The sequence below is a fragment of the Streptomyces sp. NPDC090032 genome, from assembly GCF_044748025.1.
In the GTDB taxonomy this organism is placed as follows: Bacteria; Actinomycetota; Actinomycetes; order Streptomycetales; family Streptomycetaceae; genus Streptomyces.
Map to the genome: position 1 here is coordinate 25,774 of NZ_JBIVFF010000020.1, position 91,226 is coordinate 116,999.

General features: G+C 70.7%; 89 protein-coding genes and 1 pseudogene. 51 read left to right on the plus strand and 39 right to left on the minus strand.

The features are described from left to right. Positions 1–225: hypothetical protein (locus ACIPWY_RS36345; RefSeq protein WP_401536676.1), on the plus strand; the 225-nt coding region annotated here is incomplete at its 5' end. A gap of 51 nt (positions 226–276) precedes the next feature. Here ACIPWY_RS36345 and ACIPWY_RS36350 read toward each other — a convergent pair. The 3 genes from ACIPWY_RS36350 to rpmB all read right to left on the minus strand — a co-directional run bounded on the left by ACIPWY_RS36350 (position 277) and on the right by rpmB (position 1,391). Beyond that, on the minus strand, positions 277–774 hold the full coding sequence (locus ACIPWY_RS36350) for a hypothetical protein (protein WP_362900984.1): 498 nt from the start codon (positions 772–774) through the stop codon (positions 277–279). Positions 775–849: 75 nt separating this feature from the next. Beyond that, entirely contained in the window at positions 850–1,155 is a 306-nt protein-coding gene (gene rpsN, locus ACIPWY_RS36355; protein WP_401536678.1) for a 30S ribosomal protein S14, read from the minus strand. Continuing rightward, positions 1,155–1,391, minus strand: coding sequence for a 50S ribosomal protein L28 (gene rpmB / locus ACIPWY_RS36360; RefSeq protein ID WP_362900980.1), 237 nt, complete (start codon positions 1,389–1,391; stop codon positions 1,155–1,157). The genes rpsN and rpmB overlap by 1 nt, the downstream gene beginning before the upstream one ends. Positions 1,392–1,464: 73 nt before the next feature. Here rpmB and rpmG point away from each other — a divergent pair, with 73 nt between their 5' ends. Genes rpmG through rpsR form a run of 4 tightly spaced genes read left to right on the plus strand, consistent with a single transcriptional unit; the run spans position 1,465 to position 3,358 of the window. After that, positions 1,465–1,629 (plus strand): 50S ribosomal protein L33, encoded by a 165-nt coding sequence (gene rpmG, locus ACIPWY_RS36365; protein ID WP_401536680.1) that lies wholly within the window; start codon positions 1,465–1,467, stop codon positions 1,627–1,629. Between the two features lie 5 nt (positions 1,630–1,634). Beyond that, complete coding sequence (locus ACIPWY_RS36370) at positions 1,635–1,889, plus strand: type B 50S ribosomal protein L31 (protein ID WP_362900976.1); 255 nt, start codon at positions 1,635–1,637, stop codon at positions 1,887–1,889. Beyond that, positions 1,886–3,079 (plus strand): GTP-binding protein, encoded by a 1,194-nt coding sequence (locus ACIPWY_RS36375; RefSeq protein ID WP_362900974.1) that lies wholly within the window; start codon positions 1,886–1,888, stop codon positions 3,077–3,079. Before ACIPWY_RS36370 ends, ACIPWY_RS36375 begins: the two co-directional genes overlap by 4 nt. After that, complete coding sequence (rpsR, locus tag ACIPWY_RS36380) at positions 3,080–3,358, plus strand: 30S ribosomal protein S18 (protein ID WP_401536683.1); 279 nt, start codon at positions 3,080–3,082, stop codon at positions 3,356–3,358. Positions 3,359–3,378: 20 nt separating this feature from the next. Here the strand turns inward: rpsR and ACIPWY_RS36385 are convergent, their stop codons facing one another. Next, the gene (locus tag ACIPWY_RS36385; RefSeq protein ID WP_362900970.1) at positions 3,379–4,836 is read right to left on the minus strand and encodes an aldehyde dehydrogenase family protein; all 1,458 of its coding nucleotides are present in this window, start codon (positions 4,834–4,836) and stop codon (positions 3,379–3,381) included. A 141-nt stretch (positions 4,837–4,977) separates the two neighbouring features. Beyond that, positions 4,978–5,844 carry a helix-turn-helix domain-containing protein gene (locus ACIPWY_RS36390; RefSeq protein WP_401536685.1) on the minus strand — a complete coding sequence of 289 codons (867 nt, stop codon included), beginning with the start codon at positions 5,842–5,844 and terminating at the stop codon, positions 4,978–4,980. Between the two features lie 266 nt (positions 5,845–6,110). Here ACIPWY_RS36390 and ACIPWY_RS36395 point away from each other — a divergent pair, with 266 nt between their 5' ends. Next, positions 6,111–6,593, plus strand: a complete 483-nt coding sequence (locus tag ACIPWY_RS36395) for an ATP-binding protein (protein WP_362900966.1) — start codon at positions 6,111–6,113, stop codon at positions 6,591–6,593. Positions 6,594–6,688: 95 nt separating this feature from the next. Here ACIPWY_RS36395 and ACIPWY_RS36400 read toward each other — a convergent pair whose 3' ends face one another. The 4 genes from ACIPWY_RS36400 to ACIPWY_RS36415 all read right to left on the minus strand — a co-directional run bounded on the left by ACIPWY_RS36400 (position 6,689) and on the right by ACIPWY_RS36415 (position 8,261). Next, positions 6,689–6,931 carry a DUF397 domain-containing protein gene (locus ACIPWY_RS36400; RefSeq protein WP_362900964.1) on the minus strand — a complete coding sequence of 81 codons (243 nt, stop codon included), beginning with the start codon at positions 6,929–6,931 and terminating at the stop codon, positions 6,689–6,691. A 141-nt stretch (positions 6,932–7,072) separates the two neighbouring features. Then, entirely contained in the window at positions 7,073–7,516 is a 444-nt protein-coding gene (locus ACIPWY_RS36405) for an SRPBCC domain-containing protein (protein WP_393699669.1), read from the minus strand. Continuing rightward, a complete protein-coding gene (locus tag ACIPWY_RS36410; RefSeq protein WP_362900960.1) occupies positions 7,513–7,869 on the minus strand; it encodes a metalloregulator ArsR/SmtB family transcription factor in 357 nt (118 codons plus the stop codon). The genes ACIPWY_RS36405 and ACIPWY_RS36410 overlap by 4 nt, the downstream gene beginning before the upstream one ends. Positions 7,870–7,874: 5 nt before the next feature. Further along, positions 7,875–8,261 (minus strand): glyoxalase superfamily protein, encoded by a 387-nt coding sequence (locus ACIPWY_RS36415; protein ID WP_362900959.1) that lies wholly within the window; start codon positions 8,259–8,261, stop codon positions 7,875–7,877. Between the two features lie 252 nt (positions 8,262–8,513). Here ACIPWY_RS36415 and ACIPWY_RS36420 point away from each other — a divergent pair, with 252 nt between their 5' ends. The 3 genes from ACIPWY_RS36420 (at position 8,514) to ACIPWY_RS36430 (ending at position 11,049) form a co-directional block, all read left to right on the plus strand. After that, a complete protein-coding gene (locus ACIPWY_RS36420; RefSeq protein ID WP_362901462.1) occupies positions 8,514–9,155 on the plus strand; it encodes a PadR family transcriptional regulator in 642 nt (213 codons plus the stop codon). A gap of 95 nt (positions 9,156–9,250) precedes the next feature. Then, positions 9,251–10,282, plus strand: coding sequence for an ATP-binding cassette domain-containing protein (locus ACIPWY_RS36425; protein ID WP_401536689.1), 1,032 nt, complete (start codon positions 9,251–9,253; stop codon positions 10,280–10,282). An 8-nt stretch (positions 10,283–10,290) separates the two neighbouring features. Then, on the plus strand, positions 10,291–11,049 hold the full coding sequence (locus tag ACIPWY_RS36430) for an ABC transporter permease (protein ID WP_362901460.1): 759 nt from the start codon (positions 10,291–10,293) through the stop codon (positions 11,047–11,049). A gap of 47 nt (positions 11,050–11,096) precedes the next feature. Here the strand turns inward: ACIPWY_RS36430 and ACIPWY_RS36435 are convergent, their stop codons facing one another. Next, positions 11,097–12,509, minus strand: a complete 1,413-nt coding sequence (locus ACIPWY_RS36435) for a glutamate decarboxylase (protein WP_362900955.1) — start codon at positions 12,507–12,509, stop codon at positions 11,097–11,099. An 86-nt stretch (positions 12,510–12,595) separates the two neighbouring features. Next, a complete protein-coding gene (locus ACIPWY_RS36440) occupies positions 12,596–13,873 on the minus strand; it encodes an ion channel protein (RefSeq protein WP_362900953.1) in 1,278 nt (425 codons plus the stop codon). Positions 13,874–14,015: 142 nt separating this feature from the next. Between ACIPWY_RS36440 and ACIPWY_RS36445 the strand changes: the two genes are divergently transcribed. After that, entirely contained in the window at positions 14,016–14,774 is a 759-nt protein-coding gene (locus tag ACIPWY_RS36445) for a MerR family transcriptional regulator (RefSeq protein WP_362900951.1), read from the plus strand. A gap of 40 nt (positions 14,775–14,814) precedes the next feature. On the opposite strand, the gene ACIPWY_RS36450 is transcribed toward ACIPWY_RS36445, so the two are convergent. Then, positions 14,815–15,180 (minus strand): YbjQ family protein, encoded by a 366-nt coding sequence (locus ACIPWY_RS36450; protein WP_362900949.1) that lies wholly within the window; start codon positions 15,178–15,180, stop codon positions 14,815–14,817. A 131-nt stretch (positions 15,181–15,311) separates the two neighbouring features. Between ACIPWY_RS36450 and ACIPWY_RS36455 the strand changes: the two are divergent. Next, a pseudogene (locus ACIPWY_RS36455) lies at positions 15,312–15,980 on the plus strand (DedA family protein); the annotation flags it as partial. Between the two features lie 98 nt (positions 15,981–16,078). On the opposite strand, the gene ACIPWY_RS36460 reads toward ACIPWY_RS36455, so the two are convergent. Both ACIPWY_RS36460 and ACIPWY_RS36465 read right to left on the minus strand, forming a co-directional pair. Further along, positions 16,079–17,776: a threonine/serine exporter family protein gene (locus tag ACIPWY_RS36460; protein ID WP_362900947.1), complete on the minus strand. Its 1,698-nt coding sequence runs from the start codon at positions 17,774–17,776 to the stop codon at positions 16,079–16,081. Between the two features lie 88 nt (positions 17,777–17,864). After that, positions 17,865–18,356: an inorganic diphosphatase gene (locus ACIPWY_RS36465; protein ID WP_100597700.1), complete on the minus strand. Its 492-nt coding sequence runs from the start codon at positions 18,354–18,356 to the stop codon at positions 17,865–17,867. An 86-nt stretch (positions 18,357–18,442) separates the two neighbouring features. Here ACIPWY_RS36465 and dacB point away from each other — a divergent pair, with 86 nt between their 5' ends. The 6 genes from dacB to folE all read left to right on the plus strand — a co-directional run bounded on the left by dacB (position 18,443) and on the right by folE (position 25,921). Then, entirely contained in the window at positions 18,443–19,927 is a 1,485-nt protein-coding gene (gene dacB / locus ACIPWY_RS36470; protein ID WP_393699784.1) for a D-alanyl-D-alanine carboxypeptidase/D-alanyl-D-alanine-endopeptidase, read from the plus strand. Between the two features lie 115 nt (positions 19,928–20,042). Further along, positions 20,043–21,185 carry a zinc-dependent metalloprotease gene (locus ACIPWY_RS36475; RefSeq protein ID WP_362900945.1) on the plus strand — a complete coding sequence of 381 codons (1,143 nt, stop codon included), beginning with the start codon at positions 20,043–20,045 and terminating at the stop codon, positions 21,183–21,185. A 216-nt stretch (positions 21,186–21,401) separates the two neighbouring features. Next, a complete protein-coding gene (gene tilS / locus ACIPWY_RS36480) occupies positions 21,402–22,424 on the plus strand; it encodes a tRNA lysidine(34) synthetase TilS (RefSeq protein ID WP_362900943.1) in 1,023 nt (340 codons plus the stop codon). A gap of 45 nt (positions 22,425–22,469) precedes the next feature. Then, a complete protein-coding gene (gene hpt, locus ACIPWY_RS36485; protein ID WP_362901456.1) occupies positions 22,470–23,030 on the plus strand; it encodes a hypoxanthine phosphoribosyltransferase in 561 nt (186 codons plus the stop codon). 197 nt (positions 23,031–23,227) lie between these two features. Then, the gene (gene ftsH / locus ACIPWY_RS36490; protein WP_362900941.1) at positions 23,228–25,237 is read left to right on the plus strand and encodes an ATP-dependent zinc metalloprotease FtsH; all 2,010 of its coding nucleotides are present in this window, start codon (positions 23,228–23,230) and stop codon (positions 25,235–25,237) included. Between the two features lie 78 nt (positions 25,238–25,315). Continuing rightward, on the plus strand, positions 25,316–25,921 hold the full coding sequence (gene folE, locus ACIPWY_RS36495; protein ID WP_362900939.1) for a GTP cyclohydrolase I FolE: 606 nt from the start codon (positions 25,316–25,318) through the stop codon (positions 25,919–25,921). A gap of 45 nt (positions 25,922–25,966) precedes the next feature. Here the strand turns inward: folE and ACIPWY_RS36500 are convergent, their stop codons facing one another. The 6 genes from ACIPWY_RS36500 to ACIPWY_RS36525 form a co-directional block, all read right to left on the minus strand. After that, a complete protein-coding gene (locus tag ACIPWY_RS36500) occupies positions 25,967–26,455 on the minus strand; it encodes a DUF3180 domain-containing protein (protein ID WP_362900937.1) in 489 nt (162 codons plus the stop codon). A gap of 58 nt (positions 26,456–26,513) precedes the next feature. Beyond that, positions 26,514–27,125, minus strand: a complete 612-nt coding sequence (gene folK, locus ACIPWY_RS36505; RefSeq protein WP_100597708.1) for a 2-amino-4-hydroxy-6-hydroxymethyldihydropteridine diphosphokinase — start codon at positions 27,123–27,125, stop codon at positions 26,514–26,516. Then, positions 27,122–27,481: a dihydroneopterin aldolase gene (folB, locus tag ACIPWY_RS36510; protein ID WP_362900934.1), complete on the minus strand. Its 360-nt coding sequence runs from the start codon at positions 27,479–27,481 to the stop codon at positions 27,122–27,124. Before folB ends, folK begins: the two co-directional genes overlap by 4 nt. Before the next feature lie 215 nt (positions 27,482–27,696). Next, a complete protein-coding gene (locus ACIPWY_RS36515; protein WP_362900932.1) occupies positions 27,697–28,248 on the minus strand; it encodes a nuclear transport factor 2 family protein in 552 nt (183 codons plus the stop codon). After that, a complete protein-coding gene (folP, locus tag ACIPWY_RS36520) occupies positions 28,245–29,111 on the minus strand; it encodes a dihydropteroate synthase (RefSeq protein ID WP_362900930.1) in 867 nt (288 codons plus the stop codon). The genes ACIPWY_RS36515 and folP overlap by 4 nt, the downstream gene beginning before the upstream one ends. 60 nt (positions 29,112–29,171) lie before the next feature. Further along, on the minus strand, positions 29,172–30,977 hold the full coding sequence (locus ACIPWY_RS36525; protein ID WP_393699683.1) for a phosphatidylglycerol lysyltransferase domain-containing protein: 1,806 nt from the start codon (positions 30,975–30,977) through the stop codon (positions 29,172–29,174). A gap of 185 nt (positions 30,978–31,162) precedes the next feature. Here ACIPWY_RS36525 and ACIPWY_RS36530 point away from each other — a divergent pair, with 185 nt between their 5' ends. Further along, complete coding sequence (locus tag ACIPWY_RS36530) at positions 31,163–32,278, plus strand: alpha/beta hydrolase (RefSeq protein ID WP_393699685.1); 1,116 nt, start codon at positions 31,163–31,165, stop codon at positions 32,276–32,278. 28 nt (positions 32,279–32,306) lie between these two features. On the opposite strand, the gene ACIPWY_RS36535 is transcribed toward ACIPWY_RS36530, so the two are convergent. Then, the gene (locus ACIPWY_RS36535) at positions 32,307–33,455 is read right to left on the minus strand and encodes a betaine/proline/choline family ABC transporter ATP-binding protein (protein WP_362900924.1); all 1,149 of its coding nucleotides are present in this window, start codon (positions 33,453–33,455) and stop codon (positions 32,307–32,309) included. Between the two features lie 184 nt (positions 33,456–33,639). On the opposite strand from ACIPWY_RS36535, the gene ACIPWY_RS36540 reads away from it, so the two are divergent. From ACIPWY_RS36540 to ACIPWY_RS36555, 4 genes are all read left to right on the plus strand, one after another. Continuing rightward, complete coding sequence (locus ACIPWY_RS36540; protein ID WP_393699687.1) at positions 33,640–34,419, plus strand: ABC transporter permease; 780 nt, start codon at positions 33,640–33,642, stop codon at positions 34,417–34,419. Further along, the gene (locus ACIPWY_RS36545; protein WP_362900920.1) at positions 34,416–35,096 is read left to right on the plus strand and encodes an ABC transporter permease; all 681 of its coding nucleotides are present in this window, start codon (positions 34,416–34,418) and stop codon (positions 35,094–35,096) included. Before ACIPWY_RS36540 ends, ACIPWY_RS36545 begins: the two co-directional genes overlap by 4 nt. Positions 35,097–35,215: 119 nt before the next feature. Beyond that, positions 35,216–36,193 (plus strand): ABC transporter substrate-binding protein, encoded by a 978-nt coding sequence (locus ACIPWY_RS36550; protein ID WP_362900918.1) that lies wholly within the window; start codon positions 35,216–35,218, stop codon positions 36,191–36,193. A 130-nt stretch (positions 36,194–36,323) separates the two neighbouring features. Then, the gene (locus ACIPWY_RS36555; protein ID WP_393699690.1) at positions 36,324–37,373 is read left to right on the plus strand and encodes a hypothetical protein; all 1,050 of its coding nucleotides are present in this window, start codon (positions 36,324–36,326) and stop codon (positions 37,371–37,373) included. A gap of 117 nt (positions 37,374–37,490) precedes the next feature. Here ACIPWY_RS36555 and ACIPWY_RS36560 read toward each other — a convergent pair whose 3' ends face one another. Together ACIPWY_RS36560 and ACIPWY_RS36565 are read right to left on the minus strand one after the other, a co-directional pair. Next, positions 37,491–38,837 carry a PH domain-containing protein gene (locus ACIPWY_RS36560; protein WP_393699692.1) on the minus strand — a complete coding sequence of 449 codons (1,347 nt, stop codon included), beginning with the start codon at positions 38,835–38,837 and terminating at the stop codon, positions 37,491–37,493. Next, positions 38,834–39,346 carry a PH domain-containing protein gene (locus tag ACIPWY_RS36565; RefSeq protein ID WP_362900912.1) on the minus strand — a complete coding sequence of 171 codons (513 nt, stop codon included), beginning with the start codon at positions 39,344–39,346 and terminating at the stop codon, positions 38,834–38,836. The genes ACIPWY_RS36560 and ACIPWY_RS36565 overlap by 4 nt, the downstream gene beginning before the upstream one ends. A gap of 31 nt (positions 39,347–39,377) precedes the next feature. On the opposite strand from ACIPWY_RS36565, the gene ACIPWY_RS36570 reads away from it, so the two are divergent. Further along, positions 39,378–40,529: an NADH-quinone oxidoreductase subunit D gene (locus ACIPWY_RS36570; protein ID WP_393699694.1), complete on the plus strand. Its 1,152-nt coding sequence runs from the start codon at positions 39,378–39,380 to the stop codon at positions 40,527–40,529. Here the strand turns inward: ACIPWY_RS36570 and ACIPWY_RS36575 are convergent. Beyond that, positions 40,494–41,540 carry an SAM-dependent methyltransferase gene (locus tag ACIPWY_RS36575; protein WP_393699696.1) on the minus strand — a complete coding sequence of 349 codons (1,047 nt, stop codon included), beginning with the start codon at positions 41,538–41,540 and terminating at the stop codon, positions 40,494–40,496. The two genes, ACIPWY_RS36570 and ACIPWY_RS36575, sit on opposite strands and share 36 nt — an antisense overlap. A gap of 118 nt (positions 41,541–41,658) precedes the next feature. Between ACIPWY_RS36575 and ACIPWY_RS36580 the strand changes: the two genes are divergently transcribed. Both ACIPWY_RS36580 and ACIPWY_RS36585 read left to right on the plus strand, forming a co-directional pair. Further along, positions 41,659–42,861 (plus strand): sensor histidine kinase, encoded by a 1,203-nt coding sequence (locus tag ACIPWY_RS36580; protein WP_362900906.1) that lies wholly within the window; start codon positions 41,659–41,661, stop codon positions 42,859–42,861. A 31-nt stretch (positions 42,862–42,892) separates the two neighbouring features. Continuing rightward, entirely contained in the window at positions 42,893–43,567 is a 675-nt protein-coding gene (locus ACIPWY_RS36585; protein WP_362900904.1) for a response regulator transcription factor, read from the plus strand. Positions 43,568–43,604: 37 nt separating this feature from the next. Here ACIPWY_RS36585 and ACIPWY_RS36590 read toward each other — a convergent pair whose 3' ends face one another. Beyond that, positions 43,605–44,711, minus strand: a complete 1,107-nt coding sequence (locus ACIPWY_RS36590) for a DUF5937 family protein (protein ID WP_362900902.1) — start codon at positions 44,709–44,711, stop codon at positions 43,605–43,607. Between the two features lie 166 nt (positions 44,712–44,877). On the opposite strand from ACIPWY_RS36590, the gene ACIPWY_RS36595 reads away from it, so the two are divergent. Further along, positions 44,878–45,147: a hypothetical protein gene (locus ACIPWY_RS36595; protein WP_393699786.1), complete on the plus strand. Its 270-nt coding sequence runs from the start codon at positions 44,878–44,880 to the stop codon at positions 45,145–45,147. Here ACIPWY_RS36595 and ACIPWY_RS36600 read toward each other — a convergent pair. Further along, positions 45,144–46,343: a threonine aldolase family protein gene (locus tag ACIPWY_RS36600; RefSeq protein WP_393699699.1), complete on the minus strand. Its 1,200-nt coding sequence runs from the start codon at positions 46,341–46,343 to the stop codon at positions 45,144–45,146. The two genes, ACIPWY_RS36595 and ACIPWY_RS36600, sit on opposite strands and share 4 nt — an antisense overlap. Before the next feature lie 159 nt (positions 46,344–46,502). Here ACIPWY_RS36600 and ACIPWY_RS36605 point away from each other — a divergent pair, with 159 nt between their 5' ends. From ACIPWY_RS36605 to ACIPWY_RS36655, 11 genes are all read left to right on the plus strand, one after another. Then, complete coding sequence (locus tag ACIPWY_RS36605) at positions 46,503–47,432, plus strand: Rossmann-like and DUF2520 domain-containing protein (protein ID WP_401536701.1); 930 nt, start codon at positions 46,503–46,505, stop codon at positions 47,430–47,432. Beyond that, the gene (gene panC / locus ACIPWY_RS36610; protein WP_393699701.1) at positions 47,429–48,418 is read left to right on the plus strand and encodes a pantoate--beta-alanine ligase; all 990 of its coding nucleotides are present in this window, start codon (positions 47,429–47,431) and stop codon (positions 48,416–48,418) included. Before ACIPWY_RS36605 ends, panC begins: the two co-directional genes overlap by 4 nt. Beyond that, a complete protein-coding gene (locus tag ACIPWY_RS36615; protein ID WP_393699703.1) occupies positions 48,415–50,169 on the plus strand; it encodes an L-aspartate oxidase in 1,755 nt (584 codons plus the stop codon). The genes panC and ACIPWY_RS36615 overlap by 4 nt, the downstream gene beginning before the upstream one ends. A 5-nt stretch (positions 50,170–50,174) precedes the next feature. After that, on the plus strand, positions 50,175–51,161 hold the full coding sequence (gene nadC / locus ACIPWY_RS36620) for a carboxylating nicotinate-nucleotide diphosphorylase (RefSeq protein ID WP_393699705.1): 987 nt from the start codon (positions 50,175–50,177) through the stop codon (positions 51,159–51,161). A 5-nt stretch (positions 51,162–51,166) separates the two neighbouring features. After that, positions 51,167–51,964, plus strand: coding sequence for a type III pantothenate kinase (locus tag ACIPWY_RS36625; RefSeq protein WP_362900890.1), 798 nt, complete (start codon positions 51,167–51,169; stop codon positions 51,962–51,964). Between the two features lie 211 nt (positions 51,965–52,175). Further along, positions 52,176–53,774: a hypothetical protein gene (locus ACIPWY_RS36630; protein ID WP_362900888.1), complete on the plus strand. Its 1,599-nt coding sequence runs from the start codon at positions 52,176–52,178 to the stop codon at positions 53,772–53,774. Positions 53,775–53,875: 101 nt separating this feature from the next. Continuing rightward, a complete protein-coding gene (locus ACIPWY_RS36635; protein WP_362900886.1) occupies positions 53,876–54,511 on the plus strand; it encodes a hypothetical protein in 636 nt (211 codons plus the stop codon). 13 nt (positions 54,512–54,524) lie between these two features. Continuing rightward, positions 54,525–54,707 carry a hypothetical protein gene (locus ACIPWY_RS36640; RefSeq protein ID WP_383888818.1) on the plus strand — a complete coding sequence of 61 codons (183 nt, stop codon included), beginning with the start codon at positions 54,525–54,527 and terminating at the stop codon, positions 54,705–54,707. 130 nt (positions 54,708–54,837) lie between these two features. After that, positions 54,838–55,365, plus strand: coding sequence for a BlaI/MecI/CopY family transcriptional regulator (locus ACIPWY_RS36645; protein ID WP_393699788.1), 528 nt, complete (start codon positions 54,838–54,840; stop codon positions 55,363–55,365). A gap of 9 nt (positions 55,366–55,374) precedes the next feature. Continuing rightward, complete coding sequence (locus tag ACIPWY_RS36650) at positions 55,375–55,917, plus strand: amino-acid N-acetyltransferase (RefSeq protein ID WP_362900882.1); 543 nt, start codon at positions 55,375–55,377, stop codon at positions 55,915–55,917. Positions 55,918–56,153: 236 nt separating this feature from the next. After that, positions 56,154–56,492 carry an Lsr2 family protein gene (locus ACIPWY_RS36655; protein WP_362900880.1) on the plus strand — a complete coding sequence of 113 codons (339 nt, stop codon included), beginning with the start codon at positions 56,154–56,156 and terminating at the stop codon, positions 56,490–56,492. On the opposite strand, the gene ACIPWY_RS36660 is transcribed toward ACIPWY_RS36655, so the two are convergent. After that, positions 56,471–57,046 carry an SCO3374 family protein gene (locus ACIPWY_RS36660; protein WP_393699711.1) on the minus strand — a complete coding sequence of 192 codons (576 nt, stop codon included), beginning with the start codon at positions 57,044–57,046 and terminating at the stop codon, positions 56,471–56,473. The two genes, ACIPWY_RS36655 and ACIPWY_RS36660, sit on opposite strands and share 22 nt — an antisense overlap. A 432-nt stretch (positions 57,047–57,478) precedes the next feature. On the opposite strand from ACIPWY_RS36660, the gene ACIPWY_RS36665 reads away from it, so the two are divergent. Beyond that, positions 57,479–60,004: an ATP-dependent Clp protease ATP-binding subunit gene (locus tag ACIPWY_RS36665; RefSeq protein ID WP_362900876.1), complete on the plus strand. Its 2,526-nt coding sequence runs from the start codon at positions 57,479–57,481 to the stop codon at positions 60,002–60,004. Between the two features lie 79 nt (positions 60,005–60,083). Here the strand turns inward: ACIPWY_RS36665 and ACIPWY_RS36670 are convergent, their stop codons facing one another. Further along, positions 60,084–63,122 (minus strand): NACHT domain-containing protein, encoded by a 3,039-nt coding sequence (locus ACIPWY_RS36670; protein WP_393699713.1) that lies wholly within the window; start codon positions 63,120–63,122, stop codon positions 60,084–60,086. 462 nt (positions 63,123–63,584) lie between these two features. Between ACIPWY_RS36670 and ACIPWY_RS36675 the strand changes: the two genes are divergently transcribed. Next, on the plus strand, positions 63,585–64,262 hold the full coding sequence (locus ACIPWY_RS36675; RefSeq protein ID WP_362900868.1) for a M23 family metallopeptidase: 678 nt from the start codon (positions 63,585–63,587) through the stop codon (positions 64,260–64,262). A gap of 53 nt (positions 64,263–64,315) precedes the next feature. Here the strand turns inward: ACIPWY_RS36675 and ACIPWY_RS36680 are convergent, their stop codons facing one another. Further along, entirely contained in the window at positions 64,316–64,888 is a 573-nt protein-coding gene (locus tag ACIPWY_RS36680; protein ID WP_362900866.1) for a TetR/AcrR family transcriptional regulator, read from the minus strand. A 147-nt stretch (positions 64,889–65,035) separates the two neighbouring features. Between ACIPWY_RS36680 and ACIPWY_RS36685 the strand changes: the two genes are divergently transcribed. The 3 genes from ACIPWY_RS36685 to ACIPWY_RS36695 all read left to right on the plus strand — a co-directional run bounded on the left by ACIPWY_RS36685 (position 65,036) and on the right by ACIPWY_RS36695 (position 67,898). Further along, positions 65,036–66,784, plus strand: a complete 1,749-nt coding sequence (locus tag ACIPWY_RS36685) for an MDR family MFS transporter (RefSeq protein WP_393699716.1) — start codon at positions 65,036–65,038, stop codon at positions 66,782–66,784. 138 nt (positions 66,785–66,922) lie between these two features. Continuing rightward, complete coding sequence (locus tag ACIPWY_RS36690; protein ID WP_393699718.1) at positions 66,923–67,399, plus strand: helix-turn-helix transcriptional regulator; 477 nt, start codon at positions 66,923–66,925, stop codon at positions 67,397–67,399. 52 nt (positions 67,400–67,451) lie between these two features. Further along, positions 67,452–67,898, plus strand: a complete 447-nt coding sequence (locus ACIPWY_RS36695) for a VOC family protein (RefSeq protein WP_362900864.1) — start codon at positions 67,452–67,454, stop codon at positions 67,896–67,898. 121 nt (positions 67,899–68,019) lie between these two features. Here ACIPWY_RS36695 and cseC read toward each other — a convergent pair whose 3' ends face one another. From cseC to ACIPWY_RS36720, 5 genes are all read right to left on the minus strand, one after another. Continuing rightward, the gene (gene cseC, locus ACIPWY_RS36700; protein ID WP_362900862.1) at positions 68,020–69,399 is read right to left on the minus strand and encodes a two-component system sensor histidine kinase CseC; all 1,380 of its coding nucleotides are present in this window, start codon (positions 69,397–69,399) and stop codon (positions 68,020–68,022) included. Positions 69,400–69,605: 206 nt separating this feature from the next. Next, on the minus strand, positions 69,606–70,322 hold the full coding sequence (gene cseB / locus ACIPWY_RS36705) for a two-component system response regulator CseB (RefSeq protein ID WP_393699721.1): 717 nt from the start codon (positions 70,320–70,322) through the stop codon (positions 69,606–69,608). Between the two features lie 106 nt (positions 70,323–70,428). After that, positions 70,429–71,082 (minus strand): hypothetical protein, encoded by a 654-nt coding sequence (locus ACIPWY_RS36710; protein ID WP_362900858.1) that lies wholly within the window; start codon positions 71,080–71,082, stop codon positions 70,429–70,431. Next, positions 71,070–71,618 carry a SigE family RNA polymerase sigma factor gene (locus ACIPWY_RS36715; protein WP_356286745.1) on the minus strand — a complete coding sequence of 183 codons (549 nt, stop codon included), beginning with the start codon at positions 71,616–71,618 and terminating at the stop codon, positions 71,070–71,072. The genes ACIPWY_RS36710 and ACIPWY_RS36715 overlap by 13 nt, the downstream gene beginning before the upstream one ends. 181 nt (positions 71,619–71,799) lie before the next feature. Further along, the gene (locus ACIPWY_RS36720) at positions 71,800–72,696 is read right to left on the minus strand and encodes an A/G-specific adenine glycosylase (RefSeq protein WP_393699724.1); all 897 of its coding nucleotides are present in this window, start codon (positions 72,694–72,696) and stop codon (positions 71,800–71,802) included. Between the two features lie 144 nt (positions 72,697–72,840). On the opposite strand from ACIPWY_RS36720, the gene ACIPWY_RS36725 reads away from it, so the two are divergent. Continuing rightward, positions 72,841–74,400: a histidine kinase gene (locus tag ACIPWY_RS36725; RefSeq protein ID WP_362900855.1), complete on the plus strand. Its 1,560-nt coding sequence runs from the start codon at positions 72,841–72,843 to the stop codon at positions 74,398–74,400. Positions 74,401–74,564: 164 nt separating this feature from the next. Then, positions 74,565–75,212 carry a response regulator transcription factor gene (locus ACIPWY_RS36730; protein WP_362900853.1) on the plus strand — a complete coding sequence of 216 codons (648 nt, stop codon included), beginning with the start codon at positions 74,565–74,567 and terminating at the stop codon, positions 75,210–75,212. Here the strand turns inward: ACIPWY_RS36730 and ACIPWY_RS36735 are convergent, their stop codons facing one another. After that, entirely contained in the window at positions 75,213–75,854 is a 642-nt protein-coding gene (locus ACIPWY_RS36735) for a phosphatase PAP2 family protein (protein ID WP_393699727.1), read from the minus strand. A gap of 186 nt (positions 75,855–76,040) precedes the next feature. On the opposite strand from ACIPWY_RS36735, the gene ACIPWY_RS36740 reads away from it, so the two are divergent. Then, positions 76,041–76,841 carry a hypothetical protein gene (locus ACIPWY_RS36740; RefSeq protein ID WP_362900850.1) on the plus strand — a complete coding sequence of 267 codons (801 nt, stop codon included), beginning with the start codon at positions 76,041–76,043 and terminating at the stop codon, positions 76,839–76,841. 397 nt (positions 76,842–77,238) lie between these two features. Here ACIPWY_RS36740 and disA read toward each other — a convergent pair whose 3' ends face one another. Continuing rightward, a complete protein-coding gene (disA, locus tag ACIPWY_RS36745) occupies positions 77,239–78,363 on the minus strand; it encodes a DNA integrity scanning diadenylate cyclase DisA (RefSeq protein WP_362900849.1) in 1,125 nt (374 codons plus the stop codon). Between the two features lie 121 nt (positions 78,364–78,484). Next, positions 78,485–79,894, minus strand: coding sequence for a DNA repair protein RadA (gene radA, locus ACIPWY_RS36750; protein ID WP_393699730.1), 1,410 nt, complete (start codon positions 79,892–79,894; stop codon positions 78,485–78,487). A 255-nt stretch (positions 79,895–80,149) separates the two neighbouring features. On the opposite strand from radA, the gene ACIPWY_RS36755 reads away from it, so the two are divergent. Next, positions 80,150–81,943 (plus strand): BACON domain-containing protein, encoded by a 1,794-nt coding sequence (locus tag ACIPWY_RS36755; RefSeq protein ID WP_362900848.1) that lies wholly within the window; start codon positions 80,150–80,152, stop codon positions 81,941–81,943. Positions 81,944–82,031: 88 nt separating this feature from the next. Here ACIPWY_RS36755 and ACIPWY_RS36760 read toward each other — a convergent pair whose 3' ends face one another. Beyond that, positions 82,032–82,772: a hypothetical protein gene (locus ACIPWY_RS36760; protein ID WP_362901446.1), complete on the minus strand. Its 741-nt coding sequence runs from the start codon at positions 82,770–82,772 to the stop codon at positions 82,032–82,034. A 302-nt stretch (positions 82,773–83,074) separates the two neighbouring features. On the opposite strand from ACIPWY_RS36760, the gene ACIPWY_RS36765 reads away from it, so the two are divergent. The 4 genes from ACIPWY_RS36765 to ilvD all read left to right on the plus strand — a co-directional run bounded on the left by ACIPWY_RS36765 (position 83,075) and on the right by ilvD (position 87,757). Then, positions 83,075–84,007 (plus strand): Ppx/GppA phosphatase family protein, encoded by a 933-nt coding sequence (locus ACIPWY_RS36765; RefSeq protein ID WP_362900847.1) that lies wholly within the window; start codon positions 83,075–83,077, stop codon positions 84,005–84,007. Positions 84,008–84,229: 222 nt separating this feature from the next. After that, positions 84,230–85,054: a sugar phosphate isomerase/epimerase family protein gene (locus ACIPWY_RS36770; protein ID WP_393699733.1), complete on the plus strand. Its 825-nt coding sequence runs from the start codon at positions 84,230–84,232 to the stop codon at positions 85,052–85,054. After that, positions 85,051–85,686, plus strand: coding sequence for a TetR family transcriptional regulator (locus ACIPWY_RS36775; protein ID WP_362900843.1), 636 nt, complete (start codon positions 85,051–85,053; stop codon positions 85,684–85,686). The genes ACIPWY_RS36770 and ACIPWY_RS36775 overlap by 4 nt, the downstream gene beginning before the upstream one ends. Before the next feature lie 217 nt (positions 85,687–85,903). Then, entirely contained in the window at positions 85,904–87,757 is a 1,854-nt protein-coding gene (gene ilvD, locus ACIPWY_RS36780; RefSeq protein WP_362900841.1) for a dihydroxy-acid dehydratase, read from the plus strand. Positions 87,758–88,054: 297 nt separating this feature from the next. Here ilvD and ACIPWY_RS36785 read toward each other — a convergent pair whose 3' ends face one another. Further along, the gene (locus ACIPWY_RS36785; protein WP_393699736.1) at positions 88,055–90,472 is read right to left on the minus strand and encodes a serine/threonine-protein kinase; all 2,418 of its coding nucleotides are present in this window, start codon (positions 90,470–90,472) and stop codon (positions 88,055–88,057) included. Between the two features lie 233 nt (positions 90,473–90,705). Here ACIPWY_RS36785 and ACIPWY_RS36790 point away from each other — a divergent pair, with 233 nt between their 5' ends. Beyond that, positions 90,706–91,017 (plus strand): hypothetical protein, encoded by a 312-nt coding sequence (locus tag ACIPWY_RS36790; RefSeq protein ID WP_393699738.1) that lies wholly within the window; start codon positions 90,706–90,708, stop codon positions 91,015–91,017. Positions 91,018–91,226: the final 209 nt, after the last annotated feature.

The window sequence follows — 91,226 nt, forward strand, 5'->3', positions numbered from 1 at the left end:
GGTCGGGATGTCGACGACCGGAAGTCCGACGACCCGCCGGCACCCGACGGTCGGGATGTCGACGACCGGAAGTCCGACGACCCGCCGGCACCCGACGGTCGGGATGTCGACGACCGGAAGTCCGACGACCCGCCGGCACCCGAGGACCGGGATCTCGACGACCGGAATCTCGGCGACCGGAAACCCGAAGGGCCGCCCGGTCCGGAGGATCGAGCGGCCCGATGACGGGAGAGCGGCATACGAGGCAGCCGCGAGGGAGAGAGGGAACCGCCCCCCTTAGGACGTAGGCAGCCCCATCGTCGGGAACCCCGACGGCAGCTTGCCGTTGTCCGTCTTGCGGAACGTGTCGTCCCCGAACCCTTCCCACGACACCTTCAGGGTCGTGGCGTCGACGGACTTGACCTGGCCCGTGGTCCGGTCGGTGTTCCCGTCGGCGCACTTCAGGGTGAGCGACCGCATGCCCGTCTCGTCGCCGGCGGTTCCACTGCACACGTGCTCGCCGACCAGTGCGACCTTCTTGCCGCTGATGAGCAGGGCGACACTCTTGCCCTGGGACGTGGTGACCCAACTTCCCTGAAGGCTGCCGGACTTCCCGCCGGAACCGGAACCGGAACCGCCGGTGTCGGCCCCCGCGGAGGCGCTGTCCGAGGCCTGCGGAGTCTCCTTGGACTTGCCGCCGTCGCCCCCGTCACCGCTGTCGCTGCTGCATCCGGTGATCACGAGCGCCGCGGCAACTCCCGCCGCGGCGGCACCGATCCGTACGCGCTTGAGCACAAGATCCCCCTACGTTGCGGATGTGGCTGCCGGTACGTGGCCCGGCCCGCAGCAAGCTACCAGCCGCCCCTCACGTCACCAGGAAGACTTCCGCACCCCGGGCAGGAAGCCCGCGTGCGCCTGCTCGCGCAGGTTCACCCGGGAGAGGCCGAAGGCGCGCAGATATCCGCGCGGCCGGCCGTCGACGCTGTCGCGGTTGCGTACGCGCGTGGTGCTCGCGTCCCTCGGCTGACGTGCCAACTCCCGCTGTGCTGCGGCCCGTTCCGTGTCGGTGGACGACATCCGGCGGACGATCTCGTTGAGCTCGGCCCGGCGCGCGGCGTAGCGGGCGACGACCTTCCGGCGCTTCTCGTTCTTAGCGATCTTGCTCTTCTTGGCCATCAGATCCTCACTCCTCGGGCACGAATCCTGGCGACGGCGGCCTCCACGCCGATCGCGTCGACGGTCCTGATCGCCCTGGCGCTCAGCCGCAGCCGTACGTGCCGGCCCTCGCTCGCCAGCCAGTAGCGCTTGCGCTGGACGTTGGGGTCGAAGCGGCGTGGCGTGCGCCGGTGGGAGTGGGAGATGCGGTTGCCGAAGCCGGGGGCGGCTCCGGTCAGCATGCAGTGCGCGGACAAGGCGACGTACCTCTCTCGTTGGCTGTGACCCGGATCATTTTGGAAACGGGATTCATTTTCATATACTAGCCACATGACACGCAACGAACTCCGCCCAGTGATCAAGCTCAGGTCCACCGCGGGTACGGGCTACACCTACGTCACCCGCAAGAACCGCCGTAACGACCCCGACCGCGTGACCCTGCGCAAGTACGACCCGCTCGCAGGCCGGCACGTCGACTTCCGAGAGGAGCGCTGAGCCCCGTGCGCAAGGACATCCATCCCTCCTACGGCCCGGTCGTCTTCCGTGACCGTGCCGCGAACCACGCCTTCCTGACCCGGTCGACCGCCACCAGCGACAAGACCGTCGAGTGGGAGGACGGCCGGACCTACCCCGTCATCGACGTCGAGATCTCGAACGTGAGCCACCCCTTCTACACAGGCACCGCACGCGTCCTCGACACCGCCGGGCGCGTGGAGCGCTTCGAGCGGCGCTTCGGGAAGCGGGGCGGCCGGTGACCCGGCTGCCCGTGGTGATCGTCGGCGGCCTGCACGCTCAAGCGCGCCGGGCCGCCGTCGAGGAACTGCTCGCCACGATCCCGGGCAGCGTCGCGCTCCACCACGACCTCTCAACTGCCGTACAGGGAACGGTCGTACGGACTTTGCGTGACGCCGCCGGGATCCTCGACACCGGCGAGGCACCCCTCGTCAACGACTGCGCGTGCTGCGCCCTGCGCGAGGACCTCGTCCCCGAACTGGAGCGGCTCGCGGAGGCCGGGCTCACCGTCCCCCAAGTTCCCGGCTCCGCTGCTCCCGGCTCCGCTCGAGCAGGGCGGACCCCCATCGCGGTCGTCGAACTGTGGGACTCCGTAGAGCCCAAGGCGATGGCCGAGGTCATCGCCGCGCACGGCGGACCCGCGCTCCCCGTCACCGGCGTCATCACCGGCGTGGATCCCGCGCTCCTGCTGCCCTGCCTCGGGAACGGCGACGACCTCATGGACGCCGGACTCGCGGCGGCGGCCACGGACCTGCGCACCGTCGCCGACACCTGGGCCAGGCAGCTCGAATACGCTCCGGTGCTCGCCCTCGTGGACTCCCCCGAGGCCGACGACGCTGACCGGGCCCTGCTCGCCCAGCTCCACCCGACAGCCCGGCAGGTCCGGATCGGACACGGCGACCTGGCGGGCGCCGCGCTCGCCGGATTCGACGTGGAGGCGGCAGCGGCGGCCCAGCACCCGGCGTGCGCCCTGCTGCCCGCGGAGGCGGACGAGGCCGGCGTCTCCACGTTCGTCTGGCACCGCGACCGGCCGTTCCACCCGGAGCGGCTCTACGCGGCGCTGGAGGACCTGACCTGCGCGGCGGCCCGCAGCCGCGGCCGGTTCTGGCTCGCGGACCGCCCGGACACGCTCCTGCACTGGGACGCGGCGGGCGGCGCGCTGTGCGTCGAGAGCGCGGGGCCGTGGCTGGTGTCCCTGCCGGACGCCGCCTGGGACCTGGTCCCGCCGGTCCGCCGCGCGGCCGCCGCCCTGGACTGGCACCCGCAGCACGGCGACTGCTGCCAGCACCTCGTCTTCACGTCACCCGGACTCGACCGCGACGGCCTCGCCGAGATCCTCGAGTCCTGCCTGCTCACCGACGCCGAGTACGGCGCGGGCCGCGAGTCCTGGAAGGGCCTGCCCCGCGCCTTCGACACCCTCCTGGAGGCCTGAATGCCCTCGCGCAACCCCGACCGCAACCCCGCCCGCAGGACCGACGGCAGAAGTGACCGCAAGCCGGCCAAGTCCCGCCCCAATCCCCTGGACCAGGCGGAGATCACGTACATCGACTACAAGGACACGGACCTGCTGCGGAAGTACATCTCCGACCGCGGCAAGATCCGCAGCCGTCGCGTCACCCGCGTCACGGCGCAGCAGCAGCGCCAACTCACCGCGGCGATCAAGAACGCCCGCGAGATGGCGCTGCTGCCCTACGGAACCGCAACACGCTGACCGCCGAAGGCGGGCCGGCGTCAGAACGGGAACTGGCTCCGGCCGTGCTGCACGGAGATCCACTTCTGTGTGGTGAACGCCTCGACGGTCGCCTCGCCGTTCAGCCGGCCGAGCCCGGACCGCTTCTCACCGCCGAACGCGACGAGCGGCTCGTCGTGCACCGTCCCGTCGTTGACGTGGATCATCCCGGTGTCGATGCGCCGCGCGAACGCGACGCCCCGCTCCACGTCCCGCGTGTGCACGGCCCCGCTCAGCCCGTACGGGGTGTCGTTCGCGATCGTCACAGCCGCCTCGTCCCCGTCGAAGGGGATGAGGAGCGCGACCGGTCCGAAGATCTCCTGCCGCAGCACGGGGGAGTCGGCCGGCAGACCCGTCAGGACGCTCGGCTCGACCAGATTGCCGACGGCCTTGCCGTGCAGCAGCGCGGTCGCGCCCTCGGCGAGCGCCTGGTCGACGGCGCCCGAAACGGCCTCCGCCTGCGTGGAGTTGATGACCGGACCGATGACGGTCGACGGGTCGCGCGGGTCGCCCACCTTGAGGGACCTGACCTTGGCGACGAACTTCTCGGTGAACTCCTTCTCCACCTTGCGGTCCACCAGGATCCGGTTGGCGGCCATGCAGACCTGGCCCTGGTGCACGTACCGGCTGAAGACCGCCGCGTCGACCGCGTAGTCGACGTCCGCGTCGTCGAGCACGGTCAGCGCGCTGTTGCCGCCCAGCTCCAGGACGGCGTGCTTGAACTGCGAGGCGCACACCGTGGCGACGTGCTGGCCCACCGCGTCGGAGCCGGTGAAGGAGATGACCTTCGGCACGGGGTGGGTGAGGAGCGCGTCGCCGATCTCGGCGATGTCGGTGATGACGACGTTGAGCAGACCGGCCGGCAGGCCCGCGTCCTCGAAGATCTTCGCGACCAGGGAGCCACCGCAGATCGGGGTGTTCTGGTGCGGCTTGAGCACCACGCCGTTGCCGAGGGCCAGCGCGGGCGCGACCGACTTCAGCGACAGCAGGAACGGGAAGTTGAAGGGGCTGATGACGCCCACGACGCCGACGGGAACGCGGTAGACCCGGTTCTCCTTGCCGTCCACGGGCGACGGGATGACCCGCCCCTGCGGCCGCAGCGCCAGCTGGATCGACTCGCGCAGGAACTCCTTGGCGAGATGCAGCTCGAACCCGGCCTTCAGCCGCGTACCGCCGAGCTCGTCGACGATCGCGTCGGATATCTCGTCCTCGCGCTCCTCGACCAGGCGCAGGGCCCGCTCGAAGACCAGGCGGCGCGTGTACGGGTTGGTGTCCGCCCAGCTCTTCTGCGCCCGCTCGGCCGCACGGTAGGCCTCGTCGACCTCGTCGGCCGACGCCACGGTGATGGAGGCCAGCTTCTCGCCGCTGTACGGGTTGAAGTCGATGATGTCCCACGCCCCTCGGCCGGGACGCCATGAACCGTCGATGTATTGCTGGGCCAGTTCGGTGAAGTAGGACATGGGATCCCTTGCTGCTGCCGGCAGACACCTAATGGCTCGTCATCTTACGTCTGTACCAGTCGAGTTGTGGCCTGGTTAAGACGTCCGGCCGATCGCATACCGGTCGCCGCCGATCAGGAAACGGGCAGGAAGGAGTGGTTCTCAGGCGGCCTTGGTCAGCAGGCCGCGGATGATGTCCACGCTCTCCTCGGGCGTCGGGCACTCCGCCTGGAGCTGCTCCATCGACCGCGCGTACTGCGTGACGTCCTCGCGCTTGTCGAGGTACAGGGCGCTGGTCAGCTGCTCCATGTAGACGATGTCCGAGAGGTCGGACTCCGGGAAGGTGAGCATCGCGAAGGCGCCGGTCTCACCCGAGTGGCCACCGAACCCGAACGGCATGACCTGGAGCGTGACGTTGGACCGCTCGGAGATGTCGATCAGATGCTGGAGCTGACCCTTCATCACCTTGGATCCACCGTATGGGCGTTGAAGCGCCGCCTCGTCAAGTACCACGTGGAACTCGGGGGCGTGCTCGGAGACGAGGAGCTTCTGCCGTTCGAGGCGCAGCGCCACACGCCGCTCGACGTCCGCCTTCGGTGCGCCCTTCATGCCCCGGGCGACGACCGCGTGGGCGTATCCCTCGGTCTGCAGGAGCCCGTGCACGAACTGCACCTCGTAGGCGCGGATGAGCGACGCCGCGCCCTCCAGGCCGACATAGGTGGGGAACCAGCCGGGCAGGACGTCCGAGTACGTATGCCACCAGCCCGCGACGTTGGCCTCCTTGACGAGGGAGAGGAGCGCCCCGCGCTCGGCCTCGTCGGCGACGCCGTACAGGGTCAGCAGGTCCTCGACGTCCCTGGCCTTGAAGCTCACCCGTCCCAACTCCATGCGGCTGATCTTCGATTCGGATGCGCGGATCGAGTAGCCGGCCGCTTCCCGGGTGATGCCGCGCGATTCGCGCAGGCGCCTCAGTTGCGAGCCCAGCAGGATGCGTCGTACCACTGAGCCGCTCGACTCTCCCGCACTCACGTCGCTGCACCCTCCCCATCGCTTCAGAAGCCGAAGTCTGCCATTAAAACGCTCCGGCCTGTACTCGTTCGGTTACAGAAACGGAAAGGTTGCGAAAGGTCTCCACAAGAAGTCGTGGGAAGAAATGAGCAAGAAGTGGTACGTGGGGGGACAGGCCGGGCGCGTGCACGTGCATCTGCCCTTGCATCTGCTGTACGCATTCGGAACGATGGCCCACGCACCACCGCTCCACTCGCTATGTACCGCGAATCCCGGGAGTGCCTCGGATGGGGACGAATGGACCGGCCATGCTCGAGCCGTTAAGGCAGGGGCTTCCGCCACTCGACCCTTCAGGCGTTTCCAGCTCCGCCTCCTGCGCCCTTCCCGCACAGTACGAAGCGGTGGGCAGCGCCCGTAAGTTCACGCGCGGGACGCTCGACGGCTGGGACGTGGCGGACAGATTCGACGACGTCTGCCTGGTGGTCTCCGAACTCGTCACCAACGCCCTGCGGCACGCGCTGCCCTCGGACACTCCGCGCTCGCAGGACCCACCGGTGCGGCTGCACCTGATGCGCTGGACCTCACGTCTGGTGTGCGCGGTGCGCGACCCCAGCGACGAGAGTCCCGTCGCCCGCGAGACGGAGGACGACTTCAACGCCGAGTCGGGCCGCGGTCTGTTCCTCGTCGACTCGTTCAGCGACAGCTGGGGCTGGCACCCGCTGGCCGGCACGCTGAACGGGAAAGTGGTGTGGGCGCTGTTCCGCCTGTGAGGCCCCCCGGGCCCGGCAGCTGGCCGTCGGCAACTGACCGTCGCTGTCGGGCAGATGGCGATGGCCGCCAGCCGTCACCTGATGGCTGTCAGCCGTCAGCTGTCGGCTATCAGGTGGTCGAACTCTCCGTCCTTGACGCCCAGCAGCATCGCCTCGATCTCGGCCGGCGTGTAGACGAGTGCCGGGCCCTCCGGGAAGTTCGAGTTGCGCATCGCCACCCGGCCCCCCGGCAATTTCGCGAACTCCACGCAGGAGCCCTGCGAGTTGCTGTGCCTGCTCTTCTGCCAGACCACACCGTGAAGCTCCGTGGCCGCCATGCCGTTGTATGCGTGGTGCACAGTCGCTCCCCCGGTCGTGCTGTGGCCCCTGAGGCTGATGTGGCCAGTGAGTCAGGTGTAGTGGTCAACTGTCCTGGATCATAGCTGCGTTCACATGCCGTTGCATGGGCAGATGCACGTGCACGGGGGGTGTTCCCACGGTTACAGCTCTTCGAGCGTGTGCCCCAGCGCCCGCATGACATGCGAACGCCAGCCCCCGTCCATGATCTTCCGCGCCATCATCTGTGCCGGATCGTCCGGATCGAATCCGTCGTGCACAAGGAAGAGACGCGTACCGCGGCCTTCTGGCTCCAGGTTCCACGTAATGGTCCAGTCCGCAGAATTGGCCGGATCCCGGTCCTGCCACCGGACGCTCAGCATCCGCTCCTCCTCGTACGCGAGGACCTCGACGTCGACGGTGCCGGAGAAGCGGGTGTTGGGGCGGGGTACGGCCGTCATCACGTACCGGTGGCCGACCTCGAGGCGGAAGTCCTCACTGCCCGGCATCAGCCACTGGGTGATCAGCTCGGGTTCGGTGAGGGCGCGCCAGACCTTCGCGGGCGGGTGGGGGAAGAACTGGTCGACCGTGATGCTCGTGAGGCTCATGACGCGTCATCGTCGGGCATGCGGTCGAGGAGTTCGCCGAGCCCCTTCAGCCGGCCGCGCCAGAACCGCTCGTACGGATGGAGCCAGTCCTGCACCTCGGTCAGGGGGGCGGCCTCGAGGCGGTAGATGCGCTGGCGTCCCGCGCGCTCTTCCGACACGAGGCCGGCGTCGCGCAGCACCTTGAGGTGCTCCGAGAGGCTGGGCCGGCGCATCGCGAAGTGGTCGGCGAGGGCCTGGACGGGCTGCGGGCCGTCGTCCCTGAGAAGGCGGAGCACCTCGCGTCGTGTCCCGTTGGCGAGCGCGGCGAACAGCCGGTCCTGGCCGGCGCTGTCGGTCGCGCTCGTGGTCGCCATCGGCGTCAGAAGCCTTCCTTCTCCGTGATGAGCATCAGCGAGTTGCCGTCCGGGTCGCTGACGGCGGCCATGCGCCCCCACGGCAGCTCGTCGGGGCCGGTGACCTCGGCTCCGGCGGCGGTGAGGCGCGCGCAGTCGGCGTCGACATCGGTCGTCACCAACATGATCCCCCGCGCCGAACCCGGGGTGAAATCTCCCATGCCCGGCCCGGCCAGCGTGAAGACGGTCTGCGCGCCCGCCGGTGCCACCTGGAGCCAGCGGCCCGGCGGCATCTCGCGGTCGGCGGTGACCTCGAAGCCGAGTACGTCGACGTAGAAGCGCAGAGCGCGGTCCTGATCGGCGACGGGGAGGGTGATGAAAGAGGCGTGCGTGATGTTCGAGTGGCTGCTCATGCCCGCAATATAGGTAGGAATTTCCCTACGTGTCAATCGTAGGGAAATTCCTACGCGATGCGTTTCCGGTGGCGCCGGATGCGTTCTCGAGTGGACGAAAAGGAGGCCTCCGCGCGGTGGATGCTGCTCCGTCTGACCCGGGAGACGGAGCAGCGCGCGGGGCGCGCGGACGTCCTTCGCGAGTTCCTGGACGGGAGGGCCGCGCCCGAGCTGGTGGCGGTGGTGCGGAAGCGACGTCCTACGCTGGGGCCCATGTCAGCGATCCGCCTCCTGGTCCTCGGGGCCGTACGCCAGCACGGCCGCGCGCACGGTTACCAGGTGCGCAACGACCTCGAGTACTGGGGCGCGCACGAGTGGTCGAACGCCAAGCCCGGGTCGATCTATCACGCCCTCAAGCAGATGGCGAAGCAGGGATTTCTCGTCGCGCACGAGATCGCGCCCTCCACGGCCGGCGGCCCGCCGCGCACCGAGTACGAGATCACGGACAAGGGGACCGAGGAGTTCCGCGCGCTGCTGCGTGAGGCGCTCGTGACGTACGACCAGAAGCCGGACATCCTCTCGGCGGCGCTCGGCTTCATCGTCGATCTGCCGCGGCGGGAAGCGGTGGAGCTGCTGCGGCGGCGCGTGGCCGGCATCGAGGCGTGGCGCCGCTCGGTGACCGAGCACTACACGCCCGAGGACGGGCCCGAACAGCTCGGTCACATCGGCGAGATCATGAATTTCTGGGTGCACTCGGCAGACGCGGGCGCGGAGTGGACGCGGGGGCTGATCGGCCGGATCGAGGGCGGCGCGTACACGTTCGCGGGGGAGGGTGAGCCCTTCGTCGGTGTGCTGGCCGAGGGGCAGGAGAATCCCTTCGCCACGGGTGAGCCGCACCCCGAGGATCCTCGTTAATCAAGTTTGACTAATGGTGGGAGTGGGCATACCTTTCCCGCTGTAGTCAAATTTGATTACAGGTGATTACCGGGGTTCTCGGTGGGAGGAGCCGGATGGCCGACGCGATCATCGTCGAAGGCGTACGGAAGAAGTACGGGGACAAATGGGCGCTGGACGGGCTCGACCTCAGGGTCGCCCGAGGCGCCGTGCACGGGTTGCTCGGGCCGAACGGCGCGGGCAAGACGACGGCCGTCCGCGCCATGACGACGCTGCTGCGGGCCGAAGGGGGCCGGGTCGGGGTGGCGGGGTACGACGTGCGCCGGCAGGCGGGTGAGGTGCGGCGCCGCATCGGGCTCCTCGGCCAGCACGCGGCGGTGGACGAGGAGCTCGGCGGGTGGCAGAACCTGGAGATGTTCGGGCGCCTGCACCACCTGGGTGCCCGCCGCGCGCGGGTGCGGGCCGGTGAACTCCTGGAGCGGTTCGGGCTCGCCGGGGCCGGGCGCAAGGCGGTCAGGCAGTACAGCGGCGGCATGCGGCGCCGGCTCGACCTGGCCGCCTCGCTCATCACGGACCCCGAGGTGCTCTTCCTGGACGAACCGACGACGGGCCTCGATCCGCGCGGGCGCGCCGAGGTGTGGGACGCGGTGCGCTCGCTCGTCGGGGGCGGTACGACGGTGCTGCTGACGACGCAGTATCTGGAGGAGGCCGACCAGCTCGCCGACCGCATCTCGGTCGTGGACCGGGGCCGGGTCGTCGCCGAGGGCACGTCCGACGAGCTGAAAGCCCTGCTCGGCGGTGACCGGATCGACGTCGTCGTGCGGGACTCGTCCCAACTGGGCGTAGTGGCAGGGCTGTTGCCTCACGGTCCGGGTGATCCGGGTGATCCGGGTGGTCCGGGTGGTCCGGGTGGAGCCGACGGTGCCGTGGTCGACGCGGACCGCCGGCTGGTCAGCGTGCCGGTCGCCGACCGGATGGCCGCGCTCACCGAAGTCGTGCGTGCGCTTCAGGACGCGGGTGTGGAGGCGGAGGACATCGTGATGCGCCGGCCGACTCTGGACGAGGTGTTCCTGCATCTCACGGGATCGGGACAGAAGGGTGCGGCGGAACGTGGACACGTATCGGACCGGCCGGAGGTGAAGGCGTGAGTACGTCGATGAGCTGGGCCGTCGCCGATTCGTGGACCATGACGCGGCGCGAGCTGGCGCACTGGGCGCGGCAGCCCACGCAGATCGTGGTCGGCCTGGTCTTCCCGGTGATGCTGCTGCTGATGTTCGGCTTCCTCATCGGTGGTGGCAAGGGGGTCGAGGGCGAGTACGTCGACTATCTGGTGCCGGGCATGCTCGCGCTGACCATGGCGTTCGGCCTGGAGGCGACGATGCTCGCCGTGACGCAGGATCTGAACAAGGGCGTGATCGACCGCTTCAGGTCGATGCCGATGGTCAACGGGGCGGTACTGGTGGGCCGTTCGGTGGCCGACATGCTTCAGTCGGCCGCCGCGCTCGTCGTGATGACGGGCGCCGGGGTAGCCATCGGGTGGCGTCCGCACGGCTCGGCCGGGGCGTTCCTGGGCGCGCTCGGGCTGCTGCTCCTCTTCCGGTTCGCGATGCTGTGGATCGGCATCCACCTGGCGATGGTGGCGGGGAAGCCGGAGCTGGTGCAGGCCGTGCAGATCCTGGTCTGGCCGGTCGGATTCCTGTCGAACGCGCTCGCCGAGCCCGGCTCGATGCCCGGGTGGCTGGGCACGGTGGTCGGGTGGAACCCGATGTCGCACACGGCGACGGCCGTACGGGACCTGTTCGGCGGGCCCGGCGGGGAGCCGGGACACCTGTGGGCCGCGGTGCTGTGGCCGCTCGCGCTGCTCGCGGTGTTCTTCCCGTCGGCGGTACGGAAGTTCGCGGCGCTCAGTAAGTAGCGCTCAGCAAGTAGCTCTCTGTAAGTACACCTCTCTGTAAGTACCTCTCAGTGATGGAACCCGGTCGCCGCGTCCTTGTCGCGGGTCAACGGGTGCGGCTGCTGGCGCAGTTCGGGCAGCAGCCGCCTGAGGTCGGCGAGGAAGAGCGCCGCCAGGTCGGCCGTGAAGCCGTTGCGGCACACCAGCCGCAGTACCGCGAGGTCCTGGCGGTGCGCGGGGAAGGTGTACGCGGGCACCAGCCAGCCGAATTCGCGCAGGCGGCGCGACACGTCGAAGACGTCGTACGCCTTCACCTCGGGCGCCGTCGTGAAGGCGATGACGGGTAGTTGGTCGCCGCGCGTGATGAGCTGGAAGTCGCCCAGGGCCTCGATGCGTTCGGCGAGGCCCCGGGCGACGTCGCGCGTCGACTGCTGCACCGCGCGGTAGCCCTCGCGGCCCAGGCGCAGGAACGTGTAGTACTGCGCGACGACCTGGGCGCCCGGCCGGGAGAAGTTCAGGGCGAAGGTCGGCATGTCGCCGCCCAGGTAGTTGACCCGGAAGACCAGTTCCTCCGGCAGGTCGTCCGCCGTACGCCACAGGGCCCAGCCGACGCCCGGGTAGACGAGGCCGTACTTGTGGCCCGACGTGTTGATGGACGACACCCGCGGCAGGCGGAAGTCCCAGACCAGTTCGGGGTCGATGAAGGGCGCGATCATGCCGCCGGATGCGCCGTCGACGTGGACGGGGATGTCGAGGCCGGTCTTCTCCTGGAGGCTGTCGAGGGCGGCGCACAGCTCCTCGATCGGCTCGTAGGAGCCGTCGAACGTCGAGCCGAGGATGCCGATGACACCGATGGTGTTCTCGTCGCACAGCTCGGCGGCGGCCTGCGGGTCGAGGTGGAAGCGGTCGCCCTCCATGGGGACCTGGCGCGCCTCGACCTCCCAGAAGTTGCAGAACTTCTCCCAGCAGACCTGGACGTTGATGCCCATGACGAGGTTCGGGCGGGCGTGCTTGGAGGGGTAGCGGTCGGCGTTCCGCTTCATCCAGCGCCGCTTGAGGGCCATTCCGGCGAGCATGCAGGCCTCGCTCGACCCGGTGGTCGAACAGCCGATCGCGCCGTCCGGGTCGGGCGCGTGCCACAGGTTGGCGAGCATCGCCACGCAGCGCCGCTCCAGCTCGGCGGTGCGCGGGTACTCGTCCTTGTCGATCATGTTCTTGTCGCGGCACTCGCCCATCAGGACGCCGGCCTGCGGTTCCATCCATGTGGTGACGAACGTGGCGAGGTTGAGCCGTGCGTTGCCGTCGAGCATCAGCTCGTCGTGGACCAGCTGGTACGCCGTGGAGGGCGGCATGGGGTTGTCGGGCAGCCGGTGCTTGGGCGGGGCGTCGGTCATGCCACTGACCGGATTGGCCTCCCCGTAGAAGGGATTGACGGCCGTCGGGCGCTCGTCGTGATGGGCGGGACCGTGGTGCAGCGGCATCGTCGCGGGCTCCCTCGATACGGGGTCGTGGCCTCATCGCGAGGATACGGACGAGTGGGGCGTGCCGCCCGGCGGCGCCGCGCCGCTCAGCGCAGGGCCGTGCCGTCGTCGTGGAGCTGCATCTGGGGGCGTCCGGTGACCAGGAGCCAGGCCGGCAGCGAGGCGATGCACAGCAGGGTGAGGATCGCGGGGGACGCGACGAGGATCGCCGCGGTGAACAGGCTGACCCAGCCCTGCCGTGTGATGGCGAGCAGCATGCCGAGGACGCCCGCCGAGACGCCGACGGCGGGGTGTACGCCCGGCACGAGCGCGTGGGCGAGGAGGCCGAAGGCTGACCCGATGAACACCGCGGGGAAGATCCGGCCGCCGCGGAAGCCGCAGGAGGCGGCGATCAGCAGGGCCGCCAGCTTCACCACCGTCATCAGGGCGAACTGGCCCGCCGACCAGCCGTCGGGGTCCGCGGCCAGCTCGGCCACCTCGTGGAGGCCCTTGAAGAGCGTGAGAGGTCCGCCGAGTGCGCCGAGCAGGCCGAGCACGAGCCCACCCACGGGCAGCATCAGCATGGGGTGCCTGAGGCGTCCGAACGCGGTGTGTGTGAAGGGGAAGGCGTAGACGGCCGCCATGCCGAGGACCGCCGCCGCGGAGGCGATCACCAGCGCGGCGAGGAGGTCGCCCCAGCCCGGCCGGGTGAAGGAGGGCAGGCCGAGGTCGAAGGTGGGGTGTGCGACGAGGGTCGTGGTCAGCGCGCCGGTGGCGGCCGCGATGAGCGGCGCGAACAGGGCGTCCCACAGCGAGCCCTTCATCGGCTTGCCCGCGAGGGCCTCGGAGATGACGAGGGCGGCGGCGACGGGCGTGCCGAACAGTGCGCCGAGCGTCGCCGCCTCGGCCAGCGTGCCCCACAGGACGGCGGGGGCGGTCGGCATGGCCTTCGAGCCGAGCCAGAACGCGAGGCCGACGTTGGCGGCGATGATCGGGTTCTCCGGGCCGAGGCTGGGGCCGCCGGCCAGCATCAGCGCGGTCGCGACGAGCAGGCCGGGCAGTACGAGCGGCGGCAGCGGGCCGCTCGCGAGCCCGACGGTGGCCGGGTCGGGCCCCGCGTGACCGGGCGCCTTCCACACGACGAGGCCCACGAGGACGCCGGTCGCGGTCAGCATGACGATCATCCAGAGCGAGGAGTACCCGCCGATGCCGAGCGCGTCGGGCAGGTCCTTCCACAGCACGTTCTGGAGCTGTTCGGCGAGCTCGCTCACGCCGAGGAACAGCAGACTGCACGCGACGCCTGTGACGAGCGCGGGGACGACCAGCGGCAGCAACGTCCGTGCCGGGGTGGTCTCCTGGGGCGCCGCCTGTGCGTCAGTGCTCACCGGCTCACCATAAGTGGATGAAAGCCGCACAACATCCGGAGGATTCCTGCTTGCACCTCACGTGGCGTGAGGCTGCACGCTGGGACCTGTACCGACGACGGACCGACGACGAACCGTCGACGACAGGGAGGGGGCGGGAGCCGTGAGCTACTCCGTGGGGCAGGTCGCCGGGTTCGCCGGCGTCACGGTGCGCACGCTGCACCACTACGACGAGATCGGCCTGCTCGCACCGGTCGGGCGCAGTCACGCCGGGCACCGGCGTTACAGCGACGCCGACCTGGACCGGCTCCAGCAGATCCTGTTCTACCGGGAGCTCGGCTTCCCCCTCGAAGAGGTCGCGGTCCTTCTCGACGACCCGGACGCGGATCCGCGCGCGCATCTGCGCCGCCAGCACGAACTGCTGACCGCCCGGATCGGCAAGCTCCAGAAGATGGCCGAGGCCGTCGAACACGCCATGGAGGCACGCAGGATGGGCATCAACCTCACGCCCGAGGAGAAGTTCGAGGTCTTCGGGGAAAAGGACCCGGAGCAGTACGCCGACGAGGCGCGGGAGCGCTGGGGCGGCACGGACTCGTACGCCGAGTCGCAGCGCCGCGCCGCCCGCTACACCAAGGAAGACTGGAAGAGGATGCAGGCCGAGGTCGCGGACTGGGGCGAGCGCTACGACGCCCTGATGGCGGCCGGTGAGCCCGCGAACGGCGAACGGGCCATGGACATGGCCGAGGAGCACCGGCAGCACATCACGAAGTGGTTCTACGCGTGCGACTTCGAGACCCACTGCGGCCTCGGCGAGATGTACGTGGCCGACGAACGCTTCAAGGAGTTCTACGAGTCCATGCGCCCCGGCCTCGCCGAGCACCTGCGCGACGCGATCCTCGCCAACGCCGTCCGCAACGTCTGAGGGGCCCTGGCCGTCCGAGGGGCCCTGGCCGTCCGAGGCCCTACAGGGGCGCGATCACCACGGCCGTGCCGTACGCGCACACCTCGGTGCCCACGTCCGCCGCTTCCGTGACGTCGAAACGGAACATCAGCACTCCGTTGGCGCCGCGGGAGCGGGCCTGCTCGACGAGCCGCTCCATCGCCTGGTTACGGGTCTGCACCAGCGTCTTGGTGAGGCCCTTCAGCTCGCCGCCGATCATCGATTTCAGGCCCGCGCCGATCTGGCTGCCCAGGTGCCTGGAGCGGACGGTGAGGCCGAAGACCTCGCCGATCACCTTCTCCACCCGGTAGCCCGGCACGTCGTTCGTGGTGACGACGAGCACATCCGTCTGCGGATTCTGGCCGCCGCCGTAGTCTTCGATACCCATAGACACAGGTTTGCCACAGTTGACGCACAGTGCATCCTGGGAGGGCCGCTGGAACCTGGTGGCGTCATCCGGCGTTGATAACTTTGCACCGCCATTGCCCTCGCTTCACCACCCCTCAGGAGTCCGGAACCGTGACGACGCTTGCTCTCGGACCAAGCTGGCTGGACCCGGACCACCTGCTCAACACGTTCGGCATCTGGGGCCTGCTCCTGATCGTGTTCGCGGAGTCCGGCCTGCTCATCGGCTTCTTCCTGCCGGGCGACTCCCTGCTGTTCACCTGCGGCCTGCTGATCACCGCCGGCACGCTGGACTTCCCCCTGTGGGGCGCCGTCGGCCTGATCTGCGTCGCCGCGATCCTCGGTGACCAGGCGGGTTACCTCTTCGGCAAGAAGGTCGGCCCCTCGCTGTTCAACCGCCCGGACTCCCGCCTCTTCAAGCAGGAGAACGTGGTCAAGGCCCACGAGTTCTTCGAGAAGTACGGCCCGAAGTCCCTGGTCCTGGCCCGCTTCGTGCCCATCGTGCGCACGTTCACGCCGATCATCGCGGGCGTCAGCGGCATGAAGTACCGCTCGTTCATCACGTTCAACATCATCGGCGGCGTGCTCTGGGGCGCGGGCGTCACGCTCCTCGGCTCCTGGCTGGGCAACATCGAGTTCGTCCACAAGAACATCGAGGCGATCCTGATTCTGATCGTCCTGATCTCGGTGGTCCCCATCGCGATCGAGTTCCTGCGGGCGCGCAGCAAGTCGAAGAAGGCCGCGGCGGCGACGCCCCAGCCGCAGCCGCAGTCGCCGCCGCAGGGCCAGCGCGGGCGTCACGCGAAGCGCTAGCCCGCCGGACCTGCGCAGGTCGAAGCGCTAGCCCGCCGGACCTGCGCAGGTCCTGGCGTCGTAGTGCCTCAGAACCCTCGGGTCCGCTTCGCCGCCCGGCGCGCTTCCGTGCCGGGCGAGCGCAGGAACAGCCGCGCGATCTCGGACCCGAGGTTCACGCCGATCGCGATGGCCATGGCGAGAGCCGCCGCCTTCGTGAGCGACACAAGCCCCGCGTCCACGTCGTTCTGCGCGATGGCAAGCAGCCCGAAGTACGTCGCGGAACCCGGCAGCAGCGGCCCGATCGCCGCCGTCACGTACGGCAGCGCGGACGCGAAGCGGTAGCGCGAGAAGAGCTGCCCGAACAGGCCGACGAGGCCGGCCGCCGCCGCGGTCGAGGCGACCGGTGAGATCCCGCCGACGACGTGCATGGCCCCGTACACGACCCACGCCACACCGCCGTTCAGCGTCACCGCGAGCACGGTGGAGCGTTCCTGCTGGAGCAGGACGGCGAAGGCGAGCGAGAGCGCCATCGAGGCCGCGATCTGCCAGTACGGCCGGTCGATGACCATGAGGGCCGCCTCCGGGTTCAGCTGCGCGTGCAGCTGGACGCCGAGATAGAGCACGACCAGGACGCCGACGACGATGCCGACGAAGAAGTACATGACTTCGAGCAGGCGCGCGGCCGCGGTGATGTAGTAGCCGGTCAGACCGTCCTGCACGCCCGCCACGAGGGCCCGCCCCGGCAGCAGCGCGAACAGCCCACCGGTGATCACCGCGGAGGCGCGTACGTCCACGAGATTGTGCGCGAGGGTCAGCAGGATCCCTATGGCGGCGGGCGGCATCGCGGCGACGGTGAACTGGTAGAACTCCGGCAGCCCGCGGCCCGCGCACAGCCAGGCCAGCCGGTCGCCGAGGATCGCGCCGAGCGCCGCCGCGACGAACACGATCAGGTCACCGCCGACGAGGATCGAGGCGCCGCCCGCCAGCAGCCCGGTGGCCGCGGAGAGCACCCAGCCCGGGTAGGGGTGACGGTTGCGGCGGATCTCGGCGAGGCGCCGGTAGGCCTCCTCCAGGGAGACGTCGACCTCCGCGTCGCTGATGTCGTACACCAGCTGGAACACGGCCGCGAGGCGCGTGTAGTCGGTGCCGCGCCGCCGAACGGTGCGCGACGAGGTCACCGGGTCGTCGACCAGGGACGGCTGGTACGAGATCGAGAGCAGCGTGAAGGTGACCGTCGGCTCGCAGCGGTCCAGGCCGTAGGAGCGGCACACGGCGAACATCGCCGCCTCCACGTCCTCGGCGCCCTCACCGCCCGCGAGGAGCAGCTCGCCGATACGCAGGGTCAGGTCGAGGACGCGCGGGACGGCCGGCCCCTCGTCGTCGTGCTTCTGCACGGGCTCGGCCGCCGGGCGCTCGGCGACCGGCATGCGCAGCATCGTGCGCATCCGGTCCTGCCAGGGCGCCTCCTTGGTCAGCTTGACCATGGGGACGCCGTAGGCGGGCGTGAACGCGGGCGGCGCGTGCCGGGAGCTGTAGGTCTGCGGGGGAGTGAAGGCCGAACCGCTGGTGTCGACGGGGGCGGCGGCCACCGTGCTGAGCCCGTCCGGGAGGGCGAACTCGGACGTCGTCTGCGACTCGTCCTGCTCGGGCGCCTGGGCCGTCGGCACCACCCCTTGCGGCGGGGTGAAGGCGCTGCGTGCCTCGTCCGACTGCGGTTTGCGGTCTTCGGCCGCCTCCGGCTCCCGCTCCGTCACCAACTCGCCCTTCGTATGACGCTTGCGCACCTCCGGTACGCCTCAGTATGAGCACAGATACGCCAACGGGCCGCCCGACCCCCACTGGGGTCGGACGGCCCGTGCGTGGCGGGGGAGGTCAGTGACCGCCCTCATCCTTGAAGCGCTTGTAGGACCGCTCGATCTCGGCCTCGGCCTCGGTGCGGCCGACCCAGTCGGCACCCTCGACGGACTTGCCGGGCTCCAGGTCCTTGTAGACCTCGAAGAAGTGCTGGATCTCCAGGCGGTCGAACTCGGACACGTGGTGAATGTCCCGCAGGTGCTCCACGCGGGGGTCCGAGGCGGGGACGCACAGCAGCTTGTCGTCGCCGCCGGCCTCGTCCGTCATACGGAACATGCCGATGGCGCGGCACTTGATGAGGCAGCCGGGGAAGGTCGGCTCCTCCAGGATGACCAGCGCGTCCAGCGGGTCCCCGTCCTCACCGAGCGTGTTCTCGACGAATCCGTAGTCGGCCGGGTAACTGGTCGAGGTGAAGAGTCGACGGTCCAGGCGGATCCGACCGGTCTCGTGGTCCACCTCGTACTTGTTCCGCGAACCCTTCGGAATCTCGATCGTGACGTCGAACTCCACCGGTGGCTCCTCCATGATCAACACATACGACTGGTGGTTAAGTGTCCCTCACGCACGTGTGTGATCGCGAAAGGGGCTGGTCCGTGGTGCCCGAGCTCAAGGCTTCGCAGGCAGTTTCACAGGCAGTGAAGGTGCTCACGAAGGTCAAGACCTGGCAGCTCACGGCGGGCGCTGCCACCCTGGGCCTCGTGCTCTCGGCCGTGGCGGTGGCCTCGGCCGGTCCGTGGGACTCCAGCGGTCAGCGTACGGCGGAGGCGCGCCGGGCTGCCTCCCAGGAGGCCGGGGGTGGCACAGATCACGGCCGTGACGGGCGCTCCGCGGAGCCGGACGCGGCCCCGAGCGCCCGCGCGGTCCTCGCGGCGCCGGCCGGCTCGGTCCCCGGCCCCGCGAAGGACGCGCTCGCCGACGTCCTCGACCCGCTCCTGAACGACCCGGCCCTCGGCAAGCGGCGCACCGCGGCCGTCGTCGACGCGGCCACCGGCGAGCGGCTGTACGGCAAGAGCTCCGGCACCGCCCTGACACCCGCGTCGACCACCAAGCTCGCCACGGCGGTCGCCGCCCTGTCGATGCCGGGGTCCGACCACCGCATCGACACGAAGACCGTGATCGAGCCCGGCTCGAAGGCGCACAAGGTCGTCCTCGTCGGCGGCGGCGACCCCACGCTCACCGCCCACAAGGACGCCGGACCGAACGCGAGCCTGCGCACCCTCGCCGACGCCACCGCCAAGGAACTCAAGGACCGGGACGCGGACGAGGTCACCCTCTCGTACGACACCTCGGTCTACTCGGGGCCGCTCCTGCACCCCATCGGGCCGAACGAGAACATCGCGCCGGTCAGCGCCCTCATGGCCGACGAGGGGCGCATGGACGACTCGTCGAGCGGTCCGGCGCCCCGGGAGTCGGACCCCGCGGCGGCCACCGCGCGCAAGTTCGCGGATCTGCTGCACGACCGGGGCATCAGGACGAAGGGCGAGCCGGGACCCGGCCGGGCGTCGGGCAAGGCCGAGGAGCTGGCCAAGGTGTCGTCGCCGCCCGTGTCCGCCCTGGTCGAGCGCATGCTGACGCACAGTGACAACGACATCGCGGAGGCCCTGGCCCGTCAGGTGGCCCTCGCCACGGACGAGGCCGCGAGCTTCGACGGCGGCGGCAAGGCGATCCGCAAGGAGCTGGCCAAGCTCCGACTCCCGCTCTCCGGAAGCCATTTCGCGGACGGCAGCGGACTCGACCGCGCCGACAAGGTCTCCGCGGACCTGCTCACCCAGGTCCTCGCGCACGCCGTCGAACGCGAGCGCCCGGGGCTGCGCCCGGTCCTCACCGGGCTGCCCGTCGCCGGCTTCACGGGCACGCTGACCAAGCGGTACACCGACGAGGCCGACGCGGCGGGCATCGGCCTCGTGCGGGCGAAGACCGGCACGCTGACCGGGGTGAACACGCTGGCCGGCACGGTCGTGGACGCGGACGGACGGCTCCTGGTCTTCGCGTTCATGACGGACGGAACGGTCAACCCGGGACAGGCCCAGGCGGCTTTGGACCGGCTCGCGTCGACGGTCGCGAACTGCGGCTGCCGCTGACCCGCCCCGCACCGCTGCCCCGCCCGTCCCGGCCGTATCCCCTAGGGGGCACAACCGGGGCGCCGTCCGGGGCCAAGCCCCTGTGCACCAGGACCCGAGCACGTACGGTTGACGCATGACGAGCATCGGTGGTGCTTCTGGGATGGTCGACTGGAATCTCGCGGTTTCGACCGCGACCCGACTCGTGCGGCCGGGTCCGGAGGTGAGCCGGGACGAGGCGCGGGCGATCGTCGCGGAGCTGCGCCGGCACGCCAAGGCCTCGGAGGAGCATGTCCGCGGGTTCACGCGCATGACCACCGACGAGGCGCACGACACGCCCGTCCTCGTCGTCGACCGCCCCGGCTGGGTCCGGGCGAACGTGGCGGGGTTCAGGGAACTCCTCAAGCCTCTCCTGGACAAGATGGAGGACCGGCGCGGCTCGGGCCCCGGCGGAGCGGTCCTCGGCGCCGTCGGCGGCAAGGTCACGGGCGTCGAGCTCGGCATGCTGCTGTCGTTCCTGTCCTCCCGCGTGCTCGGGCAGTACGAGACCTTCGCCCCCGCCACCCGAGACCTGCCGGCCGCGCCGGACGGCGGCGGAAGACTGCTCCTCGTCGCGCCGAACATCGTGCATGTGGAGCGCGAACTCGACGTGAATCCGCACGACTTCAGGCTTTGGGTGTGCCTGCACGAGGAGACGCACCGCACGCAGTTCACGGGCGTGCCCTGGCTGCGCGACCACCTCGAGGGCGAGATCCAGTCATTCCTCGCCGAGACCGATATCGACCCGACGACGTTCCTGGAGCGCATCCGGGAGGCCGCCCAGTCCCTGGTGGGCGCCCGTCCCGAGGGCGAGCAGGGCGAGGGCGACGACGGGGGCCGCTCCCTGGTCGAGCTCGTGCAGTCCCCGGCCCAGCGCGAGATCCTCGCCCGGCTCACGGCGGTGATGTCGCTGCTCGAAGGGCACGCGGACTTCGTGATGGACGGGGTCGGGCCCTCGGTGGTGCCGTCGGTGGGCGAGATCAGGGAGAAGTTCAAGGAGCGCCGCCAGAAGGGCGCGTCCCGCCTGGACCTGGCGCTGCGCAAGCTTCTGGGCCTCGACGCGAAGCTGCGCCAGTACCGCGACGGCGAGCGGTTCGTCAGGGCCGTGGTGAACGAGGTGGGTATGGACGGATTCAACCGCGTATGGACGTCCCCGAACACGCTCCCCACCAAGGCGGAGATCGCCAAACCGGCGGACTGGGTCGCGCGGGTGCACCGCAAGGCTGAGGGTGCACCGTAAGGCAGGGTCGTGAAACAAATACGGCCAACGGCAGGAGAACGCCCCTGTAATCACCCATCCGAGGGACCGTGAGCCGTGGGTAGGCGTGCAATGCTCGGGGAAATGGCTCGGCTCTGTCACCATCGACACACTCTGAGTGACTGATATCACCGAGTCGCTGTTGAGTGACTGGTCCGAGCCACACCCCCACCGAAAACTTCATGAAGGGAACCGGACATGGGTCCCCATCCTGCGGTCGCGGCGATACGCCTGGCGGTCCGCCGCGTACTCCACGACGTACTCACCGACCACGACGCCCCCCACGCGGCGTCAGACTCTCCGCGCACCCCGCCCCTGGTGCTTGTCGCCTGCTCCGGCGGTGCCGACTCCATGGCGCTCGCCTCCGCCCTCGCCTTCGAGGCCCCCAAGCTCGGCATCCGAGCCGGTGGCGTGACCGTCGACCACGGTCTGCAGCCCGGCTCCGATCTGCGCGCCGCCGAAGTCGTCGCGCGGCTCGGCGCCCTGCGCCTCGATCCCGTCGAGTCCGCGGCCGTGCACGTCGGCCGCGACGGCGGGCCCGAAGCCGCCGCGAGGGACGCCAGATACGCCGCGCTCGACGCCGCCGCGGACCACCACGGCGCCGCCGCGATCCTGCTCGGCCACACCCGCGACGACCAGGCGGAGACGGTCCTGCTCGGCCTCGCCCGCGGCTCCGGCATCCGCTCCCTGTCAGGAATGGCCGCGACCTCGGGGGTCGACGGCCGTTACCGCAGGCCCTTCCTCCGCCTCGACCGCCAGACCGCCCGCAAGGCGTGCATGGCCCAGTCGCTGCCGGTCTGGGACGACCCCCACAACACCGATCCGGCGTACACGCGCTCCCGGCTGCGCCACGAGGGGCTGCCCGCCCTGGAGAAGGCGCTCGGCAAGGGCGTCGTCGAGGCGCTCGCCCGTACGGCCCAGTTGTCCCGGGACGACGCCGATGCCCTGGACACGTGGGCCGCGCAGGCCGAGGCCATGGTGCGTGACCCCGCGGGCCTCCTGGAGTGCGCCAAGCTCTACGCGCTGCCGCCCGCCGTACGCCGCCGTGTACTGCGTCGCGCGGCCATCGAGGCCGGCGCCCCGGCGGGGTCTCTGTTCGCCCGGCACATCGAAGAGGTCGACCGTCTGATCACCGGCTGGCGGGGCCAGGGGGAGATCAACCTCCCCGGCAAGGTCGTGGCTCAGCGGCAGGGTGGCAGACTGGTCATCCGGCAAGGCTGACGCGGGACGCGAGTCCTTGAGCGGCCGGTGGGACGACCGAAAGTGATGCGGGTGGACGCGAAAGACATGGGCACCGACCTCAAGTCGGTGCTCATCACCAAGGAAGAGATCGACGCGAAGCTGGCCGAGCTGGCCGCGAAGATCGATGCGGAATACGCGGGCAAGGACCTGCTGATCGTCGGTGTCCTCAAGGGCGCCGTGATGGTCATGGCGGACTTGGCGCGTGCGCTGTCCACCCCCGTCACGATGGACTGGATGGCGGTGTCCTCGTACGGCGCGGGCACCCAGTCGTCCGGCGTCGTGCGGATCCTCAAGGACCTCGACACCGACATCAAGGGCAGGCACGTCCTGATCGTCGAGGACATCATCGACTCCGGCCTGACGCTGTCGTGGCTGCTCACCAACCTCGGCACCCGCGAGCCCGCGAGCCTCGAGGTCTGCACGCTGCTGCGCAAGCCGGAGGCGGCGAAGGTGGCCATCGACGTGAAGTGGACCGGGTTCGAGATCCCGAACGAGTTCGTCGTCGGGTACGGCCTGGACTACGCGGAGAAGTACCGGAACCTGCCGTTCGTCGGCACGCTGGCTCCGCACGTCTACGGCGGCTGAACCGTCGTAGAAGCCATGTGAGACGGTCGGGAACCCCAGCGGGTTTCCCGCCGTTGGAGCATGCGTAGGCGAGATTCCCAGTCGTCCCCTGCGGCTTCGGGTGACAATGCTGGGGTACCGTCCGAGGAACAGTCTTCAAAACAGCCTTTATCAAACTCACTATGGCAGGAGGGACGGGGCGGCATCGCTCCGTATGGATGGACGTGAAGCGATACTTCCGTGGGCCGGTCATGTGGATCGTGCTGGCCGTCCTTGCCGTGGTCGTGTTGATGCAGGTCGTCGGTTCGTCCGGTGGCTACAAGACGGTGGACACCGGCCAGGTCATTCAGGCCATCGACGACAACAAGGTGCAGTCGGCCAAGCTGACCACCGGCGACGAAAACAACATCAAGGTCGAGCTCAAGGACGGCCAGAAGGTCCAGGGCAGCAGCAAGATCCAGGCGAGCTACATCGGCGACCAGGGCGTCGAGGTGGCCAAGGATCTGCAGGCCAAGTTCGAGGACAAGCAGATCCCCGACGGGTACACCGTCGCCCCGACGAAGCAGAACGCCTTCGTGGGGATCCTGCTCTCCCTGCTCCCCTTCGTCCTGATCGTCGTCGTCTTCCTGTTCCTGATGAATCAGATGCAGGGCGGCGGCTCCCGAGTCATGCAGTTCGGGAAGTCCAAGGCGAAGCTCATCACCAAGGACACCCCGAAAACGACGTTCGCCGACGTGGCGGGCTCGGACGAGGCCGTCGAGGAGCTCCACGAGATCAAGGAGTTCCTCCAGGAGCCGGCGAAGTTCCAGGCCGTCGGCGCCAAGATCCCCAAGGGTGTGCTGCTCTACGGCCCGCCCGGAACCGGTAAGACGCTGCTCGCGCGCGCCGTCGCCGGTGAGGCGGGGGTCCCCTTCTACTCGATCTCGGGTTCCGACTTCGTCGAGATGTTCGTCGGTGTCGGTGCCTCCCGAGTCCGTGACCTGTTCGAGCAGGCCAAGGCGAACGCCCCGGCGATCGTCTTCGTCGACGAGATCGACGCCGTCGGCCGGCACCGCGGTGCGGGTCTCGGCGGCGGTCACGACGAGCGCGAGCAGACGCTCAACCAGCTGCTCGTCGAGATGGACGGCTTCGACGTGAAGGGCGGCGTCATCCTGATCGCCGCCACGAACCGGCCCGACATCCTCGACCCGGCGCTGCTGCGCCCGGGACGTTTCGACCGGCAGATCGCGGTCGACCGTCCGGACATGCAGGGCCGTCTGGAGATCCTCAAGGTTCACCAGAAGGGCAAGCCGGTCGCACCCGATGTCGACCTGTCGGCCGTCGCCCGGCGTACCCCGGGCTTCACCGGCGCCGACCTGTCGAACGTGCTGAACGAAGCTGCGCTCCTCACAGCGCGCAGCGACCTCAAGCTCATCGACAACTCGATGCTGGACGAGGCGATCGACCGCGTCGTGGCGGGCCCGCAGAAGCGGACCCGGATCATGTCCGACAAGGAGAAGAAGATCACCGCGTACCACGAGGGCGGACACGCCCTGGTCGCGGCGGCTTCGCCCAACTCCGACCCGGTGCACAAGATCACGATCCTGTCCCGTGGACGGGCCCTCGGTTACACGATGGTCCTGCCCGACGAGGACAAGTACTCGACCACGCGTAACGAGATGCTCGACCAGCTCGCGTACATGCTGGGCGGGCGCGCGGCCGAGGAGCTGGTCTTCCACGACCCGACCACGGGCGCGGCGAACGACATCGAGAAGGCGACCGCGACCGCGCGGGCCATGGTCACGCAGTACGGCATGACCGAGCGGCTCGGCGCGATCAAGTTCGGCGGCGACAACACCGAGCCCTTCCTGGGCCGGGAGATGTCGCACCCGCGCGACTACTCGGAAGAGGTCGCCGCGCTCGTCGACGAAGAGGTCAAGAAGCTCATCGAGAACGCGCACAACGAGGCCTGGGAGATCCTGGTCGAGAACCGCGACGTCCTCGATCAGCTGGTCCTCCAGCTGCTGGAGAAGGAGACGCTGAACAAGGAGCAGATCGCCGAGATCTTCGCTCCGATCGTGAAGCGCCCGGCCCGCCCCGCGTGGACCGGCTCCTCCCGGCGTACTCCGTCGACCCGCCCGCCGGTGCTCTCCCCCAAGGAGCTGTCACTGACGAACGGTTCGAACGGTGCGGTCCCGGCCGTCGAGTCCGGTCTGGACATCGCTCCTACGGACAGCCCCGAGGCCTGATCACCCCGGAATGGATGCCGCGTCCCCCACGCCTTACGGTGTGGGGGACGCGGTTTTTTGTTCAAGGAAGAGGCACAGATGACCGACCCGGTGACGCTGAACGGCGAGGGTCCGATCGGCGAGTTCGACGAGAAGCGGGCCGAGAACGCTGTGCGTGAGCTCCTCATCGCGGTCGGTGAGAACCCGGACCGCGAGGGCCTCAAGGAGACGCCGGCGCGGGTGGCGCGCGCGTACAAGGAGATATTCGCGGGGCTGCGGCAGAAGCCCGAGGACGTTCTGACGACGACGTTCGACCTCGGTCATGACGAGATGGTCCTGGTGAAGGACATCGAGGTGCAGAGCAGCTGTGAGCACCACCTGGTGCCGTTCATCGGCGTCGCCCACGTCGGCTACATCCCGTCGAGCGACGGCAAGATCACCGGTCTGTCCAAGCTGGCCCGCCTCGTGGACGTCTACGCCCGCCGTCCGCAGGTGCAGGAGCGTCTGACCACGCAGATCGCCGACTCCCTGATGGAGATCCTGGAGCCGCGCGGCGTGATCGTGGTCATCGAGTGCGAGCACATGTGCATGACGATGCGCGGGGTGCGCAAGCAGGGCGCGAAGACCATCACGTCCGCGGTGCGCGGTCAGCTGCGCGACCCGGCGACGCGCAACGAGGCGATGAGCCTGATCATCGCGCGCTGACCCAGCCCCGGTCCCCGGCCCGGGCCCAGGCGGGACCCCGGCGGGTCAGGCCGCCGGTGCGGCCCCGCCGTGGCCTTCGTCGTCGTCCTCCGGGAGCTTGCAGATGCGCTCCAGGAAGAGGGCGGCCGCTATCACGGCGATGCCGGTGAGGACCGAGAAGCCGGCGTAGATGGCCTGGTCGCGGCGGGCCGGGACATCGAGGTGTTCGAGCAGGAACGCGCCCGTGCCGCCGTACATCCCGGCGACCAGGGCGGCCACCAGGGCGCTGGCCTGGCCGAAGACGAGGGCACGGGCCGCCATCAGCGGGTCGACGCCCTTGGCACCGGGCTGCCGCTCGCGCTGGGCGCGTAGCCGGGAGCGGATGGAGAGCGCGGTCGCCAGCAGGATCACGGCGATCGCGGCCAGGACGATCGGCGCCGCCAGCGGGACCCGCGGCAGCGTGCCGATCGAGTCCCACAGGCGTGCGCCGGCCCAGCTCAGTACACCGGCGACCAGGAAGAGGCCGGCCAGCGTCCTGATGCGCAGTTGCTTCATTCCGGTGGTCGCCCCTCAGTCCCCGCGCTGTCTTCGTGTGCCCGCATGACCCTAACGACTATTCGGGCAGCTGGAGTTCCAGGTCGGCGCGCGGCGCGACGCCTTCGCGGGTGACCGCGGCGAGCAGCTCGGCGACCGGCCCGTGGCCCGGCAGCTGCGCCTCCGGCTCCACGTCGAACCAGGGGGCGAGGACGAAGGCCCGCTGGTGCGCCCGCGGGTGAGGGAGCGTGAGCACCGGGTCGTCGGAGACGACGTCGGCGTACGTGACGATGTCGACGTCGATCGTGCGGGCGCCCCAGCGCTCGTCACGGACGCGGTGGAAGGCCTCCTCGACGGCGTGCGCCCGCTCCAGGAGGGAGGACGGGGGAAGCGTCGTGCGGAGGACGATCACGGCGTTGAAGTACGCGGGCTGGCTGCCCGGCTCGACGCCCCACGGCTCGGTCTCGTAGACGGGCGAGACGGCCTTGACGCGGACGCCGGGGGTGTCCTCCAGGGCGTCGATGGCGCCCTGGATCGTCTCCAGGCGGTTCCCCAGGTTCGAGCCGAGGGCGATCACCGCGTTTTTGGGGTTGGAGAGCGTGGTGTCGGCCGCGTCCACCTGCTCCACCACGGAGGCGGGCACCGGCTGTACGGTCGGGTCGCTGGGGCCCTCGGTGAAAGATGCAGTCATACTCGGCTCCGGGTGATGGTGACGGTCACATCGTCGAAGGGGACGGTGATCGGGGCGTCCGGCTTGTGGACGCAGACCTCGACCTCCAGGACTCCTTCGTGCTTCAGGCACGCCCCGGCGATGCGCTCGGCGAGCGTCTCGATGAGATCGACCGGATCGCCTTCGACGACGGCCACGACCTCCTCCGCCACGATGCCGTAGTGCACGGTCTTCGCCAGGTCGTCGTCGGCCGCGGCCGCGCGTGTGTCCAGTCCGAGCACCAGGTCCACGATGAAGGTCTGGCCTTCCTCGCGCTCCTTGGGGAAGACGCCATGGTGCCCGCGGGCCTTGAGGCCGCGCAGCGCGACACGATCCACGCGAATCACTCCTGCAATCGTCGGTAGCGGCGGGTTCGTACCGAGTGCGGTCGGCACATCCGCCTCGTTCGAATCTACCTGCGAGCACCGACAGCTCTCGCCCGCGGGGGCTATGGACAGGACGGCTCACCGCTGGTAGCCGCCCCTACCCACCAGCGCGCTTCGGCAATCCCGTGGGGGCCTCGTTCGGACCCGCCTACCCCGTCAAGAGCCGCTCAGGAGGGTGTCTCGTCGCTTTCTTCGCCGTCCTCGCCCACGCCTTCGGACTCGGCGAGGACGGGAGACGCGTGGTGCGACCAGAGTTTCCAGCCGTCACGTGTGCGACGGAACACATTCGTGGCGACGACGCGCTGGCCGACGAGCGGGCCGAGTTCGTCGCCCTCCTTGGGGGCCGGGCCGCCGCTGAGGATGTTCTCGGTGCAGGTGATCAGAGCGGTGTCGGCGACGATGCTGATGTGCACATCCGTGAGGAAGAACTGGATGTACTCGGTGTTCGCCATGATCAGCGCGTACGAGCGCAGGACCCCGCCGCGGCCGGTGAGCACGGGCCAGCCGGGGTGCACGCAGCTGATGGACGTGTCCTCGGCCTCGTCGGAGTCCTCGCTGTACGAGACATCCTCGGGGGCGAGCCAGAGCGTCGTCAGCAGATCGAAGTCGGCCCGTTCCAGAGCCTCGTAGAAGGCGCGGTTGGCGCGGTCCACGGCCTCCGCGTCGGTGCGCCGGGCTGCCGCGCCGAGCGGCTCGTCGGGCTCCCTCGGTGGGGTCACTGGGCTCCCTCTACGGCGCGGGCGACACGGACCGCGTCCGCCGTCGCGCGGACCTCGTGGACGCGGACCGCCCAGGCGCCCTGGTGGGCCGCGATGGCGGAGACGGCGGCCGTGGCGGCGTCGCGCTCGCGGGCCGGGGGCGGCGGTGCACCCTGCTCGCCGGCCAGGACATGGCCGAGGAACCGCTTGCGGGACGCGGCGACCAGCAGGGGGTGGCCGAGCGCGCGCAGCTCCTCCAGGTGCGCCAGGAGCTTGAGGTCGTGGGCGGCCTCCTTGGAGAAGCCGAGGCCCGGGTCCACGACGATGCGCTCGGGGGCGATGCCGCCCTCGATCACGGCATCCACGCGTGCGTGGAGCTCGGCGACGACTTCGGAGACCACGTCCTCGTACGTGCCCTTGACGTTGCCTCCCTCCAGGAAGCCGCGCCAGTGCATGACGACGAAGGGGGCACCCGCCGCGGCGACCACGGGGATCATCGCCGGGTCGGCGAGGCCGCCGCTGACGTCGTTGACGAGGGAGGCGCCGGCTGCCAGGGAGCGTTCGGCCACACTCGCGCGCATCGTGTCGACGGACACGGCGACGCCCTCGGAGGACAGGCCCCGCACGACAGGGATGACGCGCTTGAGCTCTTCGTCCTCGTCGACGCGGGTGGCGCCGGGGCGGGTCGACTCACCGCCGACGTCGATCAGGTCGGCGCCCTGGGCGACCAGGTCGAGGCCGTGTTTCACGGCGGCCGTCGTGTCGAACCAGCGTCCGCCGTCGGAGAAGGAATCGGGCGTCACATTGACGACTCCCATGACCGCGCAGCGGTCCCATTCGGGAAGGCCTGTGACGTGGCCGCGACGGCCCTGCGACGTGCTCATGTCTTCAAGCCTAGGCCCGGCGGCCCGGTGGCCGTGCCACGGCCGGACTGCGGACGGGCCTCAGGCGGCCCGCACCCCGCGCCGGCCGCCGTCGTGCGCGCAGGGGCGGGGCGCGGCCGTCCGGCGGCGCAGGACGGGCGGCAGGCCGAGGTTCACGAAGCCCTCCGCCCGCAGGGCGGCGATGCCGATCCGGGGCAGGTCGCGCGGGGAGCGGTAGACCACGAAGCGGGGTTCCCAGCGCGGCCGGAATTTCGCGTTGAACCGGTACAGCGACTCGATCTGGAACCAGCGGGACAGGAAGACGAGCAGTCCGCGCCAGGCCCGCAGGACCGGGCCCGCGCCGATCTTCTCGCCGCGCGCGAGGGCCGCGCGGAACATCGCGAAGTTCAGCGAGATCCGCGTGATGCCGAGCTTCGGGGCGGCGTGGAGGGCGGCCACGATGAGGAGTTCGTTCATGCCGGGGTCGGCGGAGCGGTCGCGGCGCATCAGGTCGAGGGAGACGCCGTCGGTGCCCCAGGGGACGAAGTGGAGTACGGCCTTCAGGTCGTCGTGCGGGCCCGCCGGGTTGTCGGCCTTGTGGGCCGTGGCGACCAGGCAGTCGCCGTCCGACGCGTCGCCGATGCGGCCGAGCGCCATGGAGAAGCCGCGTTCGCTGTCGGTGCCGCGCCAGTCGTCGGCGGCGCGCCGGATCCGCTCCAGTTCCTGGTCGCCGAGGTCACGGATGCGCCGTACCCGGGTCTCGTAGCCATTGCGCTCGATCCTCTTGACCATCTGGCGTACGTTGCGCATCGCACGCCCGGCCAGGGAGAAATCCGCGGTCTCCACCACCGCCTCGTCGCCCAGTTCGAGCGCGTCGAGGCCGGTCTCGCGGGTCCACACCTCGCCGCCCGTCTCGGAGCAGCCCATGACGGCGGGGGTCCACGAGTGGGCCTTGGCCTCGTCCATGAACCGTTCGATGGCTCCGGGCCATGCCTCCACGTCCCCTACGGGGTCGCCGCTCGCGAGCATCACGCCCGACACGACGCGGTAGCAGACGGCCGCCTTGCCGCTGGGGGAGAAGACGACGCCCTTGTCGCGGCGGAGCGCGAAGTGGCCGAGGGAGTCGCGGGCGCCGTGCTTGTCCAGGAGGGTGCGCAGCCGCGCCTCGTCGTCCTCGGTGAGGCGGGCGGCCGGGTGTTCGGGGCGGAACGCCAGATAGACGGTCGTCAGCGCGGTGAGCAGGCCGAGGGCGCCGAGCGAGCAGGCGACGGTCGAGGAGGTGCGGCCCGCGTAGTCGACGGGTCCGTCCATGCCGAACAGGCCGTACAGGACGTGCTCCAGGCGGTCGGACAGGCTCGGGTCGCCCACCAGTTTCTTCGGGTGCGCGCTGACGACGGCGAGGCCGATGACGAGGGAACCGGCGCCCATGAGCACGAAGTTCGCGAGCGCCCGCCAGCGGCTGCGCGGGTCGGGCAGCGCGGCGAACTCACTCCGGTGGCGCAGCAGCAGCGTGAGAAGCACGAGCGGGATCAGCACACCGAACAGGGAGTGCCGGTACGCGAACTGCGCGAGCGCGCCGAGCGGCAGCAGCACCACGGCGGCGCGCCAGGCCCGCCGCTTGTGGCGGCGCAGCCCGTGCGCGAGGAGGAGCAGCAGGACGCCCGTACTGATGGCGAGTGCGGCCGCGAACGGGCCGAGGGCGCCGGGCAGGACCTCGGCCAGCGTGTGCATGCGGCTGTGCCGGAACCGGGGGAAGACGCCCGCCGCGACGTCGAGGAGTCCGACGAGGATGCAGGCCCGGGTGATCAGGACGGGGACGGTCTCGGGCCGGGGGCCGCGCAGTATCCGGTGCAGGTACCGCGTCCTGCCCGGAACCCCGCCTGACATATCGGCATCTATCCTGACAGACATCGCATCCCGTAGTTCCGCGAAAGGGTTCGAAGCCGGTGCCATTTCCGGCATCCGGCCACATTGCGCCCTCTAGGACGGGACTTGTGGGAGGCGGGTTCACTCGGCCAGGTAAACCGGTGGAAAAGGTTCAGAAGCCAGAAAGCGCAGGCGGGTTCAGCACGATGGGTCTCACGAGCAGCAAGGTCCTTGCGCTTGCGGTCGTTCTGGCCGTGCTCCTCTTCGCCGGAACGGTCTGGCTGTGGCCACGGCTGGCGGGCCGCACCTGGGGATCCGTCGCCGGGCGGGTGGGCGTGCTGCTCGCGACGCAGCTCGCGGTCTTCCTCTCGGTCGGACTCGCGGTCAACCAGGCGTTCGGGTTCTACGCGACGTGGAACGACCTCCTCGGGCGGGAGCAGGCCCAGGGCGTGGTGTCCGACCTCGGCTCGGTCGGCACCCGGGGGCCCCTGCAGGTGGTCGGTACGCGGTACGTGAACGTGCCGGGCGGCTCACGGCCCGAACTCGGCGGCCAGATCCAGAAGGTCGACATCGTCGGGCAGCACTCGCACATCGCCACCTCCGCGTACGTGTATCTGCCGCCCGAATACTTCAAGGGCGGCGACAAGACCCGTACTTTCCCTGCCTCGGTCGTCCTCACCGGATACCCCGGCACCGCCGAGGCGCTCATCAAGGGACTGCGCTACCCGACCACCGCCCACGAGCAGGCCAGAGCGGGGGCCATGCGGCCGATGATCCTGGTGATGATGCGCCCGACCGTGGCGCCGCCGCGGGACACGGAGTGCGTGGACGTGCCGGACGGCCCGCGGACGGAGACGTTCTTCGCCCAGGACCTGCCCCAGGTGATCTCGGCGCACTACAGGGTCGCCAAGAAGCCCGGCGGCTGGGGCATCGTGGGCGACTCCACGGGCGGCTACTGCGCCCTGAAGCTCGCCATCCACCACCCCCGTGTCTACGGCGCGGGGGCGGGCCTGTCCGCGTACTACAAGGCGCCCATCGACCCGACCACGGGCGACCTCTTCCACGGCGACGCGGCGCTGGAGCGGCGCGCCGACCTGATGCGGACCCTGGCCCACGGGACGCCGCCCGCCACGTCGTTGCTCGTCACCACCAGCAAGCACGGCGAGAGCAACTACGGGAACACGATGAGCTTCATCCGTAGGGTGAAGCCGCCCACCGAGATCTCGTCGATCGTCCTGGACAGCGGCGGCCACAACTTCAACACCTGGCGCCGCGAGATCCCGGCCACGCTGGCGTGGCTGAGCGCACGCATCACGGGGTAACGCAGGGGGCTTCGGGCCTCACGCGCCCTCAGGCCCCCGTCACGGTCTCCAGCTCGACCTCCGCGCGCGGGATGTCCCGGGCGTCCGCGGCCGTCGAGCGGCGCAGCGCCTCGTGCAGCCGCGCCGGGGTGAGGACGCCGAGGAAGCGGCCCTCGCTGTGCTCGTCGATGACGGCGATCCAGCCCGCGTCGTGCTGGAGCATCGTGGCGAACGCCTGCTTGAGGGAGGCGCCGACGGGCAGCCAGGCCTCCATGCGCCGGGCGTGCTCGCGGACCGTGCCGCTCTGCACGCGCGCGTGCTCCGCGGAGATCCAGCCGTGCAGGTTGTTGTCGCCGTCGAGGACCACCGCCCAGGGGGCGTCGAGCTTCGCCGGCAGCGGGTCGTCGAGATGCACGACCGGCGGCTGCTCCACGTCGCTCTCCTCGATGGGCGTGACGGAGAGCCGCTTCAGGCCGCGGTCCGCGCCGACGAAGTCGGCCACGTAGTCGGTCGCGGGCGCCCCGAGGACGGTCGACGGGGTGTCGAACTGCTCGATCCTGCCCTGCCCGTACACGGCGATCCGGTCGCCGAGGCGGACGGCCTCCTCGATGTCGTGCGTCACGAACAGGACCGTCTTGCGCACGGCCTGCTGAAGGCGGAGGAATTCGTTCTGCAGGTGTTCGCGCACGACCGGGTCGACCGCGCCGAAGGGCTCGTCCATCAGGAGCACGGGCGGATCCGCCGCCAACGCCCTTGCGACCCCGACGCGTTGGCGCTGACCACCGGAGAGCTGGTCGGGGTAGCGGTCGCCGAAGGTGCGCGGGTCGAGGCCGACGAGGTCGAGGAGTTCGGCGGCGCGCTCGCGGGCCTTGGCGCGCTTGACGCCGAGGAGATGCGGGACGGTCGCGGTGTTGTCGAGGACCGTCTTGTGCGGGAAGAGGCCGACCTGCTGGATCACATAGCCGATGCGGCGCCGGAGTTGGACCGGGTCGATGTCGGATATGTCGTCGCCGTCGAGGAATATCCGGCCCTCGCTCGGTTCGATGAGCCGGTTGACCATCTTCATCGTGGTGGTCTTGCCGCAGCCCGACGGGCCGACGAGCGTGACGAGTTCCCCCTCGTTCACCTCGAAGGACAGGTCGTCGACGGCCGTTGTCCCGTCGGCGTAGCGCTTGGTGACGTGCTCGAACCGGATCATGGGTCCCCATTGTGCCGGGCTGCCGCCGCCTGTGGGCGGTTGCTGTGTGAAGGCCATGTTGCGTCGTGACGAGGGGTCTCGGCGATTGTCAGTGGTGGGGGCTAGGGTCGTCCGCAGTCGGAATCAGGCGCTCGCGCGAGCGGTTTCAAGACATATGTACGGGGATTCGGGGGAGGTGGGGCGGGTGAGCAGTCCCAACTGCATGGTGACCAACGAGTGGGTGTGCGGGGAATACCTGCGAACCCGCAGGCAGGAGCTGGTCGACGCGGTCGTCCAGCACATCGGCATCACGGCCGCTTCCGTCGTGATCGGCGTGCTGATCGCCTTCCCGCTGGCCCTCCTCGCCCGGCACCGGCGCGCCTTCGCGGGCCCGGTGCTCGGCCTGACGACGGTGCTCTACACGATCCCGTCGCTGGCGATGTTCTCGCTGCTGCTCCCGCTGTTCGGGCTCTCCGCCTCGCTCGTCATCACCGGACTCGTCCTCTACACGCTGACGATCCTGGTGCGGAACTTCCTGGCGGGTCTCCAGGCCGTGCCGGACGAGGCCAGAGAAGCGGCCCGCGGCATGGGTTACGGGCCCGTCCGGCTGCTGTGGGAGGTCGAACTGCCGCTGGCGCTGCCCGCGATGCTCGCGGGCGTGCGGATCGCGACGGTCTCCACGGTCGCGCTGACGACGGTCGGCGCGATCGTCGACTACGGCGGCCTGGGCACGCTGATCATGGACGGACTCGACAGCGACTTCAAGGCCCAGGTGCTCACGGCATCCGTGCTGTGCGTGCTCCTCGCGGTGGTCGCCGATCTGCTGCTGCTCTGTCTCCAGCGGTGGCTGACCCCCTGGACCCGCGTCGCGTCCGGGACGTCCCGAATACGCAGACGCACGGACCGCTCCGGCGGTCCGGACCGCCCGGACGGCGGCCCGGACGATGCGGAGCGACGTACGGAGAAGGCGGCGCAGGCGGCATGAACGCGATATCGGGGGCCTACGACTGGCTGACGACGGGGGCCAACTGGCAGGGCGACAAGGGGGTGTGGCACCGCCTGGCCGAGCACCTGTACTTCAGCGGCGTCACCCTGGCCGTGTCCTGCCTGATCGCCCTGCCGCTGGCGCTGTGGCTCGGGCACATCGGCAAGGGCGGCGGCCTCGCGGTCAACATCTCGAACGCGGGCCGTGCGGTGCCCACGCTCGCGGTGCTCGTCCTGCTCACGCTGACGCCGCTGGGCCGGCAGGGGGACCTGCCGACGTTCATCGCGCTCGTGCTGTTCGCGGTGCCGCCGCTGCTGACCAACGCCTACATCGGGATGCGCGAGGTCGACCGGGCCGTCGTGGAGGCGGCGCGGGGGATGGGGATGAGCGGCGGGCAGGTGTTCCGCCGGGTCGAACTCCCGCTGGCGTACCCGATGGTCATGACCGGGATCCGGCTGGCGGCGGTGCAGGTGATCGCCACGGCGACGCTCGCCGCGATGGCCGGCAAGGGCGGGCTCGGGCGGATCATCACGGCCGGGTTCAACCTCCAGGACACCCCTCAGGTCGTCGCCGGCGCCGTCCTGGTCGCGTTGCTCGCGCTGCTTGTGGAGGGCGTCCTAGCGGGCGCGGGACGGGTCCTGAATCCGATGAGGGGCCGCTCCGGCGCGGCGCGCTGAATCCCGGCGGGTGCGGTGCGCCGGGCCGAACCCCGACGGGCGCCCCGGTGGGCGGGACGCCAACTTGACATCTCGTTACGGCTTTTCGATCATTCCGGCTTTCGATTGGGTGGACAACGATGAACAGCAGAACGCGACGGATCGCCGTGGCGGCGGTCGCCGTCGGCGCGCTCACCACCGGGCTCACCGCGTGCGGCGGGGACAGCCTGGAGGGCGGCAAGAGCGACAAGGCCGACTCGGGCTCGGCGGGCGGAGGCAAGAAGGGCACGGTCGTCGTCGGCGCCGCCGGGTTCACCGAGTCGAAGGTGATGGCGGAGCTCTACAAGCAGGTTCTCGCCGACGCCGGATACTCCGCCTCGGTCAAGACCGTCGAGAACCGCGAGATCTACGAGCCCCAGCTCGCCAAGGGCGCGATCGACGTCGTTCCCGAATACGCGGCGACGCTCGCGGAATTCCTCAATCTCAAGAAGAACGGCGCGGACGCCAAGCCCGTCGCCTCAAGTGATCTTGACGCGACGGTCACCGCGCTGCGCGGACTCGCCGGTCCCGAGGGACTGACCGTGCTCGACGCCGGAGAGGCCGTCGACCAGAACGCCTTCGCGGTGAGCGCGGATTACGCGAAGCAGCACCACCTGAAGACCCTTTCGGACCTCGGCAAGTCCGGCCAGAAGGTCAAGATCGCGGCCGGTGACGAATGCGAGAAGCGGCCCTTCTGCGCCCCGGGTCTCGAGAAGACGTACGGCATCAAGGTCAGCGGCATCGACCCCAAGGGCGTCGGCACCACGCAGGCCAAGCAGGCCGTCAAGAACGGTGAGGACCAGCTGGTCCTGACGACCACCACGGACGCCACGCTGAAGAACTTCGGCCTGGTGCTCCTGGAGGACGACAAGAAGCTCCAGAACGCGGACAACATCGTTCCGGTCGTGAACACCAAGGACGCGGGCGACAAGGAGATAGCCGGCGTACTCGGGAAGCTGACCAAGACCCTGACGACCGACGATCTTGTCGAGCTCAACCGGAAGGTCGATGCGGAACGCCAGAAGGAAGCCGATGTGGCCAAGGCTTATCTCCAGTCGAAGGGCCTCTTGAAGAACTGAACGGTCCGCGGGGGAACTGATCGGCAAACACGCCGAGTGCAGGGGTGAAATGGGAGCGGAGGGACAGAAGACCACGGGATTTTGGCTGCCGGGGCACCACGATTCGCCTACGCGCGGTAAGTTTCTGGCCATGCCACGTGGACGTCACCGCCATTCCCCACCCCTGCACAGGCTGCTTCCCCCCTCGGCGATCGCAGGCGTCCCGCTCGTCTGCGCGGCCGGCGCCTGGCTGACCGCGGAGCCGCTCGTGCTGCGCGGCCTGGCCGGTGCCGCCGCCTGCGCCGCCGTGGTGGGCGCGGTCGTCATGCGCCGCTGGGACCGGCTCGCGGGCAAGCGCGTCGCCGAGCTGAACCGGTCGCGGGCGAGCGACGAGTGGCGCCACGACGAGCGGGTCGCCGAACTGGAGACCGACCTCGAGGAGTCGCGTGAGCTGCGCCTCAAGCTGGAGGCGAAGCTGCGCGGCAAGCGCACGGAGCTGGCGGCCCTGCGCAACGAGCACGCGGCCCTGCTGCGGCGCTACGCGACGGCGGAGACGGAGCGGGCCAGTGCCCTTGAGGGCCGCAGACAGCTCGCCATAGAGGCCTCGGCCCCGGCGCGTGCGCTGCCCGCGGCCCCCTCCCCGGCACCCGGCGCCGAGGTCGTCCCGGCGCAGCGCGCCGCGTCGGCCGGCGCGCCGGTGACTTCCCCGGTCCTCTACCTGCGGGCGAACGCCGCGCTCGACCGTATGGCGCGCGCCGCGAACCCCCGGCGGGGCGACGGCCCGAAGGCCGAGGCTCCCGAGGGCGGTGAGCCGCAGGGGAAGCCCGAGGCGGCCCGCGCACAGGAGCACGAGCACGTGGCCGCCCTGCCGTCCGGCGTCCCCGGCCACTTCACCGTCCCGGCCGCGGCGGCGGTCGTGCCGCCCGCGGCGGTGCGGCGGCCCCTGGCCGAGGGCGGATTCGACTTCTTCGGTACGAAGGGCGTGGCGCCCGCGGCCCTGGAGGCCGTGCAGAACGCGGACCTGGCGGACGTCGTCGGCGAGGAAGCGTTCGCGCTCCACAAGGCGGACGCGGAGGCCGACTTCAAGCAGGCCGACGCCACGACCACGGGCGAGGGCGTCAGCCAGGTCATCGACCTGACCGCGCACGACGAGACGGAACAGATCGACGTGGCGGAGCTGCGATCGGCGATGCGGGCGTAGGTTGCGGCGCCGGGGACGTGGTTCCGGCGGCGGAGACGTCAGCACGTAGGACGTGAATGGGGCGGGGCCTCGGTGTGTGTCACACCGAGGCCCCGCCCCATCGTCATGCCGTCGTCCTCACGAAGCCATCCAGCGGTCCGGCCGTGCCACCTTCCGCCCCGTGCGTGAGCGGTCCGCCTGCGAGCGCAGGAGTTCCGCCGCCTCCCCGGCGTCCCGCAGCCGGGCCGTCACCGTCTTGTTGGCGCCCGTGTCCACATGGACGTCGGCCACACCCCGGAACCGCTCCCAGGGCCCCTGCGTGAGCCGCACACTCTGCACCTTCGCGTGCGGCACCAGCGCGAGCCGCCGCCGCACCAGGCCGTGCCGGGACGCGAACACGGCGTCGGTCGTCGCGAGCCCGTAGCCCCGCCACCAGAAGGGCATGCACCACGCCGAGCGCTTCGGCGGCCGGATGAACGCCTCCTCCCCAGGGACCGTCACTCCCGGAAGCACCCGCTCCACCAAGCCCTGTGCGATCTCGCGCGGCGCGACCGGCACCAGGACGGAGTTCGACGAGCCGGCCACGGCCAGTTCCACGCGCACCCAGCCGAGCCGCCGCCACAACAGCGGCTCCACGATCCGGACGGTCTGCACCCGCCCCGGCGGCACCGTCTCGTGGTCGCGGTCGAGGAGGCCGTGGTCTATGCGCAGGCCGTCCGGCGACTCGCCCACCGTCCAGTCGTACTCCTTGATGAAGCGGCCCACGCTGTTCGTGCCCGCGCCGCCCACGAGCGGGAGGGCCACCGCGAGCACCGTCCACAGGTTGTGGGTGGCGAACCACAGCAGCGTCGGCACGACGACCGCGGCGAGCAGCATGGCCCACGGCCCGCCGGTGAGCAGGAGCGCGACGGCGAGCATGCGGGGCGGCACGTGCAGGATCTGCTCGGCCGGTGCCTCGCCGACGCCGCGCACGGTGTCGGGCGCGAACCCGGCCGCGCGGGCGAGGAGTTCGGCGCGCAGTTCGCGGGCTTCTCGCTCGCCGAGATAGGCGAGTTCGTCCTTCTTGTCCGTGCCGACGACGTCCAGTTTGAGCTTGGCGACGCCCACGAAGCGGGCGAGCAGCGGCTGGGTGACGTCCACGGCCTGGATCCGGTCGAGCCGGATGTGGGCGGTGCGGCGGAACAACAGGCCGGTACGTATGCGCAGTTCGGTGTCGGTGACGGAGAAGTGCGTGAACCACCAGGTCAGGAACCCGTAGAGGGCGGCGGCCGGGATCAGTACGGCGAGGCCGACGAGGAGGGTGGTCGCGGTGAGCTGGGCGAGCCTGCGCTGGGCCTCGTTCAGGTCGTGGGCCGCCCAGCCGAGGACGATCGCGACGGGCGCCCAGGCGCGGCGCAGCGGCGTGACGGGGTGCAGGCGCCGCTCCGGCGCCTCGGCGGGCGCGCCCTGGTCCCGTACGTCCTCGTGGACGTCCGGGACCGTCACAGCCCCGCCGATCGGGCCTCGCCGAGTTCGGTGAGCCGGTCGCGCAGGCGCTCGGCCTCGGCGGGCGTCAGGCCCGGGATCGTGGCGTCGGTCGCCGCGGCCGCCGTGTGCAGCTGAAGGCTCGCGAGCCCGAACTTCCGCTCGAGGGGCCCGGACGTGACCTCGACGAGCTGCATGCGCCCGTACGGCACGATCGTTTCCTCGCGCCACAGGACGCCCCGGCTGATCAGCAGGTCGTCGGCGCGCTCCGCGTAGCGCCACGAGCGCCAGTTGCGCCCGAGCATCGGCCATCCCCACAGCAGCCCGGCCAGCGGCAGCAGCGCGAACACCGCCCACACGCCCCCGGCGAACACCCCGAGCAGCACCCCCACCGCCACCGTCAGCGGCACGAGCCACAGCACGAGCAGCAGCCTGCGCACCTTCAGCAGCCCCCTGGGAAGCCCGGTCCACACCGGCTCCGCCCCGGCTCCCGCCTTCGGAGCCGCCGTCCCCTCAGTCCCCGTTTCCATGCACCCACCCTACGTACGAGACACTGTTCTCATGACGCCCACGAGGGAGACGACGGTCGGCATCGGCGGCGCCGCCGAGACCACCGACATGGTGCTCAACATCGGCCCGCAGCACCCGTCCACGCACGGGGTTCTGCGCCTGCGCCTCGTCCTCGACGGCGAGCGCATCCAGCACGCCGAGCCGGTCATCGGCTATATGCACCGCGGCGCGGAGAAGCTCTTCGAGGCCCGCGACTACCGGCAGATCGTGATGCTGGCCAACCGCCACGACTGGCTCTCCGCCTTTTCGAGCGAGCTCGGGGTCGTGCTCGCCGTCGAGCGGATGCTCGGCATGGAGGTCCCTGAGCGCGCGGTGTGGCTGCGCACCCTGCTCGCGGAGCTGAACCGGGTCCTCAACCACCTGATGTTCCTTGGTTCGTACCCGCTCGAACTGGGCGGAATCACCCCGGTGTTCTATGCCTTCCGGGAGCGCGAGGAAATCCAGAACGTCATGGAGGAGATGTCCGGCGGCCGCATGCACTACATGTTCAACCGCGTCGGCGGCCTCAAGGAGGACATGCCGGCCGGCTGGACCACCCGCGCGCGTGAGGCGGTCGCCTCGGTGCGCTCGCGCATGGGCGTGTACGACGACCTGGTCCTCGGCAACGAGATCTTCCGCGGCCGCACGCGCGACGTGGGCGTGCTCTCTCCGGAGGCGGTGCACTCCTATGGGGTGAGCGGTCCGATCGCCCGCGCCGCCGGAGTCGACTTCGACCTGCGCCGCGACGAGCCGTACCTCGCGTACGGGGAGCTCCAGGACACCCTGAAGGTCGTCACGCGCAGCGAGGGTGACTGCCTGGCGCGCTTCGAGGTCCTCCTGGAGCAGACCCACAACGCGCTCGACCTCGCCGACGCCTGCCTGGACCGGCTCGCCGAGCTGCCGCCCGGCCCCGTCAATCAGCGCCTCCCGAAGGTACTCAAGGCGCCCGAGGGCCACACGTACGCGTGGACCGAGAACCCGCTCGGGATCAACGGCTACTACCTGGTCAGCAAGGGCGAGAAGACGCCGTACCGGCTCAAGCTGCGGTCCGCCTCGTACAACAACATCCAGGCGCTCACCGAGCTGCTGCCCGGGACGCTCGTCGCGGACATGGTCGCGATCCTCGGGTCACTGTTCTTCGTCGTCGGTGACATCGACAAGTAGGTCGGTGGCATCGACGAGCAGCAGGTCCCGCACCCGTACGCCGACGGGCTGCACCAGCCACCCGAAGTCGCCGAGCCCGCCCGCCGCGGTCAGCTCGGCGGCCTCGCCGGCCCCGGAGAGGGCCCGTACGTAGGCCGCAGGATCGCTGGAGGCGAGTGCCAGCGGCGGACGGCCACCGCTCACCCCGAGGGCGTGCAGGGCCGCGCGCTGCGTGAGCAGCAGGGCGCCCGGGAGCGCGCACGCGTCGAACGCCACATGGGCCGTGATGTCGCACGAGCCGTCCGGCACGGGCGGTGTCTCGCGGCCCTCACGGAAGCCCGTGAGCGTCCCGAAGGGTGGCCGGGCCTCCCGGGAGTGCGCATAGTCGACGGCGACCGCCACACCGCGCTCCAGCGCCCCCGTGGCCGCCGCCCAGGCGGTGTCCCTGGGGAGGCCGATCTCCGCGCGGAGCCCCGGTTCGCCGGCGAGCGGCCACCACCGGGCCAGCCAGTCCGCCTCCGGGCCTTCCACCACCGGCTCCCCGAGCGCCTCGGTCCCGTCCTCCCGCACGAGGACCCGGCGCGGCACTCCGGAGGCGTCGGTCTCGACGACGTCCAGGGGGACGTTGTCCAGCCACTCGTTCGCGAAGAGGAGTCCGGTGACCCCCCTCGGGGGGTGCGCGCGCCACTCGATGCGGTGGTCGAGGCCGGCGGGACGCTCCGCCCGTTCCACCGCGTACGCGCGCGTGCGGGCCGCCACCTCGGCGGGCAGTGCCTCCAGTACGGCCGTCACCAGCTCGCCGCGGCCCGCGCCCATGTCGACGAAGGCCAGCTCGGCAGGACCACCGAGCGACTCGTCCACCCGGCACAGAAGCCGCGCGACGGCCCCGGCGAACAGCGGCGACGCATGCACCGACGTGCGGAAATGCCCCGCGGGTCCCTCAGGGCTGCGATAGAAGCCGCTGGGCCCGTACAGCGCCTCCTCCGTCGCCTCGCGCCACCCACGCCCCGCACCCCGCTGCTCGTTCGTCACAGGGAAAGGCTAGGTGTCGAGGAGGGGGCGGCCTCCACCTTGGGGAGTACGCCGGAGGCACTCGGATCGCACCTCCGGTTGACCCCTGCACACTGCACGCTTCTTTACGCTGGGTTACGTGCAGCGCCTCTACGACTTTTTCCGCCGACACCCGACGTGGGTCGACAGCTTCTGGGCCGTCGTCCTCCTCGGGGTCTCCGGCATGAGTCTGGTCGCGGGGCAGGAGAACATGCAGGGCGACGCCCGCCTCGTCGGCATCCCCGTCGTCCTCGCGCTGAGCCTGGCCGTCGCCCTGCGCAGGCGCGTTCCCGAGCGGATGCTGATCCTCATCGCCGCCGTGGGCGTGTTCCAGCTCGTCGCGGACGTACGGGTGCTGCCGGCCGACTTCGCGATGCTGGTGATCATCTACACCGTGGCGGCGGACAGTCCGCGCTGGGCGTCCAGGTTCGCGCTCATCGGCGGCCTGTGCGCGGCGCCGTTCGCGCAGCTGCGCTGGCCCATGCACGAGACGAGCACCGCGGGCAACGTACTGCTCACGGTCTTCCAGATGGTGCCGTTCGCGCTCGCCTGGGTGCTCGGCGACTCCGTCCGCACGCGCCGCGCCTACCTGGCGCAGCTGGAGGAGCGCGCCGACCGTCTGGAGAAGGAGCGCGAGGCCCAGTCGAAGGTCGCGGTCGCCGCAGAGCGGGCCCGGATCGCGCGGGAACTGCACGACGTCGTCGCCCACAACGTGTCGGTGATGGTGGTGCAGGCGGACGGCGCCGCGTACGTCATGGACACCGCTCCCGAGCAGGCGAGGAAGGCCCTGGAGACGATCTCAGGGACCGGCCGGCAGGCGCTCGCCGAAATGCGGCGCCTCCTCGGAGTGCTGCGTACCGGTGAGCACCAGGAGAGCGGCGAGTACGTGCCGCAGCCCGACGTCGAGCAGCTCGACGAGCTGATAGAGCAGGTGCGCACCGCGGGCCTGCCCGTCGACTTCAAGGTCGAGGGCACCCCGCGCCCGCTGCCCAGCGGCGTGGAGCTGACCGCGTACCGCATCGTGCAGGAGGCGCTCACCAACACCCGTAAGCACGGCGGCGCGAACGCGGGCGCGAGCGTCCGGCTCGTCTACTTCGACGACGGCCTCGGCCTGCTGGTCGAGGACGACGGCAAGGGCGCCCCGCACGAGCTGTACGAGGACGGGGGCGCCGACGGCCGCGGGCACGGGCTCATCGGCATGCGGGAGCGCGTCGGTATGGTCGGCGGGACGCTCGACGCGGGACCGCGTCCCGGCGGCGGATTCCGGATCAGCGCCCTGCTTCCGCTCAAGCCCGCCCACTGACCTCGTACACGTACCGAAAGGGACCCCCTTCATGGCGATCCGCGTGATGCTCGTCGACGACCAGGTGCTGCTGCGCACCGGTTTCCGGATGGTGCTCGCCGCCCAGCCGGACATGGAGGTCGTCGCCGAGGCGGGCGACGGGGTCGAGGCCCTTGAGGTGCTGCGCGGCACGGCGGTCGACGTGGTCCTGATGGACGTCCGCATGCCGAAGCTGGACGGCGTGGAGACGACGCGGCGGATCTGCATGGACGAGAACCCGCCGAAGGTCCTCATCCTGACGACGTTCGACCTCGACGAGTACGCCTTCTCGGGGCTGAAGGCCGGGGCGTCGGGGTTCATGCTCAAGGACGTGCCGCCCGGCGAGCTGCTCGGCGCGATCCGGGCCGTGCACAGCGGCGACGCGGTGGTCGCGCCGTCGACGACGCGGCGGCTGCTCGACCGCTTCGCGCCGATGCTGCCCAGCTCCGGGAAGGAGCCGCAGCTCGCCGAGCTCGGCCGGCTGACCGAGCGCGAGCGCGAGGTCATGATCCTCGTCGCGCAGGGCCTGTCGAACGGCGAGATCGCCGCCCGGCTCGTCCTGTCGGAGGCGACCGTGAAGACGCACGTGGGCCGCATCCTCACCAAGCTGAACCTGCGCGACCGCGTCCAGGTCGTCGTACTCGCCTACGAGACGGGACTCGTGCGGGCGGGCGGCGGGGCGGCCTGACCGGCGTCTCCTGGCGCAGTACACCCTCGGCCAGCCCCTAGCGCAGTACGCCCTCGATGAAGTCACTGCCCAGGCGGGCGACGGCCGTCAGGTCCAGCTGGTGCTGGACGTAGCGGCCCCGGCGGCGTGTGGTGATCAGGCCCGCCTTCTTGAGCACGGTCAGATGCCGGGATATCTCCGGTGCCGTCATCCCGTGCGCGTCGGACAGCTCGCTCGTCGTGTACGCGCCGCGTGCGAGGTGGCGGCACAGCCGCATGCGGACGGGGTGTGCGAGGGCCGTCATCCGGCGCGTGAGCTGCTCGACGGTGGCCGGTGTGGTGAGGCCGGGTGAGCCGACGGGGTACGTGATCACCGGCTGCCATCCGAAGCGGTGCAGCACCATGAGGTGCGGCCAGCCGAGGCTGGTCGGCACGAGGACGAGGCCGCCGTCCTCCGTGAACGTACGGCCCACGGTGATCTTGTCGACCGTGATCAGGTTCGCCGCCTCGTCGAGTGTGACGACCGAGGACACCGCCGTCAGCGCCTCGGCCAGGCCCTTGCGTCTCAGGAGCTCGGTCTTGTGCCGCGCGTCGGCCGCCAGCTGGTGGTGGACGCGGGCCCAGATGTCCGCGAAGAACGCCTCCTCGCAGTCCTCCACGAGCCTTCGGAACCAGGCGCGCACGGCGGGCGGGTCGTCCAGGAGCCGCTGGGTGAACTGGACCTGGGGCAGGCCGCGCGTGGCCGCGAGGTCCATGGCGCGGCGGCGCATGTCCGGGTCGTCCAGCGGGTTGGCCTCACGCGTCGCGTAGCTGTTCTGGCAGGTGAACTCCAGTGCGGCGTCCACGAATTGACGGTCGGTCAGCTTGTCGAGGAGGTCGAGTTCCTCGGCGAGGGTGGCGCCGGGCAGGGCGGCCCGGCCCGGGATCCCGGCGAACGGCGAGAACACGTCCGAGAACGTCGCGCGCCACAGGAAGTCCGCCTCGCAGAGCCGGTCCGCCAGGCACGGGTCGAGGCGTGCGGACACCGCGGTCGTCCAGCCCTGGAGCCCCGGGTGGTGTGCGGGCTCGGCCAGCGCGTGCAGCGCCATGCCCAGCTCGGACAGGGGCGAGGGCACGACGCTGATCCGCTCCGGGGCCAGCCTGCTGATGTCGATGCTCACGCTCATGACCCCATGGTGCACGCAGGGCCGGACAACCGAGTTCTCGATTGACGGCTCCCGTCAATCGACGTGACCGGGCGGGGTCGTCGGGCGGAGTCTCGTTCAGGTCGGACCGAAGCGGCAAACACCAACATTCGCTATGGAAAGCCGCATTCATGGTCATCGCGTGACAATGATGAAGACGAGCGAGGGGTACGTCATGAGCATCACCCAGCAGTACGCACTGGATGTCTACCGCGCCTCCCAGCACGGCGAGCCCGCCCCGCCCGCGCCGGGCCTCCACGACTGGAAGACCATCCGCGAGCTGCGCGACCACCGCCGCTTCGACGCGGTCATCGCCGGCCGCCCGGCGCGCGGCCGGATCCGGGCGGCCCTGGCCCGCCTGACCCACACACGACAGAGGCCGGCGGGCTGCCAGGCGCTCGAAGAAGCGGGCTGCTAGGCGCTCGCAGAAGGCGTGGTTCCCGCCGTCCCGGGGATCCGCGCCACGAAGTCCGCGACGGCCGCGCGGACGTCGTCGGCGGTCCATTCGAGGCCGCGTGCGGACACCGTGACCTCGGTGACCGAAAGCCCCGGAGGACCCTGCTCCGACCAGCGCCGGAACAGCGACGTCCGGGTCTCTTCGGCCTGCGTCAGCGACGCCTCGTCGAGCCGGTCGGAGCTGTACGGCAGCCAGACCTGGAACTCGTGCGTGTGCGGCACCTCGGGGTGCACCCGCACCCACGGCACCCCGGCCTCGGCGAACCCTTCGCGCAGCGCCTCGGCGACCACGCGCGCGTGGGCCACGTACTCAGGTACGCGCGGCAGCTCCCGCTCCAGGCCGACCAGGGCCGAGAGCACCGCGGGGAACTGCTGGAAGAGCTGGCCTCCGTAACGGTGCCGCCAGGTCTTCGCCTCGTCGACGAACGACCGGGGCCCGGCGAGCGCCGCCCCGCTGAGGCCGCCGAGGGTCTTGTAGAACGACACGTACACGCTGTCGGCGAGATCGGCGATCTCGGCCAGGGAGCGCCCGAAGTGGGGGGTGCACTCCCAAAGGCGTGCCCCGTCGAAGTGGACGACGGCGTCCCGTTCCCTGGCCGCCTCGGTGACGGCGACCAGCTCGTCCCAGGTGGGCAGCACGTAACCGGCGTCCCGGAGCGGCAGTTCGAGCATCAGCGCGCCGAAGGGCTCGGCGAAGTCGCGCACCTCGTCGGCGTTCGGCAGCCGCGGCTCGCTCGTCGGGTGGACGGTGCGCAGGCCGCTCAGCGCGCCGAAGGCGCCGCGCTCGTGCCGCTCCGGGTGTGCCATCGGGTGCAGGGCGACCGTCGGGTTCCCCGTGCGGCCGGCCCAGCAGCGCAGGGCGACCTGCTGCGCCATCGTGCCGGTGGGGAAGTAGGCCGCCGCCTCGGTACCGAGGAGCCCCGCGACGCGCTCCTCCAGGTCGGCGACGATGCCGTCGCCGTACAGGTCGCTGGTCCGGCCGGGGTCGGCGACGGACCAGGCGGCCTCCGTGAGGGCCGTCAGACGGTCACCGATCGTCGTGTCGAGGCCGTGCGCCCCGAGGATCCGCTCGGCGCCCCGCACGGCCGCGGCGCGGCGGGCCCGCGCCTTCGTCGCGTCGTCCGCCGCGGGGCTCTGCTGGTCTTCGCTCTCCGTCATCCACCGATGATGTCGTACGCGCGTGCGGTTGCCCACAGCCTGTGACGGGTGCCATCAGTGCCTCCGGCCACGGGGCCGGAGCCCCTGGAGCAGATCGCGTTAACATGACGAGAAATCGTCCGGTACCCCGAGCGGACTGGAACGGAAGGCCGTCGTCCTGTGAACGCACCTCCTCGACCCGAACCCACCGACCCCAGGGACCGCCCCGCCCGGCTCACCGTCGGAGTGGTCGGCGCGGGCCGTGTCGGTCCCGCCCTCGCGGCCGCCCTGGCCCTCGCGGGACACCGCCCCGTCGCCGTCTCCGCGGTCTCCGAGGCATCCGTGCGCCGGGCCGCCCTCATGCTGCCCGACGTCCCCGTGGTGACGCCCGCCGAGGTCCTCGCGCGCGCCGAACTCGTGCTCCTCACGGTGCCCGACGACGCGCTGCCCGGCCTCGTGGAAGGGCTCGTCGAGACCGGCTCCGTACGCCCGGGACAGCTGATCGCGCACACCTCGGGGCGGTACGGAGCCAAGGTGCTCAACCCCGCACTGCGAGCCGGCGCGCTGCCGCTCGCGCTGCACCCCGCCATGACGTTCGTCGGCACCCCCGTGGACGTACAGCGGCTGGCCGGGTGCGCCTTCGGCGTGACCGCGCCCGAGGAGCTGCGGCTCGCCGCAGAGGCGCTCGTCATCGAGATGGGCGGCGAGCCGGAGTGGATCCGTGAGGAGTCGCGCCCGCTCTACCACGCGGCGCTCGCCCTCGGCGCGAACCACCTGGTCACGCTGGTCGCCGAGTCCATGGATCTGCTCCGGGACGCGGGCGTCGAAGCCCCCGACCGGATGCTCGGCCCGCTGCTCGGCGCGGCCCTCGACAACGCCCTCAGGTCCGGTGACGCGGCGCTCACCGGCCCCGTCGCGCGCGGGGACGCGGGCACGGTCGCCGCCCATGTCGCCGAGCTGCGCAAGCACGCGCCCCAGACCGTCGCCGGATACCTGGCGATGGCCCGCGCCACCGCCGACCGGGCCCTCGCGCACGGTCTGCTCAAGCCCGAACTCGCCGAGGACCTCCTCGGGGTCCTGGCCGACGGCGCCGAGGGAGACCCGCGATGACCACTGTGCTGCACACCGCCGAAGAGCTCCGCACGCGCGCGCGTGCGGGCCGCCGCGCCGTCGTCATGACGATGGGCGCCCTGCACGACGGCCACGCCGAGCTGATCCGCACGGCCCGCTCGATCGCCGGCGCCGACGGCGAAGTGGTGACGACCGTCTTCGTGAACCCGCTCCAGTTCGGCGCGGGCGAGGACCTCGACCGCTATCCGCGCACCCTCGACTCCGACGTCAAGATCGCCGAACAGGCGGGCGCCGACGTCGTGTTCGCGCCCTCCGTGGACGAGGTCTACCCCGGCGGCGAGCCGCAGGTCCGCGTCACCGCGGGCCCCATGGGCGAGCGCCTCGAAGGCGCGTCGCGCCCCGGCCACTTCGACGGCATGCTCACCGTCGTCGCCAAGCTGCTGCACCTGACCGTGGCCGACATCGCCCTGTTCGGGCAGAAGGACGCCCAGCAGCTCGCCCTGATCCGGCGCATGGTGCGCGACCTGAACTTCCCCGTGGAGATCGTCGGCGTGCCCACCGTGCGCGAGCACGACGGCCTCGCCCTCTCCAGCCGCAACCGCTACCTCGCCGCCGACGAGCGGCGCACCGCGCTCGCCCTGTCCCAGGCGCTCTTCGCCGGCGGCGACCGGCACGCCGCCCAGGAGGCGCTGCGCGCGCGTGCCCACGAAGCGCCCTCCACGCACGCGCGTGCCGACGCCCTGAACGCGATAGGCGAGGCGCGCGCCGCCGCCGACGCGCACGCCGTCGCGAAGGCCTCGCCCGGCGGCCCCGAAGCCGTCCGCGCCGCGGCCCGCCAGGTCCTCGACGAGGCCGCCCGCGTCCGGCCGCCGCTCACGCTGGACTACCTCGCCCTCGTAGACCCGGCCGACTTCACCGAGGTGGAGCACGGCTACACCGGAGAGGCCGTGCTCGCCGTCGCCGCCAGGGTCGGCGCGACGCGGCTGATCGACAACATCCCCCTGACCTTCGGAGCTCCCGTATGAGTGCTACAGGGAACACAGCCACCGGCACGTCGACCGGCATACGCCTGCACGCGCCCGCGCCCGGTTGGTCCGTCACCGCCGACGTCGTGATCGTCGGCTCCGGTGTCGCCGGACTCACTGCGGCCCTGCGCTGCCAGGCGGCCGGACTGCGCACCGTCGTCGTCACCAAGGCCCGCCTCGACGACGGCTCCACGCGCTGGGCGCAGGGCGGCGTCGCCGCGGCGCTCGGCGAGGGCGACACCCCCGAGCAGCATCTCGACGACACGCTCGTCGCGGGCGTCGGCCTGTGCGACGAGGAGGCGGTCCGCACCCTCGTCACGGAGGGCCCCGACGCCGTACGCCGCCTCATCGCGACCGGCGCCCACTTCGACGAGTCGGCCGACGGCGACCTCGAGCTCACCCGTGAGGGCGGCCACCACCGCCGGCGCATCGCGCACGCGGGCGGCGACGCCACCGGCGCCGAGATCTCCCGCGCCCTCGTCGAGGCGGTACGCGCACGGGGCATCAGGACCGTCGAGAACGCCCTCGTCCTCGACCTCCTCACGGACGCCGACGGCCGCACGGCGGGCGTCTCCCTGCACGTCATGGGAGAGGGCCAGCACGACGGCGTCGGCGCGGCGCTCGCTCCCGCCGTGGTCCTCGCGACCGGCGGCATGGGCCAGGTCTTCTCGGCGACCACCAACCCGCACGTCTCCACGGGCGACGGCGTCGCGCTCGCCCTGCGCGCGGGCGCAGAGGTGTCCGACCTCGAATTCGTGCAGTTCCACCCGACAGTGCTCTTCCTCGGCGCGGACGCGGAGGGCCAGCAGCCGCTGGTCTCCGAGGCCGTACGCGGCGAGGGCGCCCACCTCGTCGACGCCGACGGGGTGCGCTTCATGGTCGGCCAGCACCAACTGGCCGAGCTCGCGCCCCGTGACATCGTCGCCAAGGGCATCACGCGCCGCATGCTGGAACAGGGCGCCGAGCACATGTACCTCGACGCCCGGCACTTCGGCGCCGAGATGTGGGAGAACCGGTTCCCCACGATCCTCGCCGCCTGCCGCGCCCACGGCATCGACCCGGTCACCGAGCCCATCCCCGTGGCGCCGGCCGCCCACTACGCGTCCGGGGGAGTCCGCACGGACCTCCAGGGCCGCACGACGGTCCCCGGCCTGTACGCGTGCGGAGAGGTCGCCTGCACCGGCGTCCACGGCGCGAACCGCCTCGCCTCCAACTCCCTCCTGGAGGGCCTGGTCTACGCCGAGCGCATCGCGGACGACATCGTCGCGAGCCACCGGGAAAACGGCCTCCACGCGCGCGTGCCCGCCCCCGTGGCGTACCCGGAGACCCCGACCCACCCCCTGATGCCGTCCGAGGCACGGCTCGCCATCCAGCGCGTCATGACGCAGGGCGCCGGAGTGCTCCGCTCCGCGGACTCGCTCGCCGAGGCCGCCGCGGGCCTCGGCCGCATCCACGCCGAGGCGGCGGGCGCCCTCGTGGAGAACGGCAAGACGGCGGAGCCCGGCGTCGACACCTGGGAGGCCACCAACCTCCTGTGCGTCGCCCGCGTCCTCGTCGCCGCGGCCCGCCGCCGCGAGGAGACCCGCGGCTGCCACTGGCGCGAGGACCACGCCGACCGCGACGACGCACAATGGCGCCGCCACATCGTCGTACGGCTGAATCCCGACCGGACGCTGGCCGCGCACACCACGCCCACCGCAGAATTCCCCCCGACCCGCCCCGAGCGCCGTACACACCAGCAGGAGCTGTGAGAGACGTGAGTACCCCCGACCTCCCCCTCGCCGAGAGCGGCGGCTGCGGCGACGGCTGCGGCTGCAGCGGCGGATCCGACACCGACATGGGCGACATGATGGAGTGCGGCCTCGACCCCGCCCTCGCCCAGCTCCTGGCCGACGCGGGGCTCGACCCCGTGGAGGTCGAGGACATCGCGCACATGGCCATTGCCGAGGACCTGGACGGCGGCGTGGACGTCACCACCGTCGCCACCATCCCCGAGGACGCCGTCGCCACCGCCGACTTCACCGCCCGCGAGGACGGCGTCGTGGCGGGCCTGCGCGTCGCCGAGGCCGTGCTCTCCGTGGTCTGCACCGACGAGTTCGAGGTCGAGCGGCACGCGGAGGACGGCGACCGGATCACCGCAGGGCAGAAGCTCCTCAGCGTCACCACCCGCACCCGCGACCTGCTGACCGCCGAGCGCAGTGCCCTCAACATCCTGTGCCGCCTTTCCGGCATCGCGACCGCCACGCGCGCGTGGGCGGACGCTCTGGAGGGGACCACCGCGAAGGTCCGCGACACCCGCAAGACGACGCCCGGCCTGCGCTCCCTGGAGAAGTTCGCCGTCCGCATGGGCGGCGGCGTCAACCACCGCATGTCGCTCTCGGACGCGGCTCTGGTCAAGGACAACCACGTGGTCGCCGCCGGCGGCGTCGCACAGGCCTTCAAGGCCGTACGGGAGACGTTCCCGGGCCTCGCCGTCGAGGTCGAGGTCGACACCCTGGACCAGCTGCGCGAGGTCGTCGAGGCGGGCGCCGACCTGATCCTCCTGGACAACTTCACGCCGGCCGAGACCCAGGAGGCCGTCGCGATCGTGGGCGGCCACGCCCTCCTGGAGTCCTCGGGCCGGCTGACCCTGGCGAACGCGCGCGAGTACGCAGCGACGGGCGTCGACTTCCTCGCGGTGGGCGCGCTGACCCACTCGTCGCCGATCCTGGACATCGGCCTCGACCTGCGCGCGGCGGAGTAGTCGCCATGCTGCTCACCATCGACGTAGGCAACACCCACACCGTCCTCGGCCTGTTCGACGGCGAGGAGATCGTCGAGCACTGGCGCATCTCCACCGACGCCCGCCGAACCGCCGACGAACTCGCCGTGCTTCTCCAGGGCTTGATGGGCATGCACCCGCTGCTCGGCGACGAGCTCGGCGACGGCATCGACGGCATCGCCATCTGCTCGACCGTCCCCTCGGTCCTGCACGAGCTGCGCGAGGTCACCCGCCGCTACTACGGCGACGTCCCCGCCGTCCTGGTCGAACCCGGCATCAAGACCGGCGTCCCGATCCTCATGGACAACCCCAAGGAGGTCGGCGCCGACCGCATCATCAACGCGGTGGCGGCGGTCGAGCTCTACGGAGGGCCCGCCATCGTCGTCGACTTCGGCACGGCGACCACCTTCGACGCGGTCTCCGCGCGCGGGGAGTACGCCGGCGGCGTCATCGCCCCCGGCATCGAGATCTCCGTGGAGGCCCTGGGCGTCAAGGGCGCCCAGCTCCGCAAGATCGAGATCGCCCGCCCGCGCAGCGTCATCGGGAAGAACACCGTCGAGGCCATGCAGTCCGGCATCCTGTACGGCTTCGCGGGCCAGGTCGACGGCGTCGTGACCCGCATGGCGCGCGAACTCGCCGACGACCCCGACGACGTGACCGTCATCGCCACCGGAGGCCTTGCGCCGATGGTGCTCGGCGAGGCCGCGGTGATCGACGAGCACGAGCCGTGGCTGACGCTGATCGGCCTGCGCCTGGTCTACGAACGGAACGTCTCCCGCTCCTGACGCTCGTTTCGGCGACGTCCCCCTCTCGGTGACGTGACCCTTCGGTGGCGCGACCTTTCGGTGGCGCCCCAACTACCCCTTCGCGTACGGACTTTCGACAAGGAGTGCGCGAAGGGTGCAACCGTTCGTACGCTTCGCTCGTCTCCGCAAAGACGGGGCATGAGTCGGCATGCGATGGACGTGGGGCGAAATGTGGCGTAAGGGCAGACAGTTGGCGGCTGCGACGGCGGCGATCGCGCTGACCGGGGTCGGTCTCACGGGCGCCACGGCCTGGGCCGCGGACGGCCCCACGCCTCCCACGCAGTCGTACGCCGTCATCACGGCGCCCGCGCAGATAGCCGTCCCGGCATCGGGCACGGCCATGGCCCCCGAGGTGGGCTACGGCTTCGCCGACGACGGCGTGGAGGGGCTCCCGCTGCCGGAGAACGCCAAGCTGGTGATCGACGCGAGCGGCCTCAAGGGCATAGCCACGATCAAGGCCAAGAACGACCGGTGCACGGCAGACGGAGCCGTCGTCACGTGCCTGGACGACGGCAATCTGCACGGCCCGTTCGAGCCCTTCACGCTCAGCGCGCTCGCCGGTACGAAGCCCGGCGACACCGGAACGCTGCGCTACGAGGTCACCGCGGACAAGGCCACCCCCGACACCGAGACCTCCAAGGTCGTCATCGGCTCCCCGAAGGTCCAGGTCGCCACACTGCCCGCCAAGTCCGGCCTGACGCCCGGCCAGTCCGTCGGCTACCCCGTGGTCCTGCGCAACACGGGCGACCTGCCCACCGAACAGATCACCGTCCGCCTCACCGGCAGCCCGGGCGTCACGTTCGCCGGGAAGCACAGCAACTGCCTCTACCTGCCAGGTGACTTCGGCAGGGACGACGCCGACGTGACCTGCGTCTTCAAGACGGCGATCGCCCCGGGTGACACGGTTGGGTTCTCCAACCCGCTCGAAGGGTCCCTCGGCAAGGACGCCTTCCACACCTGGACCGACATCACCGCCGAGGCCGTCCCGGCCTCCTCCGGCACGGACACCGGCGGCACCCCCGGCAAGGGCGCCGCGCTCACCCTGACCCCCGCCGCGGGCACCGGCTTCGCCGACAGCCACCGGGTGACGTACGAAGCCGACAACGCCGCCGACTTCCTCGCGGTCGGCGCCGTCCTCGTGCCCGGCAAGAAGGGCTCCACCCACCCGCTCGCCTTCGGCCTGCGCAACGCGGGCCCCGCCGTGGTCGCCCACCCCGACAGCAAGCCCGTGGCCTACGTCGAGGTGACCCTCCCCAAGGGCGTCGTCGCCAAGAGCGTGCGCGTCGACGAGGAGCCCGACGACCAGGCGAGCGGCGACTGCTTCACGTACACCGGCGGCAAGACCTCACCCTTCGAGCCGGGCCACCGCCGCTACCTCTGCCCGGACACCGTCTCCGAGGAGAGCGGCGACGGCCAGATGTTCCGCTTCCAGGTCGGCTACGAGAAGGACCTCGCCGCCGGCGCCGCCCGCGGCACGGTCACCGTGCGCCCCGGCGACGGGATCGTCCTGAACGACCCGGACCAGTCCGACGACGAGGCGGCGATCACCGTCGGCGAGGCGTCCTCCTCCCCGTCGCCGTCCCCGTCGGCATCGGGCGGCACCGCGACCCCCTCGCCCTCCGCGAGCTCCACCGTCTCCGTGACGTCGGGCGGCTCGGGGACCTCGGGCACGTCCGGGTCCATGGCGGCGACCGGTGCCGGCTTCCTGCCGTGGCTGGCCGCGGCGGCCGCCGCGGCTCTCGGTGTGGGCGCGATCGTGTTCGCCATGTCGCGACGCCGGGCCGAGTGACCTGGGGTGGCCTGGTGACCTGGGGTGTGACCAGGCTGCGAGCCACGCCGCAAATTGGCGGTTAAGCGGATTTTGTCCGTCGTGCTGCGTATCGTCGGCCCATGCCCACGCCCTACGGAAACCGCGGCGGCATGGCGTTCGGCGCTGAAGAGCTGCGTGTGCTCCGACGCGCCCTCGCCCTTGCCCTTCACCCGAGTCCCGTCTCCGCCGAGGACATCCAGGACTGCCTCCGGCTCGCCGAATCGGTCGACGAGGCAGCCGACGAAGGCGCCCGTATCCGCGCCTTCCTGCTGGCTGACCTCGCCCGCTACCGGGCCGCCCTGCCCGGATCCACCACCGGCTATCTGGAACTGCTCGACGAGTCGCTCGCGGCGGGCTATCAGCCCGGCGCCGACGACCTCGCCGCCCTGCGCGCCCTGCGCGGCAATCCCTCCGCCGCCACCCTCCTCGAACGCTGCCGCACGCTCGCCGAGCGCGACGTGCGGGCCAGGCTCGAGGGCCGGGCGCCGGCGCGCGGGGAGACGCGCGTCGCGCAGCCCCGCATCCCGGGCTCCCGTACCCGGCTGCTCGCCCTGCCCGGGGGCCTCTCCGCCACCGGCAAGCCCGCATCCGAACCCAGGCCTCCGGCGACCCCTCCGGCCCCGCCGCGCCCCATGCCCACCCCGGCCGAGGTCTTCCCGCCCAAGCGCCGGCCCGCACCCCCCGCGGCCCCGCCGCAGGAACTCGCCGTCGGATAGCTACTCTGGGGGCATGGACTACGTCTCCGCGCTCGTGCCCCCCGTAGTGATGGCCGTCTTCTTCGTCGGTCTCATCGTGACGATCGTGAAGTCCCAGGGCGGCGACAAGAAGGCCAAGGAAGACGCGGCCGTCGACGCGGCGATCGCCCGCGCCGAGGCGGCCCGCCAGGCCACCCCACAGCCCAGCGACATCTGAGAAGGGCGCCCATCGGGCGCCCTTTTTGTCCTTATTGGCGCCGTTCGCCACGTCCGGCGCCCTATTGCCGACTTCTGCCACTAGTGTGCTGCTCGTGCCGCGCCCATTGGGAGAACTCGAAGACGCAGTGATGACACGGGTGTGGAAGTGGAACCGCCTCGTGACAGTTCGCGAAGTTCTGGAAGACCTCCAGCAGGAACGGTCCATCGCCTACACCACGGTCATGACCGTTCTGGACAATCTTCACCAGAAGGGCTGGGTACGCCGCGAAGCGGAAGGCCGGGCCTATCGATATGAGGCCGTCTCCACTCGCGCCGCGTACTCCGCCGCGCTGATGAACGACGCATGGTCCCAGAGTGACAACCCGGCGGCGGCTCTAGTCGCCTTCTTCGGCATGATGTCGCCGGAACAACGCGAAGCGCTGAACGATGCCGTGCGTATGGTGCAGGGACCTCGGGCGCAGCCCATCGCGTCTCAAGAGCCCGAAGGCTCCGAAGTCCCCGCAGCCACCGAAGGCCCCGAAGAGCCGCGAGACTCGGAACGAACTCAAGGGCCTGAAGCATCTGAAGGGCAGGAGGGGCCTCAAGGACCTGAAGGATCTCAAGGACCTGAAGGACCTGAAGGACCCGAGGAAGCGGCTCCGGACGCCGGGCGATAGCGTCCGCTCATGCCAGCACAGCTCCCCGAAGACTCCGCAAAAGCAGTCACCGTGCGCAGGGCGAGGACGGCCGATGTGCCGTCCGTGCGCCGCCTCCTCGACGCGTACAGCCGCGAGGGGATCCTGCTCGACAAAGCCACCGTGACGCTTTACGAGGACATCCAGGAGTTCTGGGTCGCGGAACGGGACGACAACGCGGAGGTCGTCGGCTGCGGCGCCCTGCATGTCATGTGGGAAGACCTGGCGGAAGTCCGCACCCTCGCCGTGAATCCGGTGGTCAGGGGCGCGGGCGTCGGTCATCAGCTGCTCGAGAAGTTGCTGCAGACCGCGCGCTGGATCGGTGTTCGCCGGGTTTTCTGTCTCACCTTCGAAGTGGAGTTCTTCGCGAAGCGCGGTTTCGTGGAGATCGGAGAGGCACCCGTCGATACGATCGACACCGATGTCTACAGCGAGCTCTTGCGTTCCTATGACGAGGGTGTCGCGGAGTTCCTCGGTCTCGAACGAGTGAAACCGAACACCCTGGGCAACAGCCGGATGCTTCTGCATCTGTGATCGCCCCCGGTATTACTGAGCAGCTGCCTGCCCGGGTGCCCTATGTCCGAAACGCGCATCTTTCCGGGCTTCTCGGGGTGCTTGGTCTCTCCTGGATCTCTCCCAGGGGTTTGTGTTTTTCCAGCAAAAGCGGTTTGCTTTCCGACGTACTGCGTACTGCATATAACAAGGGGACGGCGAATCAACGACTGAGGTCGTGGGGTCCGGCCCTTCGGATATCGATGAAAGGAAATCCGGTGGCACAGAAGGTTCAGGTCCTTCTTGTCGACGACCTCGACGGTGGCGAGGCGGACGAGACCGTGACGTTCGCGTTGGACGGCAAGACTTACGAGATCGACCTCACCACCACCAACGCGGACAAGCTCCGCGGACTTCTTGAGCCGTATCTCAAGGGTGGTCGTCGCACCGGAGGCCGTTCCGCCGGCGGACGCGGCAAGGCGCGCGCCACGGTGGCGGGTGGCAGCCAGGACACGGCGCAGATCCGTGCCTGGGCCAAGGAGAACGGTTACGAGGTCAACGACCGCGGCCGTGTCCCCGCGTCCATCCGTGAGGCCTACGAGAAGGCCAACGGCTGAGCGCAGGCACGTCGCAGCCGGATCCGGTGGCACTGAGTCGCCGCCGTTTCCACCAGCCGTACGAGACCGGGGGCGCCCCCACCGCCCCCCACGGCCGGCAGCGCAGTCAGGGCCGGAAGTGTCGGCTCGACGTCGCATCCGGGCTCGGGGGGCCGCACCCAGACAGCGGCCTCCTGCGGGTCCGGCACTCCCGGGGGCGCGGGCGCGTCGATCGCCCCGCCCGCACCGATCACGGTGAGATCCAGGGGCAGCGCCCCCCACTCCAGCCAGTCGAGCAGCCCCGGCAGCTCCTCCGCGCTGCCCGCGGCCACCAGCAGACGCATCGTCTCCCCTTGCAGGGCCACCGGACTTCCGGGGTCCAGCCGCCGCAGCACGGCACGTCCCGCCTCCGCGGGCACCTCCAGTACGTCGAAGCGCAGCCCTGTCAGCAGCTGAAGGCCCGTGGGGCCCGGCGCGGTGGGCCAGCCGAGCGCGTTCTCGTACCACCCGCGCACCGGATCGCCCGCGTCGAGCGGCCGACGGGGCAGGGGCACGGTGTGCGCGATGGAGACCATGTCCGGAGCAACCGCCGGGAACCCTCGCGAGTTACGCAGCGTTGTCAGTTGAGTGCGCAGAGTTTCTCGAATGGGGGCGTGCGGGGGTGTTCGGCGGCGCAAGGGTGTTCGCCCGTAGCGGAGGGATCCGGCGCGCGCCGCATGGAGTGTCACCCCTGGCGGGTAAGACATCCCTAGTGAGGAGGGGCGACACGTGGGTTTGGGCCGTCTTGCGTTCGCCATCGGCGTACTGATGGTGGGGGTAACTGCCTGGCCTGCGGGAACATCGTCTCGCACCATCGGTGTTGGAGCAGTTGTCGGCGTTCGGGTCTGGAGGCCATCGACGGGTGTCGGCAGTTGGAATGAGCGGTCCCCGCTTGCGGGACTAAGCTGCGGAAGGACAGGGAGGGGAGCGTCCCCTTACTGCCTGACCGCTCTGAGGAGCGATTAACGATGTTCGAGAGGTTCACCGACCGCGCGCGGCGGGTTGTCGTCCTGGCTCAGGAAGAAGCCCGGATGCTCAACCACAACTACATCGGCACCGAGCACATCCTCCTGGGCCTGATCCACGAGGGTGAGGGTGTCGCCGCTAAGGCCCTGGAGAGCCTCGGGATTTCGCTCGAGGCGGTCCGCCAGCAGGTGGAGGAGATCATCGGCCAGGGCCAGCAGGCCCCGTCCGGGCACATCCCCTTCACCCCCCGTGCCAAGAAGGTCCTGGAGCTGTCGCTCCGCGAGGCGCTTCAGCTGGGTCACAACTACATCGGCACGGAGCACATCCTGCTCGGCCTGATCCGTGAGGGCGAGGGCGTCGCCGCCCAGGTCCTGGTCAAGCTGGGCGCCGATCTCAACCGGGTGCGGCAGCAGGTCATCCAGCTGCTCTCCGGCTACCAGGGCAAGGAGACCGCCACCGCCGGCGGTCCTGCCGAGGGCACGCCCTCCACGTCCCTGGTCCTCGACCAGTTCGGCCGGAACCTCACGCAGGCCGCCCGCGAATCCAAGCTCGACCCGGTCATCGGGCGCGAGAAGGAGATCGAGCGGGTCATGCAGGTGCTGTCCCGCCGCACGAAGAACAACCCGGTCCTCATCGGCGAGCCCGGCGTCGGCAAGACCGCCGTCGTCGAGGGCCTCGCGCAGGCCATCGTCAAGGGCGAGGTGCCCGAGACCCTCAAGGACAAGCACCTCTACACCCTCGACCTGGGCGCGCTGGTCGCCGGTTCCCGCTACCGCGGTGACTTCGAGGAGCGCCTGAAGAAGGTCCTCAAGGAGATCCGCACCCGCGGCGACATCATCCTGTTCATCGACGAGCTGCACACGCTGGTCGGTGCGGGTGCTGCCGAGGGCGCCATCGACGCCGCTTCGATCCTGAAGCCGATGCTGGCCCGTGGTGAGCTCCAGACCATCGGTGCCACCACGCTGGACGAGTACCGCAAGCACCTGGAGAAGGACGCCGCTCTTGAGCGCCGCTTCCAGCCCATCCAGGTCGCGGAGCCGTCGCTGCCGCACACGATCGAGATCCTCAAGGGTCTGCGCGACCGCTACGAGGCCCACCACCGCGTCTCCATCACGGACGAGGCCCTCGTCCAGGCGGCGACGCTGGCCGACCGGTACATCTCGGACCGCTTCCTGCCGGACAAGGCGATCGACCTGATCGACGAGGCCGGTTCCCGGATGCGCATCCGCCGGATGACCGCGCCGCCGGACCTCCGCGAGTTCGACGAGAAGATCGCGGGCGTGCGCCGTGACAAGGAGTCGGCGATCGACTCCCAGGACTTCGAGAAGGCAGCTTCGCTCCGCGACAAGGAGAAGCAGCTGCTCGCCGCGAAGGCCAAGCGCGAGAAGGAGTGGAAGGCCGGCGACATGGACGTCGTCGCCGAGGTCGACGGCGAGCTGATCGCCGAGGTCCTCGCGACCGCGACCGGCATTCCCGTCTTCAAGCTGACCGAGGAGGAGTCCTCGCGTCTGCTGCGCATGGAGGACGAGCTCCACAAGCGTGTCATCGGCCAGAAGGACGCCGTCAAGGCGCTCTCGAAGGCGATCCGCCGTACGCGTGCCGGTCTGAAGGACCCGAAGCGCCCCGGTGGCTCGTTCATCTTCGCGGGCCCGTCCGGTGTCGGTAAGACCGAGCTGTCCAAGGCGCTCGCCGAGTTCCTCTTCGGTGACGAGGACGCGCTGATCTCCCTCGACATGTCGGAGTTCAGCGAGAAGCACACGGTCTCGCGTCTCTTCGGTTCGCCCCCCGGTTACGTGGGCTACGAAGAGGGCGGCCAGCTGACGGAGAAGGTGCGGCGCAAGCCGTTCTCGGTGGTTCTCTTCGACGAGGTCGAGAAGGCCCACCCGGACATCTTCAACTCGCTGCTCCAGATCCTGGAGGACGGTCGCCTGACCGACTCCCAGGGCCGGGTCGTGGACTTCAAGAACACGGTCATCATCATGACGACCAACCTCGGCACGCGGGACATCTCGAAGGGCTTCAACCTCGGCTTCGCGGCCACGGGTGACACGAAGTCCAACTACGAGCGCATGAAGAACAAGGTCTCGGACGAGCTCAAGCAGCACTTCCGCCCCGAGTTCCTCAACCGCGTGGACGACGTCGTCGTCTTCCCGCAGCTGACCCAGGACGACATCCTCCAGATCGTCGACCTGATGATCGGCAAGGTCGACGAGCGCCTCAAGGACCGGGACATGGGCATCGAGCTCAGCCAGTCCTCGAAGGAGCTCCTGGCCAAGAAGGGTTACGACCCCGTGCTCGGCGCGCGTCCGCTGCGACGCACGATCCAGCGCGAGATCGAGGACTCGCTCTCCGAGAAGATCCTCTTCGGTGAGCTGCGTCCGGGCCACATTGTGGTCGTCGACACAGAGGGCGAGGGTGACGCCAAGACGTTCACCTTCCGCGGCGAGGAGAAGTCCACGCTGCCGGACGTCCCGCCGATCGAGCAGGCGGCCGGCGGAGCCGGGCCGAATCTGAGCAAGGACGCGTAACCCTTCGGGGACGCGCTGAGACGAAGGGGCTGCCCCGGGACTTCGGTCCTGGGCCAGCCCCTTCGTCGTGCGCTCGGGGTCATCGACCCGGGCGGTCGATCTTGACCTCGGCCTGCGGGAAGAACTCCGCGTACACGTCGTCGGCGCCCGGTGCCGCGTCCTCGGCGAGGAAGAGGTGCACGTACTGCGCGCACGGGAAGGCCGGGGCGAAGCGGGAGACCTGCTCCTCGGCTCCCGCATCCAGATGGAAGTGGAGGGTGCGGATTCCTGTCAGCTCGGTGGTCGGGCCGTGTTCGGGCAGGAACCGGCTGTCCACTGAGAGGCGGGCGAGCGCGGGGTGCCGGGCGAGCTGTTCCCAGTCGTGTGGGCCGAGCGCGGCGCCGTCGCCGGACAGGTTCAGCCAGGTCAGCTCGGGGAAGGCGTCGAGGCCCGTGAGCCCTGTGGTCTCCGTTGCGCCCCGGCCGAGGATGAGCTGGTCGAGCGGCGCCCCGACCGGCAGGTACGCGGCGAGCGAGTCGCCGGGGATCGGCTGGAGGACGCTGAGCGAGCAAAGGCTGGTCACCCGGGACAGGCCGGAGAGGGTCGGCAGGGCGGGCAGGTCGATCACCGACAGATGCCGTAGCCGCATCTCGGCGAGGGGTGCCAGGTCGCGGACCTCCGGGCAGTACATCAGGGCCAGGAACTCCAGTGACGGCAGTGCGTGCAGTTCCCGGAGATCCGTGATGTGCGGGTTGCCGCGCAACGTCAGGAACCGTGCGACCTCGAGGTCCAGTGCTCCCATGAACGTGTCGAGCGGATACTCCCCGCTGAGGTCGACCCGCCGCCACGGCAGCATCGTCCACATCGCCCGTACCTGCTCCTCGCTCGTGACGGTCAGGTCGAGCTGGTCCCGGTCCACATGCGCGATCACCTCGTCCGCGTACTCCTGCGCGTCGAACCTCCGCCAGGTGCCGACGAGTTGGCGCCGCACGTCGAGGGACGCGTGGGAGCGGAAGCGCTTCAGGACCGGCAGGGAGCCCTCGTGGCCCAGGCGGGAGGCCGTGGTTACGACCGCGTGGGCCTCCTCGTCCGTCAAGTCCTGTGGTCCGGGGAGGAGTTCGAGGACGAACGGGCCCGCCTGCGCGAGCTGCGCGGCCTCCTGAGGGGTCCGGGGCGGGATCAGGGCGGCGGCCCGTTCCCGTACCTCTTCGAGGACCTCCTGTTCGACCGCCGAGGCGTCCTGAAGGCTCGCCAGCGCGAGCAGGGTCAGGCGCGGGCTGTCCGCGGCGAGCAGGCCCCGCAGGAGCGTCGTCCGCTCCCGGGTGCGGGCGTGGGCCACGGCCATCCGCACGACGTCCTCCCACTGCGTGTCGCCGGCGTGGCCGAGCAGGACGTCGAGGTGGCCCTCCTCGACCGCGTAGCGCGCACCGAGGTGGTCGAGGAACGTCCGGTGCGCGAAGTCGACCACCTGTGGGGCGGGGCTGCGCAGGACGCCGCTGCGCAGCAGGAGGTGGCGCAGGATCGCGGGGGCGTCGCCCTGGCGGGCGGCGTCGGGGACGGAGGGCAGGGCGCGTTCCAGGAGCGCGAGCGCGGTGGCCTCGTCCATCTCGGTGCGGCCCGCGAGCACCAGGGCGTAGGCGAGACGCTGGAGGAGTTCGGTCTGGTCCTCGGTGTCGAGTTCGATGCCGTCGAGGCAGCCCATGCCGCGCTGCCGGTCGCGGTCGGTGAGGATCATCTGGAGCGCGGCGTCGTACAGAGCCTTGCGGCGTGGCGGCAGATAGCCGCGGCGCGCACGGTGGAGGGCGCAGATCATGCCGCACATGAGGGGGTTGGTCGCCAGGAGCGACAGGTCCGGCTTGGCGCGCAGGGCGTCCAGCAGCGGTTCCTCGTGCTCCGCGGCGCCGGCGGCCGCGTGCCACCTGTGTACGAAGGCGCCGACCGTCCGGCGGCCCATGGGGGCGAGGGACAGCTCGGCGAACCCGTCCCCGGCCAGCCAGTCGGAGCGTACGGCGGTGGGGCGGGCGGTGAGCAGCCAGCGGTTGCCGGGGAAGGCGCGGACGAGGCCGAGGAGCCAGTCGCGCACGCGGGGCCGCTCGGCCGAGGGGACCTCGTCCAGGCCGTCGACCATCACGAGGCCGCGCCCTGCCGTCAGGACGCGCTCGGCCCAGCCGTCGGGCGGGGTGTGCGGGCAGTCGGCGGACGCGAGGAACGCGGCGGGGGAGGGGAGCCCGGAGGCGCGGATCAGGGTGCGCAGCGGCAGTACGTACGGGATACGGCCCGTGGTGGTGATCGCCAGCCACTGGATGAGGGTCGTCTTGCCGGAGCCCGCCTCACCGCGCAGCAGGACCCGGTCGTAGCCGTCGAACGCGTCCTCGGCCCTGACCTGGACCGTCGTCGCTTCCTGAGGTTCGCCGTGCGTGTCCCCGGGGCCGGCCCCACGGGTGGCTTCGAGGCTCAGGTACGCGACGTCGAGGGGCCAGACGTCGGGGGAGTCGCGCAGGTCGAGGCCGAAGATGGTGACGCGGTTGTGGCGCGCCGCGAGGTGGGCGCGGTAGCGGGCCTCGAAGGCGGTGTCCTGTGCGTCGCGTGGCGGGGTGCGGGTGATGAGTGCGTCCACCTTGGCGATCAGGTCGGACTGGGCGCGGCTCTGCTCGACCAGCGTGCGCGCCACGAACGTGGAGCGCTGGGTGAAGAAGTGCAGGATGTGCAGGCACGCCCACTCGGTGACCGAGTCGAGGAAGTAGGCGGCGTCGGTGGAGAGGTCGGGCGCGGGGGCCGCCTCGCGCAGGGTGCGGGCCAGCCGGCGGTGACCGAGGCGGACCGCCTGGATGTCGTCCATGTCCAGGTCGCCGAGGGCGAGGAGCCTGCGGGCGAGGGCAGCCGTGACCGCCTCCTGCTCGTCCGTGGGGAACGGGGGCTCGCCCGGGGACTGCACGGCTTCCCGCACCAGACGGCCGGCGAGGTGCCCGACCTCCTTCTCCCCGAGGGACCGCTTCTCGCCGCGGAAGGTGACGAGGCCCGAGAGGCGTACGGGCTTGTCCACCAGGCCCGCACCGGGGCCGTCGCGGGTGAGGAGCTGCTTCACCAGAGGCGTGAGGACGCTTGACGCCAGGCGCGTGCCGAGGACTGCGGGATCCATCTGCCGTTCCCCCCGAAAGGCCGTGAAACCAGGCGCTTCAGCGTAGCCCGCGTCACATTCCCGGGTCCGGCGATCTTGCCTCCCGGTGACATGGCGCACAGGCGTTTTGTCCGGTACTAGCCGAAATAGTGGATGCGCTGTAGGGGTGGGGGGTTGTCACGGCATCAGCGGGTTCAGGTGAAATGTCCACTTCTTGGATCGGTAGGGCGGAGGCCGGTGGGGCGCCCGGACACAAGGGTGCGAAGCGGCCCTAAACCTAAAATCGGGGCGCAAATCCGACAGATCTCAGGGGGTCTGCGGGGGCTGTCAAGAGGTTGAAGTCCCGACCAATCAGTACGGCTTTAGGTAGTAGATGGGGCCTTTGAGCCGAGATGGGGTCCTGGGTTACCAATGAACAGCCAGCCCGGCACGTCACCAACGAGTGCCGGTCTGTCCCTGTCATCAACGCGGAGGTAATCCCGAATGTCGAAGCGCACCATGACTCTTTCTTCCGGCTCGTCCCTGCTCCGTACTCGGGCGGCCGTCGTGACCGTCGCCATGGGAGCCACGGCGCTGCTGGGGGCCGGGGCCGCGGTCGCCGCCGAAAGCACTCAGGGAAGCGTCGCGCTGCCCAGCGTGGCTGCCGCTTCGGTCCAGGCGCAGGCCAAGGCGCAGGCCAAGGCCGCCGACCAGGCGAAGCAGAGCGCCGCGCAGGTCAAGGAAGCCGCGGCGAAGAAGGCCGCCTCCTGGATGGACCCGGTCAAGAACTACACGCTGTCCGCGGGCTTCGGCCTCGGCGGCAACATGTGGTCGCACAAGCACTCCGGCCAGGACTTCGCCGTGCCGATCGGCACGAACGTCATGGCCGCCCACGGCGGCACCGTCGTCAAGGCCGGCGGCAACGGCGGCGGCGACGGCCCGGCGTACGGCAACGCCATCGTGATCAAGCACGGCAACGGCACGTACTCGCAGTACGCGCACCTGTCCCGCATCGACGTGCGCATAGGTCAGACGGTGTCCACCGGACAGCACATCGCGCTCTCCGGCAACACCGGTAACTCCAGCGGCCCGCACCTGCACTTCGAGATCCGCACGACCCCGAACTACGGTTCCGCGGTCAACCCGGTCAACTTCCTGAAGTCCGTGGGCGTCAGCGTCTGACCTGCATGAACGAGCTCAGCTCAACTGCATTCAGCTCAACTGCATAACGTGACTCAGGCATCCCGCTGTGCCTGGGTGATGAGATCGGTGGCGACCTCGAGGATGGCCTTGCGCTTTTCCTCCGGGTCGCCTTCGACGTCCTTGAGGACGAACAGGCCCGCGTGCATCGAGAAGATCGCGCTGAAGCAGCGGACCCGCTCGGTCATGGTCGCGTTCTCGGGCAGGAGCTGGTCGAGGAGCGCCTTCATCCGGTCCTTGAACAGCTCGCCGATGCTCAGTTCGCGCATGGTCGCCTGGTTCTCCTGCATGAAGCGGAAGAGTGGGCCCGCTCCGTGCAGCGCCAGGCTGTAACGCTCCATGAGCTCCTGCTTGGTCTCCAGGGTCGGGGGCTGCTCCCTGCCCCACTCGATCAGCTCGTCGATCGGCTGCGTCAGGTCCTCGAAGAGGCTGACGACGATGTCTTCCTTCGTCTTGAAGTGGTAGTAGAGGGCTGCCTTGGTGACGTCGAGGTGCTCGGCGATCTCGCGCAGTGAGGTCTTCTCGTAGCCCTGCTCGGCGAACAGTTCCAGCGCCACGTCCTGGATGCGCTGCCGGGTGTTTCCGCGGCGCTGCTTGCTGCTGCCCATCTGTGGCTGCTCCTTCGTGCTGGTGGCGGGGCTTGGGCCAAAACTTACTTGACGCCCGGCTAGTTAGCGCTCTATCTTCCCTCAGTGTAGTCAACTTGCCGGGCGGCAAGTAAGTAGCGGCAGGTAAGTAACTGGGGAGTGGGGATCATGGCGGAGACCGGAACAGTGGCGGTGGACACCGGCGGGGGTGGCGGCAAGGCCGGCCGCGCGGACAGCAAGGAGCCGCAGCCGCGCAGCGTGCGCGTCGTCCTGATGGCGCTGATGATCGCGATGCTGCTCGCGATGCTCGACAACATGATCGTCGGCACCGCGATGCCCACGATCGTCGGCGACCTGGGCGGCCTCGAACATCTCTCGTGGGTCGTGACCGCGTACACGCTCGCGACCGCCGCATCGACCCCCATCTGGGGCAAGGTCGGCGACATGTACGGCAGGAAGGGCGCCTTCCTGACCTCGATCGTGATCTTCCTGATCGGCTCCGGGCTCAGCGGTATGGCCCAGGACATGAACCAGCTCATCGCGTTCCGCGCGATCCAGGGCCTCGGTGCCGGTGGTCTGATGGTCGGCGTCATGGCCATCATCGGTGACCTGATTCCGCCGCGGGAGCGCGGCAAGTACCAGGGCATGATGGCCGGCGTCATGGCGCTCGCCATGATCGGCGGGCCGCTCGTCGGCGGTGCCATCACCGACAACTGGGGCTGGCGCTGGTCCTTCTACATAAACCTGCCGCTCGGTCTTGTCGCCCTCGTCATGGTCACCGCGGTCCTGCACCTGCCGAAGAAGCGGGCGAAGGGGAAGATCGACTACCTCGGTGCCGCACTGCTCACCGTCGGCATCACCTCGATCGTGCTCATGACGACCTGGGGCGGCTCGCAGTACGCCTGGGGCTCCGCGGTGATCATGGAACTCGGCGCGATCGGTGTCGCCGCGCTCGTCGGCTTCCTCTTCGTCCAGACGAAGGCGGCCGAGCCGATCCTGCCGCTGCACATCTTCCGCAGCCGCAACTTCACGGTCATGTCCCTCATCGGCTTCATCACCGGCTTCGTGATGTTCGGCGCCGTGCTCTTCCTGCCGCTCTACCAGCAGACGGTGCAGGGCGCGAACGCGACCAACTCCGGTCTGCTGCTCCTGCCGATGCTGCTCTCGATGATGGTCGTCTCGCTGGTCGCGGGCCGCGTCACCACCAACACCGGCAAGTACAAGGTGTTCCCGCTGGTCGGCAGTGTCCTGATGGTGGCCGGACTCTTCCTGCTCGCGCAGATGGACACCGACACCTCGCGGTTCACCTCCGGCGTGTTCATGGCCGTGCTCGGCGCGGGCATGGGCTGCCTGATGCAGATCACGATGCTGGTCGCGCAGAACAGCGTCGAGATGAAGGACATGGGCGTCGCCTCGTCCTCCACGACCCTGTTCCGTACGCTCGGCTCCTCCTTCGGCGTCGCGATCATGGGCGCGCTCTTCAACAACCGCGTCCACGACGTGATGGCCGAGCGGGCCGGGGCCGTGGGCGGCAAGATCACGGAGCAGTCCACGCAGCTGACGCCCGAGGGCCTGGCCAAGCTGCCGGCCATGGTGCGTGACGCCTACCTGCACGCGGTGTCGGCCGGTACGCACTCGGCGTTCCTGCTCGGCTCGATCGTCGCCGTGCTGTCGCTGATCGCGGCGGTCTTCGTGAAGGAGGTGCCGCTGCGTGGCGCGGGCCCCGCCAAGGAAGCGCCGGCCTCTCCCGAAGCGGCTGCTCCGGCGGAGGCGCAGCCGGTCGACATGGCCAAGGCCGGTACGGCCGCGAACGCTACGGCTGCGAACGGTGCGGCCACGGCCGACGCGAAGCCGGTCGAAGGGGGCGCGGCTGGGGACGCCGCGGCGGACGGCAGGACGGTCTCCGAGACCGTCTGAGCGGGTCGTCCCGATTCTCCTCGGCTGTATGAAGGCCCCCGGTGTGCTCAGGCGCACCGGGGGCCTTCGCCGTGCCGGGCCGTTGCCGGCCGTACCGGGGCGGGCGCGTTGTCAGTGGGGCGTGCCAGCATCGGTGACGTGGAGAAATTGCGGCAGCTGCGGCTCGCCAAGGACGCGATGGACCGCGACTGGGCCGAGGCGGAGCTCGACCTGGACGCGGTGGCGGCCCATGCCGGTTACTCGCGCTACCACTTCGTGCGGTGCTTCAAGGAGGCGTACGGGGAGACGCCGGGGCAGTATCTGACGCGCCGTCGGATCGAGCGGGCCGAGGAGATGCTGCGATCGGCGAATCTGTCGGTGACGGAGATCTGTGTCCTCGTGGGATTCAGCAGCCTGGGCACGTTCTCGTCCCGGTTCAAGAGACAGACGGGCCTGACGCCGAGCGAGTACCGGGCGAAGCACGTGGGTCGCGGGGCGGCGCTCATCCCCGGGTGTTACGCGATGTTGTGGGCCGGCGGCTTCCCCGGCAGAGAGCCTTCCGGGAGTACGGGCCCGGGTGCCGGTCAGGAGCGCAATTCTGGAGAAGCGGGGGCGGGGGACGACTGCCTACGGTGACAGGGCACGGCCGGATTCCCCGGCGCGTGGGCCGAGCGGAGCGGAGCGCATCATGATCAAGGGACTCGCCATTTCCACCGTCTGGGTTCTCGACCAGGACCGGGCCAAGGAGTTCTACACCGAGAAGCTGGGGCTCGAGGTGCGTACGGACATGACCATGGGCGAGGGCGGTATGCGCTGGCTGACCGTGGGTGCCAAGGACCAGCCGGACGTCGAGCTGACGCTGATGGTGCCCGGGGCGCCCGCGATGGACCCCGAGTCGGCCGAGGCGGTGAAGAAGCTGGTCTCCAAGGGCATCCTCGGGGCCGGCGTGCTGGTCACGGACGACATCCACGGTGACTACGAGCGGCTCAAGGCGCGCGGGGTGCAGTTCCTCCAGGAGCCGCAGGAGCGCCCGTACGGGACCGAGGCGATCTTCCGCGACGACTCCGGGAACTGGTTCTCGTTCACGCAACGCAACGAAGGGCTCGACCTCGACAAGGAGTGGGCCACCAGCTAGTTCGCGTCCCCGAGTAGTTCCCTAGTTCCCTAGTTCCCTGGCTCCCGTCCCAGAGCCGCAGCGAGGACGACGGCGACGGGAGCGTGCCCGGTCCGCCTCAGTGTCCGCCCCCGTGTCCGCCTCAGTCCGGCAGCCGAAGCATCGGAAAGCTTCCTGTGTTCGTCGGCGCGTGTTCCGGCAGCCACAGCACCGCGACCGCGCCCTCCGCCGGAGTTTCGGCAGGAGCGCCCGGCGAGCGCACGTTGCGGAAGGTGAGGCGGGCGCCGAGCACGCGCGCCTGGCCCGCCGCGATCGTCAGGCCCAGACCGTGCCCATGGCCCGCACGGTCCGCAGCGCCTGTACGGAACCGGCTCGGCCCCTCGTCGAGCAACTCCTCCGGGAATCCGGGTCCGTGATCGCGTACGCGCACGACCCGGCCCTCGACGCTGACCTCGACCGGGGGCCTGCCGTGCTTCGCGGCGTTGGCGAGGAGGTTGAAGAGGATACGTTCGAGGCGGCGCGGGTCGGTGGTGACCTCCGACTCGTGCACCACGCTCACCAGGACGTCCGCGTGGCGCGCGCCGATCCGCCGCGTCACGAACTCGCCCAGCAGCAGGTCCTGGAGCTCGGCCCGCTCGGCGGCGCTGTCCAGACGCGCCACTTCGAGCACGTCCTCGACGAGCGTGCGCATCGCCTGGGCCCGGTCCTTGACCAGCTCGCTCGGGCGTCCGGGCGGCAGCAGCTCCGCCGCGGTGAGCAGCCCGGTCACCGGCGTACGCAGCTCGTGCGCGATGTCCGCGGTGACCCGGCGCTCCGCCTCGAGCCGCTGCTTCAGGGCGTCGGCCATCGCATCGACTGCCTGCGCGAGATCGTCGGTCTCGTCGCGCACGACACCGCCGATGGCGTCTCCGACCCGTACGTCGGTCCGCCCCTGCGCGACCTCCCTGGCCGCGAGCGCCGCCTTGCGCAGGCGCCGTGACACCTGTCCGCCGATCAGCACGCCGAGGGCGCACCCGCCGAAGACGACCGAGATCGAACCGATGATCAGGGCCTGGTCGAGGTCCTTCATGACGGTGGCGCTGCGGTCGGTGAAGCGGGTGTGCACGGACAGCAGGCGCCCGTCGCCGAGCGGGACCGCGGCCCATATGTCGGGTACGCCGCCGGCCTCCTCGGAGACGAAGGTGGCGCGCCGCCCCGCCATCGCCTTCTTGCGCAGGTCGGAGGGTATGCCCGGGTCGTCGACCTTGAAGCCGACGGGGAGGCCGCGCCCGGTGGCCTCGTACTGGCGCGCCACGAACTGGATGCGCTCGTCCTGCACGTCGCGCGCGTTGTCCAGCATCGAGACGCGCGCCGCGTTGTGCACGACCAGGCTCAGGGCGACGGCGACGAGCGCCCCCACCAGGGCGATGGCGACGCTGATCTTCCAGCGCACGCCGGTGTGCAGCACCGGCCGCAGCCGTCTCAGCGGCACCCGCAGCGGCCGCCCGAGCCGGGCGCGCGCGGTCGCGGCGGCCCCCCTCATATCCCGATCCCGTCCCTAGTTCGACAGCGAATGACCCGGCCGGCCCACGGCCCGACCGGGCAAACGGTTCCCCAGACACCTGGCCCAGGCAAGACACCCGGCCCAGGCAAGACACTCAGCCGGGACACGGCACCCCGCCGCGACCCGACACTCGCGTCCGCCCCGGCACCCGCCTCCGACGCAACACCCCGCCCCGGCACGGTCCGTCAGGCCTTGAGCTTGTAGCCGAAGCCGCGGACCGTCTCGATCCGGTCCTGGCCGATCTTCGTGCGCAGCCGCTGCACATGGACGTCGACGACGCGGGTGTCCCCGCCCCAGCCGTAGTCCCACACGCGTTCGAGGAGCTTGTCGCGGGAGAGGACCGTGCCGGGCGCGGACGAGAACTCCAGCAGCAGCCGCATCTCCGTCGGCGTCAGCGCGACCGGGGCGCCGTCCCTACGGACCTCCATGCCCTCGGTGTCGATCTCCAGATCGCCGAAGTGCAGGACACCGCCGGTGGCGCCGGAGTGGTCGGGGGCGGCCGGCGCCACGCCGGACGCCGACCCGTTCGCATGCCCGAAGCGCCGCAGCACGGCCCGGATCCGCGCCACGAGGACGGCCCCGTCGAAGGGCTTGGTCACGTAGTCGTCCGCGCCCGCCTCCAGGCCGAGCACCACGTCGATCGAGTCGGCCCGCGCCGACAGCATGATCACGGGGACGGTGGATTCGTCACGGATGCGGCGGCACAGGCTCACGCCGTCCAGGCCCGGCACCATCACGTCGAGCAGCGCGATGTCGGGCCGGTTCGCGCGGAACGCCTCGAGGCCCGAGAGGCCGTCGGGCATGGCCGTGACCACGAAGCCGTCCCGCTCGAGGGCGAGCTGGGTCGCCTCGCGGATGACGTCGTCGTCCTCGACGAAGAGGACGTGAGTGTGCTCTGCCATCCGAATCCGCTGCTCCTGATACGTCGTCCGAAAGTGGTCTGGTCCGTCATGTGACGTCTTGCGCCGTCATCTGCTCAGCATGGTCGGGGCTGCCCGGCCCGGCCGCTCAGTTGTCGGACGGCTCGGGCGTGTCCCCGTTCACCGCGTTGCTGTAGTCGTTGTGCGTCCTGTCCTGCTCGACGAACCGGCCCGTCGTCCAGCGATACGTCAGGACGTCCTCACCCGAGGGATACGCCACCGAGTCGCCCTTCTCGTACACCTGCTTGGTGACGACGAGGTCGCCCCGGTCTATCTCCGCGTACACCGGAGGCTCCTCGGCCTTGAAGACGTTCTCGTACTTCCCGCCGGTGTCGCGGTACACGTAGCTGCCGATGCTGACGGCGTCGCCGCAGGTCATGACGTTGACCACGACGTCGTTCGACGTGTTCCCCGTCAGGTTTCCGTAGGACACGTCGACCGGGTACTCCTTCCCCACGCACGGCTTGAGGTCGCGCTTGACCTCCGTGCTCACCGCCGGGTCGTCCTTGACGAGCCGGACCGCGTCCACCTGCTTGGGCGCGGGGGACGCCGGAGAGGACGACACCTTCGGGGCGACAGAGGCCCCCGGCTCGGAGCGGGCGGGCCCCTCGTCACGGGCGCCGGTGCCGCCGGCCGAGCAGGCCGTGAGGGCGCCGAGGAAAAGGCCGAGGGCGGCGAGCGCGGCCACCGCCGTACTCCCCGCCTTCAGGACCCGACCGGCACGTATGCCTAGGCCGCGCAACGCTCCGTCTCCTCCCGTTCGAGCGCGCGGTGACCGGACTCGTGGCGGTCCCGGCTCTCCAGCTCCTCGCGGAGCCGGGCCAGCGCCCGGTGCAGCGTGCTCTTCACGGTTCCGGCCGACATGCCGAGGGCGGCGGCCGTCTCCTCTGTGGACATCTGCTCCCAGTGTCGCAGCACCACGACGCTGCGCTGCTTGGGAGCCAGCACCTTCATGATGTCCATGAGGAGTGCGCGGTCGGCGTGCTGCTCGGTCGAGTCGTCGATGCTCGCGTCGGGCAGCTGCTCGGTGGGCACCTCTTCGAGCTTTCGGGCGCGCCACCACTCCGTACGCGTATTGATCATGACGCGGCGCAGATAGGCGTCGGCGAGGCGCTTGTCGGCTATGCCGTCCCAGCGGCCGAATGTCCGCACCAGCGCGGTCTGGAGCAGGTCCTGGGCGTCGACGGGGTCCGGCACGAGGCGCCGGGCGCTGCGCAGCAGGGCGTCCTGCCGAGTGCGGACGTACTCCTCGAACTCGAGCACCTCGCCGTGCGCCATGCCAACCGCCTCCCGTTCGCGAACCGTTCGCGCTTTCCGTGTCCGTCACCTGTAGGTGATCGGTACACGGAGGAAGCTACGGAGGCGTTGTCACGGGGGTGTCCGCTTCAGCCTGCGGCGGGCGCACGGCTGTCCGTCGGTTGTGTAACAGACGTAAGACGTGGGTAAACGTGTACGCCCGTCAGTTCATCGGCAGCCGGTAGAAGCCGTCCGGCAGCGGCTCCACGAGCCCGTCCGCGACCAGCCCGTCGAGGGCGCGCGCCCGCTGCACCGGCTCGTCCCACACGCGGTCCAACACCTCCTGGGGAACGGGCGAGACGGCCTCCCGCAGCACGGCGAGCAGCTTCCCGCGCACCTGCCGGTCCGTGCCCGCGTACGTCTGCCCGCGGCGCGGCGGCCCGACGTGGTCGGGCTTGCCCGCGAGCCGCCACGCGCACTGGGAGGCGATGGGGCAGCGGTGGCAACTCTCGTTCTTCGCCGTGCAGATGAGGGCGCCGAGCTCCATGGAGGCCGCGGCCCAGCGCGAGGCCGTCGACTCCTGCTCGGGCAACAGGGAGCGGGCGAGCTTGCGTTCGGCCGCGGTCGTGGCGTTCGGCGGGTACTGCACACCGCTCACGGCCCGCGCGAACACACGCCGCACGTTCGTGTCGAGGACGGCGTGCCGCTGCCCGTACGCGAAGGAGGCCACGGCAGCGGCCGTGTACTCGCCGATGCCGGGCAGCGCGAGCAGCTGGCCGTGCGCGGTGGGTACGTCGCCGCCGTGCCGCTCCGTTATGGCGACGGCGGCGCCGTGCAGCCGCAGGGCGCGGCGGGGATAGCCGAGCCTGCCCCAGGCGCGCACGGCCTCACCGGGCGCCTCCTTGGCCAGATCGGCGGGGCGCGGCCACCGTGCGAGCCACTGCTCGTACACGGGAAGGACGCGGCTCACCGGCGTCTGCTGGAGCATGAACTCGCTGACCATCACGCCCCAGGGGCCCGCGTCGGGGCGGCGCCACGGCAGGTCGCGGGCATTCTCCGCGAACCAGTCGATGACGGGGGCGTGCAGGGACTCGGTGCTGGTGTTCGTGGGCGCAGTCATGGCAGGACGATCCTGCCATGGGAGGCGGGGACGGCGCGGACACCCTGCGACGCAAACGGGTTGGCTCGGCCTCGCTCGCTTGACGCACACCCCTGACGATCGGCAGGGGCGGCGGCCCCACCACCGCTTGTACCTTCGGAAGACGTGAGACCACCAGCCCGCAGTACGGGCCCCTTGCTCTGGGCGGCCCTGGCCGTCCCCGTAGTCGCCGCGGAGCGCCTCGGCCTGAACGAGCGGACTCCGCTGTGGGCGCAGCTCACCGGCCTCGCGATCCTGGCCGCGGCGACCGCGCTGCACCGCACCTGGCCCGCCACGGCGTTCCTGCTCGCGGCGGCGCCGGGCCTCGCCACGTCCACCTCCCTCTTCACCACGTCGTACGGCTGCGCGCTGGCGGCCTTCGCCTTCCTGCTCGGCCTGCGCGGCACGGCGACGGGCGTCGCGCTGCTCTCGTTCGCGGCGGTGGCGGCGGCCGGCACGGCCAAGATCGCGGTACGCCAGGTCGACCCGGCCGCCGAGTGGCTGGTCCTCATGGGCACGCTGCTGTTCGGCGCCGTCTTCCCCTGGCTGATCGGCCGCTACTGGCGCCAGAGCCGGGAGCTGACGGCGGCGGGCTGGGCGCGGGCGGAACAGCTGGAACGCGAACACAGAATCATCGCCGACCGCGCGAGACTGCGGGAGCGGGCCAGGATCGCCCAGGACATGCACGACTCGCTGGGCCACGAGCTGAGCCTCATCGCACTGCGCGCGGGCGCGCTCCAGGTGGCGCCGGGCATGGGCGAGGCGCACCGCACGGCGGCGGGAGAGCTGCGCGCGGCGGCGTCGGACGCGACGGACCGCCTGCACGGCATCATCGGCCTGCTGCGCGAGGACGACGAGCCGGCGCCCCTGGCCCCACCGGGCGAAAGCATCGCGGAGCTGATCGAAAGAGCGGCGGCCTCGGGCCTCCCCGTAAAACTGCACCGCCCCCAGAACGCCACCACCAGCAGCACCACCACCCGCACCGCCTACCGAGTGGTGCAGGAAGCACTGACGAACGCGGCGAAACACGCCCCGGGCGCGCCCGTCACCGTCGAACACACGCAGAACGAAGCCGGGACGACGGTGGAGATCACGAACGGCCGCCCCCGACACCGCCCGGGCCCGCCGGGCAGCGGTACGGGCCTCATCGGCCTGCGCGCCGGAGTGACGGCGCTGGGCGGCTCGTTCGAGGCGGGCCCGCACGGGCAGGGCTACCGCGTCAGCGCCGGCATCCCCACCAAGAACCCACCGGCCCCCGACACCTCCCCCGGCGCCCTCTTCACCTCGGCGCGACGCCTGGCGCACCGCCGGGTCGGGGTCGCGTTCGGAGCGGCGGCGGCAGTGGGGGCGGTCCTGATCGGCGGGGCGTTCGCCTGGTACGCGTACACGAAGACGCACGCGGTGCTGACGCCGACCGCGTACACGAGCCTGAAGATCGGAACGCCGCTGGGGGAGACGGTCCCGCGCCTGCCGGACCGCACGATCAGCGACCCACCGGTGGACCGTGCCCCGACTCCGCCACCACCGGGAACGGACTGCCGCTACTACAGGGCGAGCGGCGAACTCTTCGTCCCGGTGGACCACTTCAGACTCTGCTTCGACAAAGACAACAACCACGAACTCGTGGAAAAGAGCGTGATCCCCAGACCAGGCACAAATAGACCTGAAGCAACGGATCAGATGTAACGAGCCAGACGTGATGAACAAGACGTGATGAACAAGACGTAATGAAGCAAGACGTAATCAACAAGACGTATCGCACCAGGCGCAACGGTCCAGGTGCAAGAACAGGTGCATGAGCAGGTGCATGAGCAGGTGCAAGAACAGATGGCGGAGTGGGAGGGGGCGAAGTGATCAGGGTGCTGCTGGCGGACGACGAGGCGATGATCCGGGCGGGGGTGAGCGCGATCCTCGCGGCGGGCGGCGACTTCGAGGTGGTGGCGGAGGCGGCGGACGGCCGCGAGGCGGTGAGCCTGACGCAGGCCCACCGCCCCGACGTGGCGATCCTCGACATCCGCATGCCACGCCTGGACGGCCTGGCGGCGGCGGAGGAGATCGTACGAGCCGTGCCGGGTACGGCGGTGGCGATGCTGACGACGTTCTCGGAGGACGCGTACGTGGCTCGTGCCCTGGCCGGCGGGGCCACCGGATTCCTCCTCAAGTCCGGTGACCCGCATGAGCTGATGGCGGGGATCAGGGCGGTGGCGGACGGCGCGGCGTTCCTGTCGCCGAAGGTGGCGCGCCACGTCATCGACGGTTTCGGGGCGCAGCGCCTGGGCCGGGAGGCGGCGGCCAGAGCCAGAGTGGCCACCCTCACCCCGCGCGAACGCGAGGTGCTGGGCCTGGTGGGCGCGGGCCTCTCGAACCCGGAGATCGCACGCCGCCTGCACCTGGTGGAGGGCACGGTGAAGGCGTACGTCAGCGCGGTCCTGGAGAGCCTGGAGGTCAGGAACAGAGTGCAGGCGGCCATCGTGGCGTACGAGGCGGGCCTGGTCTGATCACCGCCGATGACCGGCGACGACCGCGTACTCGACGACCGCCCCCGGCCCGGCGAACCAGCGGACGACCCCACTCCCGGACCCCCGCAGGGCGAGAGCGACGCGAGCCCCGCCCCCCGCGCAAAGACGCACCACGACGAACGAGACAAGGGCCCCCACCACCAGGCCCACAGCAACGTCGTGCGGGTAGTGGACGCCGACGAAGACGCGGGAGAAAGCCATGAGGAGGGCGAGGGGAATCGTGAGCCGGCCTATGGCGGGCCAGGCGAGGGTGAGACCGACGGCGGAGGCGGCGGCGATGGTGGCGTGGTTGCTGGGGAACGACCAGTCGCCATGAGGGGGACACGCGACAAGAGAGTTCAAGGCGCCGGAGACGGCCCGGCAGGGGCGCTCTTCGTCCACACCGGACTTGACCAGCTCGCTGCACACATAGGCGACGCCGGTGGCCGGCGGGGCGAGCACCGCGACGGTCAGGGCCCGTGGATCACCGCGCCGGGCCCGCCACCAGGCCACGACGAAGAGCAGGGCGAAGAGCAACAGCCCCAGCTCGGTGAACACTTCCATGAGGTGCTGGAACCACGACGGGGTGTCGTGGGCGAAGCCGGTGATGTCGAGATAGAGATCGGAGTCGAAGGTTCCCATGGTCAAGGACGGTACGTAAGGCCCGTACGCGGTCACATCCGGCCATGGTCCCGTCCCGTACCTGACGAAAGACAGGGGTTGTCCGCGCGCCGAAACCGACGCCCGGGACTATGATCCGCAAAACTCGCGGGCCGTGGCGGCGGGTGGGGGCGGGAGAACGGACGGATCTCTCGTACAGTTTGCGCCGTGGGATCTCTGCGCAATCCGATCGGGCCGCTTCCCTCCACCATTTACTGGCGACGGAGGGCCGTTCTGCTGTCCATGGTGGCGCTGCTCGCGCTGCTGATCGTATGGGCCGTCAACTCCGGTGGGGGAGGCGGCAGGAACAGCGCCGGTGGTGAGAACGACAAGAACACCGCGCCCTCTTCCATCACGCCCGGCCCCTCCGGGTCCGGACCCGCGATCAGCGAACACCCGGGTGGCCGCGACGAGTCGGGCGGTGGCGGTGACGGCGGTTCCTCCGACGACGACAACGGCGACGCGTCAGGCTCGGGCTCCGGCGGGACCGGCTCGGGGGCGGGAACCGGTGACGGCGCGACTGGCGGCACAGGCGCCGGCGACCGGCTCCCCGCGGGTTCGAGCCTCCCCGACTGCACGACGGGCGGCGTGACCCTGACGCTGCGCAGCGTCCACAACTCGTACGCGCCGGGCGAGAAGCCGAAGTTCGAGCTGACGGCCAAGAACACGACGGCGAAGGACTGCAAGGTCGACCTGGGCCCGAAGAACGCGGTCCTGACGATCACTCAGGCATCCAGCGACAACGAGATCTGGTCCTCCGAAGACTGTCCCAAGGGCTCCGGCAGCCTGCTGCTGCGCGTACCGGCGGGCGCCCACATCACGCACACGATCGAGTGGGACCGCAAGGCAAGCGCCCCCCAGTGCGCCACCCCGACGGCGGGCCCGGCAACGCCAGGCACCTACCTCGTAGAGGCAAAGGCGGCCCAACTCCCCAAGGCCCAGACGTCCTTCGTACTGGCCAAGGACTGACCCCTGCAGTCGGCACCCACAGCCGGCACCCACAGCCGGCACCCGCAGTCACCTGAGGGACCGGGTGGCGAAAGGGCCGAAGGGCAGACCCCGCCGGTCGGCAGCCGCGTACGAGACGCGAGGGGCTGTGGCGGGATGTGCGCGCGGAGCCACCAGCACCACATGCGGGTAACTGGTCCGGCGACGAGGCCCCGTAGAACAGCGAGCACGTACATCCCGGCGCGGCCCCGCACCCGAAGGCGGCGCTGGGAATAACCCACAAGCCGCACCAGCACCGCGACGGGCCGGACTGGACGCACCGCTCCAGGCCCGACGAGACGTACCGCTGGACGTACCGCTCCAGGCCCGACGAGACGTACCGCTGGACGTACCGCTCCAGGCCCGACGCGACGTACTGCTAGACGTACCGCTCCAGAATCGAAGACTCGGCCAACCGCGAGAGCCCTTCCCGCACGCTCCGGGCGCGGGCCTCACCGACGCCGTCCACCGTCTGCAGGTCATCGACACTGGCGGCGAGCAGCTTCTGCAGACCGCCGAAGTGCTCGACAAGCCGGTCGATGATGGCCCCAGGCAGCCGGGGCACCTTCGCCAGCAGCCGGAACCCGCGCGGCGAAACGGCCGAGTCGAGGGTCTCCGGAGACCCGGTGTACCCCAACGCGCGTGCCACGGTGGACAGTTCGAGAAGCTCAGCATGCGTCAGCGCGTCGAGTTCGAAGAGGGCCTCATCAACGGTCCTGGACCGCTTCGCCGTCGGCTCCGGCACGTAGTCCCGGACGACGAGCTCCCGCTCGGGCTCGACCCCGGCGATCAACTCGTCGAGCTGAAGGGCGAGCAGCCGCCCGTCCGTGCCGAGCTCCACCACGTACTCGGCGATCTCGGTGGCGATCCGCCGCACCATCTCCAGCCGCTGCGCGACCGCGGTCACATCGCGCACGGTAACGAGATCCTCGATCTCGAGGGCGGAGAGCGTCCCGGCCACCTCGTCCAAGCGGAGCTTGTACCGCTCAAGAGTCGCGAGCGCCTGATTCGCACGGGAGAGAATCGCGGCCGAGTCCTCGAGGACGCGCCGCTGCCCGTCCACGTAAAGGGCGATGAGCCGCATGGACTGCGACACCGAGACCACGGGGAAGCTGACCTGCTTGCTCACGCGGTCCGCGGTGCGGTGGCGCGTGCCCGTCTCCTCCGTGGGGATCGTGGGGTCGGGCACCAACTGGACGCCCGCCCGCAGGATCTTGGTGATGTCCTTGTCGATGACGATGCCGCCGTCGAGCTTGCACAGCTCGCGCAGGCGCGTCGCGGTGAACTCGACGTCCAGGATGAAACCGCCGGTGCACATCGACTCGACGGTCTTGTCCCAGCCGAGAACGATGAGTCCGCCGGTGTTGCCGCGGAGGATGCGCTCGAGGCCGTCACGCAGCGCCGTACCGGGCGCGACGGCGCTCAGTGAGGCGCGCATCAGCCCATCGGCACCGGAGCTCCCGCCGGACTTGCCGGGAGCTGCTGCCCGGTCGTTGGCTGCCACTGCACTCCTCCGGTCGCAGATGTCGCAGATGTCGCAAATGCCATAGATGTCGCGGATCCTGCGGAACTTGCAGATCTTGAATGCCCAGGGTTCGTACGCACGGGCGAGACCAGGGCAAAGTCTACCGGCGCTCCTCCGTCTCCCGTGGGGCCTCTCGGCGACGGCTCCTGGGCAGCACGCGCAGAGCGTCCCCCATGTCGGCGACTTCGGTGACCTTCATACCGGCGGGCACCTTGCCGGGGTCGCTCGGAACGAGGGCGTGGGTGAAGCCGAGCCGGTGCGCCTCGGCGAGCCGGCGCTGCACGCCGGTCACCCGTCTGACCTCGCCCGCGAGGCCCACTTCACCGATCGCGACGAGGTTCTTGGGGAGCGGGGTGTCGCTGGCGGCGCTGGCGAGGGCGAGCGCGATGGCGAGGTCCGCGGCGGGCTCGGAGAGCTTCACGCCGCCGACGGTCGCGGAGTAGATGTCCCGCTTTCCCAGCGCGCTGATCCGCCCGCGCTGCTCGAGCACGGCGAGCATCATCGAGACGCGAGACGTCTCCAGACCGGAGGTCGTACGCCGAGGGGACGGGATCTGGGAGTCGACGGTGAGGGCCTGGACCTCGGCGACGAGAGGCCGCCGCCCCTCCAGGGTGACGGTGAGACACGTCCCGGGCACGGGCTCGTCGCGGCGGGTGAGGAACAGCCCGCTGGGGTCGGCGAGTCCGGTGATGCCTTCGTCGTGGAGCTCGAAGCAGCCGACCTCGTCGGTCGTCCCGTACCGGTTCTTCACCCCGCGTACGAGGCGCAGGCGCGCGTGCCGGTCGCCTTCGAAGGAGAGGACGACGTCCACGAGGTGCTCGAGGAGACGGGGTCCGGCGATCGCGCCGTCCTTGGTGACGTGACCCACGAGGAGGGTGGCCATGCCGCGCTCCTTGGAGGCGCGGATCAGGGCGCCGGCGACCTCGCGGACCTGGGCCATGCCGCCGGGGGCACCGTCGATCTCGGGGGAGGCGACGGTCTGTACGGAGTCCATGATCAGCAGTGAGGGCTTCACGGCGTCCAGGTGGCCGAGGACCGCGGACAGGTCGGTCTCGGCGGCGAGGTACAGATGGTCGTCGATCGCCTTGATGCGGTCGGCGCGCATCCGGACCTGGCTGGCCGACTCCTCGCCCGTGACATACAGGGTGCGGTGCTCGTCGCTGGCGGCCTTGGCCGCGACGTCGAGCAGGAGGGTGGACTTGCCGACGCCGGGCTCGCCCGCGACCAGGACGACGGCGCCGGGGACGAGGCCCCCGCCGAGGACCCGGTCGAGCTCGGGCACGCCGGTGGAGCGGGCGGTGGCCTGCCGGGCGTCGACCTGGCCGATCGGGACGGCGGATGTCGTGACCCGGCCGGGCACGGTCGTCCGCACGGCGGGCGCGCCGTATTCCTCGACCGTCCCCCACGCCTGGCACTCGCCGCAGCGACCCAGCCATTTCGCCGTCTGCCAGCCGCACTCGGTGCAGCGGTAGGACGGCCGGTCCTTGCCGGATTTCGTACGGGCAGCCATGCACCGAACCGTAACCGAGACCACTGACAACCCGACGCCGACCACCGACAATGCCTGCTCCGGACCATCGACGGCACCCCCCGCGCCGGGTGTGCGCCCATGCGCCCCGGCGCACACAAATGCGCCGAGCACATGTTCCCGCGTACGGAATTTGCTGTTCCCGTCCCCTTTTGAGGGATCGTTTCACCCGTACGGATTAAATGTCCCCAAGGGGGAGGAAGGGTGCGGCACCATCCGCCTACGGTCGCACGGGTGATGACCAGCAGGCCGGAAACCCCCACGCAGCCCACCGGCGCACACCGGGCGCACCGCGACGGTCGCGGTCGACCTGCGCCGCGGACCGTACCCCAGCGCCCGACATCGCGCTACGAGCCTTATCTGGACGGCCTGTTCACGTACTGCCTGTCCGTCCTGTGCGATCACGACGACGCCATCGCGGCGCTGGGCGACGCCCTCGCGCTCGCCGAACGCCGAGGCTCCCGCGGCCCCGAAACCGAGAGCGACCGGAAGGCGTGGCTGTACGCGCTCGCGCGCTGGTCGTGCCTGCGGGCCCTGACGGAGGCGAGGCGCCGCAGACAGGGGGCGCACGCCTCGGGCAGGCCCCGCCCCGAAACCAGGCCCGCAGAAAAGGCCCCATCCCCTAAGACCCCATCCCAAAAGAACTCATCCCCCAAGCCCTCTTCCGAGAAGCCCCTTTCCGAAGAGGCCCCCTCCGAGGAGATCCAGGCACAGCGCCGCCGCGAGCTGGCGCTCCTGGCCTGGCCGGAGGCCGCCGGTACGACGCCCGAGCAGCGCGAGGCGCTGGAACTCGCCGTACGGCACCAGCTGTCGCCCCGAGAGGTCGCCGCCGCACTCGGTACGGACCCGGGGCTCACCCGAGAGCTGCTGGCCTCCGCCGCCTGCGAGGTGGAACGCACCCGCGCCGCGCTGGCCGTCGTGGAGACCGGCAACTGCCCGAGCGTCGCCCGCCTCACCGGAGACAACCAGCTGCTGCTGAGCTCCGCCCTGCGCCGCGAACTGGTCCGGCACGTCGACGACTGCCCCCGCTGCCGCCGCACCGCCGAGCGCGCCGCCCCCGGCGCCTGGCCCGGCACCACGGTCACCCCGGCCGCCCTGCCCCTCGCGACGGCCCCGCGCGCGGCACTGCACCGGGCGATGGCCCACGGCAACGGCTCCCAGCGCGGCGCGGCACCCCGCTTCGACCGGCGCGGCTTCCCGATGGACCCCAAGGACCGCGCCGCCCGCCGCGACCGGCTACGCGCGCGTGCCGTCACGACGACGGTCGTCGCCACGGTCGTGGCTGCCCCGGTGCTGGCGCTGTGGGCGGCGTACCGGGGGGCGCCGCTGACGGGCGAGGGCCAGGACGGGCGCTCGATCAGCGCGAGCGAGGCCGGCGACCCGGGCGGGCTCGACGGCAACCGCGCGGACGGCGCCTACGAGAACGCGGGCAACGCGCGCACGACCCCCGACCCCCGCTTCACCGCTGGCAGCCGCTCACCGGACGTCTCCGTGGAGGTCATCAGCCCCGGCGGACCCTCGCACTCCGGTCCGGGACGGCTCACCGTGGAGGCGCAGCCCAGCGGCTCCGCGACCCTCATCACGCTGACGGCGTCCGGGAGTTCACCGGTCCACTGGTCCGCGCACACCGGAGCCGGCTGGCTCTACCTGACGAGCAGGTCGGGAACCCTGCGGCCAGGCGAGTCGTTCACGATCCGGGTGTACGTCGATCACGACCGGGAGCCCGCCGGTCACTGGTCGGCCCGCATCGGCATCGACCCCTCCGGGGCAGTCATCTCAATAGAGGGATACGGGAGTTCGGGCCCCTCGCAGCCCGGCACCTCGGATCCGGGCCCCGGCCCGTCGAACACGGGAAACCCGGGCCCCGGCCCGTCGGACCCCGGCCCCACGCCGTCGGACCCGGGCCCGTCGGACCCGGACCCCACCCCGTCCGACCAGAGCCCCACGCCGTCCGAGCCGTCACCGAGCCCGTCGGGCCCTGCGGACTCGTCACCGCCGGCGAGCGGCGGCGGGAGCCCCAGCGGCGGATAGCCCAGCGAGCCCAGCGGACCTTCCTCGACTGCCAGGCGCATAGCCGACGGATGGTCGGCGGAGATCCGCCGGACAGTCGAGGACGGTCTCAGGAAGCCGTGGCGGGATCCGCCGGATGCGGCGCGAGCAGCGGCAGCTGGGAGGCCAGGCGCTCCTCGCACAGCTCGGCGAGGCGGTCGTAGCCCTCCTTGCCCATGAGCTCGGTCAGCTCCGGCCGGTAGGAGACGTACACCGGGTCGCCCGCGCCGTGGGCCGACGTCGCCGAGGTGCACCACCAGTGCAGATCGTGGCCGCCCGCGCCCCAGCCGCGGCGGTCGTACTCGCCGATGGACACCTGGAGCACCCGGGTGTCGTCGGGCCGGTCGATCCACTCGTACGTCCGCCGGACCGGCAGCTGCCAGCACACGTCCGGCTTGGTCTCCAGGGGCTCGCGGCCTTCCTTGATCGCCAGGATGTGCAGCGAGCAGCCCGCGCCGCCCTTGAAGCCGGGACGGTTCTGGAAGATGCACGAGCCGTTGTACGGGCGGGTCTGCCGCTCGCCGTCGTCGTCCGTGGAGACCCAGCCCGTCTGCGTACCGACCTCGTGGTGCTGCCAGATGTCGGGGGTGAGCCGCGCCACGAAGCCGGCGACGCGCTTCTCGTCGTCCTCGTCGGAGAAGTGGGCGCCGAGCGTGCAGCAGCCGTCGTCCGCGCGGCCCGCCTGGATGCCCTGGCAGCCGCTCCCGAAGATGCAGCTCCAGCGCGAGGTCAGCCACGTCAGATCACAGCGGAAGACCTGCTCGTCGTCCGCGGGGTCGGGGAACTCGACCCAGGCACGCGCGAAGTCCAGCCCCTTCTCGTCGGGGACGGAACCTTTCGCCGACCCCTTCGAGGGCGAACCCTTAGTGGACGCCCCCTTCGCCGATGACCCCTTACCTACTGATTCCTTAATGCCTGATGCCTTGCTCCCTGATTCCTTCGACTTCGGCGCCTTCGACGGCTTCGTGGCCGACTTGGCTTCCTTGTCGCTCTTACCGCGCTTGTCGCTCTTGTCGGCGTTGACCTTTTTCGTCTTTGGCACGGTTCCAGGGTAAGCGCGCTGCAGTGCCCTCGGGGACTGACGTCCGCGCCACGCGCAGTAGCGTTCCGTATATGAGACTCGGTGTCCTCGACGTGGGTTCGAACACGGTGCACTTGCTTGTGGTGGACGCCCACCCCGGTGCGCGACCGCTGCCCGCGCACTCGCACAAGGCGGAGCTGCGGCTCGCGCAACTGCTCGACGACCGCGGCGCCATCAGCGCCGACGGCGTGGCCCGGCTGACCGCCACAGTGCGGGACGCCCTGGAGGCGGCCGAGGACAAGGGTGTCGAGGACCTCGTGCCCTTCGCCACCTCCGCCGTGCGCGAGGCCAGCAACGCCGACGAGGTCCTCGCCCGGGTCAAGGAGGACACCGGCGTCGAGCTGCGCGTCCTCACCGGCGAGGAGGAGGCCCGGCTCACGTTCCTCGCGGCCCGCCGCTGGTTCGGCTGGTCGGCCGGGAAGCTGCTCGTCCTGGACATCGGCGGCGGCTCACTCGAGATCGCGTTCGGCATCGACGAGGAGCCCGACGCCTCGGTGTCGCTGCCCCTCGGGGCGGGGCGCCTGACGGCGGGCTGGCTGCCGGGCGACCCGCCGGAAGCCGCGGACATCAAGGCGCTGCGGCGGCACGTGCGGGCGCAGATCGCGCGCTCCGTCGGAGAGTTCGCGCGCTTCGGCAAACCCGATCACGTCGTAGCCACGTCCAAGACGTTCAAGCAGCTCGCGCGCCTCGCCGGAGCGGCTCGCTCCACCGACGGGCTGTACGTCCAGCGGGAGCTGAAGCGCAAGTCCCTGGAGGACTGGGTGCCGCGCCTCGCGTCGATGACGGAGGCGGAGCGCGCCGAGCTCCCAGGGGTCTCGGAGGGCCGCGCGGGCCAGCTGGTCGCGGGCGCGCTGGTGGCCGAGGGAGCCATGGATCTGTTCGGGGTCGAGACCCTGGAGGTCTGCCCCTGGGCGCTCCGGGAAGGCGTGATCCTCCGACGGCTCGACCACATGCCGGGGGTGTGACGGACGTACGGGCAGCGCGGCTCGACCGTATGCCGGGGGTGTGACGGACGTACGGGCAGCGGCGGCTCGACCGTATGCCGGGGGTGTGGCGCACGTACGGGCAGCGGCGGCTCCGCGCTTTCCGGGTGCAGCCGCATTGAGGAGCCGCATTGAGGCGCACCCCACAGCACCCGCCCGCCGGCCAACTCCCCGGGGCTCAGCCGGGGCCCGTACTCTGTCTGCGTGGCAGAACCAGTGGTGCGCATCCCGGATGCGAAGGTCGCCCTGTCGACGGCCTCGGTCTATCCGGAGTCGACGGCGACGGCCTTCGAGATCGCGGCACGCCTGGGCTACGACGGCGTCGAGGTCATGGTGTGGACCGACCCCGTCAGCCAGGACATCGAGGCCCTGCGCAGGCTCTCCGACTACCACCAGGTCCCCGTCCTCGCCGTGCACGCGCCCTGTCTGCTGATCACGCAGCGCGTCTGGTCCACCGACCCGTGGACCAAGCTCCAGCGCGCGAAGTCGGCGGCCGAGAAGCTGGGCGCGTCCACGGTCGTCGTCCACCCGCCCTTCCGCTGGCAGCGCCAGTACGCGCGTGACTTCGTCGACGGCATCTGGCGCATGGCCGACGAGACGGACGTCCGCTTCGCCGTCGAGAACATGTACCCCTGGCGCTACCGCGACCGCGAGATGCTCGCGTACGCCCCCGAGTGGGACGTCTCCAAGGACGACTACCGGCACTTCACGATCGACCTCAGCCACACGGCGACGGCCCGCACCGACGCGCTGTCGATGATCGACCGCATGGGCGACCGCCTCGGCCACGTCCACCTCGCGGACGGCAGGGGATCGGCGAAGGACGAGCACCTGGTCCCCGGCCGCGGCACGCAGCCCTGCGCCGAGCTCCTGGAGCGCCTCGCGCTGACCGGCTTCGACGGGCACGTCGTGATCGAGGTCAACACCCGCCGCGCCATGTCCAGCGCCGAACGCGAGGCCGACCTCGCCGAGGCGCTCGCCTTCACCCGCCTCCACCTCGCGTCGGCGGTCCGGGTCCCCCGCTCATGACCGGCCCGGACGACGCCCCTCCCGTACGCCGCAGGGGCCGGCCCTCCCGTACGCAGACGGAGGCGGCGGGCCCCGCGACCCGCGACCGCATCCTGGAGGCGGCCCGCGCGGAGTTCTCCGAGCGCGGCTACGAGAAGACGTCGGTACGCGGTATCGCCAAGGCTGCGGGCGTGGACGCGGCGCTGGTGCACCACTACTTCGGTACGAAGGAGCAGGTCTTCGAGGCGTCCATCGAGGGCGCCTTCGCCCCCGCCCTGAACGCGCCGGCCGCGATCGAGGACGGCCCGGTCGACGGCGTCGGCGAGCGCCTCACCCGCTTCATCTTCTCCGTGTGGGAGAACCCGGCGACCCGCGCCCCGCTCCTCGCGATCGTCCGCTCCGCCGTCAACAACGAGACCGCGGCGGCCGTCTTCCGGCGCCTGGTCGCCGTACAGCTGCTGCGGAAGATCGCCCGGCAGCTGGACCTGCCGCCCGAGGAGGCCGAGCTGCGGGCGGAGCTGGCGGCGGCGCAGCTCGTGGGGATCGCGATGCTGCGTTACGTGATCAAGGTGGAACCGCTGGCGTCCGCGGACGTGGAGCGGATCGTCGAGCGGGTGGCACCTGTGGTGCAGGGGCATCTGACGGGGGAGTGACGAGCCGGCCTTCGCGCTCCGGCCGGCATCCGGGGGCGGCACGCGGACGGCACCCTGCCGGAGCCCGGACGGACACGCCGACCGGGGGCACGTACAACGAGACGCCCGTCCCGCATTTCGGACACCCTGTCCGGATCTTGGATCGGCGGCGTACGCTCGATAGCAGCCCTATCTGCCGCACGGGCCCCGGAACGGGCCCTTGAAGGAGCGAGCGACGATGCCCGAGCTGAGGTCCCGCACAGTCACCCACGGACGCAACATGGCGGGCGCACGTGCCCTTATGCGCGCCTCCGGGGTACCCGGTGCGGACATCGGCCGGAAGCCGATCATCGCCGTGGCCAACTCGTTCACCGAGTTCGTGCCCGGCCACACGCACCTCCAGCCGGTCGGCCGCATCGTCTCCGACGCGATCACGGCGGCGGGCGGCATCGCGCGCGAGTTCAACACGATCGCCGTCGACGACGGCATCGCGATGGGCCACGGCGGCATGCTGTACTCGCTCCCCTCCCGCGACCTGATCGCGGACTCGGTCGAGTACATGGTCGAGGCGCACTGCGCCGACGCCCTGATCTGCATCTCGAACTGCGACAAGATCACGCCGGGCATGCTGATGGCGGCCCTGCGCCTGAACATCCCGACGGTCTTCGTCTCCGGCGGCCCGATGGAGTCCGGCCGCGCCACCCTGGTCGACGGCACCGTGCGCACGCTCGACCTGGTCGACGCGATCTCCGACGCCGTGAACGACAACATCTCGGACGAGGACATCCTCCGTATCGAGGAGAACGCCTGTCCGACCTGCGGCTCCTGTTCCGGCATGTTCACGGCCAACTCCATGAACTGCCTGACCGAGGCCATCGGCCTCTCCCTCCCCGGCAACGGCACGGTCCTCGCCACGCACACGGCCCGCAAGGCGCTGTACGAGAACGCGGGCCGCACGATCGTGGACATCACGCGCCGCTACTACGACGAGGACGACGCGTCGGTCCTGCCGCGTAACGTCGCCACCTTCGCGGCCTTCCAGAACGCGATGGCGCTCGACATCGCCATGGGCGGCTCCACCAACACGATCCTGCACCTGCTGGCCGCCGCCCAGGAGGCGGGCGTCCCCTTCGGCCTCGAGGAGATCAACGAGGTCTCGCGCCGGGTGCCGTGCCTCTCCAAGGTCGCCCCGAACGTGGCGAAGGACCGCACGTACTACATGGAGGACGTGCACCGCGCCGGCGGCATCCCCGCCCTGCTGGGCGAGCTGTACCGCGCCGGCCTCCTCAACGAGGACGTTCACGCCGTCCACAGCCCGTCGCTCTCCGACTGGATGAAGACGTGGGACGTGCGCGCGGGCTCCCCGTCCGCCGAGGCCGTCGAGATGTGGCACGCGGCCCCCGGCTGCGTCCGCTCGGCGGAGGCGTTCTCCCAGTCGGAGCGCTGGGAGGCCCTAGACGAGGACGCGGAGAACGGCTGCATCCGGTCCGCCGACCACGCGTACTCGAAGGACGGCGGCCTGGCGGTCCTCAGGGGCAACCTCGCGGTCGACGGCTGCGTCGTGAAGACGGCGGGCGTCGACGAGTCGATCTGGACCTTCGAGGGCCCGGCGGTCGTCTGCGAGTCGCAGGAAGAAGCCGTCGACAAGATCCTCAAGAAGCAGGTCACGCACGGCGACGTCGTCGTCATCCGCTACGAGGGCCCCAAGGGCGGCCCCGGCATGCAGGAGATGCTCTACCCGACCTCCTTCCTGAAGGGCCGCGGCCTCGGCAAGACCTGCGCCCTGGTCACGGACGGCCGCTTCTCCGGCGGCACGTCGGGCCTGTCCATCGGCCACGCCTCGCCCGAGGCGGCGTCCGGCGGCACGATCGCCCTCGTCCAGGACGGCGACCGCATCCGCATCGACATCCCGAACCGCTCGATCGAACTCCTCGTCTCCGACGACGAGTTGGCCACCCGCCGGGACGCCCTGAACGGCGTCTACGCCCCGCTCGCCCGGGACCGCAAGGTCTCGGCCGCGCTCCGCGCCTACGCGGCGATGGCCACGAGCGCGGACAAGGGCGCGGTGCGGGACGTTTCGAAGCTGGGCTGAGCACCGGGACCGGGACCAGGCGGCTCCGACTCCGGTTGAGGCCGCCTGGACCTGCACGCCGATGGCTGAGTTCTTCTGGACCTGTGCTGGTCGCTGAGTCCTTCTGGACCCGTGCCGATGGCTGTGTCCTTCCGGACCTACGCCGATATGAGCCCGCCCGGTGGCGATTTCGCTGCCGGGCGGGCTCACATCTGTACGAGGACCGGGGCTTTCTGTACGGGGACCGGGGCTTTCTGTACGAGGACCGGGTCTCGGGGTGTGATGTCCCGGCCCGAGTGACCGGCGCCCCCGCCCGAGTCACCAGCGTTCCGGCTCCCGCCCGTCCACCGCGAACACACTTCCGTCCGGCGCACTCCCGTAGACGCGCCCTCCCTCACCCGCGACGGGCGCGGGCAGCTCTCCGACCACCCGCCCGGGTTCATTCCCGAGCCGTGGGCGCGTCTGCCCGAGGGGCTTGCCGGTCCGGACGTCGGTGGCGAGGAGTCGGCCGTCAGGGGCGGTGAGGTAGACGTGGCGGTCGTCGGCCGCGGGTGCCGAGCCCCTGCTGATGGAGGTTTCCAGCCGCCACCGTTGAGTGCCGGTCGCCGTGTCCACGGCCACGAGCGCCCCGCCCACGGCGAGGAGATACACGGAGTCGCCGTGCAGAGTGGCCGTTGCCTGGGGAAGGGCGGTCGGCAGCGCCGACCGGCGCACGCTGCCGCTCGTCGGGACGTAGCGGACGAGGGCGACGGTCTCGCTGGCAGTGTCGCGCTCGGTGAAGCAGACGGCGCCCTTCGAGGTGCCGACCGGGGCCAGGTTCCCGCTGAGCCGCCGTTTCCACCGAACGGCGCCGGACTCCGGGTCCACGGCGCTGACCTGCGTACTCGAACCGTCCGGGGAGACGGTCGTCGCATACGCGAGGCCCTTGCCGAAGTACGCGAACGTGGGCTGCGTCTGACCCGGCAGACGGTGGCTCCAGACCTTGTCGCCCGTGGCGCCGTCGACCCCGGTGACCGTCCCGTCGGCCGCGGTGAGCAGCACCGTCCCGCCCGCGTGCAGCACACGGCCGTCGTACGCGGCGATGTCCATGTCCCATCGGGGCTTGCCCGTACGGGGATCGAGCGCGCGCAGACGCAGGCCGTCGTCACTGATCGTGTGGACGAGGCCGCCGGAGAACACGGGGGCCGTCGCCGTCGGCGAAGCGTCCGGATCACCGCTGGTGCCGGTGGATCTGCGACTCCACAGCACGTCTCCGTCGCGTGGATCGACGGACGCGGCGAGCACGCCGGGCAGCGCACATCGCAGCGCTCCGCCGCCGTACGAGCAGGTCGGCATCCCGGCGGCCGAGGCACCCGGTCCGCTGCCCAGCCCGCGGACCCAGGGCCTGAAACCGTGCGCGGCGTGACCGGCCGTGGAGTTCGAGCGCGCGCTGGAGGGCCCGTCGTCGCTCAGTGACGTGAGAGCGACGGACGCCGCGGCGACCGCGAGGACGACGGTCAGGGCACCGCCGACGACCAGAGAGCGCCGCCGACGGGGGACGCCGGCTGCCCGGCTGTCGCCGGCCTCCGTGGAGTGGGAGGGGGGACGGCCGGGGGCATTGAGGCCTGGACGGCCGGGGGAGCGGCCCGAGTCCGACGGGCTGTCAGCCGACGGGCTGTCGGCCGACCGGCTCTCGGCAGGACCTTCGGCGGGTGCGCGGGACGAACGGATATGCGTCTCCGCGGCTGCGCGGGACGAGTGGCTGTGCGGCGCCGCGGGTGCGCCGTGGGACGGCCATCGGTCCCCGGCTGCGGCCCCGGATCCTGCCCTGACTCCCGCTCCCGCTCCCGCTCCGGCTGCGGCTCCCGCTCCAGGTCCCACTCCGGCGGCCCCGCGCTGTGAGGGTATGAACGCCTGGGTGTCGTACAGCGCGGAGACCCGGCGCAGCTCCTTCATCAGCTCGTCGGGGGTCGGACGGTCCTCGGGTTCCTTGGCGAGACAGCGCATGATCAGCGGGCCCAGGTCGTCCGGGACGTCCGTCAGATCGGGCTCGTCATGAACCACTTGGTAGGCGACCAGGTAGGGGCTGTCGGAGTCGAAGGGGCCACGTCCGGTCGCCGCGTGCACCAGGACCGAACCGAGTGCGAAGACATCGGCAGCCGGTCCCACCTCGCGCGGCCGGCGGAACTGCTCCGGTGCCATGAAGGGCGGCGTACCGATCAATTTGCCTGTCTCGGTGCGCAGTTCGCTGTCCTTCGGCCGCGAGATCCCGAAATCGATCACCTTCGGGCTGTCCTCGGCCAGCAGCACGTTGCTCGGCTTCAGGTCGCGGTGCACGACCCCGGCACGGTGGATGTCCCGCAGCGCCTCGGCGAGTCCGGCCATGACCTGACGCAACTGGGCGGGCCGCAGCGGGCCGTTCCGCTTCACATGCTCGGCGAGGGTGAGGCCGGGAATGAACAGCGTGGCCATCCACGGGCGTTCGGCATCGGGGTCGGCGTCGACGACCGGCGCGGTGAAAGCGCCACTCACTCGTCGTGCGGCCGCGATCTCCTGCCGGAAGCGTCCCCTGAACTCGGGGTCCCTGGCGAACTCGGCATGCACGACCTTCACCGCGAGCTGCATTCCCGAGGCGGACCGCGCCAGATGTACGACGCCCATGCCGCCGGAACCCAGGTGTCCTTCAAGGCGGTAGTGGCCCGCGTACTCGGGAAGTTCCGCTTCCGCGCCGGGTCCGGCGCTGCGGCCTGGCGGCATGGTCCACCCCCGTGGCTGTCATCCGTGAGCGCCCCGCGTGCAGCCGTTCGCACGAGCGACGCACGGAGCCTAGTCGATGATTCGTACGAGACGGACGAGGCTTGCTAGCCTCCGCGTGCATCAGCTGAACACACTGGTTTCAACGGGGGCTCAACGATCTCTGAACGAGCTCTAACGGAGCTCCAGCGGGTTCGGCTCAAGGAAGGCTCAGGAGTTCAACGGGGGAGGCCCACATGGCAGTTGAGGAAAAAGAGGATTCAGGAGAGGCACTGGAGGCAGGCGTAGAGGCCGCGGCGCAGCGCTACTACGCGGTCGCGCCCGGCACGACGCTGAACGTCCGCAGTGGTCCTGGTACGCACTACCGGCTGATCCGCATGCTGCCGCAGGGCGCCACCGTGCCGATCTTCTGTCAGCGCCCGGGGGAGACCGTCAGCGGCCCCTATGGCACGACCAAGCTGTGGGACAACATCGGTGTCGGCGAGTACGTCTCCGATGCGTACGTGAAGACCGGCAGCGACGGCTACGTGGCGCCGCGCTGCGCGTAGCGGATTGCGGGGCCGGTCGCACACTCCGACGTGCGCGACCGGCCCCGCGTCATTTCACCGTCGCCCCGCGTCATTTCATCGTCGGGCCCGTCATGTCACCGCCGGCCTTCGGCACCGGCCTTCGGCACCGGCCTTCGGCACCGGCCTTCGGCACCGGCCTTCGGCACCGGCCTTCGGCACCGGCCTTCGGCACCGGCCTTCGGCACCGG

What these genes read in the sequence shown, in the direction of transcription:
- ACIPWY_RS36570 (WP_393699694.1), top strand. Translation starts at nt 39,378, where the DNA reads ATGACGCCCACGAGGGAGACGACGGTCGGCATCGGCGGCGCCGCCGAG.
- ACIPWY_RS36755 (WP_362900848.1), top strand. Translation starts at nt 80,150, where the DNA reads ATGACCAGCAGGCCGGAAACCCCCACGCAGCCCACCGGCGCACACCGG.
- cseC (WP_362900862.1), bottom strand. Translation starts at nt 69,399, where the DNA reads ATGAGGGGGGCCGCCGCGACCGCGCGCGCCCGGCTCGGGCGGCCGCTG.
- ACIPWY_RS36715 (WP_356286745.1), bottom strand. Translation starts at nt 71,618, where the DNA reads ATGGCGCACGGCGAGGTGCTCGAGTTCGAGGAGTACGTCCGCACTCGG.
- panC (WP_393699701.1), top strand. Translation starts at nt 47,429, where the DNA reads ATGACCACTGTGCTGCACACCGCCGAAGAGCTCCGCACGCGCGCGCGT.
- ACIPWY_RS36625 (WP_362900890.1), top strand. Translation starts at nt 51,167, where the DNA reads ATGCTGCTCACCATCGACGTAGGCAACACCCACACCGTCCTCGGCCTG.
- ACIPWY_RS36550 (WP_362900918.1), top strand. Translation starts at nt 35,216, where the DNA reads ATGAACAGCAGAACGCGACGGATCGCCGTGGCGGCGGTCGCCGTCGGC.
- ACIPWY_RS36410 (WP_362900960.1), bottom strand. Translation starts at nt 7,869, where the DNA reads ATGGCGACCACGAGCGCGACCGACAGCGCCGGCCAGGACCGGCTGTTC.
- ACIPWY_RS36595 (WP_393699786.1), top strand. Translation starts at nt 44,878, where the DNA reads ATGATGAAGACGAGCGAGGGGTACGTCATGAGCATCACCCAGCAGTAC.
- cseB (WP_393699721.1), bottom strand. Translation starts at nt 70,322, where the DNA reads ATGGCAGAGCACACTCACGTCCTCTTCGTCGAGGACGACGACGTCATC.
- ACIPWY_RS36425 (WP_401536689.1), top strand. Translation starts at nt 9,251, where the DNA reads ATGGCCGACGCGATCATCGTCGAAGGCGTACGGAAGAAGTACGGGGAC.
- ACIPWY_RS36545 (WP_362900920.1), top strand. Translation starts at nt 34,416, where the DNA reads ATGAACGCGATATCGGGGGCCTACGACTGGCTGACGACGGGGGCCAAC.
- ACIPWY_RS36735 (WP_393699727.1), bottom strand. Translation starts at nt 75,854, where the DNA reads ATGGGAACCTTCGACTCCGATCTCTATCTCGACATCACCGGCTTCGCC.
- ACIPWY_RS36670 (WP_393699713.1), bottom strand. Translation starts at nt 63,122, where the DNA reads ATGGATCCCGCAGTCCTCGGCACGCGCCTGGCGTCAAGCGTCCTCACG.
- folP (WP_362900930.1), bottom strand. Translation starts at nt 29,111, where the DNA reads ATGAGCACGTCGCAGGGCCGTCGCGGCCACGTCACAGGCCTTCCCGAA.
- hpt (WP_362901456.1), top strand. Translation starts at nt 22,470, where the DNA reads ATGCGGGTGGACGCGAAAGACATGGGCACCGACCTCAAGTCGGTGCTC.
- ACIPWY_RS36435 (WP_362900955.1), bottom strand. Translation starts at nt 12,509, where the DNA reads ATGCCGCTGCACCACGGTCCCGCCCATCACGACGAGCGCCCGACGGCC.
- ACIPWY_RS36650 (WP_362900882.1), top strand. Translation starts at nt 55,375, where the DNA reads ATGCCAGCACAGCTCCCCGAAGACTCCGCAAAAGCAGTCACCGTGCGC.
- ACIPWY_RS36585 (WP_362900904.1), top strand. Translation starts at nt 42,893, where the DNA reads ATGGCGATCCGCGTGATGCTCGTCGACGACCAGGTGCTGCTGCGCACC.
- rpsN (WP_401536678.1), bottom strand. Translation starts at nt 1,155, where the DNA reads ATGGCCAAGAAGAGCAAGATCGCTAAGAACGAGAAGCGCCGGAAGGTC.
- ACIPWY_RS36500 (WP_362900937.1), bottom strand. Translation starts at nt 26,455, where the DNA reads ATGAAGCAACTGCGCATCAGGACGCTGGCCGGCCTCTTCCTGGTCGCC.
- ACIPWY_RS36395 (WP_362900966.1), top strand. Translation starts at nt 6,111, where the DNA reads ATGGGGACGAATGGACCGGCCATGCTCGAGCCGTTAAGGCAGGGGCTT.
- ACIPWY_RS36530 (WP_393699685.1), top strand. Translation starts at nt 31,163, where the DNA reads ATGGGTCTCACGAGCAGCAAGGTCCTTGCGCTTGCGGTCGTTCTGGCC.
- ftsH (WP_362900941.1), top strand. Translation starts at nt 23,228, where the DNA reads ATGGACGTGAAGCGATACTTCCGTGGGCCGGTCATGTGGATCGTGCTG.
- radA (WP_393699730.1), bottom strand. Translation starts at nt 79,894, where the DNA reads ATGGCTGCCCGTACGAAATCCGGCAAGGACCGGCCGTCCTACCGCTGC.
- ACIPWY_RS36685 (WP_393699716.1), top strand. Translation starts at nt 65,036, where the DNA reads ATGGCGGAGACCGGAACAGTGGCGGTGGACACCGGCGGGGGTGGCGGC.
- ACIPWY_RS36640 (WP_383888818.1), top strand. Translation starts at nt 54,525, where the DNA reads ATGGACTACGTCTCCGCGCTCGTGCCCCCCGTAGTGATGGCCGTCTTC.
- ACIPWY_RS36555 (WP_393699690.1), top strand. Translation starts at nt 36,324, where the DNA reads ATGCCACGTGGACGTCACCGCCATTCCCCACCCCTGCACAGGCTGCTT.
- ACIPWY_RS36645 (WP_393699788.1), top strand. Translation starts at nt 54,838, where the DNA reads ATGACACGGGTGTGGAAGTGGAACCGCCTCGTGACAGTTCGCGAAGTT.
- ACIPWY_RS36535 (WP_362900924.1), bottom strand. Translation starts at nt 33,455, where the DNA reads ATGATCCGGTTCGAGCACGTCACCAAGCGCTACGCCGACGGGACAACG.
- ACIPWY_RS36525 (WP_393699683.1), bottom strand. Translation starts at nt 30,977, where the DNA reads ATGTCAGGCGGGGTTCCGGGCAGGACGCGGTACCTGCACCGGATACTG.
- ACIPWY_RS36775 (WP_362900843.1), top strand. Translation starts at nt 85,051, where the DNA reads ATGACCGGCCCGGACGACGCCCCTCCCGTACGCCGCAGGGGCCGGCCC.
- ACIPWY_RS36765 (WP_362900847.1), top strand. Translation starts at nt 83,075, where the DNA reads ATGAGACTCGGTGTCCTCGACGTGGGTTCGAACACGGTGCACTTGCTT.
- ilvD (WP_362900841.1), top strand. Translation starts at nt 85,904, where the DNA reads ATGCCCGAGCTGAGGTCCCGCACAGTCACCCACGGACGCAACATGGCG.
- ACIPWY_RS36415 (WP_362900959.1), bottom strand. Translation starts at nt 8,261, where the DNA reads ATGAGCAGCCACTCGAACATCACGCACGCCTCTTTCATCACCCTCCCC.
- ACIPWY_RS36405 (WP_393699669.1), bottom strand. Translation starts at nt 7,516, where the DNA reads ATGAGCCTCACGAGCATCACGGTCGACCAGTTCTTCCCCCACCCGCCC.
- ACIPWY_RS36615 (WP_393699703.1), top strand. Translation starts at nt 48,415, where the DNA reads ATGAGTGCTACAGGGAACACAGCCACCGGCACGTCGACCGGCATACGC.
- ACIPWY_RS36695 (WP_362900864.1), top strand. Translation starts at nt 67,452, where the DNA reads ATGATCAAGGGACTCGCCATTTCCACCGTCTGGGTTCTCGACCAGGAC.
- rpsR (WP_401536683.1), top strand. Translation starts at nt 3,080, where the DNA reads ATGCCCTCGCGCAACCCCGACCGCAACCCCGCCCGCAGGACCGACGGC.
- ACIPWY_RS36430 (WP_362901460.1), top strand. Translation starts at nt 10,291, where the DNA reads ATGAGCTGGGCCGTCGCCGATTCGTGGACCATGACGCGGCGCGAGCTG.
- ACIPWY_RS36475 (WP_362900945.1), top strand. Translation starts at nt 20,043, where the DNA reads ATGACGAGCATCGGTGGTGCTTCTGGGATGGTCGACTGGAATCTCGCG.
- ACIPWY_RS36790 (WP_393699738.1), top strand. Translation starts at nt 90,706, where the DNA reads ATGGCAGTTGAGGAAAAAGAGGATTCAGGAGAGGCACTGGAGGCAGGC.
- ACIPWY_RS36660 (WP_393699711.1), bottom strand. Translation starts at nt 57,046, where the DNA reads ATGGTCTCCATCGCGCACACCGTGCCCCTGCCCCGTCGGCCGCTCGAC.
- ACIPWY_RS36680 (WP_362900866.1), bottom strand. Translation starts at nt 64,888, where the DNA reads ATGGGCAGCAGCAAGCAGCGCCGCGGAAACACCCGGCAGCGCATCCAG.
- ACIPWY_RS36675 (WP_362900868.1), top strand. Translation starts at nt 63,585, where the DNA reads ATGTCGAAGCGCACCATGACTCTTTCTTCCGGCTCGTCCCTGCTCCGT.
- folK (WP_100597708.1), bottom strand. Translation starts at nt 27,125, where the DNA reads ATGACTGCATCTTTCACCGAGGGCCCCAGCGACCCGACCGTACAGCCG.
- ACIPWY_RS36665 (WP_362900876.1), top strand. Translation starts at nt 57,479, where the DNA reads ATGTTCGAGAGGTTCACCGACCGCGCGCGGCGGGTTGTCGTCCTGGCT.
- ACIPWY_RS36420 (WP_362901462.1), top strand. Translation starts at nt 8,514, where the DNA reads ATGTCAGCGATCCGCCTCCTGGTCCTCGGGGCCGTACGCCAGCACGGC.
- ACIPWY_RS36600 (WP_393699699.1), bottom strand. Translation starts at nt 46,343, where the DNA reads ATGACGGAGAGCGAAGACCAGCAGAGCCCCGCGGCGGACGACGCGACG.
- folE (WP_362900939.1), top strand. Translation starts at nt 25,316, where the DNA reads ATGACCGACCCGGTGACGCTGAACGGCGAGGGTCCGATCGGCGAGTTC.
- ACIPWY_RS36590 (WP_362900902.1), bottom strand. Translation starts at nt 44,711, where the DNA reads ATGAGCGTGAGCATCGACATCAGCAGGCTGGCCCCGGAGCGGATCAGC.
- ACIPWY_RS36385 (WP_362900970.1), bottom strand. Translation starts at nt 4,836, where the DNA reads ATGTCCTACTTCACCGAACTGGCCCAGCAATACATCGACGGTTCATGG.
- tilS (WP_362900943.1), top strand. Translation starts at nt 21,402, where the DNA reads ATGGGTCCCCATCCTGCGGTCGCGGCGATACGCCTGGCGGTCCGCCGC.
- ACIPWY_RS36450 (WP_362900949.1), bottom strand. Translation starts at nt 15,180, where the DNA reads ATGGGTATCGAAGACTACGGCGGCGGCCAGAATCCGCAGACGGATGTG.
- ACIPWY_RS36565 (WP_362900912.1), bottom strand. Translation starts at nt 39,346, where the DNA reads ATGGAAACGGGGACTGAGGGGACGGCGGCTCCGAAGGCGGGAGCCGGG.
- rpmG (WP_401536680.1), top strand. Translation starts at nt 1,465, where the DNA reads ATGACACGCAACGAACTCCGCCCAGTGATCAAGCTCAGGTCCACCGCG.
- ACIPWY_RS36635 (WP_362900886.1), top strand. Translation starts at nt 53,876, where the DNA reads ATGCCCACGCCCTACGGAAACCGCGGCGGCATGGCGTTCGGCGCTGAA.
- ACIPWY_RS36720 (WP_393699724.1), bottom strand. Translation starts at nt 72,696, where the DNA reads ATGACTGCGCCCACGAACACCAGCACCGAGTCCCTGCACGCCCCCGTC.
- ACIPWY_RS36785 (WP_393699736.1), bottom strand. Translation starts at nt 90,472, where the DNA reads ATGCCGCCAGGCCGCAGCGCCGGACCCGGCGCGGAAGCGGAACTTCCC.